Source organism: Rheinheimera sp. 4Y26 (assembly GCF_025245835.1).
Taxonomy (GTDB): Bacteria; Pseudomonadota; Gammaproteobacteria; order Enterobacterales; family Alteromonadaceae; genus Pararheinheimera.
This window is the reverse complement of sequence record NZ_JAOBWS010000006.1, coordinates 1-115,343: the sequence shown is the minus strand read 5'-3', so window position 1 is coordinate 115,343 and position 115,343 is coordinate 1. Positions and strand designations below refer to the sequence as shown.

General features: G+C 49.7%; 108 protein-coding genes (1 of these 108 running past the window's edge). 48 read left to right on the top strand and 60 right to left on the bottom strand.

Annotation, left to right across the window (positions count from 1 at the left end; all coding sequences use genetic code 11):
* The 16 genes from flhB to N3Z11_RS09595 form a co-directional block, all read right to left on the bottom strand.
* Positions 1–391, bottom strand: partial view of a flagellar biosynthesis protein FlhB gene (gene flhB / locus N3Z11_RS09670; RefSeq protein WP_260656971.1) — the beginning only. The gene continues 764 nt to the left of window position 1, outside the view; only the first 391 of its 1,155 coding nucleotides appear in the window; it begins with the start codon at positions 389–391; its stop codon lies beyond the left edge, outside the window.
* A 2-nt stretch (positions 392–393) separates the two neighbouring features.
* Positions 394–1,170: a flagellar biosynthetic protein FliR gene (gene fliR, locus N3Z11_RS09665; protein WP_260656970.1), complete on the bottom strand. Its 777-nt coding sequence runs from the start codon at positions 1,168–1,170 to the stop codon at positions 394–396.
* Positions 1,167–1,436 carry a flagellar biosynthetic protein FliQ gene (locus N3Z11_RS09660; RefSeq protein WP_260656969.1) on the bottom strand — a complete coding sequence of 90 codons (270 nt, stop codon included), beginning with the start codon at positions 1,434–1,436 and terminating at the stop codon, positions 1,167–1,169. Before N3Z11_RS09660 ends, fliR begins: the two co-directional genes overlap by 4 nt.
* Entirely contained in the window at positions 1,433–2,173 is a 741-nt protein-coding gene (gene fliP, locus N3Z11_RS09655) for a flagellar type III secretion system pore protein FliP (RefSeq protein ID WP_260656968.1), read from the bottom strand. The genes N3Z11_RS09660 and fliP overlap by 4 nt, the downstream gene beginning before the upstream one ends.
* On the bottom strand, positions 2,166–2,522 hold the full coding sequence (locus N3Z11_RS09650; protein WP_260656967.1) for a FliM/FliN family flagellar motor switch protein: 357 nt from the start codon (positions 2,520–2,522) through the stop codon (positions 2,166–2,168). Before N3Z11_RS09650 ends, fliP begins: the two co-directional genes overlap by 8 nt.
* Positions 2,522–3,412: a FliM/FliN family flagellar motor switch protein gene (locus N3Z11_RS09645; protein WP_260656966.1), complete on the bottom strand. Its 891-nt coding sequence runs from the start codon at positions 3,410–3,412 to the stop codon at positions 2,522–2,524. Before N3Z11_RS09645 ends, N3Z11_RS09650 begins: the two co-directional genes overlap by 1 nt.
* Before the next feature lie 30 nt (positions 3,413–3,442).
* Positions 3,443–3,859, bottom strand: coding sequence for a PilZ domain-containing protein (locus N3Z11_RS09640; RefSeq protein ID WP_260656965.1), 417 nt, complete (start codon positions 3,857–3,859; stop codon positions 3,443–3,445).
* A 7-nt stretch (positions 3,860–3,866) separates the two neighbouring features.
* Entirely contained in the window at positions 3,867–4,850 is a 984-nt protein-coding gene (locus N3Z11_RS09635; RefSeq protein WP_260656964.1) for a flagellar motor protein MotB, read from the bottom strand.
* Complete coding sequence (gene motA, locus N3Z11_RS09630; RefSeq protein WP_260656963.1) at positions 4,850–5,707, bottom strand: flagellar motor stator protein MotA; 858 nt, start codon at positions 5,705–5,707, stop codon at positions 4,850–4,852. The genes N3Z11_RS09635 and motA overlap by 1 nt, the downstream gene beginning before the upstream one ends.
* Before the next feature lie 18 nt (positions 5,708–5,725).
* Entirely contained in the window at positions 5,726–6,445 is a 720-nt protein-coding gene (locus N3Z11_RS09625) for a FliA/WhiG family RNA polymerase sigma factor (RefSeq protein WP_260656962.1), read from the bottom strand.
* An 8-nt stretch (positions 6,446–6,453) separates the two neighbouring features.
* On the bottom strand, positions 6,454–6,882 hold the full coding sequence (gene fliL, locus N3Z11_RS09620) for a flagellar basal body-associated protein FliL (protein WP_260656961.1): 429 nt from the start codon (positions 6,880–6,882) through the stop codon (positions 6,454–6,456).
* Positions 6,883–6,908: 26 nt separating this feature from the next.
* Positions 6,909–8,321: a flagellar hook-length control protein FliK gene (locus N3Z11_RS09615; RefSeq protein WP_260656960.1), complete on the bottom strand. Its 1,413-nt coding sequence runs from the start codon at positions 8,319–8,321 to the stop codon at positions 6,909–6,911.
* Entirely contained in the window at positions 8,321–8,644 is a 324-nt protein-coding gene (locus N3Z11_RS09610; RefSeq protein WP_260656959.1) for a hypothetical protein, read from the bottom strand. The genes N3Z11_RS09615 and N3Z11_RS09610 overlap by 1 nt, the downstream gene beginning before the upstream one ends.
* A 258-nt stretch (positions 8,645–8,902) precedes the next feature.
* A complete protein-coding gene (fliS, locus tag N3Z11_RS09605) occupies positions 8,903–9,292 on the bottom strand; it encodes a flagellar export chaperone FliS (protein ID WP_260656958.1) in 390 nt (129 codons plus the stop codon).
* Between the two features lie 12 nt (positions 9,293–9,304).
* The gene (gene fliD / locus N3Z11_RS09600) at positions 9,305–10,594 is read right to left on the bottom strand and encodes a flagellar filament capping protein FliD (protein ID WP_260656957.1); all 1,290 of its coding nucleotides are present in this window, start codon (positions 10,592–10,594) and stop codon (positions 9,305–9,307) included.
* 57 nt (positions 10,595–10,651) lie between these two features.
* Entirely contained in the window at positions 10,652–11,485 is an 834-nt protein-coding gene (locus tag N3Z11_RS09595; RefSeq protein WP_260656956.1) for a flagellin, read from the bottom strand.
* Positions 11,486–11,791: 306 nt separating this feature from the next.
* Between N3Z11_RS09595 and N3Z11_RS09590 the strand changes: the two genes are divergently transcribed.
* The 11 genes from N3Z11_RS09590 to recG all read left to right on the top strand — a co-directional run bounded on the left by N3Z11_RS09590 (position 11,792) and on the right by recG (position 22,535).
* Positions 11,792–13,093, top strand: a complete 1,302-nt coding sequence (locus tag N3Z11_RS09590) for a motility associated factor glycosyltransferase family protein (RefSeq protein WP_260656955.1) — start codon at positions 11,792–11,794, stop codon at positions 13,091–13,093.
* The gene (locus N3Z11_RS09585; protein WP_260656954.1) at positions 13,090–13,356 is read left to right on the top strand and encodes a hypothetical protein; all 267 of its coding nucleotides are present in this window, start codon (positions 13,090–13,092) and stop codon (positions 13,354–13,356) included. The genes N3Z11_RS09590 and N3Z11_RS09585 overlap by 4 nt, the downstream gene beginning before the upstream one ends.
* Before the next feature lie 351 nt (positions 13,357–13,707).
* A complete protein-coding gene (locus N3Z11_RS09580) occupies positions 13,708–14,274 on the top strand; it encodes a hypothetical protein (RefSeq protein WP_260656953.1) in 567 nt (188 codons plus the stop codon).
* 54 nt (positions 14,275–14,328) lie between these two features.
* Entirely contained in the window at positions 14,329–14,814 is a 486-nt protein-coding gene (locus tag N3Z11_RS09575; RefSeq protein ID WP_260656952.1) for a DUF4442 domain-containing protein, read from the top strand.
* 148 nt (positions 14,815–14,962) lie between these two features.
* Entirely contained in the window at positions 14,963–15,586 is a 624-nt protein-coding gene (gmk, locus tag N3Z11_RS09570; RefSeq protein ID WP_260656951.1) for a guanylate kinase, read from the top strand.
* A 54-nt stretch (positions 15,587–15,640) separates the two neighbouring features.
* A complete protein-coding gene (rpoZ, locus tag N3Z11_RS09565) occupies positions 15,641–15,913 on the top strand; it encodes a DNA-directed RNA polymerase subunit omega (RefSeq protein WP_260656950.1) in 273 nt (90 codons plus the stop codon).
* A gap of 196 nt (positions 15,914–16,109) precedes the next feature.
* Positions 16,110–18,224: a bifunctional GTP diphosphokinase/guanosine-3',5'-bis pyrophosphate 3'-pyrophosphohydrolase gene (gene spoT, locus N3Z11_RS09560; RefSeq protein WP_260656949.1), complete on the top strand. Its 2,115-nt coding sequence runs from the start codon at positions 16,110–16,112 to the stop codon at positions 18,222–18,224.
* A 5-nt stretch (positions 18,225–18,229) separates the two neighbouring features.
* A complete protein-coding gene (locus N3Z11_RS09555; RefSeq protein ID WP_260656948.1) occupies positions 18,230–18,622 on the top strand; it encodes a RidA family protein in 393 nt (130 codons plus the stop codon).
* An 84-nt stretch (positions 18,623–18,706) separates the two neighbouring features.
* Positions 18,707–19,534 carry a substrate-binding periplasmic protein gene (locus N3Z11_RS09550; RefSeq protein ID WP_260656947.1) on the top strand — a complete coding sequence of 276 codons (828 nt, stop codon included), beginning with the start codon at positions 18,707–18,709 and terminating at the stop codon, positions 19,532–19,534.
* Positions 19,535–19,581: 47 nt separating this feature from the next.
* Positions 19,582–20,376, top strand: a complete 795-nt coding sequence (locus N3Z11_RS09545) for a transporter substrate-binding domain-containing protein (RefSeq protein WP_260656946.1) — start codon at positions 19,582–19,584, stop codon at positions 20,374–20,376.
* 77 nt (positions 20,377–20,453) lie between these two features.
* Positions 20,454–22,535 (top strand): ATP-dependent DNA helicase RecG, encoded by a 2,082-nt coding sequence (recG, locus tag N3Z11_RS09540; RefSeq protein WP_260656945.1) that lies wholly within the window; start codon positions 20,454–20,456, stop codon positions 22,533–22,535.
* Positions 22,536–22,643: 108 nt separating this feature from the next.
* On the opposite strand, the gene N3Z11_RS09535 is transcribed toward recG, so the two are convergent.
* From N3Z11_RS09535 to N3Z11_RS09525, 3 genes are all read right to left on the bottom strand, one after another.
* Complete coding sequence (locus tag N3Z11_RS09535) at positions 22,644–22,922, bottom strand: hypothetical protein (protein ID WP_260656944.1); 279 nt, start codon at positions 22,920–22,922, stop codon at positions 22,644–22,646.
* A 2-nt stretch (positions 22,923–22,924) separates the two neighbouring features.
* A complete protein-coding gene (gene rarD / locus N3Z11_RS09530; RefSeq protein WP_260656943.1) occupies positions 22,925–23,836 on the bottom strand; it encodes an EamA family transporter RarD in 912 nt (303 codons plus the stop codon).
* Between the two features lie 69 nt (positions 23,837–23,905).
* Positions 23,906–24,358 carry a thioesterase family protein gene (locus N3Z11_RS09525; protein ID WP_260656942.1) on the bottom strand — a complete coding sequence of 151 codons (453 nt, stop codon included), beginning with the start codon at positions 24,356–24,358 and terminating at the stop codon, positions 23,906–23,908.
* A gap of 158 nt (positions 24,359–24,516) precedes the next feature.
* On the opposite strand from N3Z11_RS09525, the gene recQ reads away from it, so the two are divergent.
* The 4 genes from recQ to N3Z11_RS09505 are packed head-to-tail and all read left to right on the top strand — an operon-like array spanning position 24,517 to position 30,157.
* Positions 24,517–26,316 carry a DNA helicase RecQ gene (gene recQ, locus N3Z11_RS09520; protein WP_260656941.1) on the top strand — a complete coding sequence of 600 codons (1,800 nt, stop codon included), beginning with the start codon at positions 24,517–24,519 and terminating at the stop codon, positions 26,314–26,316.
* Positions 26,316–26,615 carry a DUF3630 family protein gene (locus N3Z11_RS09515; RefSeq protein ID WP_260656940.1) on the top strand — a complete coding sequence of 100 codons (300 nt, stop codon included), beginning with the start codon at positions 26,316–26,318 and terminating at the stop codon, positions 26,613–26,615. Before recQ ends, N3Z11_RS09515 begins: the two co-directional genes overlap by 1 nt.
* A 36-nt stretch (positions 26,616–26,651) precedes the next feature.
* On the top strand, positions 26,652–29,510 hold the full coding sequence (locus N3Z11_RS09510; protein WP_260656939.1) for an EAL domain-containing protein: 2,859 nt from the start codon (positions 26,652–26,654) through the stop codon (positions 29,508–29,510).
* Between the two features lie 59 nt (positions 29,511–29,569).
* A complete protein-coding gene (locus N3Z11_RS09505) occupies positions 29,570–30,157 on the top strand; it encodes a YkgJ family cysteine cluster protein (protein ID WP_260656938.1) in 588 nt (195 codons plus the stop codon).
* 81 nt (positions 30,158–30,238) lie between these two features.
* Here N3Z11_RS09505 and N3Z11_RS09500 read toward each other — a convergent pair whose 3' ends face one another.
* The gene (locus N3Z11_RS09500; protein WP_260656937.1) at positions 30,239–32,401 is read right to left on the bottom strand and encodes a winged helix-turn-helix domain-containing protein; all 2,163 of its coding nucleotides are present in this window, start codon (positions 32,399–32,401) and stop codon (positions 30,239–30,241) included.
* A gap of 293 nt (positions 32,402–32,694) precedes the next feature.
* Between N3Z11_RS09500 and N3Z11_RS09495 the strand changes: the two genes are divergently transcribed.
* Positions 32,695–34,176, top strand: coding sequence for a serine hydrolase domain-containing protein (locus N3Z11_RS09495; protein WP_260656936.1), 1,482 nt, complete (start codon positions 32,695–32,697; stop codon positions 34,174–34,176).
* Positions 34,177–34,304: 128 nt separating this feature from the next.
* On the opposite strand, the gene N3Z11_RS09490 is transcribed toward N3Z11_RS09495, so the two are convergent.
* On the bottom strand, positions 34,305–35,699 hold the full coding sequence (locus N3Z11_RS09490; RefSeq protein ID WP_260656935.1) for a sigma-54 dependent transcriptional regulator: 1,395 nt from the start codon (positions 35,697–35,699) through the stop codon (positions 34,305–34,307).
* A gap of 3 nt (positions 35,700–35,702) precedes the next feature.
* Positions 35,703–37,604 (bottom strand): sensor histidine kinase, encoded by a 1,902-nt coding sequence (locus N3Z11_RS09485; RefSeq protein WP_260656934.1) that lies wholly within the window; start codon positions 37,602–37,604, stop codon positions 35,703–35,705.
* A gap of 320 nt (positions 37,605–37,924) precedes the next feature.
* Here N3Z11_RS09485 and N3Z11_RS09480 point away from each other — a divergent pair, with 320 nt between their 5' ends.
* From N3Z11_RS09480 to N3Z11_RS09465, 4 genes are all read left to right on the top strand, one after another.
* A complete protein-coding gene (locus N3Z11_RS09480; RefSeq protein ID WP_260656933.1) occupies positions 37,925–39,352 on the top strand; it encodes a cytochrome ubiquinol oxidase subunit I in 1,428 nt (475 codons plus the stop codon).
* Positions 39,352–40,383 (top strand): cytochrome d ubiquinol oxidase subunit II, encoded by a 1,032-nt coding sequence (gene cydB, locus N3Z11_RS09475; RefSeq protein WP_260656932.1) that lies wholly within the window; start codon positions 39,352–39,354, stop codon positions 40,381–40,383. The genes N3Z11_RS09480 and cydB overlap by 1 nt, the downstream gene beginning before the upstream one ends.
* A gap of 380 nt (positions 40,384–40,763) precedes the next feature.
* Positions 40,764–41,081: a hypothetical protein gene (locus N3Z11_RS09470; protein ID WP_260656931.1), complete on the top strand. Its 318-nt coding sequence runs from the start codon at positions 40,764–40,766 to the stop codon at positions 41,079–41,081.
* Between the two features lie 109 nt (positions 41,082–41,190).
* On the top strand, positions 41,191–41,754 hold the full coding sequence (locus N3Z11_RS09465) for a CBS domain-containing protein (protein WP_260656930.1): 564 nt from the start codon (positions 41,191–41,193) through the stop codon (positions 41,752–41,754).
* Between the two features lie 145 nt (positions 41,755–41,899).
* On the opposite strand, the gene N3Z11_RS09460 is transcribed toward N3Z11_RS09465, so the two are convergent.
* From N3Z11_RS09460 to N3Z11_RS09445, 4 genes are all read right to left on the bottom strand, one after another.
* The gene (locus tag N3Z11_RS09460) at positions 41,900–42,145 is read right to left on the bottom strand and encodes an MbcA/ParS/Xre antitoxin family protein (protein WP_260656929.1); all 246 of its coding nucleotides are present in this window, start codon (positions 42,143–42,145) and stop codon (positions 41,900–41,902) included.
* Positions 42,146–42,345: 200 nt separating this feature from the next.
* Positions 42,346–44,520 (bottom strand): prolyl oligopeptidase family serine peptidase, encoded by a 2,175-nt coding sequence (locus N3Z11_RS09455; RefSeq protein WP_260656928.1) that lies wholly within the window; start codon positions 44,518–44,520, stop codon positions 42,346–42,348.
* A gap of 119 nt (positions 44,521–44,639) precedes the next feature.
* Positions 44,640–45,779, bottom strand: a complete 1,140-nt coding sequence (locus N3Z11_RS09450) for a hypothetical protein (RefSeq protein ID WP_260656927.1) — start codon at positions 45,777–45,779, stop codon at positions 44,640–44,642.
* A gap of 49 nt (positions 45,780–45,828) precedes the next feature.
* Positions 45,829–48,069 carry a TonB-dependent receptor gene (locus N3Z11_RS09445; RefSeq protein ID WP_260656926.1) on the bottom strand — a complete coding sequence of 747 codons (2,241 nt, stop codon included), beginning with the start codon at positions 48,067–48,069 and terminating at the stop codon, positions 45,829–45,831.
* A 242-nt stretch (positions 48,070–48,311) separates the two neighbouring features.
* Here N3Z11_RS09445 and N3Z11_RS09440 point away from each other — a divergent pair, with 242 nt between their 5' ends.
* From N3Z11_RS09440 to N3Z11_RS09430, 3 genes are all read left to right on the top strand, one after another.
* Positions 48,312–54,866: an ATP-binding hybrid sensor histidine kinase/response regulator gene (locus tag N3Z11_RS09440; RefSeq protein ID WP_260656925.1), complete on the top strand. Its 6,555-nt coding sequence runs from the start codon at positions 48,312–48,314 to the stop codon at positions 54,864–54,866.
* Positions 54,867–54,959: 93 nt separating this feature from the next.
* Positions 54,960–55,883 (top strand): diguanylate cyclase, encoded by a 924-nt coding sequence (locus N3Z11_RS09435; protein WP_260656924.1) that lies wholly within the window; start codon positions 54,960–54,962, stop codon positions 55,881–55,883.
* Between the two features lie 5 nt (positions 55,884–55,888).
* On the top strand, positions 55,889–57,754 hold the full coding sequence (locus tag N3Z11_RS09430; RefSeq protein WP_260656923.1) for a response regulator: 1,866 nt from the start codon (positions 55,889–55,891) through the stop codon (positions 57,752–57,754).
* A 72-nt stretch (positions 57,755–57,826) separates the two neighbouring features.
* On the opposite strand, the gene N3Z11_RS09425 is transcribed toward N3Z11_RS09430, so the two are convergent.
* Genes N3Z11_RS09425 through N3Z11_RS09410 form a run of 4 tightly spaced genes read right to left on the bottom strand, consistent with a single transcriptional unit; the run spans position 57,827 to position 61,658 of the window.
* A complete protein-coding gene (locus N3Z11_RS09425) occupies positions 57,827–58,726 on the bottom strand; it encodes a DMT family transporter (protein ID WP_260656922.1) in 900 nt (299 codons plus the stop codon).
* Positions 58,727–58,784: 58 nt separating this feature from the next.
* Complete coding sequence (locus N3Z11_RS09420; RefSeq protein ID WP_260656921.1) at positions 58,785–59,333, bottom strand: alpha/beta hydrolase; 549 nt, start codon at positions 59,331–59,333, stop codon at positions 58,785–58,787.
* A gap of 19 nt (positions 59,334–59,352) precedes the next feature.
* Entirely contained in the window at positions 59,353–60,306 is a 954-nt protein-coding gene (locus N3Z11_RS09415) for a substrate-binding periplasmic protein (protein WP_260656920.1), read from the bottom strand.
* A complete protein-coding gene (locus N3Z11_RS09410; RefSeq protein WP_260656919.1) occupies positions 60,303–61,658 on the bottom strand; it encodes a DNA recombination protein RmuC in 1,356 nt (451 codons plus the stop codon). The genes N3Z11_RS09415 and N3Z11_RS09410 overlap by 4 nt, the downstream gene beginning before the upstream one ends.
* A 183-nt stretch (positions 61,659–61,841) precedes the next feature.
* Here N3Z11_RS09410 and gorA point away from each other — a divergent pair, with 183 nt between their 5' ends.
* From gorA to N3Z11_RS09380, 6 genes are all read left to right on the top strand, one after another.
* A complete protein-coding gene (gene gorA, locus N3Z11_RS09405; protein ID WP_260656918.1) occupies positions 61,842–63,191 on the top strand; it encodes a glutathione-disulfide reductase in 1,350 nt (449 codons plus the stop codon).
* Between the two features lie 537 nt (positions 63,192–63,728).
* The gene (locus tag N3Z11_RS09400; protein WP_260656917.1) at positions 63,729–64,058 is read left to right on the top strand and encodes a hypothetical protein; all 330 of its coding nucleotides are present in this window, start codon (positions 63,729–63,731) and stop codon (positions 64,056–64,058) included.
* 75 nt (positions 64,059–64,133) lie between these two features.
* A complete protein-coding gene (locus tag N3Z11_RS09395) occupies positions 64,134–64,667 on the top strand; it encodes a hypothetical protein (RefSeq protein ID WP_260656916.1) in 534 nt (177 codons plus the stop codon).
* Between the two features lie 199 nt (positions 64,668–64,866).
* The gene (locus N3Z11_RS09390; protein ID WP_260656915.1) at positions 64,867–65,919 is read left to right on the top strand and encodes an efflux RND transporter periplasmic adaptor subunit; all 1,053 of its coding nucleotides are present in this window, start codon (positions 64,867–64,869) and stop codon (positions 65,917–65,919) included.
* Positions 65,916–66,599 (top strand): ABC transporter ATP-binding protein, encoded by a 684-nt coding sequence (locus N3Z11_RS09385; RefSeq protein WP_260656914.1) that lies wholly within the window; start codon positions 65,916–65,918, stop codon positions 66,597–66,599. Before N3Z11_RS09390 ends, N3Z11_RS09385 begins: the two co-directional genes overlap by 4 nt.
* Before the next feature lie 8 nt (positions 66,600–66,607).
* Positions 66,608–68,998 (top strand): FtsX-like permease family protein, encoded by a 2,391-nt coding sequence (locus tag N3Z11_RS09380; protein ID WP_260656913.1) that lies wholly within the window; start codon positions 66,608–66,610, stop codon positions 68,996–68,998.
* Positions 68,999–69,362: 364 nt separating this feature from the next.
* Here N3Z11_RS09380 and N3Z11_RS09375 read toward each other — a convergent pair whose 3' ends face one another.
* The 3 genes from N3Z11_RS09375 to N3Z11_RS09365 all read right to left on the bottom strand — a co-directional run bounded on the left by N3Z11_RS09375 (position 69,363) and on the right by N3Z11_RS09365 (position 74,404).
* Positions 69,363–70,811: an alpha/beta hydrolase family protein gene (locus tag N3Z11_RS09375; RefSeq protein ID WP_260656912.1), complete on the bottom strand. Its 1,449-nt coding sequence runs from the start codon at positions 70,809–70,811 to the stop codon at positions 69,363–69,365.
* A 242-nt stretch (positions 70,812–71,053) separates the two neighbouring features.
* Complete coding sequence (locus N3Z11_RS09370) at positions 71,054–71,428, bottom strand: hypothetical protein (RefSeq protein WP_260656911.1); 375 nt, start codon at positions 71,426–71,428, stop codon at positions 71,054–71,056.
* A gap of 117 nt (positions 71,429–71,545) precedes the next feature.
* On the bottom strand, positions 71,546–74,404 hold the full coding sequence (locus N3Z11_RS09365; RefSeq protein WP_260656910.1) for a bifunctional diguanylate cyclase/phosphodiesterase: 2,859 nt from the start codon (positions 74,402–74,404) through the stop codon (positions 71,546–71,548).
* 334 nt (positions 74,405–74,738) lie between these two features.
* Here N3Z11_RS09365 and N3Z11_RS09360 point away from each other — a divergent pair, with 334 nt between their 5' ends.
* The 5 genes from N3Z11_RS09360 to N3Z11_RS09340 all read left to right on the top strand — a co-directional run bounded on the left by N3Z11_RS09360 (position 74,739) and on the right by N3Z11_RS09340 (position 78,285).
* Positions 74,739–75,695 carry a methylenetetrahydrofolate reductase gene (locus N3Z11_RS09360; RefSeq protein WP_260656909.1) on the top strand — a complete coding sequence of 319 codons (957 nt, stop codon included), beginning with the start codon at positions 74,739–74,741 and terminating at the stop codon, positions 75,693–75,695.
* A gap of 317 nt (positions 75,696–76,012) precedes the next feature.
* The gene (locus tag N3Z11_RS09355) at positions 76,013–76,696 is read left to right on the top strand and encodes an energy transducer TonB (protein WP_260656908.1); all 684 of its coding nucleotides are present in this window, start codon (positions 76,013–76,015) and stop codon (positions 76,694–76,696) included.
* 60 nt (positions 76,697–76,756) lie between these two features.
* On the top strand, positions 76,757–77,497 hold the full coding sequence (locus tag N3Z11_RS09350) for a MotA/TolQ/ExbB proton channel family protein (RefSeq protein ID WP_260656906.1): 741 nt from the start codon (positions 76,757–76,759) through the stop codon (positions 77,495–77,497).
* Position 77,498: 1 nt separating this feature from the next.
* Positions 77,499–77,912 (top strand): ExbD/TolR family protein, encoded by a 414-nt coding sequence (locus tag N3Z11_RS09345; RefSeq protein ID WP_260656905.1) that lies wholly within the window; start codon positions 77,499–77,501, stop codon positions 77,910–77,912.
* A gap of 142 nt (positions 77,913–78,054) precedes the next feature.
* Positions 78,055–78,285, top strand: a complete 231-nt coding sequence (locus tag N3Z11_RS09340; protein WP_260656904.1) for a hypothetical protein — start codon at positions 78,055–78,057, stop codon at positions 78,283–78,285.
* Between the two features lie 117 nt (positions 78,286–78,402).
* Here N3Z11_RS09340 and N3Z11_RS09335 read toward each other — a convergent pair whose 3' ends face one another.
* Positions 78,403–78,744, bottom strand: coding sequence for a zinc ribbon domain-containing protein YjdM (locus tag N3Z11_RS09335; protein WP_260656903.1), 342 nt, complete (start codon positions 78,742–78,744; stop codon positions 78,403–78,405).
* Between the two features lie 122 nt (positions 78,745–78,866).
* On the opposite strand from N3Z11_RS09335, the gene arfB reads away from it, so the two are divergent.
* The 8 genes from arfB to N3Z11_RS09290 all read left to right on the top strand — a co-directional run bounded on the left by arfB (position 78,867) and on the right by N3Z11_RS09290 (position 86,905).
* Positions 78,867–79,286 carry an alternative ribosome rescue aminoacyl-tRNA hydrolase ArfB gene (arfB, locus tag N3Z11_RS09330; RefSeq protein WP_260656902.1) on the top strand — a complete coding sequence of 140 codons (420 nt, stop codon included), beginning with the start codon at positions 78,867–78,869 and terminating at the stop codon, positions 79,284–79,286.
* 291 nt (positions 79,287–79,577) lie between these two features.
* Positions 79,578–79,703 (top strand): hypothetical protein, encoded by a 126-nt coding sequence (locus tag N3Z11_RS09325; RefSeq protein ID WP_260656901.1) that lies wholly within the window; start codon positions 79,578–79,580, stop codon positions 79,701–79,703.
* A 73-nt stretch (positions 79,704–79,776) separates the two neighbouring features.
* Positions 79,777–80,841, top strand: coding sequence for a sulfate/molybdate ABC transporter ATP-binding protein (locus N3Z11_RS09320; RefSeq protein WP_260656900.1), 1,065 nt, complete (start codon positions 79,777–79,779; stop codon positions 80,839–80,841).
* Between the two features lie 186 nt (positions 80,842–81,027).
* Positions 81,028–81,885 carry an SDR family oxidoreductase gene (locus N3Z11_RS09315; protein ID WP_260656899.1) on the top strand — a complete coding sequence of 286 codons (858 nt, stop codon included), beginning with the start codon at positions 81,028–81,030 and terminating at the stop codon, positions 81,883–81,885.
* A gap of 82 nt (positions 81,886–81,967) precedes the next feature.
* Positions 81,968–82,879: a GyrI-like domain-containing protein gene (locus tag N3Z11_RS09310; RefSeq protein ID WP_260656898.1), complete on the top strand. Its 912-nt coding sequence runs from the start codon at positions 81,968–81,970 to the stop codon at positions 82,877–82,879.
* Positions 82,880–82,920: 41 nt separating this feature from the next.
* Positions 82,921–83,547: a class I SAM-dependent methyltransferase gene (locus N3Z11_RS09305; protein ID WP_260656897.1), complete on the top strand. Its 627-nt coding sequence runs from the start codon at positions 82,921–82,923 to the stop codon at positions 83,545–83,547.
* Between the two features lie 162 nt (positions 83,548–83,709).
* Positions 83,710–85,470 carry a PAS domain-containing methyl-accepting chemotaxis protein gene (locus tag N3Z11_RS18055; protein ID WP_313771347.1) on the top strand — a complete coding sequence of 587 codons (1,761 nt, stop codon included), beginning with the start codon at positions 83,710–83,712 and terminating at the stop codon, positions 85,468–85,470.
* Positions 85,471–85,627: 157 nt separating this feature from the next.
* Complete coding sequence (locus N3Z11_RS09290) at positions 85,628–86,905, top strand: acetyl-CoA hydrolase/transferase family protein (protein WP_260656896.1); 1,278 nt, start codon at positions 85,628–85,630, stop codon at positions 86,903–86,905.
* 71 nt (positions 86,906–86,976) lie between these two features.
* Here the strand turns inward: N3Z11_RS09290 and N3Z11_RS09285 are convergent, their stop codons facing one another.
* The 22 genes from N3Z11_RS09285 to N3Z11_RS09180 form a co-directional block, all read right to left on the bottom strand.
* On the bottom strand, positions 86,977–87,216 hold the full coding sequence (locus tag N3Z11_RS09285) for a Rho-binding antiterminator (protein WP_260656895.1): 240 nt from the start codon (positions 87,214–87,216) through the stop codon (positions 86,977–86,979).
* A gap of 300 nt (positions 87,217–87,516) precedes the next feature.
* Positions 87,517–87,714 (bottom strand): PspC domain-containing protein, encoded by a 198-nt coding sequence (locus N3Z11_RS09280; protein WP_260656894.1) that lies wholly within the window; start codon positions 87,712–87,714, stop codon positions 87,517–87,519.
* 177 nt (positions 87,715–87,891) lie between these two features.
* Positions 87,892–88,701, bottom strand: a complete 810-nt coding sequence (locus tag N3Z11_RS09275; protein WP_260656893.1) for a trypsin-like serine protease — start codon at positions 88,699–88,701, stop codon at positions 87,892–87,894.
* A 46-nt stretch (positions 88,702–88,747) separates the two neighbouring features.
* Positions 88,748–88,894: a hypothetical protein gene (locus N3Z11_RS09270; protein ID WP_260656892.1), complete on the bottom strand. Its 147-nt coding sequence runs from the start codon at positions 88,892–88,894 to the stop codon at positions 88,748–88,750.
* 112 nt (positions 88,895–89,006) lie between these two features.
* Complete coding sequence (locus N3Z11_RS09265; protein ID WP_260656891.1) at positions 89,007–89,381, bottom strand: VOC family protein; 375 nt, start codon at positions 89,379–89,381, stop codon at positions 89,007–89,009.
* Positions 89,381–89,806: a GFA family protein gene (locus N3Z11_RS09260; RefSeq protein ID WP_260656890.1), complete on the bottom strand. Its 426-nt coding sequence runs from the start codon at positions 89,804–89,806 to the stop codon at positions 89,381–89,383. The genes N3Z11_RS09265 and N3Z11_RS09260 overlap by 1 nt, the downstream gene beginning before the upstream one ends.
* A gap of 42 nt (positions 89,807–89,848) precedes the next feature.
* Positions 89,849–90,235: a YkvA family protein gene (locus N3Z11_RS09255; protein ID WP_260656889.1), complete on the bottom strand. Its 387-nt coding sequence runs from the start codon at positions 90,233–90,235 to the stop codon at positions 89,849–89,851.
* 94 nt (positions 90,236–90,329) lie between these two features.
* Positions 90,330–90,767, bottom strand: a complete 438-nt coding sequence (locus N3Z11_RS09250) for a hypothetical protein (RefSeq protein WP_260656888.1) — start codon at positions 90,765–90,767, stop codon at positions 90,330–90,332.
* Between the two features lie 138 nt (positions 90,768–90,905).
* Complete coding sequence (locus N3Z11_RS09245; protein ID WP_260656887.1) at positions 90,906–91,544, bottom strand: DUF4386 family protein; 639 nt, start codon at positions 91,542–91,544, stop codon at positions 90,906–90,908.
* Positions 91,545–91,740: 196 nt separating this feature from the next.
* Entirely contained in the window at positions 91,741–92,097 is a 357-nt protein-coding gene (locus N3Z11_RS09240; protein WP_260656886.1) for a hypothetical protein, read from the bottom strand.
* A gap of 83 nt (positions 92,098–92,180) precedes the next feature.
* The gene (locus N3Z11_RS09235) at positions 92,181–92,609 is read right to left on the bottom strand and encodes an LIC_13387 family protein (RefSeq protein WP_260656885.1); all 429 of its coding nucleotides are present in this window, start codon (positions 92,607–92,609) and stop codon (positions 92,181–92,183) included.
* Positions 92,610–92,643: 34 nt separating this feature from the next.
* Positions 92,644–92,790 (bottom strand): hypothetical protein, encoded by a 147-nt coding sequence (locus N3Z11_RS09230; protein ID WP_260656884.1) that lies wholly within the window; start codon positions 92,788–92,790, stop codon positions 92,644–92,646.
* A gap of 12 nt (positions 92,791–92,802) precedes the next feature.
* Complete coding sequence (locus tag N3Z11_RS09225) at positions 92,803–93,075, bottom strand: hypothetical protein (RefSeq protein ID WP_260656883.1); 273 nt, start codon at positions 93,073–93,075, stop codon at positions 92,803–92,805.
* A 518-nt stretch (positions 93,076–93,593) separates the two neighbouring features.
* On the bottom strand, positions 93,594–94,520 hold the full coding sequence (locus tag N3Z11_RS09220) for a hypothetical protein (RefSeq protein WP_260656882.1): 927 nt from the start codon (positions 94,518–94,520) through the stop codon (positions 93,594–93,596).
* Positions 94,521–94,594: 74 nt separating this feature from the next.
* Complete coding sequence (locus N3Z11_RS09215; protein ID WP_260656881.1) at positions 94,595–94,816, bottom strand: hypothetical protein; 222 nt, start codon at positions 94,814–94,816, stop codon at positions 94,595–94,597.
* Between the two features lie 29 nt (positions 94,817–94,845).
* Positions 94,846–95,424, bottom strand: a complete 579-nt coding sequence (locus tag N3Z11_RS09210) for a DUF7010 family protein (protein WP_260656880.1) — start codon at positions 95,422–95,424, stop codon at positions 94,846–94,848.
* 497 nt (positions 95,425–95,921) lie between these two features.
* Entirely contained in the window at positions 95,922–96,821 is a 900-nt protein-coding gene (gene cysW / locus N3Z11_RS09205) for a sulfate ABC transporter permease subunit CysW (protein WP_260656879.1), read from the bottom strand.
* Entirely contained in the window at positions 96,818–97,660 is an 843-nt protein-coding gene (gene cysT / locus N3Z11_RS09200) for a sulfate ABC transporter permease subunit CysT (protein WP_260656878.1), read from the bottom strand. The genes cysW and cysT overlap by 4 nt, the downstream gene beginning before the upstream one ends.
* A gap of 114 nt (positions 97,661–97,774) precedes the next feature.
* The gene (locus N3Z11_RS09195) at positions 97,775–98,770 is read right to left on the bottom strand and encodes a sulfate ABC transporter substrate-binding protein (protein ID WP_260656877.1); all 996 of its coding nucleotides are present in this window, start codon (positions 98,768–98,770) and stop codon (positions 97,775–97,777) included.
* A 132-nt stretch (positions 98,771–98,902) separates the two neighbouring features.
* The gene (locus tag N3Z11_RS09190; RefSeq protein ID WP_260656876.1) at positions 98,903–100,414 is read right to left on the bottom strand and encodes a PepSY-associated TM helix domain-containing protein; all 1,512 of its coding nucleotides are present in this window, start codon (positions 100,412–100,414) and stop codon (positions 98,903–98,905) included.
* A 114-nt stretch (positions 100,415–100,528) separates the two neighbouring features.
* Positions 100,529–100,798 carry a hypothetical protein gene (locus N3Z11_RS09185; RefSeq protein WP_260656875.1) on the bottom strand — a complete coding sequence of 90 codons (270 nt, stop codon included), beginning with the start codon at positions 100,796–100,798 and terminating at the stop codon, positions 100,529–100,531.
* Positions 100,799–100,837: 39 nt separating this feature from the next.
* Positions 100,838–102,418 (bottom strand): FG-GAP repeat domain-containing protein, encoded by a 1,581-nt coding sequence (locus tag N3Z11_RS09180; protein WP_260656874.1) that lies wholly within the window; start codon positions 102,416–102,418, stop codon positions 100,838–100,840.
* Positions 102,419–102,615: 197 nt separating this feature from the next.
* On the opposite strand from N3Z11_RS09180, the gene ylqF reads away from it, so the two are divergent.
* From ylqF to N3Z11_RS09165, 3 genes are all read left to right on the top strand, one after another.
* On the top strand, positions 102,616–103,551 hold the full coding sequence (ylqF, locus tag N3Z11_RS09175) for a ribosome biogenesis GTPase YlqF (protein WP_260656873.1): 936 nt from the start codon (positions 102,616–102,618) through the stop codon (positions 103,549–103,551).
* 44 nt (positions 103,552–103,595) lie between these two features.
* On the top strand, positions 103,596–105,257 hold the full coding sequence (locus tag N3Z11_RS09170) for an amidohydrolase (RefSeq protein WP_260656872.1): 1,662 nt from the start codon (positions 103,596–103,598) through the stop codon (positions 105,255–105,257).
* A 138-nt stretch (positions 105,258–105,395) separates the two neighbouring features.
* Positions 105,396–106,145, top strand: coding sequence for a TrmH family RNA methyltransferase (locus N3Z11_RS09165; protein ID WP_260656871.1), 750 nt, complete (start codon positions 105,396–105,398; stop codon positions 106,143–106,145).
* A gap of 113 nt (positions 106,146–106,258) precedes the next feature.
* Here N3Z11_RS09165 and N3Z11_RS09160 read toward each other — a convergent pair whose 3' ends face one another.
* Complete coding sequence (locus tag N3Z11_RS09160) at positions 106,259–107,743, bottom strand: OmpA family protein (protein WP_260656870.1); 1,485 nt, start codon at positions 107,741–107,743, stop codon at positions 106,259–106,261.
* Between the two features lie 191 nt (positions 107,744–107,934).
* On the opposite strand from N3Z11_RS09160, the gene cysM reads away from it, so the two are divergent.
* Both cysM and N3Z11_RS09150 read left to right on the top strand, forming a co-directional pair.
* Positions 107,935–108,861, top strand: a complete 927-nt coding sequence (gene cysM, locus N3Z11_RS09155; RefSeq protein ID WP_260656869.1) for a cysteine synthase CysM — start codon at positions 107,935–107,937, stop codon at positions 108,859–108,861.
* Between the two features lie 2 nt (positions 108,862–108,863).
* Positions 108,864–109,754, top strand: coding sequence for a DMT family transporter (locus tag N3Z11_RS09150; protein WP_260656868.1), 891 nt, complete (start codon positions 108,864–108,866; stop codon positions 109,752–109,754).
* On the opposite strand, the gene N3Z11_RS09145 is transcribed toward N3Z11_RS09150, so the two are convergent.
* A complete protein-coding gene (locus N3Z11_RS09145; RefSeq protein ID WP_260656867.1) occupies positions 109,751–111,145 on the bottom strand; it encodes a lipase family protein in 1,395 nt (464 codons plus the stop codon). The two genes, N3Z11_RS09150 and N3Z11_RS09145, sit on opposite strands and share 4 nt — an antisense overlap.
* A gap of 343 nt (positions 111,146–111,488) precedes the next feature.
* Positions 111,489–113,495 (bottom strand): PhoX family protein, encoded by a 2,007-nt coding sequence (locus N3Z11_RS09140; protein ID WP_260656866.1) that lies wholly within the window; start codon positions 113,493–113,495, stop codon positions 111,489–111,491.
* 243 nt (positions 113,496–113,738) lie between these two features.
* Between N3Z11_RS09140 and N3Z11_RS09135 the strand changes: the two genes are divergently transcribed.
* A complete protein-coding gene (locus N3Z11_RS09135) occupies positions 113,739–114,206 on the top strand; it encodes a GNAT family N-acetyltransferase (RefSeq protein WP_260656865.1) in 468 nt (155 codons plus the stop codon).
* A 58-nt stretch (positions 114,207–114,264) separates the two neighbouring features.
* Here the strand turns inward: N3Z11_RS09135 and N3Z11_RS09130 are convergent, their stop codons facing one another.
* The gene (locus tag N3Z11_RS09130; protein ID WP_260656864.1) at positions 114,265–114,966 is read right to left on the bottom strand and encodes a 2OG-Fe(II) oxygenase; all 702 of its coding nucleotides are present in this window, start codon (positions 114,964–114,966) and stop codon (positions 114,265–114,267) included.
* Positions 114,967–115,343: the final 377 nt, after the last annotated feature.

The following is a 115,343-nucleotide window of genomic DNA, read 5'->3' as shown; positions in this document are numbered from 1 at the left end:
TTGGATTTAAATTACTGAACTTCGGTCCCAACAGTTTCCGGGAAAAATTCATCCCGCCCGGGAAAATACCGCCAATCCAGCTGCCAATAAACAAGGTGCTGAAAAACGGCAAACCTGCGCTAAGCATTTGTAATATGGCTTCGCTAAAAGCGCCGGTCATTAAGTCATCTTGTTTCAGTGAGTCTTTGTCCAGCTGCCAGCTGCTCTCGGCCAGTTTCAGAAACAGCTCCATAAACAAGTCGGCAAACCACAACATAGCGGCACTGCCCATCAGCACCACCAGCGCCGTGTTCAGCTCTTTCGAACGCGCAACCTGGCCTTCCCTTCTGGATTTTCGCTTGCGTTGTTCGGTGGGTTGTTCCGACTTAGTCTGACCGGTATTTTCTGCCATTGTTAACCCATAGCCTGACGCATCAGGGCAAAAACATATTCGGCCAGACTAAAAAAGTGTTCGCCCATCTGATACAACGTCAGATAAACACAGACAAAACCCAGCAACAGTGCCATCGGAAAACCAAGCGCAAACAAGTTCATACTGGGGGCAGAGCGGCTGGCCACACCAAAGGTTAAATTCACCAGCAACATGGCAATAATGGCCGGCAATGCCACAGTTAAAGTGGCCCCCAGCATCCAGCCAAACAGCGAGATCAGCGCCGGTAAATCCAGTTGATACAAACTGCTGCCCACAGGCCATAACGCAAAACTGTCGACCATCAGCTGCAACGAAATTAAATGACCATCAAAGGCAAAAAACAGCAGCACCGTCATCACCCAGAACAGCTGACTGAGTACAGACACCTGATCACCGCTGCCTGGGTCCATCATCATCGCCATCGACAAGCCCATTTGCATCGAAATGGTTAAACCCACCAGCGCCAGCACATCAAACAACATCCGCACCGCCGCCGCCATGATCAGTGCAAACAGGATCTGCTCGCCGGTCACAATGGCCCCTTCCACTGAAAAAGGGTCAACAGGCACCACTTCCACATACGAAGACAATAAAAAACTTAAAAACAGCGCCGTCATCACCTTGGCTCTGGGTGCAACGGCCGGGTTGTCATACACAGGTAAAATCCAGAAAAAAGCGGCCAGCCGGATAAAAGGCCACCAGATAGTGCCAAACCAGACCATGAGTTGATCGCTGGTCAGATTCAGCAGCGCATTCACCCAATAGCTCCGGGGATCATCTGGCTGAGTCCGGCAAATAAATCCAGCAGTTTTTGGATCATCCAATGTCCGGCAAATACCACCATCAGCAGGGTTAATAACATCCGCGGTAAAAAGGTCAGAGTTTGTTCCTGAATAGAGGTTGCCGCCTGAAATATCGCCACGACTATGCCAAGCAATAAACCCGGCACTATCAGCACCAGCAGGATTTCAATAATCATAAAAATGGCGTTGCTCACCAGCTCGACCGCCATGCCGGTGTTCATGGTGCAGCTCCAAAGGTGGCAGACAAGGTGCCGGCCACCATTGACCAGCCGTCCGCCAGTACAAAAATCATCAGCTTAAAGGGCAGGCTGATAATCAAAGGCGACAACATCATCATCCCCATCGACATCAGCACACTGGCCACCACCAAATCGATGATCAAAAAAGGAATAAACAACATAAAACCAATCTGAAAGGCGGTGGTCAGTTCACTCAGCACAAAAGCCGGCAATAACACATCAAAAGGCACATCGGCTGCCGCCATAGTGGTGGGTTCTCTGGCAATTTTGAGCACCTGGTGCAGTTCGTTTTCCCGCACCTGCGCCAACATAAACTGCCGCACCGGAATTTCAGCTCTGGCAATGGCTTGTTCCAGCGTCATGCTATCGGCCTGATAGGGTTTCACCGCATTCTGATAAATGTCCTGCCACACAGGCCGCATAATTAATAAACTCAACATCAGCGCAATACTGATCAAAATACGGTTTGGCGGGCTTTGCGCCAGTCCGAGCGCCTGGCGCAAAATAGCCAGCACAATAATAATGCGGGTAAAAGACGTCATCATCAGCACAATACCGGGCAACAGGCTCAGTACTGTCATCAACAACACAATTTGCAGCTTGACGCTGTAATCCTGACCGAACTCGCTGTCTTTGACCGACAGTAACGTCAGATCCTCGGCCGAAAGCCCAAAAGGCAATAACAGTAGTACTGCCCACAACAGCCAGTTTTTAGCCATTCTCAGCGGGCTCTTTTGTAGCGCTGACAAACTTCAGGCCGTATTTGCCGTTCACCATTACTACTTCAGCTTTGGCAAAAAGCACACCGTTGACCTTCACATCCAGTGGTTCGCCCACAGTCTTTTCCAGCGCCAGCACATCTCCGGCCTGGGCTTTGGACAATTCACCCAAGGTTACTTCAGCACTGGACACTTCAAGCGTCACTGTCAGCGGCACATCCATAAAACGGGAGATACTGCTGCCGGCCGGCGCACTTTTTGAGCCCTGGCCATCACCAAATAAATCATCCATTTCCAGCATATCGAGCTCAGCCAGGGGATTGGTATTGTTGTGTTGTGTTTCGCTCATTATTTGTTCTCTGCAATAGTGCTGACTTGAAACATTAACTGGTTGCCCTCTTCGGCCACCACACCATAAAACAAGGTTTGTTTGCCAAGCCTAAATGGCATCCGGGTGAATAACTCAAGCGGCAACACCTCGCCCTGTAACCAGTTTTCCAGTTGTTGCACTGTGACTTGTTTTCGTGCCATTTCAATCTGCGCCGCCACCGGCACCTGCTCCCATTCAGTGAATACCGGGCCCGGCACTAATACAGTTTCCTGCACAGGGGAGCTGATGTTGTCGGCCAGAAACAACTCTACCGGCAACCAGATAAACCAGCTGACTACCGTATTGTCGAGGATAAAACGCACTTTAAACGGCATATAAGCATAAGGTTCAAACTGCAGCTGCTGCTTATACACATAGGCGGAAAGCGGCAAATGTTGATTAAACAAAGACTGCATCAGCACCTGCATTTGTTTTTGCAATAAACGACAGCTGATGCGCAGTTCTGAACTGCTGAGTTCGACTTTTTCAACCAGAGTCTGCTCTTCACTGAGCCGGCCGCCTAAACACAAATCGGCCATATTGTGTACTGCCTGAAAATCGATCGACATATAACACAACAGGTCTTTTTCCAGCGGCAAGGTTGAATCCAGTAATAACACGCCAGGTTCAGCCAGCCATTGCTCCAGACCCACACTGCTACACAGATTGACATCCAGACTGAACTCAACGTCTCTGAGCATCCGGCCCAGTTCGGCCTGCAATGCATTGCCATAATCGGTCAGCCGGCTACGGGCCACCGAACTGGCGATTTCAAAATGCCGCTGCTGTGCTGTCAGCGCGTAAGGCTGTAAAGCCGCCGCCTGTTCGCCTTTCAGCAGCTTTATTAGTTGCTGTTTATAACCACTCATCAGATTGAACATACCTGTTTTGCATAAAGGTTATCGGGACGCACTGGCAACCAAACGGAAGTGATCGTGTTTTTGCATAAAGGCCATACGGCGCAGTCTGCGCAGCAACTTGAGCCTTACTGCGTAATCTTTACCAAGCCACTGCAATCCAAGAAACTCTAGCTTGTCATTGACCTTTTTGCGATATCGAACCAAAGCTTTTACTTTAATATCATTGTCATACATCACCCAGAACTTGTCGGGCACCTGATCAAGGGTTGGCACCAGCAAACCGCAGCCGCCGATACTCATGTCTTTCACCACGGCCAAACCTATGTCACCGCCAAACCAGGAAGACCTGAGCAAACGCACGGAAATACCTTTAGTCTGGAGTTCCAGTGACTGTGCCGGGTCATAAAAATACCAACGATAAAACTGACGGCCACCTTGCTGGCGTAAATACGGCATAACATTCCTAAGATTTAGTTCTGAGCACAGGCTCATTTTTGCGGGCAGCTTCTGCCGCCTCATCCAGTGCGTTGTTTTCTTTTTCGGTGGAGAACATGTCGAGCAGCTGTTGTTCAGCTTTTTTGGTCAGGATCAACAATTCAATACGACGATTTTCGCTGGCGCCGGGCGCCGCTTTATTCAGCAACATAGTTTCCGCAAAGGCACTAACCTGGGCTATTCGTTCCGGTGGCATACCGCCGGCCGCCAACACTTGCCGGGCCTGCAAGGCACGATCGCCGGACAGCTCCCAGTTACTGTACTGGCTGCTGTTAAAGCTGGTGGCATCGGTATGACCTGATAACAACAGTTTGTTTTGAATTTTGCCGAACACCGGGCCTAACTTCAGCAGTAAATCTTCAAAATAAGGGGTCATCTGCACCTGACCACGTATAAACATCTGGCGGTTTTCACTGTCGCGGATAATTACCCTAAGACCTGCTGGTATTTGTTCCACCATCAGGTTAGCGTCGGCTTTATTGGTTTCGGCAAATTCCCGAAAGGCCTGGGCAAGAGTGCTGAGATCTGCAGGCGTGTCATATTGGCCGCTAATCAATGAGCTGAGTTTATCGCCCATACCAGCGGAAGGTTCTCTTTTGCCCTCAGGCACTTCCAGATGGGCCGACATACCAGCAATATAATTTTGCGGCAGCTCGTTGTCTGACACTTCTTTTTCCACCGGGGAAGGTGAGCCGCCAAGGTCGACCGGATAAGGACTATTCACAGTATCAAATGGGTCGGTATGGCCGCCCAGAATGGACTGAGTCCGCATAAAAGTCGCCACTTTGACCCGTTCTTTCACCGTTGATACTTCTAAAATCCACAACACCATAAAAAAAGCCATCATTGCCAGCGTAAAGTCAGCAAAAGCCACTTTCCAGGCGCCGCTGTTTTTCTCCTCCTGACCGCGCCGCCCGGAACGGCGGATTATCACTGGTGTGGTTTCGTTCATCAGGCCGCCTTGTTGTTGATCCAGTTTTCCATCTCGGTAAAGGACGGTTTAATCTCTTCATTAATCAATTTACGGCCACAATCAGTTGCAATCACTGCCACATGGCCTTTCATATGCGCCACCAGCATGGCGCGCACACATTCAAGTACGGCAATTTTCTTTTTTACATAAGATTCCATCGCGGTGCTGAGCGGTTCGAACAGACAATAACAGCCAAAAATACCAATAAAGGTACCCACCAGCGCTGCAGCAACGTGATAACCGATACTGGTGAGCGGACCGTCCAGATGCTGCATGGTAATAATAATGCCGCCGACCGCCGCCAAAATACCAAAGCCCGGCATCGCCTCGGCAATGGTATGCAAAGAGTGACTTGGCTTCAGGTGCTGGTCTTCAATATGGATAATTTCCTGCTCCAGCGTGGCGTCTAAATCGTGGGGCGAACTTTTGGTCATACTGATCAGCCTCAGGTTGTCACAGACAAACATCAGCAGATCCGGATTCGCCAGCACCGCAGGATAAGAAATAAAGATAGAGCTGGTTTCCGGGTTTTCGACATGATCTTCCAGTTCACGGAAACCTTTGCTGCGGATGGTTTCAAGCAGCTGATACATCAGCAGCAGTAATTCTTTATATAACTGGGCCTGATCTGGTTGTGCCACAAACTGCGCTTTAATTTGCTGCAGCATATCTTTGAGCACATATTTGCTGTTGCCGATAATTAAAGCGCCGATTGCAGCCCCAAAAATAACAACAAACTCAGCGGGTTGCCACAACATGGCCGGGTTACCGCCGGCAATCATAAAACCACCGATGACGGCCGCCAGCACCACTATTAATCCAACTATTCTTTGCATTGCCTTAGCCCTACTCTGTTACCACTGTGACAGTTTTTTATTCAGCATTTCAATGGACTGCTTGTGCAACTGACAAACTCTGGATTCAGTCAGCTCCAGCACCAACGCAATTTCTTTCATATTCAGCTCATGGCTGTAATAAAGATGCAGCAGCAGTTTATTTCGCTCCGGCAAATCAGCCATCGCCTGCTTGAGCGACATCTTCACTTCCAGCGCGCTCAGTGAGGTTTCCCCCAGCGCCGCATGCTGTTGTTGCTCCAACAAAGCATCCAGACTTTCCATCGATTCGGCCTGATCCAGATACATCAGCTCATGCAGCCTGGCGTTATCAATACCCAGGTGCTGACTCAGCTCTTCATGAGTGGGAGCTCTGCCAAGCTGACGCATCAGATCACGGCTGGCATCCCTGAACTGATGCGCCTGCTGGCGCTGTTGCCTCGCCCGCCAATCGGTGCGTCTGAACTCATCCAGCATGGCACCGCGCACTCTTTTAAAAGCATAAGCTTCAAAATACTCATCTGGTTCCCGCCCATAACGGCGGATGGCAGATAACAAACCCAATAGACCAACCTGCAGCAAATCGTCGGAGTCGACCATAGCGCCAGACAAACTGCGCAGATGTGCTGCAGCCCGTTTGACCAGAATGCTGTACTTCTGTAGCAGCTCATTTTCATTGCTGACGACCTGAGTATCGCTGCACTGCTGCTCTGCGTCTGACCATTGATGCTCTGCCAACATGGGGCGCCCTACTGAATAAACATATTCGTAATCAATACTTTATCGAGTTGATGTTCGTACTTGTTGTCGGCAAGGGCTTTATTAAACTTCGTCAGCAACTCGTCCTGAACCTTGGCCACCTGCTGCATCGCAACCTTCACTTCCATATGGCTGGTGGTCGCAAAATGCTCCACCAGCACATTACGCAATAAAGGGGTGGCTTCTTTTAACGCTTCGATGGTGCTGGCTTTGTGGCTGACCAGCGTCAATTCCAGCACCAGATATCTGGAATTTGGATCGCTGGCCACACTCATCACAAATTTTTCCATCGGATGGAACAGCGGCTGCACACTTAAAACTTCCGCTTGTTGCTGATTAAAATTGGTCTGAAACCAATAATAAGCACCTGCAGCACCACCCACTAACAGCGTTAACAGCAGCCACACCAATTTTTGCATCTGTTTATCCTCTGTGCCTTCTGGCATTAAACCAATTGATTCACCAGGCCTGTTGTTACAGCAACAACTGAATCCTGATTTTCTGTTTGTTCTGCTCCGGCAATATTAGCTGCGATTTCGTCCGCCGGCGGGGCATGACGTTCATGCTGTTGCCTGGACTGGTTGTCCGGCCCCATCCGAAGTTCAATCAGCGTGTCAGCACCTAACTTCAGTTGCAGGTTGGTGCGCAGTTGATCCAGGCCTTGTTGCATCGCTTCTTTCAGCTGACCATTGCTGCTATTAAGCTGCACTGTTAACTTTTCACCTTCAAACTGAATCGACAGATCAATACTGCCAAGCGTTGGCGGATCCAACCTGATCATGGCTCTGTTCACACCAAGTCCAAGCTGTATGTCCACTTTGTCAGTTAAAAGCGCCACTAACCTTTGACCAAAACGGGCCGGATCCGCAGGCATAGGCTCTGATTGCCACTGATGCTGCGAACTGAGCGCTGCATTACCGCCAGCAGACTGCAATACAGCGGCAGCGGCGTTGTCAGTCGTCAGCAAGGTCGACGCAGAAAAAGTGGCAGGCTGTGAAGTGGTGAACAGCGACCGGGAGCTGATGTTTCCCGCTTCGCCAGCAAGTGCCACTTTGCCACTTTCAGCCGATAACAACTGCAAAGCCGCAGCCGTGTTGCTTTGAGATGCCACTATACCGGCAGCTGCTGAAGTTTCTGAAGTGAGTGGTGGTCTGCTCAAACTCTGTACTAAAGCGCCAGGAGCTTGTGCAGGTGCCAGTGCTTGCAGAGCGCCCGCCACTGCCGGCACAGTAATAGTTTCTGCGGCAGTCTGTGCTGCCAGCTGGGTGGCAAGCGGAACAGTCAACGGCGAACCAGATTGCAACGTTATTTGTGGGTTAAGCAGTGTGCTAAAAGGCGAAATTGGCCCGGACTGCATACCATTCATGCCTGATACCGCAGGCATCGCAACACTGTTTTGATAAAGCGCTGTTGGCAACGGCATACTTACAGTGCCATCCTGCCCGGACTCTGCTGATGATGTTAACTGTGGCATAGCTGCCAGAGCTGTCTGATGAACAAAAGTATGTGGCAGCAACGACTGACTTTGGCTATAACCAGCCGCCAATATTGCGCTTTGTTGAGCCTGAAGCAGTTGTTGTGCCTGGTTTGTCACGACTCCCATCTCTGGCTCTGCTGCCTGAGTCAGGTCTGTAAGCGGCATCTCAGCCTCTTGTGATAACAACGAAGCGACAGCTTCCTGCTGCGCATCTTCAGGGTAAGGTTGTTCCAGCAACATGCTTAAATCCAGCAAAGCAGCTGTTTGATCTTCGCTGCTCTGCTCTTGTGCGGTAGCATCAATCTGTCCGGGTAACACAGGCGAAGCAGATAACAGACTGCCCGTTGCCGGACTTTTTGTGGTATTGGTCAGTGGCAACATCAACGTCTGCCCTCAGTGGTTTGCTGGTAAGCCAATACCCCAGCTTTATTGTCATTAAATGCTTTCATTTTTTGCTCCAGCTCCAGTTGCTGCTGCCTGGCATATTGAATGAGCTGCTGATAGCGCAGTTTTAAAGTTTCAATTGCGGCTTGTGTTTGTGCATCCGGCCCCTGCTCGCGCAACTGCTGCACCAGTGCACTGATTTGCCGATCAAACGCCTGCACCTGCAACCACTGTGCAGCCTCCATCGCTTGCTGTAATTGCGTCAGCAACTGTTGTAACTGCCTAAGCTGGCTGTTCGCTGGGCTGGAATGAATTGACATGATGCAACCTGTTGCCTTGGAACCCAAACACAAAGCAATAAACATTCCAAAACTCAAGTCACTGAATATAAAGACTTTATTAAGATTTAATGGTGAAAGGAGGAAGAGAAACTTCCGCAACAGCGGAACCTCAACTGTCATTTCCTCCCATAAAAGACAAGTTCAGACCCGGCTATTGGGCCCATATAAAACGGTCAATAAAAAAGCCGGGGAATATCCACGGCTTTTAGCTTTCATTTCATTGATCAAAATGGCCGGTCAGCTGCGCGCTAACAACCCTTGCCAGCCCTGCTGTAAATCGGTCATCACGGTTTTCACCGGCGCTAATGCATCAACACTGTTTTTTAAACTGGCTTTTAATATTTCCTGGCCACAAAACTCATATAAATTATGCATATTCACCGCAACTTCACCGCCCTTTTCAAGGTCTAGTGAAGCGTCCAGCCCGCCCAGGATTTTCAGCAGTTTTTCTACACTCTGGGCTTTTTTATCATAACGGTTGGCCTGAATATGGCCTTCAACCCGGGCCAACTCATCTAAAAAACCATCAAATAACATCAGCACCAGACTGTGAATATCGGCACCTGATGCTTTTGCATTCACATTAGTGTTTTGATAAGCCTGATAACCTTGTGCAAAATCCAACATAAAAAACCTCTGTTATCCAAAGTTGGCCATGGAGCTTTCCAGCTGCGCTATGGTGACCTGCATCTGGGTAAATTGTGCCAGATATCTTTTGTAAACAAGCTCCATTGAATAATCGTGCCGCTTTTGTTTTGTGGTTACTAAATCCAGGCTAGCCTGCAGGGTTTGTTGTTTATCACTCATCAAACCAAAACGCTGTGTATAAGGTTCAAGCCGATCCTGGATGTTGCTGAATAAACCGGTGTCGGACACTAACATTTTTTCAATTTTAGCAGGGTCAGCCGCCAGAGCTTTTTGCATTTTGCTGCTGTCTATCAACAACACACCGTTACGGTCGAACTTCATGCCAATCTCAGTTAACGGCGTGCCTTCATATAATTGCTGAAATGACTGGCGCATCTGATTAGCAATGCTTCGAGCCATACTGTCGGTACTTAAAGACGTGTCTGAATTTATCTGCTTCAACAAAGAGTTGTAGCTCTCAACAAACTTTTTCAGTTTTTCTTCAACCGCTTTTGGATCCTGCGAAATACTGATTTTCACAGGTTGATCGGCCAGTGCCTGTGCTTGTTTTAAATCAAGAGTTACACCGTCAATCACATCCGTCAGGGTATTGCTGCTGGAAGTCACGGTAATAGGATTTTGCGCACCGACTTTGATAATGGCATCCTGCGCTGTTTTGAGTTCAGTGGCTGAAGCAACAGCACCACTGATATCGGCTCCTGAATTATCGGCGCCGGGCACAAAATTCAGACTGATAGTATTGGCAGCACCTGACTCTTTGGTGGTCAGCACTAAATAAGACAGAGCACCACTGCGCATTACCGTGGCCTGCACACCCGAATTATCAGCAGCATTGTTAATAGCAGTTGCTAAATCCGCAATATCAGAACCAGCTGCCAAAGTAGATAAATCAACGGCAAAAGAGTCCCCGGCCACTGTCAGCTCAAACTGGCCGTCAGCAGGTAATAAATCGGCGCTGTTAAAAGTTAGGGAAAGCTGATGATTTTGCGCCAGTTGCTGCACAAAAATTTCATAATTTCCGGCAACGGCGGTACTGCCGGCAGTCACACCCAGCACAGTGTCAGCACTGCTGGTGGCGGCATTACTCAATAATTCGTTGTTGGTGGTAAAACCTGTCAACAGATCACGCATGGAACCCAGTGAAGTTTCCAGTTTTTTATAAGATGCCAGCAGGGTCGAAAACCTGTTCTGTTGTGCTTTTAACACTTCATCTTTAGATGCACGTTCGATTTGCGTGTACTGCTGCGCAAGGTACGCTGGATCGATACTGGAAAATGCCATGCTGAGTTCCTGTAAAAAATGGGGAGCCGGCAATAAAGCCGGCTCCCGGTCGACTTATTAACGTAACAGCTGAGCAACCATTTGTGTGGTGGTATTGGCTGTAGTTAATACAGAAATACCAGAGTTCATCAGCAGTTGTTGTTTGGTCATATTAGATGTTTCACGGGCAAAGTCGGCATCCATCAGCAAGCTTTTTGCTGTGCTGGTGTTTTCAGACATATTGCTCAGGTTATTGATGGTGTGGTCCAGACGGTTCATTGACGCACCCAGTGCCGCACGGGCCGCGCCCACCGCAGTGATCAAATCATCAATTTCACCCATAGTGGTTGATGAATCTGCCTGATCCGCCAGACCGGTAAAACCAGCGATAGCGGTGTCCACATCACCAATTTCTGCAGAAATATCCACAGCCAGAGTTTCAGCTGCAGAAGCACCAATCTGGAAAGTGACTGATGCAGCCAGCTTACCGCCGCTCAGTAACACAGTACCGGCACCAAAAGAGGTGTTGGTCATAATGTTGGTTAATTCGTCATTTAATGCAGTGAACTCATTACCCAGAGCAGTGTACTCACCTGTGGCATTGGTACCGTTGGCACCCTGAGTTGCCAGCTCTTTCATGCGGTAAGCGATATTGGTCATTTCATCAAAAGCACCTTCTGCGGTTTTTAACATCGCATTGGCGTTGGCAGCATTGCTCATGGCAGTTTCCTGACCGACAACCTGAGCAGCCAGACGGGTTGCAATTTGCAAACCGGCAGCGTCATCTTTTGCTGAATTGATACGGAAACCAGTACCTAAACGTTCTAAAGCGACTGCCAGGCCGTCGTTGGTACGATTTAACTGATTACGGATAACTGTTGCTGCTGCATTTGATTGAATTGATAAAGCCATTTTGAGTTCTCCTGAAATGATGCTCATAAACTTAGAGCGACAACAGCCAGCAGAAACTGAAATTTATTTTTTGATTTTTTAAGGTGTTTTTTACCCCACCTGAAATTAATGGAAAAATCCATTTTTAAACAATCACTTAAATTCAATTCAAAAAACAACATTAACTAGTCAAAGTCAGATCGGTTATGTTTTCTGCAACAGCTGCATTGTGGAACGACGTTGTTGCGCATTACAGCCAAAGCAAAAATAACTGCTGCCGGCCCCAAATCACCCCGAGTCTTCCGGCATAAAAACAGAGAAAACCTGATGAACGACTGCTATCAGCAGAATATCACGATGATCCGTCAACGTTGGCCAGTGCTGGCATCGCAACTGGACATTATGGCTCAAAAAGCCACAGATCTGACCTTAGCTCTGGCCGAAGGGGCCGAATCAACTTTATCGGTCAATGGTATTCAGCTGACCAGCCGGCATAACCGTGCTCTTGAAGCGCAGCAACAGGCAGCACAGGTTCTGCACCAGCCAGTGGTTACACTTTATGGCACCGGATTGGGTGATTTGCAGCATGAGTTACTCAGCAGGCACGAGCTGCAGGTGCTCAAAGTGAAAATATTGAATGAATCACTGTTTAGCCTGGTTTTACAGTTGCTGGACCAACGCAGCTGGCTCAACGATCCAAGGGTGCAGTTAGACCTGGCAGGAGAGGACAAAGAATTACAGCCTCCTTATGTGGTATTGCCATCCGAATTAGTGCTGGCCAGTGATTTTAATCAGAAAATCCGCCAGCGGCTTTGCAGCGAGCTGGAAGTGGACAATGTCAGCCAGCGACTGGCCGAAAACACGGCGCATTTACGGCCACGCCTGCAGCAGAACCAGCCTTATTGGCAGCAAGATCAGCAGGTGCAGAAATTATTCAGGACTCTGACTGCAGGACAGCAGGCTTTTGTGATTGCCGCCGGGCCTTCCCTGGAACAACATTACCAGTTACTGCAGCAAAGTCGTGCTCGACAGGTACCTCCTTTATTAATCTGTGTCGACACCGCAGTTAAAGCTTTATTAGCCCATCAGATAGTGCCTGATATTGTAGTGACAGTGGATTATCTGATCAGTGCCCGCCACTTGCCTGTGGCTGAATTGCCCGATAGCTGCAAACTGGTGTATTTCCCCATTACCAGTGCAGAAATTCTGGCCAACTTTCCCGGTGTGCGTTATGTGGCAATGAATGAGACACAAATGTTTGCCTCTCTTCGCAACCAACTCAATGCAGCGCGGCTTTTTATGCACGGCAGTGTCATCCATCCGGCCACCGATCTTGCTGTGCAAATGGGCGCCAGCGAAGTGGTATTCTTTGGTGCTGATTTTGCGTTTAGTCATCAGAAAACCCATGCCAGCTGGCAGGATGGCGAAATTGGTATTCCTTATCAGCAAGCCAGTGAATGGGTGCTGAACTTTTATGGCGAAAAAGTTCCCACTTTGCCCAATTTTATGACCTATCTGATTGGTCTGGAGCGTTATATTAAGCGCCACCCGACAATCACTTTTTACAATACATCTAAAGCCGGCGCTGTAATTGAAGGTGCTCTTTATCATCCGGAGTACAGCAAATGACGCCAACACTCAGCGACTGCCAACAGCAGGCAAAACAGCTGGCGCTGCAATTTCGTCTTGGTAAAAACACCCAGGCTGCTCTGGATATGGCAAAGATGGTGAGTCAGTTGATTAGTTTATTCCCGACAGCAGAGCCCGCAAATGTGAAACAACTGCAACAGATCCTTGGCCAGTGTTTAGCTTGCCAGCAGCGTCAGGATTGGCTGGCGATAGCCGACTATCTTGAATATGAACTACAGGACTTTTTACAGCAGTTTTGTTAGCAGTTTTTACCCAACAACAAAACACCTCTTGGCAAAGCAGCCGGGCTTTAGCCATTTGAAAGCAAAATGCCTTTCCTTTGCGCTCGCTGGCTGACATAAAAAGCCGGTGTGATTTTATCCGCAGCCGCCGTTAAAAACGGCGGAAATCGTATAGAACAGCACGGGCATTTGATATTTTTCTGACAAATAAAATTTTTTTAGCGCGAGCTATAAAATTTTTCTTTTTGCTTCATGTTGTTATTTATAACCGCCATGTTGAATGAACAATACAGGTACAAAACTGTATGGACAAACAGTTATATCAGCTATTTTTATTACGTATTGTTCACCAAAAAGTCACAAGGAGCTGTGATGAAAATATCAACCGCAGTACTAATTACAGGACAGGCAGGTTTATTGGTGGTGATACTGCTTTTTGTCGCCAATATACCGGCAGTTGAGCAGTTTAATGAGCAACAATGCCAGCAAATGCAGCGGGAGCTGGACGACAACAGAGACACGCAGCGACGTGGTTATAGTTTAAAAAACGCCGACGCTCTCAAGGCCGCGGAGCAAAGCCTGTCACAACAGATTTATCACCATTGTGTCAAACCTATCGCCAGTCCATCCCCAAGCACTAAAAACCGTATTTTCCCTGTAAAAAGAAAACCTTATGAATACACTGACAATAGAGGTGCAGATGCTGTGATGTCAGCGCGCCAGTTTTTTGCGTCGGCTGTTGAAGTCAGGGCGCCTTATCAGGGCAGGCAATTGACGGAATGGCTGAAATATTATCAGGAACCCAGATCCTGTTTTGGTGTGCAACAAACCTCGCAGATCGTTGAATGTGTAAATAACAGACAAAAAGCGCAACAACGTTTTGAAGCCCAGTGGCAACAGCAACGTCTGCAGATCTTGTCTGACCAGCGAACGCAATGATAAGCTCCGACCAGTTGCAATTAGGAAATCTGAACTCCGGAGATCAATAGCGTTATGACCATCAACTTAAAACAGGCAAACCGTGAACTTTGGTGGTTCGGCTGGCGTTATATACCATTGATTGGTTTTTGCGCCCCTAAAATCCGTCAGATCAGCGAACACGGCCTGACTGTCAGTATCCCGCACGGCTGGCGCACCAAAAACCATTTAGGCAGTATTTATTTTGGTGCACTGGCCATTGGTGCCGATTTAGCCGGTGCTTTTTTGGTGTTCAGTAAAGCAAAAGCGCGGGGGGTCAACGCCAATTTTGCCTTTAAAGATGTACAGGGTGAGTTTTTAAAAAGACCGGAATCAGAAGTCTGGTTCACCAGCGAAGACGGCGCTTTAATAGATGCCATGATTGATGAGTCGCTGCAAAGTGGTCAACGTATTAATAAAACAGTCAGTGTGAACATAACCTGCCCGTCATTACATGGTGATGAGCCAATGGCCCGTTTTAAACTAACCCTATCGATTAAAGCTACACCGAAAAAGCGCTAAGCGGCCGCAAAGGCCCGGGCAGCCAATACTGCTGTTGTAGCCGATTTTGTAGCGACTTTGGTCGCAAAATCTGCACTCTGGTTAAAAGTTTGCAGCCGTGGCAACACAGACGTAAAATTCAACCTTTCCCGTTAGCTCAGGCATTGTTATGCAGCATTTACCAGGCAACCTTTTTATTCTGTCGGCGCCAAGTGGCGCCGGTAAATCCAGTTTAATCCATGCGTTATTAGGCCAGCATGCCGATATGCAATTGAGTGTTTCTCATACCACACGCGCGCCAAGGCCTGGCGAAACTGATGGTGTGCATTATCACTTCACTAGTGTTGATGAATTTAAAGCGCTGATTGAGCAAGGTGAATTTTTGGAATGGGCCGAAGTATTCGGCAATTATTACGGCACCTCCCGCCGTGCTATTGAGCAGGTACTGGCGCAAGGCCGCGATGTTTTTCTTGATATCGACTGGCAAGGCGCACGACAAATCAAACCGCAGGTGCCTTCGGTGCGCAGCATTTTTATTCTGCCGCCCAGTGTGGCTGAATTAGAAAGACGGTTAAATCAGCGGGGACAGGATTCACAGGAAGTGATTCAAAAACGTATGCAGCAGGCCAAAAGTGAAATCAGCCATGTGGTGGAATATGACTATGTGCTGGTGAACGACGATTTTCAGCAATGCCTTGCCGACCTGCAACATGTGGTACTGAGTCACCGTTTAACTTTGCCAAAACAACAGCAACGACAGCAGGCATTGCTGACGGACCTGTTGGCGAATTAACCGAAATAGCGTAGACTATGCGGTCTTGTCAGAATTTGAATACCGGAGTGGTAAATGGCTCGCGTAACAGTTGAAGATGCAGTAAATAAAATTGGTAACCGTTTTGATCTGATCCTGGTTGCAGCGCGTCGCGCCCGCCAATTATCAGTTGAAGGCAAAGAAGCCATGGTTGAAATCGAAAACGATAAATCAACAGTTGTTGCCTTACGTGAAATCGAAAAAGGTTTTATCACCGCCGACATCCTTGATCAGCAAGAACGTCGTGACCAGCTGCAACAGGAAGCATCAGAAATGGCTGCTGTTGCTGCAATCATCGGTAACGAGTAATCACTGCTCAAATCTTCTGCAATCAGCAGAAGCAAAGGCCCCGGCAGCCTTAATGCCGGGGCGTTATTTTTCTGAATCCTCTCGTTATTGTTTCGCACAAGCCCCTGTTTCTCCCGTTGGCAAGCCGGTAAAATCCACGTATATTTTATGCAGATAGCGGGGATCGGCGTGATACCCCGATATGGAGCCTACTGCAGTGTATTTATTTGAAGGTCTGAAACAACAGATCAGTGCGTATTTGCCGCCAGAACAGGTTGCCCTGGTGCAACAGGCTTATGTGCTGGCAAGGGACGCGCACGCCCCGCAAACCCGCTCCAGTGGTGAACCTTATATTACCCATCCGGTGGCAGTTACCAGCATTCTGGCTGATATGCGGATGGACCACGAAACGCTGATGGCCGCGTTGCTGCACGATGTGATTGAAGACACCGAATACAGCAGAGAAGATTTAGCCGAGCGTTTTGGTGAGACAGTGGCCGAACTGGTGCAGGGTGTATCCAAACTCGATAAAGTTAAATTTAAAGATATCAAAGAGTTTGAAGTCACCAACCTGCAAAAAATGTTTATGGCGATGACGCAGGACATCCGCGTTATTCTGATCAAACTGGCTGACCGCACCCACAATATGCGCACCATTGGTGCACTCAAACCAGAAAAACGCCGCCGTATTGCCAAAGAAACGCTGGAACTGTACGCCCCTATCGCTAACCGGCTTGGTATTCACAATATCAAAAACGAACTGGAAAACTGGGGTTTTCGCGCTTTATACCCAATGCGTTACCGCGCTTTGGAAACTGCGGTGAAACAAGCCCGTGGCAACAGGCGCGAAGTGATTGAAAAAATTCAGAATGAAATAGAATCACGCATCCGCAATGCCGGCATTCAGGCTGAAGTATCAGGCCGGGAAAAACACCTGTACAGCATCTATCGCAAGATGAAAAGCAAAGAGCTGATGTTCAACGACGTGATGGACATTTATGGCTTCAGGGTGCTGGTTGACAGTGTCGACTCCTGCTACCGCGTGCTCGGTGTGGTGCATAATCTGTATAAACCTATCGAAATCCGTTTTAAAGACTACATCGCCATTCCCAAACAAAACGGTTACCAGTCACTGCACACTTCTCTGGTTGGCCCGCACGGCATTCCGGTGGAAATTCAGATGCGCACCCGCGAAATGGATGAAATGGCCGACAACGGTATTGCCGCGCACTGGATGTATAAAAAATCCGGTGAACAAGGCGACACCACAGCGCAAATCCGCGCCAGGCGCTGGATGCAAAGTTTGCTGGAAATTCAGCAAAGTGCCGGCAACACCTATGAATTTGTGGAGAACGTCAAGTCTGAGCTTTATCCGGACGAGCTTTATGTGTTTACCCCCAAAGGCAAAATTGTTGAACTGCCGATTGGTGCCAACGCCGTTGATTTTGCTTATGCCGTACATACCGACATTGGCAATAAATGTGTTGGCGTGCGGGTAGACCGCAAACCTTACCCGCTCACCAAAGCGCTGGAAACCGGCCAGACCGTTGAAATTATTACCAGCCCCGGTGGTAAACCTAATGCCAATTGGCTGAATTATGTGGTGACCAGCCGTGCCATTATGGGCATCCGTAATTTTCTGAAAAAACAAGAACAAAGCGAAGCTATAGCGTTGGGTAAAAGGCTGCTGACGTCGGCACTGGGTGAAGTGCCACTGGAATCAATTGCCAGCGAACGTATTGAGCAGGTGCTGCAAAACAGCAAACAAAAAACTCTGGACGAACTTTTTATCGACATTGGCCTGGGCAACCAGTTGCCTATCGCTGTCGCCCGCCGTTTGCTAGGCGAATTTGACGAAAGTAATACTGTGGATGAAGTGCTGCCGGCCAAACCCAAAGCTTTTATTGTCGGCTCTGAAGGCATGCTCACCACCTTTGCCAAATGTTGCCGCCCTATTCCGGGTGATCCTATTGCCGCCAGTGCATCACCTGGCAAAGGACTCAACGTACACCGCTCTGAATGTCGCAACATCCGCGGCTGGGAAAAAGAACCGGGTAAATATTTCCCGGTGCGCTGGGATAAAACCGGGGATAAACAATTCCTCTGTGATATCCGGGTTTTTATTGTGAACAAACAAGGTATGCTGGCAAAACTGACTACGGTCATTGCCAGCCTCGACTCTAATATTCAGGACCTGTCCACTGACGATCGTGACACCGGCGACTATGTGATCAAAATCACCTTGTCGGTGCGCGACCGGGTGCATCTGGCCAATGTGATGCGCAAAATCCGGGTAACCCCGGATGTGCTGAAAGTTTATCGAAGGAAATAACAGTTATGTCAAAAGTGATTATCAGCACTGATAAAGCCCCTGCCGCTATCGGTACTTACAGCCAGGCGGTTAAAATCGGTACCACAGTGTATTTATCCGGCCAAATTCCGCTGGTGCCAGCCAGCATGCAAATGGTGTCAGAAGATTTTGCCGAGCAGGCAGAGCAGGTGTTTCAGAATCTGAGCGCCGTATGCCAGGCCGCTGGTGGCAGTATTAACGACATGGTCAAAGTAAATATTTTTCTGACCGACTTAAGCAAATTTGCCACTGTCAACGAAATTATGGCGCGGCATTTTACCGCCCCTTACCCGGCTCGTGCTGCGGTGCAGGTCAGTGCTTTACCACGTGGTGCACAAATTGAAATCGACGGCGTGATGGAAGTGCCGTCCACCAACTAAATTCGGTCTGCCTTGCTGCTGGTTCGCCGCAACAACGACAATAAAAGCACCGCCCAAGCCGCGGTGCCGGCAGGACAGAATTTGATGCCAAAAACAACACTGGCCTTGTTTGTACTGATATCGCAGTTGGCGATGCTGCTGCAACCCATAGCAGCTGAACCTGTGGTAAAAAAACCGGTATTACACTGGTGTCTTGATCATTTCCCGCGATTTCATGAGTTTCAGGGCCGCGGCCTGCCAACAGGTCCTTCAGTGGCTGTGATGCAGGAACTGGCCAACAGAGTGGGTTTTGACATCAATTACAGCCCCAAGACGCCACTCGCCCGCTGTTTTCGCCAGATGAGCACAGGTGAAGCTGATTTAATGATTAATCTGAACTTCACTGAAGAGCGCGATCGGCTGATGTATTTGTTTCCCTATAACGAAACCATTCCCGAGTCTTTGTATTTGCGCAAAGACGATTTGCGTTTGATTGATCAAATCAGCCAGCTCAGCCCGTTGATTCTGGTGACAGTGCGCAACTACATTTATAACCCGACGCTGATGGCACTGATTAAAAACCAGAAAGAGCAGCATATTGAAGTCGACAGCATCGAAGCGGGTTTTGAATTGCTGCGTAAAGGCCGGGTAGATGGTCTGATAGCACCAACCCAGAGTTCGCTGGAAGTAATCCGCAACAACCCATCTTTGCATTATCAGTTCAGAAAAGCCGCCTTAACTTTTAGGTTTGGTAAGCCAAGGTATATCAACATTGGTTTTTCCAGAAAAAGTAAACACTTATACCTGAAAGATCAGATAGAACAGGCAGTGGCGCTGATGAAAGAGGACGGCACTGTTGAGCGCCTGTATCAGCTGCCGGACGGTGGCAAACAATATCTGGTCAGTGATAAAGAACAGCTGCAAAACCGTTGATCCCTGAGGTTTTGTTGTGCGTTGTGAGCGGCTAACAGGAGCACAGTATGCCCTTTTTACGTTGCCTGATGAATCTGAGCCTGTTCTCCCTGCTACTCTGTCCGGCAGCAACACTAGCCAACCAACCCGAACTTGAATGGTGCCTGGATCATCTGCCACCACGCCAGATTTATCTTGCGTCGCAGCAACCAACAGGTCCTGTGGTCGATCTGATGCAACAATTAGCCAGGCAAAGTGGTTTTACCCTTAAATTCAGCCCGCCAACCCCGATCGCCCGCTGCCTGAAATTGATGCAACAAGGCAAAACCGACCTGATGACAGGTTTGTTGTGGTCGGCACAACGGGAGCAATTTATGTTGTTGCTGCCTTTTGATAATGCCAGGCCAGACGCTCTGTTTAGCCGGCATCAGCAAAACCCGCTGAACAGCCTGACAGCACTGAATGGTAAAACTATTGCCCTTGCCGCGGACCGCCATTACCCCCCTGCATTTATTCAGCTGCTGCAACAACATCAGGTAAAAATGAAGCAGGTCCCCAATCTGGAGCAGGCACTGGCGTTATTACATTACGGCAATGTGGACTTAGTGGCAGGGCCACAACATATCACAATGAATTTATTAGAAAATAATCCGCGTTTGTCGGCAAAAATCGGTTTAAACCCCTGGCAGCCACCACAACCTCAACAGCAGAAAAATCATCTGGCCTTGTCCCGCCTGAGCCCACATTTTGAGTTGCATCAGCAAATCAGCCAGCAGCTGCAACTTATTACAGGCCAGCAACAGACTGATTTTTATCAGACAACCAAATCTGAGCCTGCGACTGAAACCACAAAGCCTGACTGACATCCGTGGTCATCCCATGCGTTTTTGCCGGCAATTGGGTATCATGCGTTTTTGTATTGCCTTTTAGGATATTGATTTTGCAACGAACTTTACTGGCAAATCTGGCCATCGCCGAGATGAAAGGTGTTGGCGCCAAAACAGCAGAACTGCTGGCCAAACTGGGTATTGTTTCGGTGCAGGATATCTTATTTCACCTGCCTTTACGTTATGAAGACCGCACCCGCCTTTGTGCCATCAGAGACATCTGGCCGGCACAACAAGTGTCGGTGCAGGGCGTGGTACAAAGCAGCGACATTATTTTTGGCAAAAGACGCAGCTGGGTGGTGGTGCTGAGCGACGGCACTGGCAGCATCACGCTGCGGTTTTTCCACTTTAGCGCGGCGCAGAAAAATGCCGTGACACCTGGTGTCAGGCTGCGCTGTTTTGGTGAAGTGAAACGTGGCATGCGCGGTGTGGAAATGCTGCACCCCGAATACAAAGTCGTTAAAGAAGACGGCCCGCCCGAAGTGGCAGAAACCCTGACACCGGTTTACCCCACCACTGAAGGTTTAAAACAAGCCAGTTGGCGTAACCTGACCGATCAGGCGCTTGTTGAACTAAAACGTTGTTATCCGGCAGAATTTTTAGCACCAGTGTTGCCGCCTCAGGCCTGGTCGCTGACTGACGCTTTATGTTATCTGCACCGGCCTCCGCCAGACGCTTCCTTGCAGCTGTTAGAAGCAGGCCAGCACCCCGCGCAGCAACGACTGATTTTTGAAGAGCTGGTAGCGCAGCAGCTCAGTATGCTGCAACTGCGTGGCCAGTGCCGCAGCCAGCAAGCCATTGTATTTAATCCGGATTCAGCCCTCACTCCGGCTTTTTTAGCCAGTTTGCCGTTTCGGCCAACAGCGGCGCAGCGACGGGTGGTCAATGATATTTTGCAGGATTTAGCACAGCCCGACCCTATGCTCAGATTGGTACAGGGCGATGTGGGCTCAGGCAAAACCCTGGTGGCGGCACTTGCCGCATTGCCGGTGATTGCCGCCGGCGCTCAGGTGGCGCTGATGGCGCCCACTGAATTATTAGCCGAACAACATGCCGCGACTTTTCGCCGCTGGTTTGAACCGCTGGGCATACAGGTGGCCTGGCTCGGCGGTAAAAGCAAAGGCAAAGCCCGTGACAACGAACTTGCTGCCATTCAGTCGGGTCAGGCCCGGCTGGTCATCGGCACCCATGCGCTGTTTCAGCAGCAGGTGCAGTTTGCCAGGCTGGCGCTGGTGATCATTGATGAACAACACAGATTTGGTGTGCATCAAAGGCTGGAGCTGAGGGAAAAAGGCAGCCAGAGCGGTTATTACCCACATCAGCTGGTAATGACGGCCACCCCTATTCCACGCACCCTGGCGATGACCGCTTATGCCGATCTCGATACGTCAGTCATTGACGAGCTGCCGCCGGGCCGCACGCCGGTGACCACTGTGGTGCTGCCTGACAGTCGCCGTGCCGAAGTGGTGAGCCGGGTGGAACAGGTGGTAAAACAACAGGGCCGGCAGGCGTATTGGGTCTGTACCCTGATAGATGAATCTGATGTGTTGCAATGTCAGGCCGCCGAAAACACCGCCGCCGAACTTGCCGCCGCTTTGCCGGATTTAAAGGTGGCGCTGGTGCATGGCCGGTTAAAAAGCAGCGAAAAACAAGCTGTGATGCAGGCTTTTGCCGCTGGGGATGTGCATTTGCTGGTGGCCACCACTGTGATTGAAGTGGGGGTGGATGTACCCAACGCCAGTCTGATGATCATTGAAAACCCCGAGCGGCTTGGCTTAGCGCAGTTACACCAGTTGCGTGGCCGGGTGGGTCGCGGCAGCATAGCGTCACACTGTGTGCTGATGTATCACGCCCCTTTATCAGGCACGGCTCAGGCAAGATTGGCCGTACTGCGCGAAAGCAACGACGGTTTTGTGATAGCACAACGTGATTTAGAGATCAGAGGCCCTGGTGAACTGCTCGGCACCCGCCAGACCGGCCTTGCCAGTTACCGTATTGCCGATTTAACCAGAGACGCTGCTTTGATCCCAGCAGCACAACAGGCAGCCCAAAGGTTATGGCAACTGGATAAAACAGCGGCGCAAGGGCTCATTCGCCGCTGGCTGGGTTACCGGGATATCTATGCTCAGGCCTGACATCACCTGTAACCTGAAGCACCAGTAACCTAAAGCACCTGCAACGTGCAACCCACCTGACAACTTTACAACAGCAGCGCCAGCAACATGCCTTTTGTTGATTCCAGGTTAAGGCTCAAGCGCCAGTTTTCGCACGGCCGACACCGAAGGATGCGACAGTACCACCTCAAGTTCTGTCAACAAAATGTCGGCAGCTGGCGCGCCCTGACCCTGAACATGGCTCAGCTGCAGTTCCAGCATCAGGCATTCACTGTCATGATAAACAGCCACCACAGGCGCTGTTAAATCCAGCACCACACTGTGGCGCACATCAAAACCACATTGCTGCGCCACTTCTGTAAGCTCAACATCATCGTCTGAAATATCAATCGCCAGATATAACTTCATGGTTATGCCTTTTCAGTTGCCGCCTTGCGGCCTTGATTAATCTGCCAGGCCGCGTCCATCGAGTACACCAAAAGTGCTGTCCAGATAAAAGCAAAGGTCACCAGTTTGCTTGGATCCAGCGGCTCGTTATATAAAAACACACCAAACACAAACATAAAACTGGGGCCTATATACTGGAAAAAGCCCATAGTCGAGAGCTGCAAACGCCGGGCGGCAGCAATAAAACACAACAGTGGCACTGTAGTCACTACACCGGCCGCTATCAGCCATACATTCAGCCCGACAGAGTTTTGCAGCAGGTTGGCAGAGGCAGAATCGGCAAACTGCCACCAGTACAACAGCGCCAGCGGCATTAACAACAAAGATTCGACAAACAAACCACTGAGCGCATCCACCGCCAGCTTTTTGCGAAATAAGCCATAAAGCGCAAAACTGCTGGCCAGCACCAAAGCTACCCAGGGTAGAGAGCCAAAATAAGCCAACTGGATCAGCACTCCGGTCAGCGCCAGCATCACAGCGGCCCATTGCAACTTGCGAAGCCGCTCGCCTAAAAACAACATGCCGAGCAGAATGTTTAATAACGGATTGATGTAATAACCCAGGCTGGCTTCGAGCATATGCTCGTTATTCACCGCCCAGATAAAGAGCCCCCAGTTACCTGCCAGCAACAACGCAGTGCCGAGCATAGCGGCCAGCAACTTTGGTTTTTTAAACACTGCCTGCACCGCAGGCCATTGTTTCATCACAGTTAAAATCACCGCGAGCAACACAAAAGACCAGACGATGCGGTGCAGCAGAATTTCCAGGGCGGGCACAAAATCGATGTGTTTAAAATAAAGCGGCGCTATACCCCACAGGGTGTAAGCGCTGGCAGCAAAAATGCCACCAATTTTTTGTTCGCGGTTTAACTGCATGGCAAGCGCCCCCGGCGCTGAAACCGGCGAAGGGCCGGCGGCTGGAAAAGGGCGACAGTGTAGCGAATTTTAACCTACAAGATAAGTGCCGGTGCCAAGCGCAATATGCACACCCTGCTCGTTATGCAGCTCCATCCGGCAGACACACACCTTATTGCCGGAGCGGATCACCTGGGCAGTGGCAATAAATTCGTTGCCCCGGCCCGGCCTTAAATAATCACTGCGCATATCAATGGTGCTCATTTTGCCCATTTTGGCCACAAGCACTTCGTGTTCCACCTGCTCAAGGCGCCTGAGTGCACTGGATATGGCCATAATGCCACCGACAGTGTCGAGCACCGAGGCAATCACACCACCATGCAGAATTTGTTGTACCGGATTGCCTACCAGCTCAGGTTTAAAGGCAAAACGCACTTCAGCCTGTTCAGCAGAAAAGCCAGTGACTTTTAACCCCAGCAAACGGTTAAAAGGCATTTGATCAAACACCTCAGCGATAAAAGGCAACAAAGCATCAGCCGACATGGCGTTACTCCAAATACTGGCAATAAGACTGGTAAGAGCAGTTAAGATAAAACGCCGCTGCCCTGATGTAAAGGCTGTGAACTCAGCCGTCGCAATAGCAGACAGTGCCAACGCTTTTGATTACAATGCCGGCTTTGTTTGCCGCGCTGGATATTTTTTTGACCGACTTACTGCACAACACCTTAAAACAATACTTCGGTTACAGCGAATTTCGCCCTGGCCAAACTGAAGTGATTGGCGCTGCCCTGTCGGGGCGCGACAGTTTTGTGCTGATGCCTACAGGCGGTGGTAAGTCTTTGTGTTATCAGCTGCCGGCGCTGTTATTACCCTGTGTCACTGTAGTGGTGTCGCCTTTGATGTCGCTGATGAAAGATCAGGTCGATAGCCTGCAGGCGATGGGCATAGCGGCCGATTTTATCAACAGCAGTTTAAGCCGCGATCAGGTGGATGATGTACTGCAAAAACTGCATTTTCAGCAGTTAAAACTGTTGTATGTGGCGCCGGAACGTTTATTACAACCGCAGTTTTTACAGCGGCTATCACAAGTCGGCGTCAGTTTGTTTGCCATCGACGAAGCCCATTGTGTGTCGCAGTGGGGCCACGATTTCAGGCCCGACTACATCGCATTATCTCAGCTGAAACAACAGTTCCCGCAGGTGCCGTTAATGGCGCTGACTGCAACGGCTGACCCTGCCACACAGCAGGATATCCGCACTCAGCTGAAATTAGTGCAGCCATACACCAGCATCAGCAGTTTTGACAGACCCAATATCCGTTATACGGTGCAGGAAAAATTCCGCCCTTTTGAGCAATTGGTGTCGCTATTAAAAAGTCAGGAAAATCAGAGCGGTATTATTTATTGTTCCTCGCGTAAAAAAGTCGATGAACTGTATGAACAGCTGCACAACAAAGGTTTTGCCGTGGGTGCTTATCATGCCGGTTTAAGCAACGAGCAGCGGATGAAAGTGCAGGACGAATTTAAACGCGACCACCTGCAGATCATTGTCGCCACTGTGGCTTTTGGCATGGGGGTGAATAAACCCAATATCCGTTTTGTGGTGCATTACGATTTACCCCGCACTATTGAAGCTTATTATCAGGAAACCGGCCGCGCCGGCCGTGATGGTGTGGCCGCTGAAGCTGTAATGCTGGTTGACCCTGCCGATATCAGCCGGATGCGCAGCTGGATCATGGCCGAAGAGAACCAGGCCAGAGCCGAAGTGACGATGCAACGTTTTAATGCCATGGCGGCTTTTGCCGAGGCGCAAACCTGCCGCCGCCTGGTGTTATTGAATTATTTTGGTGAAGCCAATCAAACCCCTTGTGGTAACTGTGATATTTGTCTGGATCCACCAAAAAAATTCGACGGCACTGTGCTGGCACAAAAAGCACTATCCTGTGTGTACCGGGTGGGCCAGAGCTTTGGTATGCACCATGTCATCGATGTGCTCAGGGGCAGTCAGAATCAACGTATTCTGGAACTGGGGCAGGACAAACTGTCTACTTTTGGTATCGGCAAAGAACAAAGTCACGATTATTGGCTGTCGGTGTTCCGCCAGCTGATCCATCATGGTTTGTTGCAACAGGACATTACCCAGCACTCAGTATTAAAACTGTTACCGGCGGCCCGCCCTGTGCTCAGGGGCGAAACCAGCCTGGCATTGGCGGTGCCAAGGCTGGCACCTGCCAAAACCAGCAGCAAAGCCGGTAAAGTGCAGCAAAAACAAGAATATGACCGTATTTTATTCAGTAAACTCAGAGCCTTGCGTAAACAAATTGCCGAGCGTGATGATGTGGCGCCCTTTGTGGTGTTCAGCGACGCCAGCCTGATTGAAATGTCACAACAAATGCCACAAACGCCGGCTGAGTTTTTGGCCATCAGCGGCGTTGGCCAAACCAAACTCAGCCGATATGGTGATGATTTCCTTGATTTAATTGCAGAATATCTGGATAACTGATGCAAATGTTAGTTTGTTTCACAGAGGGGCAACTGCTGTTGCAGCCATCACAGCCCCTGCCCGACCCTGAATTGTTATTGCCATTTTTTAAAAACTACCTGCAACGGCTGCCACAGCTGAGTCAGCTGCAAGCGGAACAAGGGCTGGACCGGCTGCAGATCAGGTTTTATTTTTGCAACGCCGTTTTTGCGCTGCATTATGAACACTATAGCGAGAGTTGCTGGGTGGAGGCTGACAATGCAGCCGGCGCTGTGTTACTGTCAGAATTAGCAAGCCTGCTGCAAAGCAATAGTTCATAATCATAGGCTTAGGGATTTAACAGAGCGGAGGTTGGTGTGGTAACAAGGTGGTGGCTGCTGCTGATGTTGTGGTTCCCGGCCATGCTGCAGGCTTTTCCGGCTGACGTGCTGAAACTGGACGAACAACTCAAACGTCTGTCTTTGCATCCGCACCTGCACTACCAGATCACTGAAGCCAGTGTCACCATTGAAGACATAGTGTACGAACCCGAACATCACCACGCCTTTAGCCCTGTGCCCTCCGCCGATTTTAGTTTTAAAGCCCAGGACAAAGTGGTGTGGTTTTTTACCCGGATGCATTATCTGGGGCAACGCCAGCAACAACTGATCCTCGATTACAACTTTCCTTCGGCCAATCTGGTGGAGTTTTACAGTTTTGACCGGCAAAACCACGAACTGAAAAAACTGAACCGCGCCGGCACCAGCCTGCCCTTTGGCGAAAGGCAAATCAAAAGCCGTACTTTTGCCGTGCCGCTGCAGTTTAAAGCCGAGCAGGAGCTGGATATTCTGATCAAAGTGCAGGACGGCACTCTAATCCGCTCTGACTTCCAGCTGTGGCAGCCCGATCGTTATTATCAGCTGCAACTCACCTCAAATTTATTTGATGGCCTGATGCTGGGCCTGCTGCTGTTAATGGCAGCGTATAACCTGTTGTTATATATCAATATTAAAACTGTGCTTTATGGTTATTTTGCCGGCTTTTTTGTGTTTTTCAGTCTGGTGATTGCGGTATTAAATGGCGCAGGTTTTGCGTTAGTGTGGCCGGAATATCCGGAAGTAAATCAGGCGATATTTTATCTGGCCGTGGGCGCCTGTCTGGCGTTTTTAAGCCTGGCCACCCACGCTATGCTGAGCAATGCAAGGCTTGGTCTGTTGTGGCTGAATCTGCTCTCATCTGCGCTGTTATTGTTTAGTCCGCTTTATATTGAATTTGAACACCGGCTGTTGTTACTACTGACGGTGCTGGCGCTGGTGATGGGCACTAACCTGCTGCAGGTACTGGCCCATACCTTTAGTGGTAAACCCAGAGCCCGCACTTTCAGCTTAAGCTGGTTGTTATTTTTTGCCGCCAGTCTGGTATTGCTGCTGGCACAGCTGGGTTATGTTTCAGACACCAAAACCTGGCAATATCTGCTGATTGGTTCTGTGGTGTGCAGCATGGCGCTGATGAGTTATGGCCTGGCGCAGCGCATGCAGCAGGTCAGCGAAGAAAGCACCCAGGCGCACCAGCAAGCCATTCAGACCCTGAAACAGTATTACGATATTTACCACAATGCGGTGGAAGGTATGTTTACCACCACAATGGACGGTCAGCTCATTGCCGCCAACCGTTCTTTGCTGAATATTCTGGGTTACCCGCAGCTTAGCGACATGGAACAGGATGTAAAAAAATACGGCATGGCCAAGTTTTACGCCAATCCGGATGACAGACTACAAATGGTACGTCAACTACAACATGCCAATAATCAGAGTTTTGAATTCAGAGGACTACGCGCCGACGGCTCGCCGTTCTGGGCACTGATGTCGGCCAGACTGACCCAAAACGGCAGCGCCGAAGCTTTTATCCACGGCTCTGTGATCGACATTACCGAACAAAAAATTAACCACGAGCAACTGGCTTATCTGGCGTCCCACGATCCGTTAACAGGCCTGTATAACCGCCACCATTTTGCCCAACTGGCGCAGCAGGCCTGGCACCGGATGCAGGCTGAGCATCTGACCAGCACCATTTTGTATATAGATATCGACCAGTTTAAGCTGGTAAACAGCACCTGCAACCACAGCGCCGGTGATGCATTGCTGCTGCAAATCAGCGATCAGCTGAAACGGGCGCTCGGCACTCATGGTGTGCTGGCACGCCTGGGCGGTGACGAATTTGCCGTGTTATTGCCGGGCAAAACAGCGCAGGAAGCCTTTGCTGTGGCTTATAACCTGCTGGAAGTGGTCAAAGAATTTCGCTTTTTCTGGCAGGACAGCCTGTTTAGTATCAGTGTCAGCATTGGCATGACCGATATCAGCCGCGACGACCTGTCGGCCGAACAAACGCTGAAAAAAGCTGACTCCGCCTGTTTTGTCGCCAAAGAAAAAGGCCGTAACCGCATTCATTTATTCCATCCGGACGATGATGAGTTACAAAAACAACAGGCCGAAATTCAGTGGGTGCAGATTCTGCAGCGGGCGTTGGAGCATGACAGTTTTGTGCTCTATATGCAGCCGATTCAGGCTATTCAGCTGCCACAGAGTGTCAGCAATTATGAGTTATTGCTACGCCTCAAAGGCGAAGACAACAGCATTATTGCCCCTGGTAACTTTTTAAGTTCGGCTGAACGTTATGGGCTGATGCCGCATATTGACCGCTGGGTGATCCGCAATTATTTCCGCTGGCTGGCGCAACACCCGGCCCATCTGCAGCAGCTGGGGCATTGCAGCATTAACCTGTCGGGCGCGTCCCTGGTGGACCCGTTATTTAAAGCTTATGTGTCGGCGCTGTTTCAGGAATATAAAATTCCGCCACGCCATATCTGTTTTGAAATCACCGAAAGCATGGCCATTCTGAATCTGCAAAACACCTTAGATTTTATTAATCATTTCAGAAATTTAGGCTGTCGTTTTGCACTGGATGATTTTGGCAGTGGTTTTTCATCTTATGGTTATCTGAAAAACTTCCCGGTGGATTACATTAAAATTGACGGTAACTTTGTGCGGGATTTATTAAGCGACAAATTTGACCGTGCTATTGTGAACTCGATTCACGATGTGGCGGCCGCCATGGGCATTATGACAGTGGCGGAATATGTTGAAAGTCTCGATATTCTGCACGAGCTGCGCGCTATGGGGGTGGATTACGCTCAGGGTTATGGCATTGCCAAACCTAAACCGCTCAGCGAGCTCTGAGCCTCTTGCTGTCCCCCTTGCTACCTCAGTACAATACGCGCCCCAACTGAGGTAGCCCTATGCAACGTTTAAAACAATTGTCTCTTGAAGTCGAACAGGTGTTCGCCGACATTGGCCAGACTTATGCTCAATATCAAAGAGACCGCGGTTTATTCTGCCGCTCTGGTTGTGGTGAATGTTGTTTACACCGGGGCATTGAAGCCACAGTGCTGGAAATGTTGCCACTGGCTTACAGTTTACTGGAAGAAGGCAAAGCCGAAAGCACGCTGGATGCTTTGGCGAACCACCAGCAAGACGGCTGCTTTTTTTATCAGCGCCACTCCGCTGATGGCAAAATGGGCCAGTGCAGTGTGTATTTAAAACGCCCTGGTATTTGCCGGTTATTTGGCGCCGCCGGTTATAACGGCCGTGAAGGTGAAGTGTTGTTGTCGGTGTGCAAAAACATTAAAGCCGACCACCCGGTGGCTTATGCCGACACTTTAATAGCGCTGGAATCAGACCCACCGCCAATGATCCGCAACGGCAAAGAACAAATCCGCCAAATTGACTATGAGCTGGGTGGTGTCAATTTCCCGATTAACGAAGCCATGCGTCAGGCCTTGGAAAAAGTATTATTTGAGCAATATTACGCCGGTTTGGCGGAATAACGCTGCATGTTCAGGGCTGTTGGCTGCTGCTTTTGCGACCGACAGCCTAGTCGATATCAGACAACATTCTCTTTTGCTATTTCACTGCAAAAGCCTGAGTGTGTGAATGTCCTTTTCCACCGCAAAAGTGCTGTAAAGCAGCTGCTGCGCATTTATATCGGAAATATCAATCGCCGCAATGCTCTGGCCTGATAGCGGTATATTGCTGATCTTGCTGGCATTCTGACCGGCAAACGCAAAAAACCAGATTTCTGCTGCGTCAGCTTTGGATTGATCCGGGTTTGATGCCAGAGGGCTTAGTTGCAACGAGCTTGATGGCACAGCACTTAACAGCAAATAAACCCCGTTGTGTTTGGCAACATGTCGCAAAATTTGCTTGTTTTTCGGCGCCTGAAATAACACCAAGCCTGTTGCATCCTGTAGCTGCTGCTTGTTGATTTGATAACGCTGGTTTTGGTGATACAGCCGATGTTCGGCACTGACACTTTGTTTTTGTTGCTCTGTGGCAAAGTCGAACTCAATCCAGCGCTGGAGTTGTTGCGATTTTTGCACCAGCAATAAGCGCTCGGGTTGTGGTAACCACTGGCTGGGTTGCCCTATCACGGTATCAAAATATCTGACTTTGACCTGCGGTGTGTTCAGGTCAAGCAGCGCTAAGCGCTCATTTCTGGCAAAGGCCAGTTTTGTGCCATCGGGTGACCACAAGGGCTGCGATAACGCCAGCTGCAGCGCCGGATTAGGATAAACCAACTGCTCAGTGTTGGCCTCGAGATCCAAGACAAAAATCTGACTCAAACCGTTTTTGTTTGACACATACGCTATCCGTTTACCATCCGGCGAATAGCTGCCTTGCCAGTCATGTGCAGTCGCCGAGGTAAGCTGTGTTTGTTGGTGACTTAACAAATCCAGACTATAGATATTTCCGGTTATTTTGGCCTGGCTATAACTTAATAACTTTCCATCGGGCGACAGCACCGGATAATGAAGAAAGGCGTAATTTTCAAATGCCAGCCTGCTGAGCTCCTTATTGTTGTTTAAATAAAACAACGCCTTACCGTCACTGAGTAAATAGCCATTTGCAGTCGGATGATAAACAATAAAATACCAGTTAGCGTCCAGCGTTTTATAGTCAGTCAGCTCAGTACCGTTTTTCGCGAACAATTTGATTTGCGAACGCTTTTCTTCATCAAAACCCAATAAAGTGACGTAGTTGTTATCCGCAGCTGGCGCTATACGATAAGGCGAGAACTGCTGCGTTGGCACATACAATAAATCGACCTGGCCTGAGCTTAAATCTGCTTTCAACAACCGTTGTTCACCCTGCTGCAACGCCAAGAAATACAACTGATGTTCTGCAACAACAAAGGGGCTCAGCAATTTGCTGCCTGATAACGAAAAATGGTTGGCGCTTGAGTACAGTTGGTAATCATCCGACAACCACAAACTGGCAAAATGCAGCGAATTGTCCTGCTCTGTTGCAATCACCAGTTGTGAATGTTGCAGTTTCGTCGTTCCTGTAGAAGCTGGCGCAAAGTTGAAAAATTTAATCTGCGCTTCTGTCTGATACAACAACCGGTGCTGTTGTCTGTTGGTTGGTGCCAGCCATAACTCACTATGGCCAGACGCTGTTGCCTCTTTCAGATAGACAATGGCTTTGCCATCGGGCGTAAACTGGCTAAATGATTCCTGCTCTTTGGTGGCCGTCAGCGGTTGTAAGTCTGCGACTACCCACTTAGCTTTTGCATCCGCTGCAGCTGGCAGATCCGCCGGCCCAAACGCAGCATACAGCCCCCAGCAGCCACCACAAAGCAACAGACAAAAAATGCTGAACCACCATGGTGCACGACCTGCCGACACTGGCTGTGTTGCCGTTTTGGTTGCTTCGGCCACCGGCAATAGCGGCACAGAACTTGTTTCAGTGAGCAAGGCAATATCGGCATGCAGCGAATAACCCCGTTTAGGATGGGTTTTAATCAACAATTTGTGGTGATCGTGAAAGACATTACGCAACTGATTCACAGAACGCCTGATGGCAACTGGGCTATAAACCGACCTTGGCCACACCAGCGCAAATATCTGTTCAGCACTGATGGCGTCCCCGGCACTGCTGGCGAGCACCAGCAATACTTCCATCACTTTGGGTTCCAGTTTTTGTACGCTGCCGGTTAAAAACACTTCACCGGTGGACGGTAAAATGCGCTGACCATTCAGGCTAAAACCGTTCCGGAGCGCTGCGATTGCCATGGCAGTGTCAGGGATGGCAGATACAGACACAGCCTTGTTCACTGATTCTGCTTCAACAAGAGCCAAATCTTTGATTTCCTTATTTTTATAGTTCCGAATCATTTCCGTACAAAAACAGACGTTTTTCTTTATCGCTTCTTATCAACAATATCCCAACACTGGGTTTGTTGTGTTGTCGCTGGCCGCAGCAACCGCAAGCCGGGCGCAACAGCATCATTAACTATAATTCAACAACTTCACAAGAGAGCCTTATGATAACTGCAGGATCTACCCTTAAACAGCTGTCTGCTGTTTTGTCTGTAACCTTGCTGCTGATGCTGTTTATCAGTAGCCCAAACAGCAATGCCCAAAGCATCAACGACCAAAACAGCAACGACAACACAACCAGCCTCTATCAACAAAAAATTGATGCAGCCATCCAAATGCTGCAAAGTGACGACCCACAAGCGGTGAGCCGTTACATTGACGCCGAGCTGCACCCCGACACTTTACAAAGTTTTGGCGGGGAGGGTAGAGAGCGTTATATCGCTTATGTCAGTGATATCAAACTATTTTATGGTGCGCTTAGCCTGCTCACTTATGAAAAGTTGTCTTATGAACAGCCCAGTGCTGAACCTTTGCAACTCTCAGCCAGAGTCAAATCAACCAATACCGAACTGGAGTATCTGCTGCGGCTCAACCTGTCGGCAGAAGCGCCTGTTAAAGTCACCGATATTGATATTGTTGTTGCCAGAACGCCGGCAGTTGATAACAAGCCTGCGGATAAACTGAACAAACAACAACTGGCGCAGCAGTTGTCGGCTTATGTCGATCGGCTGGCGCAACGGGGTGTTTTTTCCGGAGTGGTGCTATTGGCTGACCAAAACGGTGTGCTGTACCAAAGCGCCAAAGGTATGGCCGATTTGCGTTATCAGGTACCCAATAATACCGACACCAAATTTAACCTGGCTTCTATGAATAAAATGTTTACTGCAATCAGTATATTGCAGCTTACAGAGGCCAAAAAATTGTCATTAACCGACCCATTGGTCCGTTATATTGACCCGGCACTTTTTGCCAAAGGCGATTTTGACCAGATCACCCTCCAACAATTGTTAAGTCACACTTCCGGTCTTGGCTGGCCAACTTACCCGGACACCCATCCAAACAATGTAAGAAACCTCAATGATTACCGCCCTTTGCTAAAACATCTGCCGTTAAATGCCAAACCTGGCAGCCGTTTTGGCTACAGCAATGAAGGGATGCTGTTGCTGGGTATGGTGATTGAAAAGGTATCAGGCTTGTCTTACGACGACTATGTGCAACAACATATTTATGCCAAAGCCGGCATGACACAAAGTGGCAACTTTGATATCGACGGCGTCACTGCCAATATGGCGATGGGTTATTTTTATTCACAACAACTCAAAAGCATGCAAAGCAACTGGTTTATCCACGGCATTAAAGGCAACGCCGCCGGGGGTGGTTATTCCACTATCCACGACTTACACAAATTTTCCACGGCATTAACCAGCTATCAGTTGCTGTCACCTGAGTTGACCCAACAGGCCTACAGTGCCAAACCCGAGCTGAATTCGCCCAATTATGGTTATGGTTTTTCGGTGCGAAGCGCACAAAATGGCCGGGTGGTTGGTCATGCCGGAGATTTTATTGGCGTCAGCTCAGCACTGCGGATTTATTTAGATAAAGGTTTCACCCTGGTGGTGCTGGCCAACCAGAGTTTTGCCAGTGAACCTGTGATCAACAAAGCAGATTTATTGCTGCAACAGCTGTGAAAAAAATACAAGACTGCTGACTGTTTTATCCGGGAAAATGCCTGCATGATGCAGGCATTACATTTAAATAAGAAGGATTAACGTTGTGTAGCTACAACGAATAATACCCTGTTATTTTCGCTATAAAGTCAGTCCTCAACCCCCATTTGCTGCAAACCATAACGTTCGATTTTTTTCAGCAGGCCCTGACGCGATAACCCCAACACCCGGGCGGCCTGACTGCGGTTGCCCTGCGACTCCAGCAGCGCCTGGGTTAATAAACTAACTTCCAACTGCCGCACCTGCTCATCAAGCGACAGGCCCGGGGTTGCAAACAGCGGCGTTGCTGCAGCTGTCGGCAGTTGCTGTGGCGTCAGATGTAATAACTGAATATCCGAAAGGGTCACTACCCCACCCTGGGCTATTGCCAGCACACTTTCTAAGGTGTTTTTCAGCTCGCGCACATTGCCCGGGAATTTTTGTTGTAAAAACCAGGCCATGGCTTCGGGCGATAACTGGATGTCTGCCGGATGCTGCTGTAAAAACCGCTGAATTAACAGCGGAATATCTTCACGCCGTTCAGCCAGAGCCGGCGTTTCCAGCGTAATACCTTTAATGCGGTAATATAAATCTTCACGGAATTTGCCAAGACGTACCAGCTCTGGCAACACGGCATTGGTGGCGCTTATAAGGCGCACATCAATTTGCTTTTGCTCACGTCCGCCCACCGGATAAAAAGTACCTTCCTGCAATACCCGCAGCATTTTCACCTGCATGGGCAGCGGCATTTCGCCAATTTCATCGAGGAACAAAGTGCCGCCATTGGCCAGGCTTAACAGCCCTTGCCGGTCTTTGTCAGCGCCGGTAAAAGCGCCTTTGACATAACCAAACAGCTCACTTTCCAGAAGTTCAGCCGGAATAGCACCACAATGCACAGAAACAAAAGGCCCTTTATTGCGCAGACTCAGCTGATGTAACACCCGTGACACCACTTCTTTACCGGTGCCGGACGGGCCTGTCACCAGCACCCGCACTTCAGTGGGCGCAATGCGCTGCACCAGGGTGCGGATATTGTCCATTTGCCGGGAAACGCCTACCAGCTGCGACAATGCATCCGTACTTTGATTGGTACGCCTGAGTAATGTCAGCTCGCGGGACAGCTGATGTTTGCTGATAGCTCTTTTCACCACCACCGCCAGCATATCCGGGTCCACAGGTTTAGCCAGAAAATCCCAGGCGCCAAGGCTGATGGCTTTCAGTGCCAGCTCGCGCTCGGCGTGCCCCGTCATAATAATTACCGGCTGGGCGCTGAACTCTGGTAAAGCTGCCAGTGTGGCCTGAGGGTCAAAAGCCGGTGGCAAGGATAAATCCAGCAAAATTAAATCAAAACTCTGCGCTGCCAGCTGGGTTCTGGCAGCGGTTAAATCAGCCACCGACACCACCTGATGGCCTTGTTGCGTTAAAAAACGCTCGGCTAATAAGCGAAAGGCCGGCTCATCATCCACCAGCAAAATACGCGCTATATCAAAACGTTCCAACGTCATTTATCAGGCTCCGGGAAAACAAATTTCAAAACTGACAGGCCAACCTAAGTCAGTTCGATGGCAAATAGTGCCGCCATGGGCCGCCACGATACGCTGCACTATGGCAAGGCCAAGGCCACTGCCGCCGGCTCTTTTGCTGACAAAAGGCCGGAATAACCGGGCTTCAATGGCAGGATCCAGCGCCGGGCCATTGTTATGCAGGCGCAGCACTACAGCGCTTCTGCCATTACTTGGTGTAGTTGCATCGGCCTCAATACAAAGCACAGCGGCAGGGGCGTTACGTAAAAACGCCAGTGCATTGTCAATCAGGTTAATCAGCACTTGCTGCAGCCGCATAGCGTCAGCCTGCAGCCAGAGATCTGGCGAAATGCGCAAATCTAACTGCACTTCAGCAAGCTCACACTGCGCCAGCACACCCTGCACCAGCGCCTGTAGCTGTAACTGTTGCCGCTGCAACTGCAGGTTTCCGGCATACACCAGCATATCGGCAATCAGCCGATCGGCTCTTTTTAACTGGGTTTGAATATGGCCTTTCAGCTCAGCGTCCACTGCTGCAGAAGCCATCGAAATAATATTCAGTGGGTTACGCAGTTCATGCGCCATAGAAGCGGCCAGCGCGCCAAGTTCAACCAGGTGTTGCTGGCTCAAACGGCTTTTTTCCGCTTCGGCCAGTGCCAGCGAGCGCTCCAGGTTAGTGCAGCTACTTTGTAACAAAGAGCCAAACACTTCGGTGGTCAGCTGCATGCCAGGGGTGAGTTCAGTGTGCGGGCTATACACAAAATGCCAGCCGTCCTGCTGCGCTTTACAACAAAGTTGCAGCGCGGCAGTAGCAGGGCCGCTTTGCGCCAGCAGGGTGTCGCCCTGCTGTAGCCTGATTTGCAGCGGTTGTTTCAGCGGCTGGCTGACCAGCCCCGCCGCCACATCGGCCAGCGCCTGCCATTGTTGTGGTTTGGACAATTCACTCAGCCAGGAGCTGACCATCTGTTGACTGAGCGCAACACCAGGATAAATCAACCTTTCGGCTAACCGGCTTAACGGCCTGTAACAGGCGGCCGCCAGCAGCAATAATAACGACGAATATAACCACAGCTGCCAGCCGGGCACGGCAGTGAGTGCCGGCATCCCAAGCTGGCCAAACAAAGCACTGATGAGGCCCATCAACAACAACAACAACAGCCCCATCACCAGCACAAACAAAGCTCTGCTGGCAAAAGCATTCACCGCCAGCATCCGGTAACGCACCACACTGTACACCAGCAGCAGCAGATAACCCGGCAGCAGCAACATAGGATACGGATACCAGTCGAGCCCAAACGACGGCAACACAAAACTGCTGGCCAACAGCAACCCTAAACCGGCGCTGACACTAATGGCCGCTATGGTACGGCGTTTATTGCCACTGCTGTTGCGCCAGCCCTGCCACAGCACCGCATGCGCCAGTACGCCAAGCGCGACTGTATACAGCAGATTGACCCAGCCAAAACCGCTAAACAGAAAAAACTGCGGTAATTGAGCTGCAGGTTGCACAGTGGCTGAGGGTTGAGACCAGCTTAATAAAGTGACCAGGATCGAAGTTAAAAACAGCAGTGGTAACAAGGTTTTGAGCCTGGAAACACCAGAATCGGCTACGGTATTTTTGCCATCGGCGACAAAATACAAGGCAAATTGCAGATAAAAAGCCGGCATCAACGGGTTGGCCAGGATCAGCGCCTTGCCCACCAGCCAGAATTGGTGCTGCAACGCCAGATGCCCCAGACACCACAACATCAGCATCAGACAAAAAGCACTGAGCGGCGATAACAGCGGTTGAAAGCGGGCATGCCACCATAACCACAAAGCGGTCCAGCCGGCACAAAGGCTGGTTAATAACAGCATCAGTTCAAACAGCAAAGTTAAATCCAGCATAAGACTCCGGCTTTAGTGCTTCGATTTGAGCTGTCCACACTGTTGACACCCCAAGGCGGCAAGAGCGTAAAGCAAGTTCACAGCGTCTGCAAGCGATTCCAAAAAAATTGATATAGATCAATGTTTTCACTCAATGGTAACAACTGGCCTGATTCTGGCACCTGCACCATCAGCACAAATAAATAACCGGAGTGATTGATGGATATAGATATTTTTATGCTGGAACTGGGTGTGGTGCTGTTGCTGCTGTTATCCAGCGCTTTGGTGTGGCAGCTGCCCGACTATCTGGCGCTTAGCCGCAAAGATGAGGAGCGCTGAAGATGGACATAGACAGTGCACAACTCTCCGCCATTTTATCGCGGATCCAATTTGCCTTTACCGTCAGTTTTCATATCATTTTTCCGTCTATTACCATTGGTCTCGCCACACTGATCGCAGTATGGGAAGGCTTATGGTTAAAAACCCGCAACCCTGTGTATCTGCAGCTGGCGAAATTCTGGATCAAACCTTTTGCCATTACTTTTGGCATGGGCGTGGTGTCGGGCATAGTGCTGTCTTATGAATTTGGCACCAACTTCTCAAAATTTTCCGAGCTGACCGGCGCTGTGCTCGGGCCTTTAATGGCGTATGAAGTGCTCACGGCGTTTTTCCTGGAAGCCGGATTTTTAGGGGTGATGTTATTTGGCTGGCAAAGGGTCAGTGAACGGATGCACTTTTTTGCCAGCTGCACTGTCGCAGTTGGCACCTGGATCTCAGCCTTTTGGATCATTGCTGCCAACAGCTGGATGCAAACTCCGGCCGGCCACAAAATAGTTAATGGCCGCTTTGAAGTAGAAAGCTGGTTTGCCGTTATTTTTAACCCTTCTATGCCCTATCGGTTATCCCATATGTTGCTGGCAACAATGCTGACCGCCACTTTTGTGGTGATGGCCACCAGTGCCTGGTATCTGCTGAAACAACAACATCAGACTTTTGCCCGTAAAGGCTTGTCGATGACCTTATGGCTGGCACTGGTACTGGCGCCGCTGCAGGCTCTGGTGGGGGATTTTCATGGCCTGAATGTCAAAGAACATCAGCCTATTAAACTGGCGGCAATGGAGGGGATCTGGCCGGCACGCGAAGCTCATGTGCCTTATTTATTATTTGCTATTCCCGATCCGGAGCAGGAAAAAAACCACTTTGAAGTGAAAATTCCGGGTTTGGCCAGCCTGCTACTGACCCATGACTGGCAGGGTGAATTACAGGGGCTGCAGTCTGTGCCAAAAGCCGACAGACCCAATGTACCGCTGGTGTTTTTTTCGTTTCGGCTGATGGTTGGGCTTGGTCTTTTGATGATCTTTATCGCGGGAGCAGGCTTATGGCTCAGAAAGCGTGGCACTTTATATCAGAGTCGCTGGTTTTTACGGCTCTGCAGTCTGATGGCGCCAAGTGGTGTGATTGCAGTGTTGGCGGGCTGGTATGTGGTGGAAGTGGGTCGCCAGCCCTGGCTGGTGCAGGGCTTAGTGCGCACTATGGATGTGGTATCACCGCTGCCTGCTGAGCGGGTGGCTTTATCGCTGAGCTTATTTGTGCTGACGTACAGCCTGCTGTTTGGCGTTTATCTGTATTTTTTCCGCAAACTGATTAAAAAAGGTCCGCCTGAACTGGCTGATTTGCAGCAGCTAAAAGTGGGGGTGAAAGCGTCAGGCTATGCTGTTGCCTTTACCAAAAATCTGGCAGATGAAACACAGCATAAAGGAGCACATTAATGGATATCAGTTTGTTTTATTTCCTGTTATTGGGTTTTGCCATACTGATGTATGTGCTGTTGGATGGCTTTGATTTAGGCATTGGCATTTTGTACCCCTGGTTTAACTCAGATGCGGAGCATGACCATCTGATGCGATCCATTTCACACGTCTGGGATGGCAACGAAACCTGGCTGGTGTTTGGTGGTGTCATCTTATTTGGTGCCTTTCCGACGGCTTATGCCCAGTTATTGTCGACTTTATATCTGCCGATTATGTTGATGCTGATTGGCTTGATTTTCCGTGGTGTGGCTTTTGAATACCGCTTTAAGTCTCACAGCTCAAAAATCTGGTGGAGCCGCGCTTTTGCCATTGGCTCAACCCTGGCTGCTTTTTGTCAGGGCCTGATGCTGGGTGCCGTGGTGCAAGGTGTACCTTCAGATGCCATCCAGGGCAGCAGCCTGCAACTGGTCACGCCCTTTTCACTTTTTACCGCTGTGGCCGTAGTGGCAGGTTATGCCCTGCTCGGCTGTGCTTATCTGGTGATGAAAAGCCGGGGGGCTATTCAGCACAAAGCGGCACAGCGGGGCCGCGTACTGGTATGGGTGGTGATGCTGGCCATGGCGCTGGTCAGTCTCTTTACCGTGCTGAGCGATGATTTAATCTGGCAACGTTGGTTTGGTGGTTGGCAAACCCTGTGGTTATTACCTTTGCCACTGCTGGCAATGGCTGCAGCCAGATTGTTATATCGCGACCTTGGCCGGGTGCGCAAAAGCCATCACAAAGCAGAGCAGGTGACAGAAAAACACGAAGACAGACCCTTCTGGTTGGCAGTCAGTTTATTTGTGCTGGCTTTTGCTGGTCTGCTGGTCAGTTTATTTCCATACCTGCTGCCGCGTCAGCTGAGTTATCAACAAGCAGTAGCCCCTGAGCACAGTCTGTGGTTTATGTTGCCTGGAGTACTGATTTTTGTGCCGCTCATTCTCGCCTATACGATCTGGGGTTACCGCATTTTTGCCGGCAAAGTTGAAGATTTTGAGGAGGGTTATTAATGTTTGCCAACCACAACAACACTTACGGGCATAAAATTTTCGTCACTGGACGCAATTTTTATCGCAGGCTCAATAAAAATTTAACTGCTACCCAGTGGTTTTTGTTGTTATACCTTGTGGGTACAGGCGCTCTACTCATTGTTGTATTTTTACTGAAATTAGCCATGAAGTTTATCTGAATCGACGAAAATAACTGGGGCTGAATTTTTATTCCGCCCCAGCTTTTGTCAACTTTATTGACCTGGATCAGGCTTTTTCCGGTCTCAACGCTTGACTTTATTTTCAATAACAGCCGGTTTTGGCGATTGCTATTTTAAATTAGCCGCTGCTATAGTCAGGTCATGGCAGTGTTGTACCGCCAATTTCCGGGATGTCAGGTTATGCGCTGGTTTCACCTATTTATCACCATCATTTATCTGAGCGTACTGTTTTCACCACCAGTGAAAGCGGTCACCGCCAGTCGTGTTGATGTGATAAGCGGCGGTATCGCCAGCCAGCAAGCCATAATGCCTCTGTCACAACATCTTGCGTCAGGACAGCCGGAATTTAACGACAGTTCTGATGATCTGGCTTTGTGCAGCAAAACCAATCTGCATATTGTCAGCACCTGTCAAACAGTCCCTGTTTTTGTTGCAGCCGAAACTCCTGTTGCCAGAGCCATTGCCGCTCAGCCACGCGCCCCACCATTCCATCACTGATTGTTCATTTTGTTGTTGTTTTAAATTTTGCCGCTGATACACAGCGCAAAATCACCTATCAAATGAATTCACAATGACTGCCTCTGAGTCATTGTCTGTGAGGTATACCATGAGAACATTAACTGCTTATACGCTGGACCAGATTGACCACTTAGTACAACCAGCTGAATTTCAGGACGCCACCTTAAAATCTCCGGCCCTGAGTGTATTTACCGACTTCAGAACCAACAACCCGATGCTGCTGGATGAAAGCACGCCTGCCCTTGAAGCTGAAGAAATGATGCGTAATGAACACAGTCAGCTGAAACTGGTGGTAGATACCAACCGCGAAATGGTTGGGGTGTTAAGTAATGACAGGTTCAGCAGCCAGCATCTGATGCGGTTGGTGAATAAAGACGTGAAAGCCAAAGACTTAAAAGTGAAAGACGTGATGCACCCAAGAGCTGAAGTGATGGGTTTGTCTTATCAGCAGCTGCAGCACTGCACTGTGGGTGACGTACTGAACACTTTGCAAAAAGCCGGCGAACCTTATGCAGTGGTTGTTGACCATGAATATCATCAGATCCGCGGTATTATTTCCGCCCGAGATATCACGGCCAGATTACATATAGCCCCGGTGCAAATTGAAAAAACACCCACTTTGCTAAATGTGCTGGAGCTGGAAAGCGCCTGATACCACTTTGACAACCCGCATAAAAAAACCGGCTATTGCCGGTTTTTTTATTCACCTAAAGCGCTTGATTGCTGCGCGGTGATTCTGCCCCTCTGCTTTGTCACGCTGTTTTTACCGGCTTGTTATCCGGTTTTTTCTCCGGCTTTTAGCCGCCATAGTCATCCTGCATGCGGTACATTAAATCGGTCAGATACTGCACACCGTTTTCTGCAGAAAGTGCCGACAGCGGTGTTTGCCCCATGGTATAGGCATTGGTACTGGTCAGCCACTGCGCAAATAGCTGATCCGATCCAAAATACGCCAGTCCTTGTTGGTAAAACTGCTCCGCTTGTTGCGGATCAATTGCATGTGAACGAATAAGCCGAAGTGCATTTTCAGAAACCGTAGCCATAGCATCACCTCCGTCGGAATAGGGTTTTAACTATAGCCAAGGATAAAGCGCCAGGTATGATTTAGATCAGCAAATGGCTCTGCTGTTGCAAAGCAGGCTTTACATGCAACCAGGCCAAAAAGAAAAAGGTGGATAAACCACCTTTATTTCTGAAACTTAGGACGCGGCCATAAAAACCGCGTCCTGTGACGGCAACAGAATTATTTTGCCGCAGGTAAGGCAGTGACGCCCATATTAAACAGGGTAAAACCAAAAGCATCAGCGGCTTGTTCAATGGTTTTAGACACTGGCGTGCCGGCACCATGGCCTGCATTGGTTTCGATGCGGATCAGCTGTGGATTATCGCCCCCTGCTTTGGCCTGTAACTCAGCGGCAAACTTAAAGCTGTGCGCTGGTACTACGCGGTCATCATGATCGCCTGTGGTGACCATAGTGGCCGGATAAGCGACACCAGCTTTGACGTTATGCACAGGTGAATAACCTTTGAGGTATTCAAACATTTCTTTGGACTGCTCAGCAGTGCCATAGTCATAAGCCCAGCCAGCGCCTGCGGTGAAAGTGTGGTAACGCAGCATATCCAGAACACCCACTGCCGGTAATGCCACTTTCATTAAGTCCGGACGCTGTGTCATAACTGCGCCAACCAACAAACCACCGTTTGAACCGCCACTAATGGCTAACTTGTTGTTTGAAGTGTATTTATTAGTAATCAGGTACTCACCGGCTGCAATAAAATCATCAAACACATTTTGTTTTTTCAGCTGAATACCGGCGTTGTGCCATTCTTTGCCGTATTCACCACCACCGCGCAGGTTAGGCACGGCATAAATGCCGCCCATTTCCATCCACACCAGATTCGACACGCTGAATCTTGGCGTCAGACTGACGTTAAAACCGCCGTAGCCATACAACATGGTTGGGTTGTTGCCGTCGAGCTGTAAACCTTTTTTGTGGGTGATAATCATCGGCACCTTAGTACCGTCTTTGCTGGTGTAAAACACCTGCTTCGATTCATAATCGTCACTGTTAAACTTCACCGCTGGCTTAAAGTACACCGCAGATTCGCCGGTTTTTGGGTTATAGCTGTAGCTGGTACCAGGTGTGCTGTAGTTAGTGAAGCTGTAATACAACACTTCATCTTTAGTTTTACCGCTAAAACCGCCGACTGAGCCCACGCCCGGCAGCTGAATATCCCGCACCAGTTTGCCGTCTAAGTCGTACTGCTGCACTTTAGAAACAGCATCCACCATATAGTTGGCAAAAAGCGCACCGGCGCCTTTGCTGACACTCAGCACATTTTTGTTTTCCGGAATAATATCAACCCACTGATCCTGCGAAGGTTTAGTGGCATCAATCATAATCAGGCGGTTGTTTGGTGCTTTAAAGTTGGTTTCAAAATACAGCTTGTCACCAACACTGGTCACCAGCTGATAGTCTGAACTGCCTTCAGCATCTAAGGTGATAAAAGTACTGTCGGCTTTGGTTAAATCTTTGATAAACAGCTTGTTACCAGAAGTAGCATTGGCTGCAGTCACCACCAGATATTTACCGTCATCGGTCACCTGAGCCCCCACATAACGGTGTTTTTCCGCTTCGGTGGCACCAAACAGCACCTGATCATCTTTTTGTGCTGTGCCTAACTTGTGGTAATACAGCTTGTGCTGATCGGTTTTGGCCGACAGTTCGCTACCTTCTGGTTTGTCATAACTGGAATAGAAGAAACCTTCGTTGCCTTTCCAGGCAATACCGGAGAATTTTACATCCACCAGCTCTGTTTCCAGCTGCTCTTTGGTTTCAGCGTTAATAATGCGGATTTTGCGCCAGTCGCTGCCGCCTTCAGAAATCGCATAAGCCGCCAGGCTGCCGTCTTCGGTAAACTGTAAGTCTGCCAGTGAGGTGGTACCATCGGCTGAAAAAGTATTAGGGTCGAGGAACACTTCAGGCTCGGCGCCTTCTTTCTGCCGGTAAATCACCGACTGATTTTGCAGGCCGTCATTTTTGGAAAAATAGTTATAAGCACCTTCTTTACTTGGTGTGCCGATTTTTTCGTAGTTCCAGAGCTCAGTCAGACGCTGTTTAATTTGTTCGCGATAGCTGATTTGTGCCAGATAATCAAAAGTTACTTTGTTTTGTGCTTTCACCCATTCGCCGGTTTCAGCACTGCGATCATCTTCCAGCCAGCGGTAAGGGTCGGCCACCTGAGTTTCAAAATAGCTGTCCACCACATCACCTTTTTTGGTTGGTGCATACTGCAGTTTGGCAACAGCGGCAGGGGTTTCAACAGCACTTTCCGGGCTGGTTTGAGCAGTTTCAGGTTTTGGGCCACAGGCAGCTAATAACGCCAGTGACAGCGCACTTACAGCAAAATACTTCATCAGGTTCTCCGGTTTTTTTAGCGTAGGAACCGGAGCATAACAAAATTGCAACCACAGACCAAACATTGCGATTGGCAGCCTGAAAATCAGGTTTAATGCCAATCGCAACGGTATTTTTCTCAGGATGGGAATATTTTTAAGTCGGTATTAAAACCAAACAATTTGCCGGACCAGATAAATACCTGCCACACCAGCACCCCAAAGGGGATGTAACCAAAATAACCAAGCAAGGGCATTTCAGAAAACAAATGAATCACATCGACATAAGGAATGTTGTACACCCAGAAATTCGGATTGGTGACCGGCTGTTGTACAAAATAGTTGCTGCCGTGGTTCCAGAACTCCCAGAACAGACCATTGATTAAAGACGCCATGCCGATTAATAAACCCGCGCTCCAGTCACCTTGTTTGATGTCGGTAAAAGGATTCCAGATGCCAAGTTTTAATAAGATGCCGGTCATCACGGCAAAAGGCCCAATCCACACTACCCAGAACAGCGGATAAGGCAGCAGCACCATCAGGCCAATCAGCAAAGCACCAATGCCAATCAGCCAGTTGCCGTTTAAATTCAGCGCCGGACCATTTTTATAACGGGCCACCAGTTTAGGGAAAGTGTTGAACAGGCAATACCACTCCAGGATCACAGGCGTTACCGTGCTGTAGGTCAGCAAAAACTCCAGCACCAGCACAGGATGAGACCAGGGTGCAGCTGACGAATCCGGGTAATACCAGTTGGCGAGGACAAAATAATCGTAATATTCAAAATAAGCCCAGCCGACGATGGATACTAAGGCCGCCAGCAGCACCAACCCAGGCTGACGTGAACACAGGGACGCACCATTATTACGGTGATACACCACACCATCGAGCAGCAGAATAAAACCCCACCACAACGGGGTAAAAGCCCAGTACACCAGGTCACCAAAGGCGGTGGAATGGCTCCACATCAGCGCCCAGAAAAACAGCGTGACCACAGTGCCGAGGTAAAACCACCAGGGCAAAGGTTTTTTCGCCGCAGCTGGCTTTGGTGCGGCGCCTTTAAATCCCATCAGCTTTGGCAAAAACATCATGCAGCTGATCCAGACAGCACCAACTGCCACGGCAATAAAGTACCAAAGGTTAAAACCCGGCGCTTGTGCCACAAACTGCGGCGGAAACTCACCAAAACCAGGCGGCAAATGAGTGGGATAGACAAACCAGGACACCAGCAGTGGCAACACTAAGGTTGCCAGCACCGGCCAAAGCAGTTGAAAGCGCATAGGTCATTCCTTGTTATGGTTATTAATGCTTCCGTGAACTGCGCTTCAGTTAAAACTGATAAGTGACTCCCAGCCCCAGTTGCCGGGCTTCACCGCGCAATTCGGTGACTGCTGCCAAAGCAGCAATAGAATCAAATCTAAGCTCGGTATACTCTTTGTTCAACAGGTTTTTGCCAAAGAGTGACAACTCAAGTTCCGGCATCGGCTGATAAGACAATCTGCTGTGCCACAAAGTGTAACCCTGTTGTTGGGTATAGGGATTTTCATACTGGTCAAAATAAAAGTCAGACAAATAAACAAATCCAAGCTGGAACTGCAGGTCGTGCAACATACCAGAGAAGTCATAACTGAATTGACCACTGGCCATCCATTCCGAGGTAAAAGGCAGACGGTTTTCCGGCACCAGCACAGCTTCGGTCTGATATTTGCCCAGTTTAGCTTTGGGCAGATGGCCTAAGGTCAGTTCCAGCTGCATGGCCGGGTCAATACGCCAGTTTAGCTCAGCTTCCAGGCCGTAAATCTGTGAATCGCCGGCATTCTTCAGCACATGATAAGGCGCAGGCCCTGAGGTTTGATTGACAAAAACCTGCTGGTCCTGATAGTCATAATAAAAGGCAGCCCAGTCAAAACTAAGGCCAGCCTGAGCCGACTGCCAGTGACCGCCAATTTCCCAGGCGTTGAGCCTTTCCGGCGCATAAGCTGAGTCTGCCGCCTGTGCCGCGCTGGTGGCATAACCGGCGTTATAACCGCCGGCTTTAAAACCACGCGACAGGCTGTAATACAGGCTGTGGCTGTCGCTAAGTTTTTGCAGCAGCGCTACTTTACCCGACCACTCGTTGTCTTTCACTTCGCCGGTTAAATCCCAAAACGCCGGAATAAACACCGGCACCAAAGCTAAATCAGATCTTGCCTGATACTGGTTTTCTTCGCGGGTGTAACGCCCGCCCAGCAGCACACTGAAGCTGTTGTTTAAACTTTGCTCCCACTGGCTGTACGCCGACCAGGAGCTGTTATCGAGTTTGTTATGGTAAAAAAACTGCGCCGGTACCCCGGCAAGGGCTTCAATAGCACGAAAATCGCGGAACAAATCCAAATCGTTGTTCTGTATTAAAGACTCATCCAGATAAAACAGCCCTGAAGTCCAGAAGCTGCCATCCCCCTCCACCGCCAGACTGAGCTCCTGCGAAAAAAACTCATTGTCGGAGTCAAAGCTGCCTTCAATAAAATTGCCCGGGCCGTCCGAGTCAAAAGAATGGAAACGCTGCAGATTTTTATGTGCAGTCACAGATTTCAGCTGATAACCTGGCGCAAGTTCAGCCGTTAACTTCAGGCTGGCACCATAACTTTCGGTATCGTGTTTTTTATCGAAGGTATCCGCAACTGTCTGCCAATAATCGTCGCTGGGCACTGCGTAGCCAAAAGCATCAACACAACGTCTGCTGCCAACATCGGCCAAAGCACAAAGGCTGCCACTGCCGTCATTTTTTAAAATACCAGCACTGTAAATAGGTTTGGGAGCACCCTGAATATTTTCACTGTGCAGTTTCAGGTTCAGGCTAAAGTGTTCAAAATCACTCTGGATAATCAACCGGGCATTGTTATGGCGCATGCCACCGTCCTGCCCCAATGGAAACAGGTTCTGCATACTGTATTGATAATCCTGATGATTCACAGCAAGACGGGCCGACGTTTGTTCACCCAAAGGTGCATTCACCGCTGCAGTCAGCTGCCGGCTATCATGTTCAGCGACATCCACACTGACATAACCACCAAACTCAGCTTCCGGCTGGCGTGACATCAGCAAAATAGCGCCGCCTGTGGTGTTGCGGCCAAATAAAGTGCCTTGTGGCCCGCGCAGCACGTCTACCTGCTGCAAATCAAACAGGCTGCTGCTTAAAAAGTTGGCGCCGCCACTGACCACATCATCGCTATAAATAGAAATAGGCGACACAGTGGAAGTGTTGTAGTCAAACATCCCTACACCGCGGATATTAAAAGAAGGGGTGGTGCCTTCGCCAGCGACATTAGACGCCACTAAATTAGGCGCCAGGCCAGATAAGGCTGTGCTGCTCTGAATACGGCGCTGCGCCAGGGCGTCACCATCCAGACTGGTGACAGCCACACTGACTTCAGTTTTGTCCTGAGCACGGCGCTGGGCATAAACGGTGATCACTTCCAGCTCATCAGTTTTTACTGTGGTATCTGAAGGCACGGCAGTATTTTCAGCCGCGGTTGCTGAGAACAAAAAGAACATGGCGGGCGCCATGGTAAAGAGGCTCGGATTGGTCATTGCAAGTCCAAATTTATCAAACAAATTGGCGATCACTTGCCACTGAACACATCCAGCTGTGTACGGGAATTACGGAGAAATCAGCTGACATTGTAGTTGTCGTCGCGTCCAAGCGCAAAAATCGCAGTCATCTACCCCTAACAAGATGAAAATGCTGCAGACTTTCCCTTTATTCTTTCCGATTAAATGCATAAGCTGGAACTAATATCCGCCATTTCCCGCTTAAAAACGGAATTTTATTTATGTTGTCATTCAAACAGCTGCAGCAAGTTGTCGAATTAGCGCCTTTATCAGCTTATGCCAGACTATACAGTGCCAGATTAAATCAACAAGAGGTACTGATCAAACAACTGGATAAAAACAGGCCACCGCTGTCACTGCAATTGCAGCAGTTTCCGTCCGCCTTACCACAGCCGCTGCAACAAAGCTCAGACAACCAGGCCGATTATTTCTGTTATGCCAAAGCGGATTTACCCTTTCATTTTGACCAACTATGTCAGCAATTGCCGCAGGGCGATTTAGCGGCTCAGCTGCAACTGATGTTACAACTGGCGCGACTACTGGCCAGATTTCACCAGCATCAGCTGGTGATAGGCGCCTTAAGACCCAATGCCATTTATCAAAAAGCCAGCGACAAAGAGCTGGTGCTGCTTGATACCAGCCAGATTGCAGCCATTAAATCAGTGCAGGGGCTGCGCCTGCATAACCAGAGTGATCTGAATATGCTGCGCACTCTGGCGCCTGAAGCGACAGGCCGGGTCAATGCCGCTTTGGATCAGCGCACTGACTTATACAGCCTGGGTGTGCTGTTTTACCGTATCCTTGCCGGCGTTTATCCTTTTGCCCAACAACAGCCGCTGGAATTAGTTTACGCCCATATCGCGTTGCCGCCGGCGCCTTTAACTACAGTGCCAGCCAGTCTGGCCGCACTGGTGCAGACCTTATTGCAGAAAAATCCAAATCAGCGCTACAGCCACATCAATGGAGTATTACATGATCTGGCGCTGATGCTGCAACAGTGGCAGCAGCTGCAGCAGATTGAATTGCCGGCTTTGTCATTGCGGCTTGGTCATCAGCTGCTGCAGTTTTCCGGTCAGTTATATGGCCGTGAACAACAACAGGCACAATTATCAGAATGGTACCGCACTGTGCGTCAGCAGGGGCAAAACCAGCTGGTGTTGATTGAAGGTTCGTCCGGGGTGGGTAAAAGTACGCTGACAGAACAGCTTTATCGCCAGACGTTAGCCGAAAGGCCACATTTTTGCCGTGGTAAGTTTGATCAATATCAGCGCAACCAGTTATACAGTGCCTTACAACAAATTCTGACCGAGCTGGCCGAACAACTGCTGCAGGAGCCAGAGCAACAACTGCGCCACTGGCAGCAGGAATTACAACAGGCTGTTGGTAACGACGCAGCGCTGTTATTAAGTCTGGTGCCGGCGCTGCAGCCTTTATTGCCCGACAGTTCTCAACCTTTGCTCACGGCCAAAACCGGCAGCGACCACAACTTTGACCAGTTATTACTGCAATTCTTCCGCGTGGTCGCCCGCTTAAGTGCACAGGAACAAAGGCCTCTGGTGCTGCTGCTGGACGATTTACAATGGGCTGACCTGTCCAGCTTGCGTTTATTACAGAGCCTGATGACGGATGATCAGATCCAAGGGGTGATGCTGATTCTGTCGTATCGCGACAATGAAATGGACGCAGTGCATCCGGTAAGGCATTTATTAAACCAGCTGCAACAAGCCGGAGTGCAGCCGCAACAGCTGCAACTGGATTCACTGGATTTAGCCGCAGTTACAGCCTTATTGGCCGACACTTTGCAACAACCGGCGCAGCAGGTCAGCGACTTTGCCACCTTGTTAATCAGTAAAACCAGCGGTAATCCGTTTTTTGTCCGGCAGTTTTTATTAACTTTGCAGCAGGAGCAGTTGCTCCGTTGTGATGTCAACGGCAACTGGCATTGGGATCTGACCCAGATTGCCCAGCAGAATATTACCGACAACCTGGTTGAACTGACCGCGCAACGTTTTGAAAAATTATCGCCCCAGGCCCGGCAGCTGCTGAAAGTTGCTGCCTTGTTGGGTGAAAAAGCCGACACCGCCTTATTAGCCGCAGTGCTCAGGCACAATTACGACCAGCTGGAGCCTTTGATTGCCGAAGTGGTTGAAGCCGGCATTATGACAGCCTACCGCAATAACAGCGGCCATATTGGCATGTTGCGTTTTGTGCATGACCGGCTGCAGCAAGCCGCTTTTGCCACGGCCGACGCCGATGCCAGCGAACTGCACTTTGCCATCGCCACTTATTATCTGGCACAGAGCGAACCCAGCCGGCAGCTGTTTGCTTTTATCGACCATCTGAATGCCGCCACAGCAAAAGCTGTCGCGCATTTTGGTGCCGAACAGGTAGCCAGACTGAATTTACAGGCCGGCCAACAGGCGCAGGCCAGCAACGCCTGGCATGACGCCAGCGGTTATTATCAGCACGCCGCAGATTTATGCCCAGCCGCAGAAGAAGGCTTAAAGTTTGCAGCTGAACTGGGCCTCGCCAGCTGCCAGTATCTGACACAGCAATATGAAGAAGCCGGGCTGCTTTGTCAGCGACTGGCTGAGCAGGCGAGCAACACCTTAAGCCGGATGCAGGTGGCAAAATTACAAATTTTATTGTTGTTTGCCCGCAATGACTTTGTCGCCGCTTTTAGTCTCGCTGAATCTGTGCTGCTGCCGCTTGGCATTGACTTAAGCCAACGTGACGATATTGCCGGCCGTTATCAGCAACTGGAACAACTGTACGATAAAAACCACATTGCTGATTTATACCAACGCCCTGCCCTGACTGCACCAGAGCAGCTGCTGGCACTGGAAATTCTGAACTCATTATTAAGTGTGGCTTACATTGTCAGCCCCTTGCATTATCTGGCCGTCAGTTATGCCATGGTCAGTCTGACCATTTCCAAGGGGCACTGCGCTACCGCGAGTAAAGCCTATTCTACTTATGCGCAGAACCTGAGCGGCGCTTTTGACCAGTATAAAGAAGCGCTGGATTTTGCCGATCTGGCGCTTGCCATTAATCAGCAATATCAGGGCAAATTTGCCCCTGAACTGAACTTCCAGCGCGCCGCCACTGTATTGCCGTGGAATGCGCCACTGGCCGACAGTTTAACTTCGCTGGAGCAAAACATTTTTGTGGCACTGCAACACAGCAATGTGGAATACGCAGTGCATTCGGCGCTGTTCTTTAGCTTTTATCAGGTATTAAGCGGCGCACCTTTGTCAGAAGTGTCAGCCAACCTGGCTAAATACCGCCAGTTTATCGCCGACAAACGTTTTGCCTACAACCTGCAATTTATCCGATTATGGCAGCAATATGTGCAGAACTTGCAGAAAAATGACGGCATCTTTCTGCAACTGTCCGGTGAAGCTTTTGACGAGGATCTGGAGGTTCCGCTGCTGGAACAAAGCCAGAACGTCACCATTTTATTTTGTTATCACAGTATCAAGCTGATGCTGGCTTATCTGGCCGGTGATGAGCAAAGCGCCATTCGCCATTATCAGGCTGCTTTGCCACTGGTGGGCGTGGCCATGTCCTTATACCACCAGACCGAGTTTTATTTTTTTGCCGCTCTGCTCGCTACCCGTTTATGCAAACAAAACAGCGAACTTGCCACAGAGTGGCGGCCACTGGCCGAACAATACCTGGCCTTACTGCAAAAATGGTCGGTGCGCGCCGGTGCCAACCACCGGCATAAAATCGCGTTATTAATGGCGGAAATGAATGCCATCGACAAAGAAGCCAACGCCTGGCAAGCCTATGACAGAGCGATTGAGCTGGCGCAACAAAGTGGTTTTAATCAGCATCTGGCCATCAGTCTGGAGCTGGCCGCCAGCTACTGGCAATCGCAGGATAAAGCCGATTTTGCCGTGCTGTATCAGCAAAAAGCCCAGCAAAGTTACCAGCAGTGGCAGGCGCACAATAAAGTTGCCCTGATGCAGCAGCAGCAACCTGCGTTGCAACAACAAAAACCACAAAGCCAGCTATTGGATATGGCCTCGGTGCTCAAAGCGGCCGAAACCCTGAGCGGCCAGATTGACCTGGCGGCATTCTTACAACAAATGATTGATTTAATTGTGGAAAATGCCGGCGCTCAGGCAGGTCATTTGCTATTGCTGGATGATGATCAGCAGCTGCAGCCTAAAGCCTGCTCACCGCAAAGTGCCGCCGGCCGTGTCTTGTCGGGTCAACTACAGGCGCTGGTGTGCCGCAGTTTGCAGCCAAGACTGATCAACGACACCAGTACCGCCAGCCATTTATTACAGGATTTAATCAGCAGTTCTGCACAACAAGCCCTGCCGGCCGCCATTTTATGTATTCCGGTGATTGTCAGTGGCCAGCTGTATGGTTTGTTGTATCTGGAGCATTTTGAATTAACCGGCGCCTTTACCGAACAACGCATTAATTTATTGCAGTTGCTGGCTAACCAAACCGCCATTCTGTTTGAAAATACCAGGCTGTACCATCAGGTAGTGGCTGCCAATAAAAATCTGGAACAAAAAGTGTGGGAACGCACGCAGGAACTGGCGTCCGCCAAAATCCGCGCTGAAGATGCCACAGCAGCCAAATCTTCGTTCCTGGCCAGAATGAGCCATGAGATCCGCACCCCAATCAACGCCGTCATTGGTTTAAGCCGGCTGGCCAGCAAAACCGATTTAACTGCCGAACAGCAAGACTATATCGGCAAAATTCAGGAATCCGGCGAGGTGCTGCTGAGCCTGGTCAATGACATCCTGGACTTTTCCAAAATTGAAGCGGGCAAACTGGAACTGGAACAAACCCGTTTTGGACTGGAAAAAGTGGTACGCCGTGCGGTGAATTTAAATGCACTTAAAGCACACGCCAAAGGGCTGGAGCTGGTGTGTAACATAGATCCGCAAATTCCGCCGGCCTTATTAGGCGATCCGCTGCGTATCCAGCAGGTGCTGGTGAACTTAATCAGTAATGCGGTGAAATTCAGCGACAAAGGCGCTATTGGCATTCAATTGCAGTTGCTGTCGACAGAAGGCGAACAGCTGAAAATTCAGGGTTCTGTCAGCGACAACGGCATTGGTATTTCGCCGGAACAACAACAAAGTCTGTTCCAGTCTTTCAGTCAGGCTGATGGTTCCATTACCCGCAAATATGGCGGCTCTGGCCTGGGGCTCGCTATCTGTAAACAGCTCTGTGAGCTGATGCAGGGGGACATCTGGCTGGAAAGTGAAACCGATGTTGGCAGTACTTTTTACTTTAATATGGTGCTTGGCAAAGCGCCGGCGCTGCCAACCAGCAACCAGCACAACCTGCCACTGGATTTTGGCAAACTCAGAGCACTGGTGGTGGACGACATCAGCCTGGCCCGTACTGTGCTGCTTAGCCTGTTATCTGAACTTGGTATCAAAGCCGATGAAACCGACAATGGTTATCAGGCCATTGAACTGGTGCAGCAGGCGCGCAAACAAAACCGGCCTTATGATTTTGTGCTGATGGACTGGCGTATGCCGGGGCTGGATGGCATTGAAACCTCACGCCGTATTCAGCAACTGGACAACGCGCCCCATATTCTGATGGTGTCGGCTTATGACAAAGAGCAGGCTAAAGCCAACTTACAGGGCGTGAAAATTCACCAATTTATTGAAAAGCCAGTGAATCATTCGATTTTGCTTGATGCCATTTATAATATGCAGCAACAACAACCTGTGATGCGCCGCCCTGTGGTGCAGGACAGCCAGATCCCGAATTTATCGCCTTACCGTATTTTGCTGGTGGAAGATCATCCAATTAACCGCCAGGTGGCTTTGGGTTTACTCAAAGACAGCAAAGTGCAGGTGGATATTGCCGAAAATGGCGTATTAGCTATCCGCCGTTTACAACAGCAAAAATACGATCTGGTGTTGATGGATATTCAGATGCCGGAAATGGACGGACTGACTGCGACCCGGCAAATCCGTCAGCAACTGCTGCTGACCGAGCTCCCTATTATTGCCATGACCGCCCATGCCATGCAAAGTGACATCGCCCAGAGCAAAGTGGCGGGTATGAATGAACATTTAACTAAACCTATTGATCCTGAACAGCTATACCGCACCCTGCTCTGTTATCTGACACCGGTCAGTAACACGGCACAACCGGAAAATGAATTGACGCTCAGTGCTGAAGATCAACAATTATTGTATGCCCTGAGCGGCGTTGCTGAGCTCGACACAGCGCAGGCGCAGAAAAATCTGGGTGGCAAAACCCAGTTGTATCTGAACCTGCTGCGGGATTTTGAACTGGAGCACAGGGATCAGGTTCAGCGACTGCAACAGCAGTATCAGCAGCAACAGTGGCAACAACTGCATCTGGATGTTCATTCACTGAAATCAACCAGCGCTTATATTGGGGCTTTTGCGCTGTCACAAAGCTGTCAGCAGGTGGAGACTATGCTGGTAACAGGCGCTGTTGATGAACATGCCTTTGGGCAAATGCTGCAACAACTGGCACAACTGCAGCATCAGCTGAGCCAACTGATGCCGTCACAAACAGAAAAAGCCGTTTTCAACGACCTGGATGCAGTGTTGCAGGCCTTATTGCCGCTATTGCGCGAATCTGATTTTGCCGCTGAAGAGCTGGTACCGGCACTGCTGGAATTGGGCCGGCCTGAGCCATGCTGGCCACAACTTTGCCAGATTGCCGATGAAATCAGTGATGTCGAATATGAAAGAGCTGCAGTACACTGTCAGCAATTATTACAGCAGCGGCAAAAAGCACAGCGGCGCATTTGACAAGCCAGGCTTTATTGCAAAAACTGAACTTTGTTCAATCGCCGACGCCTTGGGGCAACTGTTGGCGTAACGATTTGAAAATGCCGGAGTATTATGCGCACTAAGCCGCAAAAACAACGGGTTTTGATTGTGGATGACAAAAAGTCCAATCTCAAAATCCTCAGCGATATTCTGCGGGATGAAGTTGATGTCATTCTGGCTCAGGATGGTGAACAGGGGATCCGCAAGGCCGCTGAATACCAGCCTGATTTAATATTGCTGGATGTGGTGATGCCGGGTATCGACGGTTTTGAAGTGATCAGCCGGCTGAAACACGACGCCAATACCTGTGCCATTCCGGTGATTTTTATTACCTCACTGAATGATGTCAGCCATGAAGAGCAGGGGCTGTTGCTGGGCGCCTGTGATTACATTAACAAACCCTTTCACGCCGCTATTGTGCTGGCGCGGATAAAACTGCATCTGCAGCTGGCCAGACAAAGGCTGTTGCTGGAACAACTGGCAAATATCGACCCGCTGACAACAGTGGCAAACCGCCGTAAATACGAAGAAATTCTGTCACAGGAATGGCGGGCTGCCAGCCGTAAACAAAGCCTGGTGTCGCTGGTGATGCTGGATGTCGACAATTTTAAACTTTATAACGATTTTTATGGCCATGCCGCCGGTGACCGCGTATTGCAGGCGGTGGCCAAAACCCTGTCCGCGGAATTAAAACGTCCTTTTGATTTTATTGCCCGTTATGGCGGTGAAGAATTTGTCATTATCCTGCCGGAAACCCCACCCCAAGCCAGCTGGCAAATGATTGAAAACTGCCGGCAGGCAATTTATAACCTGCAAATTCCACATCAGCCCACCCAGGGTGTGCTGACCATCAGTGCCGGCGGCTGCACAGTGCGGGCCTCAGCCGCTGATTCTGCCGAGCAGGCTCTGAAACAGGCCGACGACATGTTGTATGAAGCCAAGAGGCAAGGAAAAAACCGGGTGTTGTGGAGTCAAGACCCGACACTGGAGGACTAGGGACAGTGAAGTCGGAGCGGGCCAGCTTACTGCTGGTAGATGATGAAAAAACCAATCTGAAGGTGCTGGCCGATTTATTGCGGCCGGACTACAGCATCAGACTGGCACAAAGCGGCCAACAGGCGCTGGATAAATGCCTGGAGCAGGCGCCGGATCTGATCCTGATGGATGTGCTGATGCCAGGGCTGGATGGTTTTGATACCTTAAAAGCACTGCGTGCCAATACCCTGACCTGCCAAATTCCGGTGATTTTTATTACCGGTCTGCAATCTGCCGAAAATGAACAGCTCGGGCTGCAACTTGGCGCACAGGACTATATCCATAAGCCTTTTCATGCCGAAGTGGTGAAAGCCAGAGTCTCGACCCAGCTCAGACTGGTACGCCAGCGCCATGAACTACAACAACTGACCGCTCAATTGCTGCAGGCCAATGAAGCCAAAAGCCGTTTTCTGGCCACCATCAGCCATGAAATCCGCACTCCACTGGCCTCAGTCATTGGTTATGCCGAAGCTATTCTGGCTGGTGAATTTGACGAAGCCGACCAACACCAAGCCATTCAGACCATTTGCCGTAACGGTAAACATCTGCAGGCGTTATTAAACGATTTACTCGATTTATCAAAAATTTCCGCCAATAAACTGGATTTGGAAGTGCTGCCGGTCAACCTCTGTCAGCTGTTGCTGGATCTGGAATTATTGGTGAAAGAACGCGCCCAGCAAAAAGGCCTGGAATTTTCCCTGAATTATCAGCTGCCGTTACCTTCGCAGCTGCAAACAGACCCCACCCGCCTCAAGCAGATTTTGCTGAATTTATGCAATAACGCCATCAAGTTTACCGAGCAGGGTTTTGTGCGGATAGAGATCAGCCAGGCGCACAATCAGCTGTTGTTTGCGGTACAAGACAGCGGCATCGGCATCAGCGAGGCGCAACAACAACATTTATTTCAGGCTTTTAGTCAGGCCGATGTGTCGGTGCAACGTCAGTTTGGCGGCACAGGCCTTGGCCTGGTGATAGCCCGGCAGCTGTGTGAAAAAATGGGCGGTACCTTGTATTTACACAGCGCCACCGAAGGCAAAGGTTGTTGTTTTGTCGCCAGCATTGAGCTGGTATCAGGGCCAAACAGCGTTTTGCTGCACAGCGAAGCAGAAATTGCCCTGCAGCAACAACGTCAGGCGCCGGCGGCGTTGCCAAGGCAGCAGATGCAGGGCCGGGTGCTGCTGGCCGAAGATCAGGCCGATACCCGGCAGTTATTACAACGGATGCTGCAACATGCCGGCATTGAAGTTCTGGCGGTAGAAAATGGTGAACAGCTGGTAGAAGCCGCGCTGATGGATGATTTTGACTTAGTGTTGTCCGACATTCAGATGCCAAAAATGGACGGTGTAGCGGCCATTAAACTACTGCGCGCGGCCGGTATCGACACCCCTTGCGTGGCGCTCACCGCCAATACCATGACCCATGAGGTACAAAGTTATCTGGCAGCTGGTTTTGTCAGCCATCTGGCCAAACCGGTCGACAGGTACAAATTTGCCGCTGTGCTAAACCACTTTTTAGCCGGACGTCACCACCAGCAACAATTACAACTACCCGAAGCCGAACTGCGCGCCATGACAGACCGTTTTGTACAGGCGCTGCCGGCGCAGATCACCGAACTCTGTCAACACTGTCAGCAAGCCGACTGGCCAGCGGCCCGTTATCAGGCGCATGCCATTAAAGGCACAGCCGCATTATTTGGTTTTACCGAATTAAGCCTGCTGGCGGCAGAGCTGGAGCAACAACTAAAACAACAGTCCGGCTGCGCCAGTGCTCAGGTGCTGCAACTGTGCAAACAACTGCAGCAGCAAAGTACAGCGCTGCACAATGCAGTTTAATAACGGCAGTTTAATAACGGCTGCCGAATAACTGCTGCTGAATCATCGAAGTTGAGTGCACACTGCTCTGTATCAGCCCCGTTCCCCTTGCGCGGTAAAAGGCCAGAAAGCCCATTGCCGCTGATTTGCCACTATCGCCAGTACAATCAGCGCCATACCGCCGACCTGCAGTAACGACAACGCCACCTGGTAAAACCATAAATCAATCAGCACCGCCACCAGCGGATAGACAAAAGATAAAAACGCTATGCTGCTGACCGGCAGGCGCTGAAAAGCGCTATACATCAGGTTATACATCAAACCTGTATGCACCAAGCCCAAAGTCAGCAAAGCCGCTGCAGACGGCAGCGCCAGCTCACTCAGGCTGGTTTTGTCCATTGGTAACATCAACAACACCCCCAGCATCATCTGCAAACCGGCAATTTGCGCCGGTGCGACACCACTGAGTTTGCGTGTCGTTAAAGTGGCCACCGCATATAAACAGGCCGCCAGTGCCGCCAACCCCACCCCCAACCACAACTGCTGATGATCACCACCAAATTGCAGCCCTGTGGTCAGCGCCACACCACAAAACGCCAGTGCCAGCCAGGCCCAGCGTGAGGCCGAAGGCGGTTGGCGCTGTAATAAGGCGGTGATCAATAACAGAAAAAAGGGCTGGGTGTGATACACCAGAGTAGCAATTGAAATCGAACTTAAATGATAAGCACCAAATAAACAAAACCAGTTTGCCACCAGCGCCAGACCACCGAGCAGCAGATAACCGGCCTGACTGCGGTTTAATTGTTGCCAGCCGTGCTGCCAGCTCAGATACAACAACAAGGCAGCCCCACCAATCAGGCAGCGGTAAAACACCACAGTGGCGGTATTCTGGCCACTTTCCACCACAAACCAGCCAATGGTGCCGGACAATAACATAGCCACCAGCATGCGCCAGAGGCCCGGCCATTCCGGATTTGTTGTTGCTGTTGTCATATCGGGTTCCGTTTTGACGGGCCCCCTGCTTCATCGCAGGGTGCACCATGTTTTGGGTTTAGCCTTGTAACGGCTGGGGTTTTGGCTCTGACGCTGCCTGAGTTTGTTGTTCAGCCCGCCAGTCCAATAAAGCTCTGGCTACCACAGTGGCGTGGTCGGCCTGCAACAGTTTATGCTGATGGGCAAAAGAAGCCGGCCATTGTTGCCACTGACCACCACATCTGGCCACCAGATTGGCAAAATTCAGCCTGGCATCGGCCGCCAGATAATTCTGCCACAGGCCGGCGTACTGGCGCACCGCCCAGCCGTCGGGTTTGCGCCAGCTGACCGGATCTATAGTGATAAGCTGCTGCACCGGATGTCCGGCCGCCACTACGGCTGCTGCGGTGCTGGCGCCATAACTATGACCAATCAGCAAGACTGGCTCTTGCTGGTGTTGTCTGAGCCAGCGCGCCAGGGCTGCGTATTCAAACCATTGAAAATAATGCTGATTTGGTCCAACAAATTGCCGTAATAACTGGGTGTATTTATCCAGCGCTCCACCGACCCATACCACCTGTAACTGTGGCTGATTGTTATTTGCAGCCTTGTTAATGCTTGTAGTCATACAAAGTCAGCCAGCCGTTTTATTCTAAGGTCCAGCCAAATTCGGCCAGAATAGCGCGATGTTTTTCCTGGCCATACACCCGCTGCCAGGCCTGATGCAAACGCAACCGCAGTTCTGGCGACACACCGGCTTTGCTGGCAACGATATAAACGGGTGCTTTATGCAAACTCAGGCTGAGGCGATATTGCGCTCGCAACTCAGGATACAGCTGACTCCATTCCAGATACTGGGTTTTATCTTCAATCATGCCAAGCACCCGGCCTTTTTTTAGCATATTCAGCTTTTGTGTCAGGCTGCTGGCATACTGTAAAAACGGCTGATAACTTTTTTCATGGCGCAGCTGCTCAAAAGCGTCACCATAATAAGCGTCGCGCAGCACGCCGATACTGCCGGGTAACAGATTGATATCACTAAGCTGATGTACCAGATGCAGGTAGTTTTTATGCAGCACCAGCACCGATTCTTCCATATAGTGCACGCCAATAAAATCGGCATAACCTGCCCGTTCTTTGGTGTACGACATGGTCAGCATCAGATCAATTTTGCCTTGTTGTAATAAAGCTAAAGAGCGTGGCCAGGGGCTGCCAACCACTGTCAGCTGGCAGCCCGCTTCGTCGGTCAATAAATGTAATAATCTGGCGTGTAAGTCGTACCAGCGCGGCAACTGCAAACCTTCAGCTTCGGTGTCTGCTCTGGACTCATTCAGATGTGCAACCAAGGTGCAGGGTGCATCGGCAGATGCGATTGCCGGCAAGTCCTGTGCCGGCGGCGAAGGTTCAGGCTGAGGGCTGTTTTGCACTTGTGGTAACTGCTGGTTTTGCTGCGCCTGTGCTGCTGTACCAGCACTCTGCTGTTCTTGCTGTCCCACAATAGCAGCTTGCTGCGGCAAAGCCTGTAGCTGCAGGCTGGTCAGCGCCAGCAGCATCAGCTTTAGCACACAAAAAGCGCGACAGCGCAGCGAGTCTTTTTTCATTCGTCTTCGGCCAAGGGTAATTCCAGATGCGCTTTTTCCAGCAAATCAGCCGCCATTTCCGTTTTAACAGCCACCCCTAAATCTTTAAATTCTGCGGCTTGTTTAATTAAATTGCCTTTACCACTGTACAGCTGACTAAAGGCTTTGTCGTAACTTTCACGGGCGCGGTCCAGCTGTTTGCCCACCCCCTGCATACTTTCCAGAAAACCTGTCAGTTTGGCGTAAAATTTTTCGGCGCGACTCGCCAGTTCTGCACTGTGTTTATTCTGATCTTCAAAACGCCACAGCTGGCGCACTATATTCAGACTGGTCAGCAAAGTTGTAGGCGTTGCCACCAGCACATTGCGCTCCAGCGCTTGCTGATACAACAGCGGCTGCTGTTTTAGTGCTTCGACGTAAGCCGATTCAATTGGAATAAACATAAACACCACTTCAGGAGAATTGAGGCCACTGAGCTGATAATAATTGCGATCGGCCAGCTCCAGAATACGGTCCTGCACCGCCTGACAATGCTGGCGCAGCGCCAGTTGCCGCTCGTCGTCCTGCTCAGCATTGACATAACGGGTATAAGCCGCCAAAGAGGTTTTGGCATCAATCACCAGATGTTTTTGTTGTGGCAGATACACAATCACATCCGGCCGGCGCCGGCCTTCATCGGTGTGAAAACTCACTTCACGCTGATAATCCACCCCAGCCCTTAAACCGGAGTTTTCCAGCACATTTTCCAGCATCAGCTCACCCCAGTTGCCCTGCGTTTTTTTCTGGCCCTGCAAGGCATTGGTTAAACGGGCAGCCTGATCGGTAATGGCAAAATTCAGCTTTTGCAGGTTAATCAGCTCAGTTTTAAGTTCAGCCCGCTGTTTCAGCTCTTCAGTGTGAATGGACTCTACTTTGTCGCGAAAACCTTTCATATCCGCCTGCAACGGCTGCAATAACTGCAGCAGACTCTGGCTGCTCTGCAGTTTAAAATCTTCGCCCTTACGCTGTAAAATTTCGTTGGCAAGCAATTCAAACTCTTGTTTTAACTGTGCTTTATTTTCCTGCAATAACGCCAGCTGACTATGAAAATGTTGCTGGCGCTCCTGTAAAGTCACAGTCAGCCGGTCGTATTTTTCTTTCAGCTGCAGATAATGTTGTTGTTGCTGCACCTGTTGCTGTTGCAGCTCGCGATGTTGTTGCTGTTGTTGCTGCAGTTGACTCTGACTGGCCGTCAGCTCAGTGTGCAGCCGCATCAATTCCAGTGCCTGCTGCTGGCGTTGCTGCTGCGAGCGCCAGCCGGTGAAAGCCCATAACAGCAGCAGACCCAGCGTCAGCAAGGGCCAAAGCTTGTCGGCGGCAAAAAACAAATCCATGCTAAGCTCCTGAGTTGTCGCGTTTTTTAGAGTAGTTTTGGCGGCAGATAACTGTATTACTATACAGCGCTTTCACCAAATCCACTACCCAAAACCCGGCCTTGCATTTGTGCAGCTGACCCCATATAACAAGGTCAGATTATCAAGCAGCGCCCAGCGCGGCGCCTTATCCGGGATCATAAAATGACTGAACATTTTGACTATATCGCCATTGGCGGTGGCAGTGGCGGTATCGCCAGCGCCAACAGAGCCGCCAGCCATGGTAAAAAATGCGCCATTATTGAAGCAAAAGCCCTGGGCGGCACCTGCGTCAATGTCGGTTGTGTGCCCAAAAAAGCCATGTGGTTTGCAGGCCAGGTGGCAGAAGCTTTTAAACTGGCGCCCGACTATGGTTTTGCCACCGACACTCCGCCTTTGGACTGGGGCAGATTAATTCAAAGCCGCGAAGCTTATATCAGCCGCATTCATGCCTCTTACGATAGAGTTCTCGCCAAAAATAATGTCACTGTGATCCAGGGTTTTGGCCGTTTTGTAAGTGCCAACACTGTGGAAGTAAACGGCAAACTGTACAGTGCAGATCACATTAGTATTGCCACAGGCGGCAAACCAAGCTGGCCCGATATTCCGGGCGCTGAGCTTGGTATCGACAGCGACGGTTTTTTTGCTTTGCAGCAACAACCAAAGCGGGTGGCTGTGGTGGGCGCAGGTTATATAGCCGTGGAAATTGCCGGTGTCTTCAACGCGCTTGGCAGCCAGACCCATTTATTAGTGCGCCACGACAAAGCACTGCGGCATTTTGACGAGATGTTGTCGACCACCCTGAGCGAGCAAATGGCGCGTGATGGTGTCACTTTACATCCGCACACCCAGGTGCAGGCTGTTGTTAAAAACCCGGATGGCAGTTTAACGCTCAGCCTCAGTCATGGAGGTACGCTTGAAGTGGACTCTTTGATCTGGGCCATAGGCCGAAGCCCGGCCACAGAAAATTTAAACTTAGCTGCTGCCGGTGTGGCATTGGACGCTCAGGGTTTTATTCAAACCGATAAATACCAGAACACCAATGTGCCTGGCATTTATGCCATTGGCGACAACACAGGCCGGCTGGCACTAACGCCAGTTGCGGTTGCGGCAGGCCGGCGGTTGGCCGAGCGGCTGTTTAACGGCAAAACTGATTTGCATCTGGATTACAACCTGGTGCCGACAGTGGTGTTTTCCCATCCGGCCATTGGCACCATTGGTTTGACCGAAAACGAAGCCAGAGCAGAATTTGGCGACAGCATTAAAGTCTATCAAAGTGAATTTACTGCGATGTACAGCGCCCTTACTTCGCACCGCCAGCCCACCCGGATGAAACTGATTTGTCAGGGGGCCAACGAAAAAATAGTGGGTTTACATGTGATAGGTTTTGGCGCCGACGAAATGTTGCAGGGTTTTGCCGTGGCGATAAAAATGGGCGCCACCAAAGCAGATTTTGATAACTGTGTGGCGATACACCCGACTTCGGCGGAAGAGTTTGTTACTCTTAAAAACTAGTTTAGAAAAATGTAAACTATAGAATCGACGGATCTGGAAAACTAACTATCTTCATGATCAGCACTATGCCAATCATGAAGCTAGTTTGGTTTTGTATCATTCAGTTGACTTCAAAGCCCCCGAACTGCATCTTTCAACTGCCCGGAATCGAAATATTAAGCGAAGCGGCTTCCCTTGAAGTCATGCTCGCGTATGTACATGGGCGGGCTTTAACCCCTTGCTGGTCACAAAGCAAAACAGTATCTTGCGAACAATAGCGGCCCCAGGGTGCAACAATTGCTATATAGCGTAAGCTAAGGCCAGCATCAAAGCGAAGTTTCAGAATCTCTCTCATGTCGCTCATACCTCCTCTCTTTTTTGCCATAGTCAGCTTTTCCGAAATGCATTGAGCAAGGGCGAGCTTGCCATTTGATTTAGTTAGAAAAAAACGACGTATCGGCATTCCGGACTACGATTTGGAAAAATGACTACAAGTGCTCGGATTGGACCGGATTAAGTGTTCGGATTCATCCGAAACATACATTTGTCTGTCAGTTTATGGGGGAGCCTCTGGTTTTTATTAGCGCCTGCTTAATTGCTGTAGCTCTATTGACCACATTTTTATTACATGATAATTTTCAAAACGAAACAATTTGTTTCTTATTATCAACATTAAACACAGGACGTTTTCAAATGATTAACAAATCAATTCTGTTAGCTATTGCTTTAGTTGTTACATCAACAACCCCTACTGTTTTCGCAAAACAAAATGTAGCATCATACTCTACACAAAAGACTCCTGCTCAAAATCATCAAGTTATGGGTGGTGAAGCTTATTGTAAAGTTACAAACAGTGGTTATGAGTGTGGAATAATCGTTAGATGGTAATATAGTGAAAACATCTCGAGTTATTGAAACAATAGCTCGAGATGTTTAAATTTTAAAATGCTGGAAATTTAAACAATGAAAAGAATCACATTATTACTTGCTGCTTTGTTTTTATTTGATGTGTCAGCAAATCAATCTGACGGAAAAATAGACGCACAACAATCTTACCCGCAGATTATAAACACTGTTGGTAGTATGCCAGGTTGGGTGATGACTAAGCTAAATACACAACCGCTGCAATTTTGGTTGATTAATGCTGACAAAAAAGTACTTTATGTGCATGAAGGTAAAACAGTAGTGCCTGATGAAGTGTTGCATAAATTGCAAACTGCACCGAGCCAGCTTAGCAGTGAGCTTAGAGCAGAGCATACTTTTGCTGGGATCCAAAAAGTTTCACCTGAGATTGCAGCACAGATTGAACAATCTTTAAAATCTCCCGATTCATTTGTATTACTGAATGTAGGCTTTGACCCCAAAGTGTTTCAAAACCCCGAAGATCCAAACAATCCATGCCCACCTTGTAAAGTTCAAGTTGCAAATCTTGAGCAATTGATGACTAAACTTCAGCAAAAACCTATCACTTTAATTCAGGTTGAATTGAGGAATTAACGCCATGTTGCTGGATGAGGCCTTATTGACCAAAGGCCGTGATTGGCGTTTGCCTGCCTTATTTTTTGGTGTTTTTTTGCTCGTCTTGTTGTTAGTGCTTTTGGTCTGGCGTGATATTGATCAGATCACTTCAGGCCATACCCCACCTTCTGAGCATACAAACCATAGTGTGGTATCACAAAAACCATTGGTGACTTTGGTGGCTGCCAATGGTGTGCTCAAAAGCAAAAGCGGTCAAAGAATAGTCAACCAGGTCGAAGGCAAAGTGTTGGCTATCCACTTTGTGGCCGGGCAAAAAATTAGCAAAAATGCGGTGTTATTTGAGCTGGAAAACCTGGAGGTTCGTAAACGCTACACCCTCGCTCAGCATGAAAAACGTTTAGCTCAAGCTGAAATGCAGAGTGTTGTTTCAGAGTTACAACAAGACAAAAGCCAACTTGCTTACGAATTAGCGCTGAGTCAGGGTGAATATAAAGTGGCCAGTACCGAGTTGGCGGCTAAAGAAAAATTACAAAGTGCACACATTATTTCAGCCATTGAATTAGAGCGTCAGCGTGTGCTAGCCGGAAATGCACATGCCAAACAAAAACTTTTGGAACAACAATTCCATCAGTTTGACCAACAGGCTAAAAGTAAATTAGAGGCAGCCACACTCAAAGTTGAGCAAAGCCTAATCAATGAAACCATGGCAGCGCAAGAGGTTGCCATGCTGAAAGTTCGATCTGAAATTGATGGCGTGTTACAAGAAATTGATACCAGTTTGCACGTCGGTGAATGGCTGGTCGTGGGTAAAAATCTGGCGTTAGTTTCCGATACATCGCAGTTGTACGCAGAGGTCAGAATTAATGCAAGCGATGTGCAAAAAGTGCATGTTGGTCAAGTGGCGGATGTGAATATTAAAGGCTTGCCGATCTCCGCCAAAGTGACCCGTATTGCTCCCAGAGCCGAACATAACCAAGTGCAAGTGGATATGGAACTCACAGGGCAATTGCCAGCAACTGCGATGCCGTTTGTAGAGGTGTCGGCCACCATCACTTTGGTGCATAAAGAGTTGGCATTGCAAATTGAAAAACCGAGTTATCTTCGTGCAGACAATAATCAGCCACGGTTGTGGGTTAAAAAGCAAGGCATGAGCGATTTTGAATGGTACCCGGTAGAGGTGGGGTTAATCACGGCAAATACTGTAGAAATTTTATCTGGGTTGGAAAAAGGCGATCTGGTGGCGCTGGATGTACATGAGGACGATTTATGAGTGATATCACGTCACCCTTAATCGAGGTCCGTCAATTAAGTAAACATTTTGGTCAGCAAATCATTTTGCATGAGTTAAGTTTCGAACTATTCCAAGGTGAATTTATGGCCATTGAAGGGCCATCTGGTTGCGGAAAATCAACCTTGTTGTCGGTGCTGGGTTTATTAGATTTGGAATGGCAAGGGCATTATCAACTCAGTCAGTTACACGTAAAAAACTTGCATAAGCGTCAGCTCGCAGCGGCCCGCAATCGACACATTGGTTGGATTTTTCAGAACTTTAATCTGATTGGCGAACTCACAGTGTTAGACAATGTGATGCTCCCGATGCGCTATGGCAGTTTTGGTTCTGCGCGCTTCCAGCAAGAAAAAGCCAAAACCGTACTGGAAAGTGTCGGGCTTGCCGATAAAGCCGCCAGTTATCCCCATGCCTTATCAGGCGGTCAGCAACAACGGGTGGCTATTGCGAGGGCCTTAGTGACCTCGCCGGGTATCTTATTTGCCGACGAGCCAACCGGAAACTTAGATAGCGCCAGTGCAGCGATGGTTTTTCAGCTCTTACAGCAACTGAATCGCGAAGGGATGACTATCGTGATGGTCACCCATGATGGGCAACTTGCTTCGCAATGCTCTGTGCGACTAAAAATGCAAGATGGTCAGATCTTGCAAACTACCCGATGAATTGCGCCATGTTTAAGCAAGATCTGCGTCTTGGTATGCGCTTCGCCTTTCGACAAAAATTAACCTGGCTCATTTTAGTGCTGGGTTGTGCCTTGTTTTGTGCCACGCTGTATTTAGTCGTAAGCAGCTTTATTTACTTTAACCAGGATCGTCCCCATTGGGTGACGCAACCTCAGCAGTTATTTACGCTGGGTGGACTTAGTCCAAATGGCACGCTAGAACCTGTAAACCTCCAGGCAATTCAAAGAGTTCAACAAATTCCACAAATCGCACAAATGGCAATAATAGGTAAAGGTTTTAGTGCCAAATTCCGTATTGGCGATTTGTCTTTTGAAGTGACCCCCACTTTTTATTCAGCCAATGTTTTCGAAGTTTTGCAGCCCCAGCCTGTACTAAAAAATTTTGATGCGCAGGGTGTTTGGATAAGTGAGTCTTTTTGGCAGCGTGAACTTCAGGGGATGTCGCTTTCAGGGCAGCATCTGACTTTAACGGAGCAAGAAATCCGTTTGCCAATTGCCGGCGTGCTTCCTGCACATGTGGCGTTGCCTGCACCACTGACGGACGGCATTTGGTTACCCATAGAAATGCAGAAACAACTCATTAATGTCAATTTTAACGTGCCATTACCGGCTGATGTGCAGGATGAGATTAAAGCGAAACTGGCCATGAAAACGAACATTTATTATGGCGTTTTCACTACCGGAAGTTTTCAAGCACCCAGCCGATTGCAAGAGAAAATCAAACACAGCCAAATCAAAGAGGGAGCCAATACTGAAGACGTAAAACTCTACACCCGAGAGTTAAGTTGGACAGCTTTACCTGGTTTTGTGCTCAACCCTGAGCAAAAAGCTGCTTTATTGCGTTTGGCAACCATGAGTGGTTACTTGGGGATGGCGATTGGTTTGGTGGTATTTTTATCTTTGCTGAGTTACTTCTGGAATAATATGATCAGCCGCCAGCAAGAGTTTGAGCTAAGGATTGCTGTGGGCGCAAACGGCTGGCAATTATTTATGCAATTACTCAAAGAGCAAACTTTGTTTTTGGTTGTATTAGGTTTTTTAAGTACTCTATTTATCGCAGTCAGCCAACAACTGTTGTTAGACAGCTTTTTACAGCAAGCCCGGGATAACTCGGCATTACTGCTCAGCAGTATGCTCACGGTTGCAGCATTGTTGACGGTCTTTTCTTTATGCTTGTTGTTTCCACTCTTTTCGCTGCTTCGAAAAAATATCTTTAGTCGGGGTAAATCCGGGCAATTCACACCCGCGCAACGTTTGTTCATCAATGCCAATCGTCAGATCCAAGCCGCCGTTGCGCTATTATTAGTGAGCTTTGGTTATTGCTTTTATTTATCTTCATTATCACTTCGACACGCGACGCTCATCGATACCTCACTACGCCAGGTGTCGATTGAAGGCAACAATCAACAAAAGATCACCTGGCAAATTCTGGATCAGCATTTAAAACAAACGTCCTTTTATCAGGAAGTGCTGATGTTGTCGGATGTTTTTGTGCAGCCAAAAGAATTAACACTGGCAGTGAGCGCTGAGTCGGTTGAAGATCCTAATCGAGTAATATTGCCGACTTACTTCGTGTCGAGTAATTTCTTCCAGAAATTAGGCCTGTCTGAGCAACCGGTCAATTCCAATCAAGTCTGGCTCAATCAAGCGGCGGCCACACGCTTAAATTTAACTTCACAGGCAAAGCCACGAATATATATCAAAGATAATCCGTCGAATGTATCAGATAAAAATGCGGGGCTAGCCGTTGCAGCCGTAGTTGAAAATTTACCGCATTTTGGCATGCTCAAAATGCAGGAACCGCAACTCTATTTACCCTTACAAGATGCATTAGAACTTTTTTCCACTGCGATGCTGCTTTATCCCGCCGCGTATGAGAAGCAGATGCAGCAGTTTTTACAGCAAATGCGTGAGATCTATGGTTCAAACATAACGATTCGTGCCAGAGGTTCGATTGCCGAGCAACTGGAACAAATCAATCAACTTGAAATTTTATTGATGGAAACACTGCTTATTCTTGCTGTATTGATGGTCGGGGTGGTTGCGCTTAGTTTTTACAGCTTAATGGATGCAGAAATTCGACGACAGCAAGCGACATTTGGTGTGATGCAAGCGGTGGGGGCTGATATGCTGGATTTATTGTTGGCGCAATATCGCCAATTAATTCCTGTGTTGCTGGGTGCTTGTGTGGTTTGGTTTGTCATGGTGACCTTGCTACAAGATTGGTTATTGCAGCATTTTGCGACTGATTTATTGCAAGGCCGAATTTTACTCATGGGCCTTTTAGTCCTGGTGCTGACCCTTTTTTTAAGCTGTGCCTTACCCTTTATACGCATGTCTTCACAACAAATTGCTAATCACCTGCGTTATCAGGGCTAACACCCAGTGCTCGCGGGTGAATGGCATTACTTTGGCACTCGATTGTTGTGCTTGTCGCAATTCACCAAAGAATTCTGCGGTAATGCCGGATGGTTTAAGTCAAGTGGTGCCGGATTTATTGTTGATGGCAACTGCTTCAGTAGCCGGGAAAAACTTTCTGCCATGTTATGGTCGTGACAATTTCCTCTTCTTCTCATACTGCATTTGTAGGTCATGAGTTTTCAGGGCACCTCTCTTTGAGTTAGTTTATCTGGCTGAAAGCTGTCCAGGAAATTAGTGGCGATTCAAAACTTCACTGCTGTGGCCCTGAACATTCTTTTGTTGTTCAGGGCTTTTGTGTTTATTGTTTTCCAGTGCTGTGATGTCAGTTCGTTGCGGGGCGGGCCTTCGTCAGCTGCTGCATCCAGCTGGAGATATGGCCAAGCGCGACCGGCGCTATGGTTTGTTCAATCAGCAAATATTCGTGAACAGCCCCTGTTCTGGCCTGTTGTAACAGATGATTCAGTTCTGGCAGCAGCAGCACTTTGACCTGAGGGTTGCCGCCCTGCGCTATGGCCGTTTTCTCGCCAGCTACTGTGGCGTCAACTGCTTTGGCGCCAGCCGTTTTTGAGCCAGCCGCTTTCCCCAGCGCTTCGCGGATGCGCTGCAGATTTTCTGTTGCCGGCACCTGTACATCTTTTGCCCCTTGCAGCACCAGCACAGGGCATTGCACCTGGCTTAAATAGTGCGCCGGATCCAGCTGCAAAAAACGCCTGAACCAGGGTGTCAGCAACGATTCATAAGCCCAGTCCGGAATACCTTCAGGCGGAATATCCAACAAGGTTTTAGTGGCTTGTGGCAAGGCTGCTGTTGCCGCCTGCATTGCAGTTATTGCCTCCTGGTGGCTCAGCGAAGAGGCGGCAATCTCATAAAGTTGCCGCTCTTGTTGTTGATTGGCGAGCACCAGGTGCTCCGGCATACCATCGGCCCGCCTTGCTGCTGCATCCTGCCCGGTTTTTAATTCCAGCCCCTTCAGGCCTGGTGCGGCCAGCAATACAATAAAATTAACTTCTGCCGGGGCCTGTGCCGCCGCCATAGCCGCTATCAGGCCACCTTCACTGTGCCCCAACACCCCAATCTGGTCACTTTTTACCTGTGGCTGCATTTTTAAAAAACGCACGGCGCCCAGCGCATCAGCGGCATAATCTTCGGTGGTAGATGCCGGATGGGCTGCGCCCCCGGTCAGGCCAACGCCCCTTTTGTCATAACGTAATACCGCAAAACCCTGACGGGTCAGGTGATCGGCTAGCACCAATAGGGTTTTATGCAAAGACACATTGCCGTCTCTGTTGTGGGCGCCGGTACCTGCCACCAGCACCACTGCCGGAAATGGTCCGCCTTGTGACGGATAACTGAAAGTACCCACTGGCGACACTTCAGGGTTTGCCGTATCAAACACCACATCCTGGGTGAGGTAGGGCAAAGGCGCTACGGGGTGCTGCGGCCGGCGCCGCTCGGCGTAAAGGTGAAATTGCCCGGCTTTTTGCTCAATCACAAAATGGCTGCCGATACCACTGGGGCCAACACCGTCAAGCTGCATGGTTTGTCCTTCAGCCGGCAGCGTCAGCGGGCCAGTTAACTGCACCTGCCGCCTGGCAAAAGCTGATTTGAGCTCTGCAGCCGATCCCACACTAAACCAATATCTTTTAATCGTTGTATCCTGCAATCTTGCGGCCACAGTTGCAGCCGTTTTATCGTTGCTTTTGGCCGCGACTGCTGCGTCTGCCCAAAACACCACCAGCAGCATCCACATGATTGTATTTCTGATCTTCATCCTGAACTCCTGTTAGCCACGTTGAAGCCGTTGCGGTCTGAGAGCCTGCCACAGGCCTGTCGCCTTTATCCGACCAGCCCAATGAGAAAAAAGGGCAACAGACAAAAGTTCTATTGGTTGTGGTGAGGGCTGAAAAAGTTGGATCAGAAGATTTTTATATAAAAAGGCCGCAAATCAGAGCGCGGGCCAGTGGGTATTGCAGGCTGTGATTGCTGGCCTGACGGCCAGCAGCGGGAAAAAACTTATGCCGACTCTTTGTTGGCCCGGCGAAACATCATTGCTGCACCCAGATACAACAACACAAAAAAACCATTCAGCAGAATCAGCTCGGCCGGGCCACTGTGAGGTAAACCCAGACCTGTGTAGACGGCCAGCAGCGCAATCAGCGCCTGAACCAGGGCTGCGCTGATTAAAGCCCACATCATGGCCTGTGGCTGAAAACGTCCGCGCACCGCCACTACAGCTGTGACCACCAGCACTGCTGCGTACAGCAGATTGGCTATATCACCGTCGCCGCCAATAATGCCAACCCCCAGGCTGAACCACACCAGCAACAACAGCGTCAGCACTGTCAGGCTGATCGCCGCGCTATACCAGCCAAACTTTTTTAGTTCCATACTGAACTCCTTTGCTCTGAAACCCGGCAGCTGAATTTACAACCAATACTGCCTTTTGAGCAGCATAAATGATCCGAAGCTTTCTGCACCAGTGTTTCAGCCAAAAGCAACTGTGGTTCAGGCCAGAGCCGGCAATCTGGCAGGTGCCGCGCTGGCCGCTTCTAATAACGGCAGCCAGGGCTCTGGCTGATGCAGCGCATAACCCTGGCCATAAGCCACACCCAGGCCGGCTAACAGTACACTAACCTCGGCGTCGGCGACAAATTCCGCTATGGTGGTTTTCCCAAGGCTGACGGCAATTTCCGCTATGGCTTTCACCATGGCGTAGTCGGTGGCATCGCGCGCCATATTGCGCACAAAAGAGCCGTCAATTTTGACAAAATCCACCGCCATATTTTTCAGATAACTAAAAGACGACATACCGGCGCCAAAATCATCCAGCGCAAAACGCACACCAATCTGTTGCAGTGCCTGAATAAAACGGCTGGCACTGGCCATATTGGTCACAGCGGCGGTTTCGGTAATTTCAAAACAGATTTTTGCTGCCGGCACCGGGCTCGTGGCAAAACGCTGCAAGATATGACTGAGGAACTGCTCATCACCCAAAGATAAACCGGATAAATTAATCGCCACTTTGTCCAGCTGCTGCAGATGCGCCGGATGTGCTTCCAGACAATCCAGCACCTGATTAAACACCCAACGATCAATATGTTGCATCAGGCCAAACCTTTCGGCCAGCGGAATAAACACCGCCGGACTCACCGTCTTGCCTTGTGGATCTGTAAGCCTTAACAACATTTCATAATGTGCACCGCCGCCCTGCGCCTGCAAAGGCACAATCCGCTGGTAATAGAGTTCAAACTGATGCTGATCAATGGCTTGCTGAATAAGGCTGACTAAATCCAGCTCATTCTGGCGATGGTTCAGTTCAGCAGCGCCAGCATTCACTATATGGTATCTGTTGCGACCGGCTGCTTTGGCAAAATAACAGGCGCTGTCGGCCGCTTTTAATACTTCGACAGTGTTCAGCTGCTGGCCCGACAACTCCAGTACGCCAATACTGGCCGCCACGGTAAAAATTTTCTGCTCCCAGCGAAAACGAAAAGCACTGATGCGGCCAAACAACAACTGCAATTTTGCCGTGGCCTGCGAAAGCGTAATACCTGGATAAATCAGGCAAAATTCGTCACCGCCAATGCGCGCCAGCACATCTTTGTCAGTTAAATCTGTCGCCAGAATGCTGGCGACGTGGCGTAATAACTCATCACCAGCCAGATGGCCGCAGGAGTCATTGACCAGCTTAAACTGGTCCATGTCGATATAACATAAAATGGCTTGTTGCCCCGCAGCCAGCAGTTGCTGCAGCTGCTGGTCAAAGGCGTAGCGGTTCAAAAGTCCGGTTAGCTGGTCGTGATCGGCCTGATAGCGGATTTTTTGCTGTAACAACAACTCACTGGTGACATCACGGCCTATACCTTCAATGGCCAGCACCTTGCCCTGCTCGTCCAGCACCGGTCTTTCGCGAAACTCAATCTGCCGTGTGCTGCCATCTTTGGCTTTGTATTCAATCTGATAAGGCTGAGGCGCTATCCCTTGCTGGTACTGAGCGCGAATGTGCGCCATCTGCGCCGGCTCACGCAATACATAAGTTAAATGGTTGGCGGCAAATTCAGCCGGACTGTAACCGAGAATTTGCTGCACACTGTGGCTGATAAAATCCACAGCGCCAGCCTGATTCAGCCGGTAAATAAAATGACCATCAATACCCTCCACCAGCCGGCGGTATTTTTCTTCGTTGGCTTTGAGCTGCTGCTCATACATTTTGCTGTCCGACACATCCCGCAGCGAAATCACCAGACCAGCGCCCGCTTTAACAATTTGCAGCTGCAGCCAGGCTGGCGTTAATGCCGCCGAATCGACCGCCACTATGCCGTCAAAAGATTTGTGCTGCTGGTACACCCTTAAACATAAGGGCCAGAAGGACGCTGCGCACAGTGCATGGCAAAGCTGTTGCAAACTCAGCTGCTGCAACTGCTGATAACCGGGCTTAAACAAAGCCGCTACCTGCAAGTTGGCGTGTTGTAACACAAAATCGCCGTGCCGCTTCGGGTGCGGCACATAAAGCGCAATGGCATCAGGGGAGGCGTCGGCCGCAGCCAGAAACATTTGCTGTTGTAGTTGCAGTTGCTGCTCACGGTATAACTTGCGAAACAACATGGCGCTGACCAACAAGGCCGACAATAAACCGGCCAGTAGCACCAGCAGCGCGCTGTTCAAACCAGGCTGCTGTGCCTGAATGACAAACTGCCAGTCGCGTCCGGCAAAACTCAGATGCTGACTGACCGCAGGGGCATCGGGGGCAATCTCACCGTGCCGGAACAGCGCATGGGAACCATCCTGCAGATAAAAACTTAAGTCGTCACTGGCCAGCGCCCCCACCAGCACCGTCAGAATTTGTTGAATGTCAAAACTGGCGGCGACAAAACCTTTGGCTGGCTGCTGTGGATCTATGGCTTTAACCACCAGCGTAAAAGGCTGGCCCTGTTGCTGATAAAAGGCTGTATAAAAACCACCGGCAGCAGGCTCGGTTTGGTGAAAACCCAGGCTGGACAAGGCTGTACCTGTGAGTTTACCTCTTTCGCTGGCCACAATACTCCAGCGGATCTGCTGCCGGGCATCCAGCAACAACACATCGTGTAAACCAGGTAACATTTTACTTAAGGTGGTGGCGCGTACATTAAACCAGTCCACCGGATTGGCATGATGCAAAGGCCAGCTTTGCAATAAGTCGTCGACGGCCCTGAGCCGGTCGGCAGAAAAAACTTCAAGATTATTACTGATCTGTGATGCGATAACGGTGGCTTTGCCATGATTGGCGCGCTGTTCGATCAACCTGGTATAAGAAGCAAGCGCCATACTAAAAGCACTTAACAGCAGCAACAACAGCAAAGGCACTGAATAAATACGCCCTGACATAACCAACCACCTGGGATCCGGGAACCGACAAGGTATGCCAGTTAGATGACAAATTTATGTCAACACAACTGAAATGTCAGCCCGCTTTACAGATCTTTATTGCGCCCAAACACCCGCATCGTGGTGCATTTTCCCATTGTTCACAGCACATTAGCACTGTAACAACTCAGCTTTCCCTGCATTTGTTATTGCAGCTCTGCCTGCAGTAGCGACACAAAATCCCGCCAACTTGAATCTTTTTCATCTGCGTCATCGAAAAAATTCATTCAAACGTAGATGGCCAGCCATCCAAACATCTGTATACTTAGCCGTATTCACTTTAGAGGTTGCTATTATGCCGTTAACGCTACAACAGAAAATTGCCGATCCGAATCAGGGTGTTTATCTGATTGGTACCACGCCGCCTAAGGCCGGTACAGCCGATGACAAAACCCGTCGTATCGCCAAAAAACTGTTAGCCAGACTCAACGAAGTGGAATACGACGGTCTGGTGGTGTACGACATTCAGGATGAAAGCAGTAGAGTGGCGACAGAGCGGCCTTTTGCTTTTCACAGCACTTTGGATCCACGTGAGTACAGCTGCATTTTGCGTGAACAGGCCAGACGGGATGTGATCACCTATAAAAGTGTGGCGCAGCGCGACGCCGCCGAATTTAACCAGTGGCTGAGCGACAGCAAACAACAGTATCAGCTGGATAATCTGGTGCTGGTGGGCAGCCCTTCATCCAACGGCACTATTAAACTGAGCCTGAGTGATGCTTATCAGCAGCTGTCGAATCATGAAGCAGACTTTTTCCTTGGTGGTGTGGCCATTGCTGAGCGTCATGCGCAAAAAGGCAATGAACATGAAAGGCTGATTGAAAAAAGCCGTTTAGGTTGTCAGTTTTTTATCTCCCAGGCGGTGTATAACGCCCAGGCCACCATCGACCTGATTACCAGTTATGCCCGCAGTTGCCGCCAGCAACAGCTGACACCCCAACGTATTATTCTCACTTTCACCCCCTGTGGTGGTGAACAAACTTTGGAATTTATGCAGTGGCTGGGCATTTCAGTGCCACAGGCCAGCAAATACCGCATTCTGGATGCTGCCAACCCGTTAAATGAATCTATTAAAATTTGCCGCGACAACCTGCAACAAATTTTATTGCATTGTGCCGCGCTGGATATACCGCTGGGGCTAAATGTGGAAAGCCTGACCAACCGCAAAGAAGAAATTGACGCTTCTATCCGGTTATTCCGTTTATTAAAAGCCACCATGGAGCTGCATCTGGCGGAAAAACAGGTGGCCTGAGCTGCCACCTCACCAATTTTTTGCCGCAGTAATCTCAATGAACAACCTGACGCCGCAGTTATAGGGCCCAGATCCCGGCTGACACTCTGCTTTATTTCAAACCAATGCAGTCATCTGCACAAGCGCTGCTAAAACTGGTGCTTGCCAGCTGCCAGCCCGCTTTTTAGCACATCAATTTGTGATGTTACAGCAGCCATTAACGGGGAACTCCCCGGTTTTTTTCCTCACCCTACTGGTCAGACTCAGGCAAAGATGAAATAATGCGAATCATTCTCATATAGCTTTGTGTTTGTAAGCTAGTCTCTGCCGGAACTCAGATGTTCAGAAAATCTTTATCTCAGCTGCTGATTATGACACTGGTGGTGGCCGGTCATCTGCTTGGCCTGGGTGTGATGTTCAGTCAGGCAGAAACCACCCCACCTGCAGCCAAACCGGCAGCAGTGATGGTGGCCGCTTTGTTACCGCCGGCCAGCCAAGCTAAGCCGGCAGCGCAGGTTAAACCAAAACAGGCAACACCAGAACCTAAGCCCAAAGCTATGCCTAAAACTGCGCCAAAAAAGATTCCAGCTAAAACACCGGCAAAAACTGTCACTAAAACTGCAGCCAAAACCCCAGCCAAACCGGTTAACACGACAACGCCGTCTGAGCGCGCCATCAGCACTATGGTGCATCACACTGCAGCAAAAATTGCCAGCAACACGCCCGCAAGCAATGCCATAGCACCACCTTCAGCCGATGCCAAAGCTTCCCAAAATCGGGCACCTGTGTATCCAACTTTATCCCGTAAGAAAAAAGAACAAGGCACAGTGCTGTTGAAACTATTGGTTAAAGCTGACGGCACTGTCGGCAGTATCAGTGTGATGCAAAGCAGCGGTTTTAGCCGGTTGGATCAGGCGGCCCTGCAGGCCGTCAAACACTGGCGTTTTACCCCGGCAACCCAGCAGGGCAAAAACATCGATTATTGGTATGAAATGCCGATGAATTTTGCATTGAACAATTGATTTAACAGTATTTTTTACAATTTCAGCAGGCAAACCCCTGCTTTAACAAGGAGAAAAGCTATGGCACCAAATCCTTATGGTATCGCCAGCATCTGGGCCCAGGGTGACGCTGTGATCAAAGCGGTGGCGCTGATGTTATTACTGATGTCCATCGCGTCCTGGTGTGTCATTTTAATCCGTGCCTGGCATTTGTGGCAGCTGCAAAAAGTGGCGCAGGCCAGCCGCGATTTCTGGCATGCGCAAAGTTTTGCCCAGGGACAACATATTCTGGCCTCGGCGAACAGTCGCAGCGGTTGTCGCGCCAACCCCTTTCGTTATCTGGCTGACGAAGGTCAGGCGGCTTTTGATCATCACAGCAGCCATCAGGACGATTTACACGGCAAACTGCCATTATCCGACTGGCTCACGTCCAGCTTAAAAGGCGCTATTGATGAAAGCGCCGAACAAATGCAAAAAGGACTGGCCATTCTGGCGTCCGTGGGTTCGACCGCGCCTTTTATCGGTTTATTTGGCACTGTCTGGGGCATTTATCATGCGCTGGTGGGCATTGGTGCCAGCGGCCAGGCCAGTATCGACAAAGTAGCAGGCCCTGTGGGTGAAGCTTTGATCATGACAGCTTTTGGTCTGGCGGTCGCTATTCCGGCGGTGCTGGCTTACAACGCACTGAGCCGCGGCAATACAGGCATTATCAGTAAGCTCAACCGTTTTGCTTTTCAGCTGCATGCGTATTTTTTAACAGGCGCAGCGCCCAAATCGTCACAGCAAAGCGCACAAGTGCGTGCTTTAAAACAAGGAGCTTAAGATGGCTTTTGGCGGCGATTTTGAGCAACAAGACGAAGTGATCAGCGAAATTAACATGACACCTTTGGTGGACGTGATGCTGGTGCTGCTGATTATTTTTATTATCACAGTACCGGTGCTGACCCACTCAGTGCAGGTGGAACTGCCGCGCGCCAGCAACAGCCCGCAGCAGGACAAACCCAGCACCATTACCTTGTCGGTGAATGCCAAAGGTGAAGTATTCTGGAACGAACTGCCGGTCAGCAGCACTGAACTGGAGGTCAAACTTGCCGAGGCCGCCAGGGCTACACCCCAGCCAGATATTCAGCTGCGTGGTGATCGTACAGTAGCCTATGAACATGTAGTGAAAACCATGGCGGCAGTACAAAATGCCGGTTTACTGAAGCTGGGTTTTGTGACCGACCCCTCCGCCTGATGCCGATGACTGCTCCTGTTGCCTGAGTGCGGCTGTTGCCAGTCGTTATTCAACTACACAGGCTGTTACAGATTTATGCTGTGTGGATCAATAAATTGCGATAATCTCAATTTTTGTGCTGATGCATTCAGGAGAACAAACAATGGCAGAACAAGGTTCAGGCGGTAATGTAATCGCCGCTTTATGCAGCTTTTTTATTCCGGGCTTAGGCCAGCTGGTACAAGGCCGTTTAATGGCCGCTATTTTGTTTTTTGTGGTTTGTGGTGTGGGTTATTTTTTATGGGTGTTGATCATCCCTGGCATTATTGCCGCTTTAGTGCATCTGTGGGCCATTATTGACGCCGCCACTTTTAGTACCAGACGCCGGTTTTAGCAGCAACAGACATCGGCTCAAAGTTCCACCGGCCAAAACAAAAGCGGCAGAAATAACAAAGGCGCTATCAAAGCGCCTTTTGTCTGGTCAGTCGGTGAAAACACCGCCAAACCCGGTTTAAACCTTTTTCACAAACTCAGATTTGAGTTTCATCGCACCAAAACCATCAATTTTACAATCGATATCATGGTCGCCGTCCACCAGCCGGATGGCTTTGACTTTAGTGCCAATTTTGACCACCAACGACGAACCTTTTACTTTTAAGTCTTTGATTACAGTTACAGTATCACCGTCCTGCAATACATTGCCGGCAGCATCACGCACCACTTTGGCGCTGTCAGCTGTATCAGCTGCTGCGCCGGGTTGCCATTCATGACCACATTCAGGGCATACCAGCTGGTTACCGTCTTCATAAGCATAAACAGAATTACATTGTGGACAGGGTGGTAATTGGCTCATGGTGGCTCCTGTGGCTTATACCCTTAGAAAAAGTGCGGCATTATACATTTTTTTGGCAAAATTACCCGCGGTTTCTGCACAGGCTTTGTTACACTTGCCGACTTTCAGGCTGGGGATTGTGGATGATCAACATAACGGCGGGCATAAGTATTGATGAAGCTGAACTGGACTGGCAGGCCATTCGCGCCAGCGGGCCCGGCGGTCAGCATGTCAATAAAACGTCCACCGCCATCCAGCTGATTTTTGATATCCGCCAGTCGTCTTTGCCGGAAGAATATAAATCCGCACTGCTGCAAAAAGCCGATCACCGTATTACCGCCTCCGGCAAAATTGTTATTAAAAGCCAGCAAAGCCGCAGCCAGGAGATGAACCGTGAAACAGCACTGATGCAACTGATAGAACTGATTAAATCGGCCGGTTTTAAACCGAAAAAACGCCACGCAACCAAACCTACTTATGGTAGCCAGCAGCGCCGGCTGGAAGGTAAAAAACAGCGCAGTGTCACCAAGTCGCTACGCCAGCAAAAAAACAAATTCGACTAACCGCACTTTTTTTCTGCCATATTCTATCCGCAGTACCGGCCAGACCATGCTTTGCTGTTGGATGCATCAGCTCCGGGGCTTCGTCTGCTGTGATCAGCTGTATTGCCATCCACAACAACTCCCAAAGCGCCGTGACTGTTCAGATTCAGCCTCAGGGCCAATCCTCAGAGCCGCTGTTAACCCTGGCTGACTCACTTTTAGTTATAACCTTGCTCCTAAAAAATATTTTAAGTTATTAACAGCCTCTGTTTTAATGCGCTCAGGCATATAGATGTCTAAACGGAGATAACCATGACAACTTTAACTCCAGCCTGGTGGCGCTTTTTATTGGACCAGTTTGAGCTTCGCATGATGCAGGCCGAATTTGGTGAGGCTGGCACTGTTCTGCCGTCATCCTCCAGGAACCAAAGCGAATAAAGTCCGTCACTGGCCGGCAGGCAACACAGCAATTACAGCATGACGGCGCAACAAAGGCCGGCACGAGGTCATAATGAGTATTCAGATAGAACAGGTTCAGAAAAATTTTGCTGATTTTGTTGCCGTCGACAAAGTGAACTTATCCATTCAAAGTGGCGAGCTGACCGCCTTGCTTGGCCCTTCCGGCTCAGGCAAAACCACCTTATTGCGCCTGATCGCAGGTCTGGAACAAGCCGACGCCGGCCGCATTCTGTTTCATGGTGAAGATATCAGCCATCAGCACGTCAGCGAACGTGGTGTGGGTTTTGTGTTTCAGCATTACGCTTTGTTTAAAAATATGACGGTGTTTGACAACGTCGCCTTTGGCCTAACGGTAAAACCCCGCAAACAAAGACCAAGCCCGGCCGAAATTAAAAAACGGGTGCATCGTTTATTAGAACTGGTGCAGCTCGACTGGACAGCAGACCGTTATCCGTCACAACTTTCCGGTGGTCAGCGCCAGCGTATTGCCTTAGCACGGGCATTGGCAGTGGAACCAAAAGTACTGCTGCTGGATGAACCTTTTGGTGCACTGGACGCAAAAGTGCGGGCCGAACTGCGCCGCTGGTTACGCCGTTTACACGACGAAATTCATGTCACCAGTGTTTTTGTGACCCACGATCAGGAAGAAGCGCTGGAAGTGGCCGACCGTATAGTGGTGATGAACAAAGGTCGTATTGAACAACAAGGCACGCCGGAAGAAGTGTACGACAACCCGGCCAACCCTTTTGTCTACGAATTTTTAGGCACAGTGAATTTGTTTCACGCCAGAGTGCGTCAGGGTGACACCCTGATCAACCCTACTGCAGCCGACAGCCCGGCCAGTGCTGATGATGTAACTTTGCCTGGTTTTGCTTATGTGCGCCCGCACGAAATTGACGTGTCCCATCAGGCCGCCAATGACAGCATCGCCGCAAAACTGGAGCTGGTGACAGTAGTTGGCCCCACTGTGCGGCTGGAGCTGCAAACCGCACAGTCGGATCGGGTGGTGCATGTGGAACTGAATAAAGAGCAGTTTAAAAAACTAGGCCTGGCCGTAGGGCAGCAGGCTTATTTAACCCCCAGATACAGCAGGGTATTTTTAGGCGAAGGTATTTAGCCCGCTCTCACCCAACAAGCGACGGGGCGGGCTGTCCTTTGGACATATTCTGCCGCCCCGCGCACTCAGACAATCAGCCCCGCCCCTTGTCAAATCCGTAAATAACAGCGGTGCAGCACGCGAAAAAATGACTGGTCAAACCAAAGGCCACAGGTCATGATTTGGCTTTTAGCTGCCGGGAACATCATGGAACAAATGCAAAAAGTCGCGCTGATCACTGGCGCAGGCTCCGGCATAGGCCGGGCTTTGGCGCTTGAATTGCAGTCACACAACTTTCAGGTGTATGTCAGCGTCAGGCGCGACAGTCAGCTGAATGAACTCAGGGCGCTGGGTTTATACCCACTGTTGCTGGATGTTAATGATCCACAGGCGCTGGACCTTGCCATACAGCAGCTGGAACAACAGACAACACGGCTGGATTTATTAATTAATAACGCTGGTTTTGGTGCCATGGGGCCGGTGCTGGATTTCAGCACTGCTGAGCTTAACCAACAATTTCAAACCAATGTGTTTAGTGTGATCCAGCTCACCCGCCGCTGTTTACCGTTATTGGCCAAAACAGGCGGTACTGTGGTGAATATCGGTAGTGTGTCGGCAGATTTTGTCACGCCATTTGCCGGTATTTATTGTGCATCCAAAGCGGCTTTACATGCGGTCAATACCGCGCTTAGGCTTGAACTGGCGCCTTTTGGCATTCACACAGTGCTGGTGCAGCCGGGTGCTATTGCTTCTGCTTTTGGCGACACCGCCAGCGCCCATGCCGGGCAGCTGTTGTCAGCACAATCGCCCTGGTGGCCACTTCGGGACGGCATTGCCAAAAGAGCGGCTGCTTCGCAGCAAAAACCAACACCGGCCGCCCTGTTTGCCAAAAAAGTAGTGGCTCAACTGCTGCAAAGCCGGCCGCCAAGGCGTATCCGTGCCGGTTATGGCAGCTGGGCACTACCGTTTCTGGCCAAATTTTTGCCGGATGCCCTATTGGATTTATTGTTACGCCGGCAATTTTTATTGCCTGAAAACGGCAGCCTAAAACTTAAATCTGATTAAAAACAGCATTTTTGGTCAGGACAAAGTTGGCCCAGTTGCGTTAGGCTGCATCGATGTAACCCTCAATAGCAGCGCAGTCCAGATGCGACACTTTCTTCAGCTTGGTAAAGTTTTGCAGTATATCGACGCACAATTGGCGCTTGATTTAGCTAATACAGCCCCGTCATCTGCACAACAGCAGGGAGATCTGTCGATAGATAGGTTAAGTGCGGTGGCCTGCTGGTCAAAATTTCATTTTCAGCGCCAGTTCCAGCAACATTGTGGCTTAACAGTGCAAAGTTACATCAGGCTACGCCGCTTGCTGCGCGCCTCCAGTCAGTTGGTGTTTCGTGAGATGAAACTCAATGATATCAGCGCCTTAAGCGGTTATCAGAACAGCGAGTCTTTCAGCCGTGCTTTTGCTGCGCTGATGGCGCAAAGCCCGGCTGAATTCCGGCAAAACCCCGACTGGCAACAATGGCAAGTGCAGCAACAAAAGCTCGCCACCTTCAATCACATCAGCAGGAACAGCACCATGCCCGCAAAACCCGATATTGTTGAGTTTACATCCACCCCTGTCATTGAATTGAAGCATAAGGGCAGTCCGTCGCTATTGGGTCAAAGCATCCGCCGTTTTATTGCATTTCGTAAAGACAATCAGCTGCCGCCTGCCCGTTTTGCCACCTTTAATTTTTTATATACCGACCCGGCCAACACTGCAGACGAAGATTTTTGTTTTGGTCTGGCGGTGGCTGTGCCTGATACAGTGGCAGCCAGCCTGGAGCTGCCGGACGGTTTTAACCGCCGGCAAGTTCCAACGCTTCGCTGCGCCAGACTCAGCTTTGTCGGAGATGACCATCAGCTGGAGGCGTTGGTCAGTTATTTGTATCGGGATTGGTTGCCAGAGTCAGGCGAACAACTGGCTGATTTTCCGATTTTTGTTGAGCGCAAAACCTTTTTCCCTGAAGTAGCAGCTCATCTGGCAGAAAACGATATTTATTTGCCGCTGCAGTAAGCTGCAGCCACACACCAGCATTTAATACAGGAGTTGCATGCATGAGCAGCGCTACCAACCATAAACAACAGCATTGGGAACAGGTTTATCAGCAAAAACAACCGGAGCAGGTCAGCTGGTATCAGCCTGAGTCGGGGTTGTCATTACAGCTGATTCAACAATACACCAGCCCCGACGCCAGCCTGATAGATGTCGGCAGCGGTGCTACCGGCCTGATTGGCGATTTAATCAAGCTCGGTTATCACCAACTGACGGCGCTGGATATCTCAGCTGCAGCACTTCAAGTAAATCAACAGCGCCTTGGCGACAAAGCCACTTTGGTGCAGTGGCTGGTGGCCGATATCACTAAAACACAGCTGCCAGCCCAGGCTTATGATCTGTGGCATGACAGAGCAGTGTTTCATTTTCTCACTGAAAAACCGGACCGCGAGTCTTATGTCAACAATCTGAAACACAGCCTGAAAACCGGTGGTTATTTGCTGATTTCCTGTTTTAGTGAACAAGGGCCGGAAAAATGCAGTGGTTTGCCGGTGGTGCGTTATAACACACAAAGTCTGGCGGCAGAATTTGGTGATAATTTTGTGCTGAAACAACAGCATAACGAGCTGCACCACACGCCTTTTGGCACCAGTCAGGCGTTTTTGTATTTACTGCTGCAAAAAGTCTGAACCGCTGTTGCCGGCTTCACCCGCCAATATCTGCAACCGGCAGCAAATCAGGTTAGTTAAACTCTTCTTATTACTTGGCTTTTTCGATATTCATCATGGAAAAAGCATGAAGGGCTGACTACGCTTTGCTCCAGACCTATTTAAGAGACAAAGGAGCAGTCCATGTTCAGTTTTCAGGCCAAATCCAAAGCCGACGATATCATCAGTGCTATTGATCAAAGCCAGGCCGTGATCCAGTTTGCCCTGGACGGCAGCATAGAACAGGCGAACGCCAATTTTTTGCAGTTAATGGGTTATCAGCTGGCTGAAGTGCTGGGTAAACATCACCGCATTTTTGTTGAAGAAAAAGAAGCGCGCTCAGCGGCTTATCAGAATTTTTGGGATGAATTACGCCGCGGTAAACCACAAACCGCTGAATTTAAACGCATCACCAAAGCTGGTCAGTCGGTGTGGATCCAGGCCTCTTACACCCCCATTCTGCATAAAGGCAAAGTGGTGCGTATTATCAAATTTGCCACTGATGTGACAGCCCAGGTGTTGAGCCGCGCCAATCTGGAATCACAGCTCGCTGCTATTCACCGCGCCCAGGCCGTGATTGAGTTTGATTTAAATGGCCATATCCTGAGCGCCAATCCAAATTTTTTGCAGCTGATGGGTTATCAGCTGCATGAAATCCAGGGTCAACACCACCGTATTTTTGTCGAAAATCAGGAAGCACAAAGCCCGGCTTATCAGCAATTTTGGGCGCAGTTGCGCCAGGGCAAATACCAAACCGCCGAGTACAAAAGGATCACCAAACAAGACCAGCCGGTGTGGATCCACGCCACCTACAACCCAATTCAGGCGCCCGATGGCACAGTGCTGAAAATCGTGAAGTTTGCCAATGACATCACCAAAGATGTGCTGCAAAAACAAGAATTTCAGCTGCTGTCGATGGTGGCCAACGAAACCGACAACGCGGTCATTATCTCAAGTTCAGAACGCAAGATTCAGTATGTAAATAAAGGGTTTAGCCGGATGACCGGCTATCAGCCAGAGGAGATGTTAGGCCACAGCGCCTGCGATGTGCTGGTTGGCCCCAACACAGATCCACAAACCAAACAACGGATTGAAGCCGAGCTTGCTGCCCCCAACCCTTTTTATGATGAAATTGAAATTCACCGCCGCGACGGCAGCGCCTTGTGGATTTCTGTTACCAGCAACCCGGTGCTGGACGACCAGGGCAAACATCAGAGTTATATCGCCATTCTGGCCGACATCACCAAGGTAAAAACAGCGGCATTGGAATTTAAAACCCGCTTTGACACCATCAGCCAGACCAATCTGCTACTGGAATGGCAGATCAGTGGTGAACTTTGTGATATCAATAATTTCCCTGAAAACGTACTGAAAATTTCCAACGAACTGTTCCGCGCCCAGCTGCAACCCTGGCAGTTTTATCTGACGCCTGAGCAGCAACAACAGCTGCAACAAGGTCAGAGTGTCAGTAAAGAGCTGGTGCTGACCCCCGGTAACCAAACCCTGGTGGTAGCAGCCACTTTTAGCGCCATAAAAGACCCTTATGGCAGAATTCAGAAAGTATTTTTGTATGGCGCTGATATCACCCGCCGCCAGCAAGTGGTACAGCACAGCGAAAGCATGATGTCGGCACTAATGAACTCGGGCCAGAGCATTAACAATATGGTATCGAGCATTAACGCCATTGCCGACCAAACCAATTTGCTGGCGCTCAATGCGGCAATAGAAGCAGCGCGCGCCGGTGACGCTGGTCGGGGGTTTTCGGTGGTGGCCGACGAAGTGCGGCATTTAGCGTCCAAAGCCGGGGCCTCAGCCGGCGAAATTAATACAGTGGTCAGCCAAAACCAAAGCCTGCTGCGAAGCCTGGCCGACACTCTTGGCAAACTCAATCAGCAACAGCATTAACAGCATATGGGCTGCGCTGGCAGCCCGTGGTTTTATTGATCCCTGTCAGGGCAGCCCCCTGACAAAACAGTTAGGCTGTAGCTTCTGATGTGATTGGTTGACGTTATTGGCTGATGCTATTTGCAGTGATGAACTGCCCCCTTTATTGAGAATTCTTATGAAATATCAAAGCCCGGAACAAGCCCTTGCCCTGATTCAAAATGGTGAAACTTTATGGTGCCATTCAATGGCAGCTACCCCTTATGCCATGCTCAATGCGCTGGCCAGGGTGGCAATGGACAAACGCGATTTAACTTTACTCAGCCTGCACACTGAACATAGTCAGGCCTTGTGCGCCGCTGAGTTACAGGGCCATTTGCGCCAAAGAGTGTTTTTTGTCGGCAGCCCCACCCGCCCTGCGGTGCAATGTGGTTTAGCCGATTATGTGCCGGCCTTTTTATCGGAAATTCCGAAAATGTTCCGAAGTGGTGAGCAGCAAGTAGACACCGCCATTGTTCAGGTGTCACCGCCGGATAAACATGGTTTATGCAGTTTAGGTATTTCGGTGGAAGCCACCCGTGCCGCTATGCAGTCGGCAAAAAAAATTATTGCGCAGATTAACCCCAAAATGCCGCGCACTCATGGCGACTCTTTTGTGCACCTGGCCGATTTTGACGCTTATGTCGAGCTGGAAAGTGATATTCCGCTGCATTTACCTGCAGCGCAAGACCCTGTCACAGCTCAGATTGGCCGCAATGTGGCGAGCTTAGTGCGCGACGGCGACTGCCTGCAAATGGGCATTGGCGCTATTCCGGATGCAACTCTGGCTTGCCTTGGCGATCGGCAGAACCTGGGGATTCATACCGAAATGTTTTCTGACGGTGTGCTGCCACTTTTAGCCAAAGGGGTGTTTAGCAACCGCAATAAACGTAAACATCCGGGCAAAATTGTCACGACTTTTGCCATGGGTAGCCAAGCCTTGTACGACTTTGTCGACGACAACCCGGAAGTGGTGTTTTTAGATGTGGCTTATACCAATGACACCAGCGTGATTAGGCAAAACCCGCAGGTAATGGCAATTAACAGCGCTTTGCAGGTGGATTTATCCGGTCAGGTGTGCGCTGATTCGCTCGGCACCAAAATTTATTCAGGCGTTGGCGGCCAGATGGACTTTGTCCGTGGCGCTGCGTTATCCGAAGGAGGCCGCGCTGTCATCGCTTTACCGGCCACTGCAGCAGGGGGCACTGTGTCGCGTATCAGCTCCTTATTGGCACCAGGCGCCGGCGTCGTTACCACCCGCGCTCACGTGCATTATGTGGTGACCGAATACGGCGTGGCTAACCTTCGTGCCAGAAGTTTAACCGAACGCGCCAAAGCCCTGATCAATATCGCTGCGCCGCAATTTCGCGAACAACTGGCCAAAGATGCGTACAAGGATTGGGGTTTATTGGTGTAGCTGGTGATGGCATTTGAGGGCAGGCCCGGCGTCAACCGCGACTGTGGGCCTTGCGCTTTTGAACCTTGCTGTTAACTAAAATCAACCCGGTTAAAATGCGGGTTCTGCACCAGCACTTCAATACTGGCAATGTTGTCCAGCGGGATCAGCTGCTCTGGTTCTGCCGTAAGCAGACATTCCTGCTTCTCGTTGTTACGCCTGGTATCCAGCGCTGTGCCCTGCACTGTATCGCCGGATTTTAATGTTACCTGCAGCGGATAACGGTACATACAGGCAATTTCAATATAATCGTGCTGTTCACAGGACATCATCTGTAGTGGCCTTCTCGCTGTTGGTGGCTTTAGCTTATTTTAGGTCGAAAATATGCAGGCTGCGGCTGCAGGCATTGCTACCGGACAAGGCTGCATATAAAAAAATAAAGCGCAGTAGCAGGTTCCATCATGTCTCAGGCAATAACCTATGCATTTATTTCCAGACACCTATTCAGTGCTTCAGGCATCATTCTCTTCCGTGCCGGATACTTAAGGTGTGATCATACTTTGAATAGGAATTTATCCATCAGCAGAAATAAAATAATGTGATGAAAAACAACTGCGCTATAGCATTAAATATTATGATTCAGCTTTAGGTAACACCGCCCATAATGCTAAATATAAAAGGATTGTTGCACCAAAAAACAAACTACCAAACAAAAAACAGGCCTGAATACCGCCTTTATTTAATTGATAATGATCAGCCAGACCCGCACAAACGCCACCTGCAATAAATGTTTTACCTCGCACCAGCTTTTTTTCCGCTGTAGATGACATATCAACTCCCTGTATTATTTGAATAAAAAACAAGTAGCCCGACCCGCTACGATCACGGAACCACTGTTAACCAGAGGTTAAACTTATCTGGCTTGCCGGGTAATTTCAAACTGTTTGGCACTGCCATCACAACAGATTCAGGTTTTCGCCAGACCGCTGTTTTTGCATCAGGCCAGACTATTGTGGTTTATCTTGCATCACACTTTGGATCCACTGCTGATAATGACTCAGCCTGACATTACAACTGATCTGGCCATACAGGCCCGGTGTGCGGCCACTACTTTGCAGATCAGTCCAGGACGTCAGGCCTGCCAGCAGCCAACTGTGATCAGCTTTTATCAGCACTGGCCCGCCGCTGTCACCGCTGCCGGAGCCCCCCTCAAGCGGCAACGCGTCCGCTGGCTTGTCGAACAGATAACAGAACCATCGGCCGTCAGCACTACTGACCTTGTTAAAGGCCTGACGAAGTTCGGTGCGGTGTGCGCTGCTAAATTCATAACCATGAACACCATTGCCGGTTGCCCCCTTGCCAATAACCCGCACTGTCTGGCCATACTCATCGTCGCCTTCGTACCTCAGCACAGCGGCAACATCAGTGACAGGTTGCTTTAATTTCAGCAAAGCAATGTCATCGGAAGAGGCAAGCAACACCCTGAACAGGGTCCAGTCCCAGCTAGCCAGTGCTTGCTCCAGCAATTGTGGTGGTGGCGCTTTATAACCCGGATGGATCACAACATGTTCAACAGCTCTGGGGATGCCGGCAATGCTGATCTGTTTAATTTCAGTTTGCCAGCTAATGGCGTGAGCCGCTGTAATCACCCAATGTGGCGCTATCAACACACCATGCCCTTCGCCCGGCATATCGGCCAGAGCGGGAAATTCAGCGGGCTGCAGCCGATACTTTGCATCATCGGTGTCATCACGGATCACAATAGCGCTGGCGCTGAACGACAGCACAAAAAAAGTAACAAACAGCATTTGCCGCATCAGTGTTTCCTTACAACATCAGGTAAAAACCAGGTCATAGCCCGCTTTAGTGCAGATCTGTTTTGTCAGCTTGCGCGCACTGTGCAGCAGCTTTCTTCTTTTTGCTTGCGGTAACAGCAACATAGATACAAAAAGAAAAAACAATAACTCCAAGAGCGGCAGCGCCTAAAGCGATAAAGGTCGCATTTTCCATGCTGGTATCTCCTCAGAAAAATATAAAGATATTCAGATCAACACCACAGCGCTGCTGCGGCAGTGAAGGTAACTATTATTCCGCCCTCCCTGCCTGTGCTGGCAAGCTGCGGCTAAAACCTTTTTTCTTCCATTAAACCAACCAGATTGCCGTCCGGGTCACGTAAAAAACTTAGCCAGAGTTGATGATCCGGCATTTGCGCCGCCAGCTGTGGTGCACGCTCATTGTGAGCCCCCAGAGCCACAAAAGCGGCATGGACAGCTTCAATTGCAGAGACTTTAAAATAGAGCACAGAGTTGGCCGCCACGGCACCTTCGCCCTGAGGGGTGCTAAGCATCAGACGCACACCATCTGCATTGAGAAAGGCCAAGCCCGGACCTGCGCGGAACAGAAACTCTAACCCCAATACTTCACGGTAAAAAGCCAGCGCCCGGTCGATATCACTGACGGTGATCGCGATCTGGCCAATAGTCGATAACTTTGTCATCACTGTTTACTCGCTGAGTCTGTGCGGTCTGCCGGATGATTGACGCCGTCATAGGTGGGCACATCCGGTATTTTTAACGGGTTCACGCCCTCAAGGCAGGCCACATTAAAGCCATATTGAGTTGGGTTTGACCTGCGCTGATGGTGGGTATAGATACCACAGCGGCTACAAAAATAGTGCCTGGCTGTTTTGGTATTAAATTGATACAGTCTCAGCACATTTTCGCCTGTTAAGATGTTGATATCAGAGAGCGGAATGGAGGCAACAATAGCCCCCCGCCTTCTGCACAGTGAACAGTCACAACGACGTACATCCTGCAACGCATCCGGCAAATAAAGTTCAAACTGGACCGAACCACAATGACAGGAAGCCTTGTGCCGCACCTGTATTGGCACCCCATCAACTTCTGTGAGATTTAACGCCATAGCAGCTCCTAATCTGTAATGTTCATGCACTGCAGCCTGGATTTATTCGCCTACCCCAGTTATCAACCAATACAGCAGCGCCGTTGCACACAAAACCCACAGCAGCACAATTACCGCTGCCGCCACAGGGCTGCTTGGCTGATCGACCATTTGCTGCGCCATGGCTCTGCTGCTGTTGAGCACCTCGGCAGGGGTAAATTTAATCACCAGTAAAATGCCAAGCGGCAGTAAAATCAGGTCGTCAAGATACCCCAGCACCGGGATAAAGTCGGGGATCAGGTCAATGGGACTGAGCGCATAGGCCGCCACAGCAAGCGCCAGCAACCGCACCAGCACAGGGGTTCTGCTATCCCGCGCCGCAAAATAAACCGTCAACACGTCGCGTTTAATCTGTTGTGCTGCTTGTTGCAGCCTTTGACTGATGCGCATAACAAGTTTCCACTTCACTGAGGCGAAAAAACACACTATAGCCGGTGTTGCATCGCATTGATGCACGACTTTACTGATGACAACCGCCGGAATACTAGCCGCCCGTGATGGTGTAAGTCACAGCCAGAGAAACCACAAGCAATAACAGATTGATCAATGCGCGTACTGGCCAGGCAAAACCACCGTAATTCAGCGCATATTTGTTGGAAAAAATCACCATCAACCCCATGCAAGCAAACCAGGGCGTAAAAAACAGCACGGGTTTCCAGTGCACCAGTGAAACGGCCAGATCATGCAGCGCACCACTGACTAAAAAAGTGATGAATACTGCCAGCCACATCGGCACCACAGCACTGAGTGGTCGCATAATGTTGCGCGACAAATAATAACCCCAGATCGGGTTCCAATAGTGCCAAAACACCGGAAAAGAGGGGGCGCCAAAAGAGCGCAATAACATATTGCGCATCGAGCGTTTTGCGCCTAAGGGCACGCCATTTCTCTTTTTTACATATTGTGACAATGTACTTTGCATACCCAATCCTTGGCCTGACAGCCGCTAAAACAGCAACCTCGATAACAACAACGCTGCAGCCAGCTCAACACCAACATTGCCCAACACGACTCAACTCTTCAGGCTGCACTGTGATTGCAGCTGCTTATTGGTTGGGGGTTAGCTTTTGCGCAGCAGCACCATACCTAACCAGAAAAACCATAAAATCTGGCTCAGACCAAAGATTTCGGTGAAGATATCGGCCGGATACAGAGTGAGAATGCCAGCGCTACCCACCAAAAACCCCAGATAATTCAGTGTCCTTGGCAGCTTGTTGCTCTGAAGGGCCGCCAGGCTTAATAACAACACCCAAAGACCACCAACAATTTCGTTCCCGCCGCCCAGCCCCTCTACCACAGTGTTCACCGCCAGCCACACCGACCAGGCTTGTTCTGGCTGTGCCGTAGCAAGCTCGACCACCTGGTTTAAGCCAATATTGGCGACCATGCCGCTTGCGATCACCAGTCCAACCCAAAGCACACCAAATAAAGTGGCCAATTGCATCAATGTAGGCGCGTTGTCTTTTAGCCGCTGATGCAAAGCTGACACCAATACCGCCAATAGCATGCCAAACACCACATATCCCAGCAGATTCACCAGCGACAACATCAGCTGATGCTCAGCTAAAAATGCCAGTTTTTGCGCCGCAGTGGCGTCGCCCGGCAGCTGATTTGCCACAGCATAAAACGCAAAGACCGCTATATAAATCATGCCATTACCAAGCGCCGAAAGACCGCCGGTTTTTTGCAGCTGATACATTGTTTCTCCCATTTTATGTTGTAAACGGGCTATTGCCGCCCGGATCCTGAACCTGCGACACCAGATGCATGTTCAGCACTATACAAAAAACTGGTTTGGCGCCTCGCCAGCAGCAGCGCAACCCCCTGGCGCTCGTCTGCTTGCCTTCGGGTTTGCTCTGGCAATTGTTGTCGGCAGTCTCACTGTTGGCGGTGCGCTAAACACCCATCGCTGTTGTCAGTGTTAAGGCACTGATAACCGCAAATACCAGCCATGATAAGTGCTTACCTCTGGTGTAATAAGCCGCAAAAATAGCACTGCCGGCAAAAACGATACTGACGGTAAATAGCAAAATCTTTGCATTGGGCATCAACACTAAAAGCGCCGCAAAACCAAACCAGGCCAGACTGGTAATATGCCATGCAAAACGCAGTGTGCCTTTTGTAAACCGATCCGAGCCAAAAAGCTGCGGCAAATTGTCCCGCTTAAACAACCGGCGTAGCAGGTAAAGTTCACCAAGGATGGAATGAACCAGACCACATAAAACCAGTAACAATGCTGCGATGATTAACAAATGGCCTCCTGCCGGTTTATGTGGGGTTAGGGCTGGGCTGTAACCTGAACCGGACAAGCGAAGCAAGCAGCTGGAACCCGTTGTTACGCATAGAGCTGCACCAACATCCCTGCAATAAAACACAATAAACCAATAGCTGAGCCTATAGCAGGAATGCTAAACCAATATTTTTTAGACAGTACAAGATATGTGAATGAAATAATTGGCGCAGCACAAATGAAATATAAAGAATTTTCCAGAAAATAATGCTGGAAAATTGATAAGTATAAATAACTGACCGAGAAAAATAACATTCCGATTCCGTGGCTGATGTTAAAGCCAACCCAGGCACGCCACATATTTGTTTCTTTTGTTATAGCCAAGGTGGACTCTTTCATAAGCTCGATAACACCGGATTTATAGGGCACCAGTTTTTTAGGATTGTACTTATCAGCAATCGTGTAGACCGTATGCAGAATGCCAAGTGCAAGAAATGGGATACAGCCTGCAATGTATAAATATTTTGTCAGCACGCTAAACTCCTTGTTTGCACACAACGCCCGCCATTTATTTTGCATATTTTTTATTTTTTGCTATTTTTTCTAAAATCGTTTCTTTACCACGAAAAAATTGCACAAAATTAACCAAAGAAAAAATTTCAACAAAACACCCCAGAATCACACAAAGCAATAAAAACAAACCAAAAAAATCCATGTATTGGCCTTGTTATATTGTTGAACGCTGCATACTCGCTTTGTCTTCCAGTATTTTTAATAAATCTTCATACTTTGGCCCAGAGCCAAATTGCGGTAGAGCCACTGCCAGCAAAACGGCCATCAATGCGAAATAAATCATTTGCTCAGCGATCACAACACCAGTGAACATCAGCACTATCGCGCACAAAATAATCATAATGAGCAAAAGCCGGAACAATGTTGCTGCCTTTACCTTTCTGTTCGCTGCTGCTATCACCAGCAGTTCTTTATCACTAAATTCCATTGATAATCCTCTTTCCAACATAACAGTAGAATTAAGCAGGGTGACTCCGGCTTAAACACATAGTCAGGCCAAAAAAGCTGCGATCACTGAAGTGATACAAGCAACAACAGCAGCACAAAGTACAACCAGGCTGCCGCGAAATGCTGCCGACCGCCAGCGAATGTAGGCCAGGCCGCCAATGCAGGCCAGTTGCAAAGCAAAGAGCCAAAATGCCGGACTGATGCTCCCTGACAACAGGATTGGAAAAATGGCACCTATAGCAAACACAAAGTACACAACACGCTGCTTTGGCGTCAGCAAAAGCAGTTCGGTGCCCTGGTTTTTGTCTTTTCTGAATATCATTTAACCTTCCATTGTGGCCCAAGGTCCGCACACAAAAACAACCCGGTACAGCTCAGGCGCATTGTGCCGTCTTTGTGAGCAACACCTTTGACTTAAGGTTTTACTCAAATTTATCACAGCAACTTCAGTCGCTGAGCGTTGCAGCGAGCCCCTTTTACCGGCGATAAACTTTTTTATCAAATGTTGTTATTGATAAACGCCAGAATATCATTATGAATTTGTAAGTTGGTGCCGTGTCCAATACCTTTGTAGGTTTTAAATACCACATTTGCATTGAACTTCAGGTACATCTGCTGGCACAGCTGCCAGCGCTCAGGTTGCATATTGCTGCCCATCACTGAAAAAATGACCTGCCGTTCTGATTCAGAATAAGCATCGTCATACTTTGCAGCATCATTCGTATCATTTGCGCCCATAAAAAGAAACTGAGGAAGCACTTTCCATGTTGAATGAGCAAATGATCCACCGGTAATTGCTTCAAAATCGTTCAGGCCCAGCGGATAATTTAATTTTTGTTCTTTTAGCGAACTGACCGGAAGCATTAAAATGCCATTCAAGCCACCGGCGACAACAAGCTTTATGCTGTCAGGGTGTAATAAAGAGAATCTGTTTGCAAAGGTTCCTGATGCAGAAAAACCTGTCATGATAACTTTTTCGTTGACCCTTACTGAATGCATCAAGAGCAGCTTCTTTGCTTCTTTGATCATTGCCAGCAGCTGGAGATCAATACGTTTCAGCTTGCCAGCATCAATAAGTAAAGTATCCCTATCAAGCGCATGAGTATAAGTTTGCCAATCTTGCTCACCTCTTGGGAATACAGGTATTAAAATGGGCGCGTTTAATTGTGTTGATAGCCAGGGGCCGATCGCATTTCCTGAAATTGCACTTTTTGCATTTGTGTAATGCTCATCAAAATTGTCTGAAACTTTACCGGTATTGTTTGTCTCAACAATTAAATATTTGGTTTTTGTTACTTCAGGTATTTTTAATAAGAATGGAAAATAAAACCCTTTCTCTGGCGCTGCATCTATCTCAATGACAGTTTCAGCACAACAAAATTGACTGAATAACAAAAACAGCAGGAATCCAAGCTTCACTTTCATTTTATATCCTTATTCAAAATATCCTGACAGCGCAGCTAAAGCCGCCCGCAAGTGTGGCCTGGTAATAAAAAACGTTAACCACGGACAGCCGTCGATGCAGAAGCTACATCTTTTTTAAACCACAGCACCAGCAGATAAAGCAGAGCAAAAGGTGGAATAACAGCCAGCACCACACCCAACACAGCCGCCAAAACCGGCGTCTGTGTTTTACGCCGACCAAGGTAATAGCTGCATGCACCTGTTACCAGCATCAATACCAAGATAAGTTGGCCAATCAAGGCCGCACTGATATTCATCTGAAGCCTTCCACTTTATTACAGCAGCGTTAAGCCGTAGCTTGCAGCGACTTTGTACTGTTCGCATCGGCAGCTACCAGCCGTGCACGCATCTGCACAAGCGTGACCAGATAAGCCGCCACCACCACAACTGCACAAGCCGTTACCCGATAGTCCGGCAATGCAAACCACACCGCAACCAACCCCAAACTGCGGCCAATCGCATGTTGCACGCCAAGCGGATGCTTGATGATCCAACCATAGATAACCCAGTGCAGCCCAAGGCCTATGCCTATGCTCAGCGGAATAAATTGGGGCACGATGAGAAACAGCGGTACATGCAGCGCCCAGAGTAAATTCACCATAAGTACAGCGGCCGCCATAAGCCTGGCCAGCGGATTGGTATTGCCGAGTAATTCTTCACCCCGCGCCCTGGCAATTCCAATGGCCAACGGAAAAATAGCCCCGGTGGCAAACACCAGCGCAAGGATGGCCGTTTTCTCTGGAAGTATCATCCCCAGTACCGCAATCACAGCCCAGACAATTGCACCAGCCATAGGTAATGCCAGTGAGCCTTTTGAGCGGGCGTCAAAATCAGCGCGAAGCTGGTGCAAAGTTTCGGGCAGCATCCAATTTCCTTCTGTGTGCAAACAATGACAGCAAAAAATGACAGCAAAAAATGACAGCAAAAAGAGAAGCCAGAGGTGAAAACGTGGCTCACCTCAATATTTAACAAAAAGTTACACTAACGTAAAAACAATACAGTCTCAAGCACTTGCAGCTGATTAAGCGCAGCAGCAGCCATGCAGTCGCGCTACAGCACGGCAATCGCGCAGCATCATTTTGATATGGTCAGTGGGAAGGCCCTTCCCGTTTGGCAAAGGCTGTCATTGCTGCGGTATGGTTGCGTTGCATTGAGCTGATGCGCTATCAACACCAGCAACACAGAGCTGCCTCTGATTTGAGCGGGGTCTTGAACAATTACAGGGAAAAAAGATGTCGAAAAAAGAAATCACCTGGACGGCGCAACAAGAGACAGGCCTGCCGGGTGAACACCAGGCCAGGCGCTATCCAAAGTGAGCAAAAACCAAGGTATGGTTTAGCTAAAGCGGTAGCGCAAAGCCGGTTACTCCACCTGCCTTAACCTGGCAGCTTCGGCATAATCTTTGGCGGCGCGCCATTCCAAAGTGCTTTTTAAAAGCAGTGTCAACAGTGCCAATAACGCCAGCAAGGACGACACAGCAAAAGCGGCGGCAAATTGATATTCGTTATAAAGAATTTCGATATGCAGCGGCATGGTATTGGTTTGTTCGCGGATTTTGCCCGACACCACAGAAACAGCCCCAAACTCGCCCATAGCGCGGGCGTTACATAAAATTATTCCATACAGCAGCGCCCATTTAATCGAAGGTAAAGTCACCCGCCAGAAAGTTTGCCAGCCGCTGGCGCCTAAGGTCAGCGCAGCTTCTTCCTGCTCACGGCCCTGCTCCTGCATCAGTGGGATCAGCTCGCGCGCCACATAAGGAAAGGTAATAAAAATAGTCACCAGCACTATGCCTGGCACCGCAAACATCACACCTAAATCATGCTCGTTCAGCCATTCGCCCCACCAGCCACGGGCGCCAAAAATCAGCATAAAACTTAAACCGGCAATCACCGGCGACACTGCAATAGGCAAGTCGATTAAAGTGATCAATAACTGCTTGCCACTAAAACGGAATTTGGCAATAGCCCAGCTGGCCGCCAAACCAAAAATCACATTACAGGGCACCGCAATCAGTGCGGCTATTAAAGTAAGCTTAATAGCATGGGCGGCGGCAGGTTCGGTAATAGCGGCCAGGTACACACCCCAACCTTTGGCAAAAGCTTCACCAAACACTATCACCAGCGGCAATAACAAAAACAAAGTTAAAAAGCCAAGTGCCAGCGCCGTTAATAACCATCTGAACCACAAAGGTTCGGCGGTGGCTTTACGCAGCTGCACTGCGGGCGTTGAGCTTAAGCTGTTTAATTCAATCACACTCATTTTGCCCCACCCTGCCTTTGGTTACTCCAGTGCTGCAGTGCGTTAATCAGCAGCAATAACAAAAATGAAATCAGCAGCATCACAGTGCCAAGCGCAGCGGCGCCGGCATAATCGTATTGTTCCAGCCGCGACATAATCAAAAGTGGCGTAATTTCAGTGCGAAACGGCATATTGCCACTGATAAACACCACAGAACCGTATTCGCCAATGGCGCGGGCAAAGGCCAGGGCAAAACCTGTCAGTAAAGACGGAATAAGCGCCGGAAATATCACCCGGCAGAAAGTTTGTAAGCGGTTGGCGCCTAAGCTGGCCGCTGCTTCTTCCAGCTCTTTATCAATATCTTCCAGCACCGGCTGCACAGTACGCACCACAAAAGGCAAACCAATAAAAATAAGTGCCAGCGTCACGCCAAAAGCGCTGTACGCCACCTTAATGCCAAGAGCATGAAAATATTGGCCAATCCAGCCGTTAGGTGCATAAAGGGCGGTTAAGGCAATACCGGCCACTGCCGTTGGCAAGGCAAAAGGTAAATCGACCAGCGCATCGACTATTTTTTTGCCGGGAAAGCTATAACGCACCAGCACCCAGGCCACCAGCAAACCAAAGACTAAGTTCACCAGCGCCGCCACCAAAGAAGCACCAAAAGTTAACCGGTAACTGGCAATAGCGCGCTCTGTGGTCACTACTTGCCAGAAATCGGCCAGGCTTAACTCAAAACTTTTTAACAGCAGCGCCGACAGTGGAATAAATACAATCAAACTTAAATAAAAGGTGGTAAAGCCCATCGACAGGCCAAAACCGGGTAATACCGATTTTTTACGTTTGGAAAAAAAGCCCAAGGCTCACCTCGTACAAAAATTTATCTGTTATTGGTTATGGATAGCGCCCGGCCACTATGCCGGGCTTGGTTATATGTGTTTTGCGGTAACTGGCAGCCGCTTTAAAACAGCGCCTTAACGGTAAATGCTGTCAAAAATGCCGCCTTCAGCAAAATGGGTTTGCTGCAGTTTGGCCCAACCGCCCAAATCATCAGCACTGACTAACTTCATTGCCGGAAACTTATTGGCAAATTCAGCGGCAACCTTGCTATCGACCGGCCGGTAATAATGCTGGGCCACAATACGTTGCGCCTGTGGGCTGTATAAATATTCCAGATAAGCCTGCGCTAAAGCTAAATTACCTTTTTTCTCAGCACGCTTGTCTACCACCGCCACTGAAGGCTGAGCCAGCACCGACACTGAAGGCACCACAATTTCTACCTGATCGGCGCCCAGTTCATTCACAGCTAAAAAGGCTTCGTTTTCCCAGGTCAGCAGTACGTCGCCTATGCCACGCTGCACAAAAGTGGTGGTAGAACCGCGCGCGCCCGAATCCAGCACCGGCACATTACGGTAAATTTTGCTGACAAAAGCTTTGGCTTCTTCGTCACTCTGACCCTGATGTTTGGCATAAGCCCAGGCGCCGAGATAATTCCAGCGGGCACCACCCGAGGTTTTTGGATTGGGGGTGATCACATCTAAACCGTCACGGGTTAAATCGTGCCAGTCTTTAATTTGTTTGGGGTTACCTTTACGCACCAAAAACACAATGGTGGAGGTGTAAGGCGCGCTTTGGTGTGGCAGGCGGTTTTTCCAGTCGGCCGGCAATAAACCGGCTACTTTGGCCAGGGGGTCAATATCCACTTCCAGCGCCAGCGTCACCACATCGGCACGCAGGCCATCCAGCACTGAACGGGCCTGACTGCCGGAGCCGCCATGCGACTGCTCAACTTTAACGGTGCCGCCGGTTTTGGCTTGCCAGTAAGCAGCAAAAGCTTTGTTGTAGTCGCGGTACAGTTCGCGGGTGGGGTCGTACGATACATTCAGCAGCGTTTGTTCTTTGGCAACTAACGGCAGTGCTGTACCGAATGCCACCAGCACCAAAGCAACCCACAATGACTTTCTTTTCATCACTTTATCCTGTGCAGCCTGGTTGCCGCGCCAAATTTCAACCTGGATATTCAGACGTCTGAACATCTTCTTATGGGCGCAGACTAAAACAATTCACACAAGATAAAAAGAATCAAAAAGTACTTCTCTATATCAAAAAGAAATATACATCGAGCGACGCTGGCGCTGTCTGAATAAATGCCACACCAGCCACAACAAAAAGCTACCAGCCCAGTAGCCCATAAAGCACTGGCTGAGCGACAAAGCCATACCAGGGATGGGCCAAAACAAACTTTGACCTAGCAATAACAAGCTGGCCAGCACTGTGGCGCCAGGTAAGGCCGGCACCAGCACATTCAGCAATTGTTGCCAGCGGCCCGGTTTAAGCCGGGTAAGCGCAGCTTTGATGCCAAGCCAGATCATCCAGCAACTGGCTACACCAAAACTAAATAACACAAAACGCAGGATCTCACCGGCGTAGAGAGACTGGTGCAGGCCGTACCCAAGCTGACGCAGCTGTGCCAGTGGTCTGGCAGCATTCAGTGTTGTCTCCTGAGCTGAAAAGAGCGTGGCAGACTGCTGCCATTGCCCGTTTGCAGCATGCGCAAATAACAGCGTCTGTGGCTGATTGCCTACTCTGCTGGCAGCGCTGCTGCTCAGTAGCACAGTGCTTTGTGGCCGGCCTGGCGCATTGATACTTATTTTGCCTACAGCACGGCCGTCAAAAGCCAACTCTGCCGCCAGCAACATAGGTGCTAAATCGGGCACAGCACCGGCTTTGGGCTCTGCGTTGGAAATAGCGGCCACTGGAACACTGGGCTGAGCCTGCGGAAATAATTCAGTGTAAAACTGATAGGGGTTTTGTGGGTACAACAGCTGCTGTGGTGCGCTGTTTTCACTGAACATCTGGGTTAACCAGCCGCTGAGTGCAAACAGCAGCGCAAAAGGCAGAGTGAACAAAGCCAGCTGCTGATGCCGTCGCCTTGCTATTAGCTGCTGATGTTTTTGCAGATGCTTTGTCTGCTCTGTTGGCAACAGCTGTTGGCGTGTTGCACAAACAGCTGGCACAGCTTGAAGCGGCCGGAATAAAACGCGCCACTGGCCTTTAAGGCTTAATAAACCACTGATAGTTAACAACAACCACAATAAAGCGGCAAAAGCGACCAGACTGCGGCTGTGCTGACCGGCCAGCTGCAACAAATTAAAATGCAGCTGAAAAAACCAGCCGCCAAGCTGATGCTCAGTCGCGCCAAATCTTAATGGCCTGGGCGCAAGCAAAGACTCGCCTGTGTGCGGATGCAGATATTGTTGCATCAGCATGCCCTGGCGGCTGGCTCTTTGTTTGCTGCCTTGCTGCGCTGATTCTGGCGCAAGCTGCCAATGCAATTTCAGATAGGGCGAGCGCCGCTCTGGCAATTCGATATACCAGTGCTGCGCTGTGGCGGCATTTTGCTGTAAATGACGAAGCGCCAGCGCTGTGCTTTGTGGCGCTGCAGGAAGCTTAGCTGGCAGACTCAAGCCAGCCCTTGTTTGCAGCTGCAGCGTATCAAGCTCAGCACGGTAAAAGCTGACAGAGCCGGCAAAAATAATCAGCCACAATAACAACGCCAGCCCAAGCCCCAGATACAGATGCAGCTGAGCTAACCTTTGCAAAAAACCATTCATCCGGAGAAACCGCCCTGTCTGCGCTCTGTGCACTCTGCACATACGGCGCCATCTGCGCCCCGCTCACAGCCACAGTCGTACAAAGCCTTTAGTTTTATCCGCGAGATCAACAAATTAACGCAACCACCATGGCAAAGTGCATAACAGGCAAATCAGCAGGTACAACACAAAACCGCGCCAGGAACGCGGCCATAACGCCGGTAACAGCAAAAGCAACAACAGCAAAGGGCCGAAAAAACTGGCCGCTATCACAGCTTCGGTCGGCGCCAGCCAAAAGCTAAACAACCAGGCCAGCAGCGCCGACACCGGCGCCAGCAACAGCCCGCCGCAGCCAAGCAACAACAGGCTGCGCAGCAGCATAGAGCGGGACAAAGTGCGAACCACAGAATAAAACCTGGAACTGAACAAAAGCCGCTGTTGCACTTATTGCTGCCATAACAGTTGCAGCTGGTTATTCAGCTCTGGCTGCGTTTCCTGACTGCCATAAGGCAACACCAAATCTTCTTTACCGTCGTTGTTTAAGTCGGCCACCAGCGCTTCCATGCCGCGTTTTGGCATTGGCAGCTGCTGTTTGCTGCTTTTTTCGCTAAAAAACTTGGCGCCCACCGGGCCATAACTGCGCAAAGTATTATCGCCATCACCTACCACCAGCATGCTTTGGCCTTGTGCGGTTTTCAGTACTGTCGCCAGCGGCATATTGACCGAACCGCTGCCAATACTGATTTCAACTGTCACATCCTGCTGATACACAGCTTTGCTGCCAAAGCTGCCATCCGGCTGTTGTTTATAAAACTGCAGCTCAACATTAGCCGTACCGGCTACCAGAGCGCGGATAATAGAACGCACGCCAATTTGCGCCGCCGGGGTGTAAAAATCTAACTTTTTGTCGTTGTCTAAATCCACAAAACGCACATCAAACTGCACACCCGAGGTATTAATTTTATGCTGTGGCCTGGTGGGAAACTGCACGCCCGTTGTGGTTTTTTCACCATAATGCAGCTGATAAGTATAATTTTGCTCCATCACATCGACATAAAACTGCTGCTGCACCACTAAGTCGACCACACCGTCGCCGTTGATATCGGCCAGCCGTTCCAGCCGGGAAATTTTTAAGCCCTGATAACTGCGGCCATCCCCGCCACGCAGTTGTGCCTGATTGTCGGGCGTTAAGCCAAGCCCCAGTTGCTTTTGCTCGGCCCGGGTCACAAAACTGCCGCCAGCTTGCTGATAAAACACCAGCAGGTTGTCGTCTTTGGCAAAGGCAATATCGGTGTAACCGTCCAGGTTCAGATCCGCCAGCAATGGCTTGCGGGCAATATAAGTGGGTTCGTCATCAAAAGCCTGCATCTGACTGTCAACCGGCAAACTAAAATGGCGGAAACTGCCGTCGCTCTGCTGCATCCACAGCTGGTAGGCATTAAAGTCGGGCAATAAAAAATCGCTGAGGCCGTCCTGGTTTAAATCAAAACTAAAATCGAGCAGTTTCAGCCGTTTTGTATCGACCACCCGGTATAACGAGCTGCTGGTAAACAATGAGCGCCATTCCCCTTCCTGCGCTGTGGCATCGCCCTGCTGATGTGGCAATAACGGCGCTTTTTCACTGCCACTCTGTTGTGGCTCTGTTGAATTTAACAACCCGGGGCTTGGGCTGGCCGGTGCCTTTGCGGCGCTCTGATAATGCAATACACCTTCGGTGCTCAGCACCACCAGCTGGCCGCCACTAAAACCAGCCAGATTGGCCTGCTGAAAAAACTGCGCTTTTTGTGGAATGGCCAGCTGACGTGCGCTGTTATTGGTTAAATCCACCGCACTTAACCAGCGATATTCGCTGTTATGGCCTGTCACCAGCAAAGTGGGGTTATTGCTGAGCTTAAGGAGCTGACCATTGGCCGGATGTTCCAGCGGCACTGTGGTTGTGGTAAAAGCAGAGGCCGCCAGCGCCTGACTTGCCACTGACAAGGCGGAACACAACAGCAGAGGATAATGGATAAACTGATATTGCATGACAAACTCCCTGTGAATCGCACCACATGATACGCAGCTTACGCCCTTTCAGAGCGGCTAAAATGTAACAAATTCAATGCCAAAGCTATTAAATTTTTTACATCAGACCAAAGTGGTGACACTTTGCTGAAAAAAGCACGGCCAGCACAGGCCAGACAAGGTAAACTAACGGCATTATTTTTACGGTGAGTGTTGTTATGTCAATTAACTGGTTTCCTGGCCATATGCACAAGGCGCGTAAAGAAATCGCCGAAGTGATGCCGCAGGTTGATGTCATTATTGAAATGCTGGATGCCCGCATTCCGTTTTCCAGCGAAAACCCATTGGTGCCTGAGCTGCGCGGTGACACCCCTTGTATCAAGGTACTGAATAAAGCCGATTTAGCCGACCCTGCTGTGACCAAACTGTGGCAACAGCATTTTGAACAACAGGCCGGTGTAAAAGCTATTCCTATCAGCCAGCAAAACCCGGAACAAATCCGCGCCCTGCTGGATTTATGCACCGAGTTATTGCCGGAGCGCAACTTTGAAGTGCGCGGCGCCCGCGCCATGATTATGGGCATTCCAAACGTCGGTAAATCTACCCTGATCAATACCTTAGCTGGCCGTATTATTGCCAAAACCGGCAACGAAGCTGGCGTGACCAAAGCGCAGCAAAGGATCAAACTGGAAAACGGTGTGATCTTAACCGACACGCCGGGATTTTTATGGCCAAAACTAAGCCCCGCCAGCTGTGGTTACCGCCTGGCGGTGACAGGCGCCATCAAAGACACCGCTTTTGATTACGCCGACATTGCCATGTTTGCCGCCGACTATCTGCTGAAAACCTACCCTGAACAGGTAATGGCGCGTTATCAGCTGAAAGAGCAGCCGGAAAACGATTTAGCCTTGTTAGATGCCATAGGCCAGCGCCGCGGTTGTATGGTCAAAGGTGGTGTGGTGGATTTAACCAAAGCCGGCACTATTCTGATCACCGAATTACGCGCCGGATTATTTGGCCCTGTCACGCTGGAAACACCAGAGATGGTGACACAGGAATTGGCCGATGCTAAGTTAGAGCAAGCCCGCATCGAAAAAGAAAAAGCCGAGCGCGAACAAGAACGTATCAGAAAAGCTAAAAAGAAATACCGCTGAGTCGGCGCACAGAACCCAACTCAGCCCAGCCAATGGAGTGAGTTATGTTGTGGTCCCGTATCCAAAAGGCGATGTTGTGTACTTTAGTGTGCAGCTCGCCTGCCCTCGCCGCCCCTGTCATAGTCGACAATATCAAAGGTTATGGTTTTGATGAAAACCGCCAGCTGGTGGAATTCAGTAGCCTGGCTTTTGACGATGAAAGCGGCAAAGTGCTGGCGCGTGGCAGCAACCTTGCCGCCAGTTACCCCAATGCACAAAAAATTAATGGTCAGGGCAAAACCCTGCTGCCCGGTTTAATTGATGGTCATGGTCATGTGTTGGGGCTTGGCCAGAATTTAAGTCAGGTGGATTTACGCCAGAGCAGCAGTGAAGCTCAGGCCGTGGCACAGGTGGCGGCATTTGCCAAAACTCAGCCACAGGCCCAGTGGATTTTAGGCCGCGGCTGGAATCAGGTGCTGTGGCCAACCCAACAATTTCCCACCACCCAGCTGCTGGATGAAGCGGTGAAAGACAAACCTGTCTGGTTAACCCGGGTCGATGGCCATGCCGGCTGGGCCAATAGCAAAGCTTTGGCATTGGCAGGCATCAGCAAAGACAGCATCGACCCACCGGGTGGCCAGATCCAGCGTGATGCCAATGGCAACCCGACCGGCGTACTGATAGATAACGCCATGTTATTGCTGGAAAAACAAATTCCACAGCAAAACGACGCCGAGCGCGAAGCTGCCCTTAAAGCCGCATTTGATCATTTATTGTCGCTGGGTATTACCAGTGTGCACGACGCCGGCATTGATGCGGCCAACCTTTTGGCTTATCAGAAACTGGCCGGCGAAAAACAGTTGCCACTGCGCATTTATGCCATGTTAAGCGCCACAGATCCAAAGCTGGAAAGCTGGCTCAAAGCAGGGCCAATTGATGATGAACAAGACTATCTCGACGTCAAATCAGTGAAAATTTATGGTGATGGCGCTTTGGGTAGCCGCGGCGCGGCGTTACTGGCTGATTACAGTGATAAAAAAGGCGAAAAAGGCTTGTTATTGACCCAGCCGGATAAACTGACGGCTGTGATGAAACTGACCATAGACGCCGGTTTTCAGGCCAATGTGCACGCCATTGGCGATTACGCCAATCAGCTGGTGCTGGACAGATTTGAGCTCTTGACCAAGCCGGAACAACGTGAAACCCAACGGCACCGCATTGAACATGCGCAAATAGTAGCGCCTAAAGATATTCCACGTTTTGCTGCTTTACAGGTGCTGCCTTCCATGCAGCCGACACACGCCACTTCGGATAAAAATATGGCCGGTGACAGGTTAGGTGTGGCGCGGCTACGTGGTGCTTATGCCTGGCGCAGTTTTGTCGATCAGGGCAGCCGTATTGTCGGCGGCTCCGACTTCCCGGTGGAACTGGCCAATCCGTTCCATGGTTTACATGCAGCTGTGACGCGGCAGGATCAACAAAATCAACCACCGGGCGGCTGGTTACCAGAGCAAAAACTGAATATCACCGAAGCGCTGCGCAGTTTTACCGTGGACGCCGCATATGGTGCTTATCAGGAAAAAGCCATGGGTAGTTTACAGCCTGGCATGTGGGCCGATTTTATTCTGCTCGACCGGGACCCGGTGAAAGGACCGGCCGAGCACATCTGGCAAAGCCAGGTGCAGCAAACTTATGTGGCCGGCAAGTTGTTGTATCAGCGCCCTTAGCATCGGCAGCTGTGGCCGCTGCGGTAGAAATTTGGTTTGGCAGCCACATTTGCCGCTGAATTTGTGCCAGAAGCAGGCTACACTGCACCCATCCGGACGCCCTATGGGCGTCCTTTTATTTTTAGCCCGGACAAGCCGATGATCAGTCAAAAATGGACCAAATTAATTAAATCGCTGCAGCTGAAAAAATTCAGAAAAGCCGAGCAGTTGTTTTTTGTTGAAGGTGAAAAAGCCGTGCTGGAAGTGCTGGCATCGGGCTGGCCGGTAAAAGCGTTATTTGGTACGCCTGATTTTCTGGGTCGTCACCCCGACGCCACCATAGCTGCTGAACTGGCGCATCCCTGCACTGCAGCAGAACTGGAAGCTGTGGGTACCTTCGCCAGCAATAATGCTGCTATTGCCGTAGTGCAACTGCCACAATATGCGCCTTTTACCGAACAACCAGGTGACTGGGTGCTGGTGCTGGATCAAATTAACGACCCTGGCAACCTGGGTACTATTATCCGTGTCGCCGACTGGTATGGTATTGAGCATATTTTATGTTCCACCGACACAGTCGATGCCTTTAACCCTAAAGTGATTGCCAGCGCCAAAGGCTCGTTTTTACGGGTAAAACTACATTATCAGATGCTGGCTGAGACGCTTGCGAAGGTGCAGCAACCGGTATTTGGCGCTTATCTGGGCGGTGAATCGGTGCATCAGCTCAAGCTATCCCAAACCGGCGGTTTTATTGTGCTGGGTAATGAAGCCAACGGCATCAGCCAGGCGCTGGAGCCCCTTATTAGCCGCCGTATTACTATTCCAGCTTTTGGCGATGCCGAGTCGCTGAATGTGGGCATTGCCTGCGCCGTGGTGGTGGATAATTTAAAGCGCTTGTCGGCGCTGTAGAGTGCGTCAGCACCTTACTTCAACTAAGCCGCATTATTGGTTATTTGTACTGAGGATAAAAAGGCCAGCAGCACAATCCTGCTGGCCTTCCTGATTCTGGCGTGGTCGTTATATTACAGCCGCTGTACCAATTCCACCCGGCGGTTTAACTCTTTACCGGCCACACTGGTATTGTTGCTGGCCGGTGCATAAGGCCCAACCCCTTTGGCCTGCAGCCTGTTAGCTGCTATCTGGTGTTGTTGTTGCAGGGCCTGTACAACAGCTGCAGCACGCTGTTCAGATAGTTGCTGATTGGCAGCTGCATCCCCTGTGTCGTCGGTGTGGCCCACCACATAAAGTTTTAAGCTGCTGTTTTGTTGTAATAACAACGCAATTTCTTTGAGTGCTGCGGTAGATGCAGTTTTGATCTCTGCTTTGCCGGTATCAAAATAAACACCATAAATCAGCGCTTTACCTGAAGTGTCTAACTGGCGTTTTAACTCACTGGCATCGGCTTTGACTAAATCTGTTGCCACGGTTTTGCTGGAAAGCACCAATTGTTGCACCCGGACATTGTCGTTATAAGCGCCGATATAAAGCGCAACATAATGATCTTGTCCGCCAGCACTGAGTTTATGCACCAGGTAATAAGGGTTACGGTGAAAGTTATACACATCGTTTTGTAATGACAAGGCATCACCGAGTTTTTCCATTTGTTCATCGCCACCACAATCACCCGGCTGACAAAGGGCTAACTGGCTAAAACCGGCCTTTTTCAGTGCATGCTGATAGTTTTCAAATACTTTTAGTGTTGAAACCTGCTGAATATCATAAGTGTGGCGCTGCAAATCCCCTTGCAGTTCCAGCGCTTGCGCCTGTGGCATAAGTACAGTGAATTTTTCTGTATCAACTTTTTGCGAGTTATCCAGTTTAGCGCCCGGATAACGCGATAACATCGGATGGTCTTTGGCGGCATCTTCAGCGGATACCGACACTGCAGCTTCAGGCTGGCTGGACAACACCGCTGTATTGACCTGAATTAAATCTGTTTTGAGCGTTTTGCCCTGCACTATCACCTGCTGTACCCGGCAATCATCGTTATAAGCGCCGATATACCAGGCTGCATACACCGGGCCATCCGGCAAGTCTTTTTTTGCCAGCAGATAATAGGGCTGACGATAATAGTTATACACATCGTCATTCATCGACAAATGATCCCCCAGCGCCTGACCATGCTCTGGTCCACAAGCCTGGCCTTCACAGCTAAATACCAGGCTAAAACCGGCACTCTGAATCGCTTGCAGGTAATTTTCCGCCAGCTGCAGGCTGGAAACCTGTTCAATTTCATACTCATGGCGGGTCACTTCGCCTGTTGCACTGATTTTGCCAAATTCACCTTTGTCATTGACGGCACTATTGGGCAGCTGAAACTGGCCATAGTCCTGACGCTGATAACGCTCTACGTCAGCCCTGGGATAAGCGCCAAACAGGGGATGGGCCTGTTCATCGGCTGTGGCGCTGGCGGCAACCAGGACGCTGAGCAATAACAAATAACCAGAGGCGCTTTTTGAAAATAAACCGGATTTGAGTCGTGCCGGGAAATGAATAACCATAATCATGCTGGTCCTTTTGCATAAAGGGTTTGAATTGAGCAGCTTAACTTGCACACAAAACGATGAATATAAAATGAACTGAACGGGTAAAGCAAAAGCTGATACATCAGCTGCTGCAACACTTCGCCGGATCCGCGTTGGCCTTGTCCCGGTCTTCCGTTACACTAGCGGCTTTGTCGCTGCAGCCGGAGTGAATGATGTCAACACAGGCCCCAACTGATCTTGCCGCCCAATTTCCTACTATTGCTGATTTTGTAGGCCAGACGCCGCTAGTGCGGCTGCAACGCATGGCCGCTCATACCCAAAGCACTGTGTTGTTAAAACTGGAAGGCAATAACCCGGCAGGTTCGGTCAAAGATAGGCCAGCGCTGAATATGATCACTCAGGCCGAACTGCGTGGAGATATTCAGCCGGGCGACACTATTATTGAAGCCACCAGCGGCAATACCGGCATAGCTCTGGCCATGGCGGCGGCTATTAAAGGGTATCGTATGGTGCTGATTATGCCGGACGCTGCCACCAGCGAACGCAAAGCCTCAATGCAGGCTTATGGTGCAGAGCTGATTCTGGTCAGTAAAAAAGACGGCATGGAAGGCGCCCGCGATTTAGCGCTAAAAATGCAGGCCGAGGGCAAAGGCAAGGTGCTGGATCAGTTTAATAACCCGGACAATCCGGCGGCGCATGTGGCAAGCACCGGCCCTGAGATCTGGCTGCAAAGCCGTGGCCTTGTCAGCCATTTCGTCTCCAGCATGGGCACTACCGGCACCATTATGGGTGTGTCGACTTATTTAAAACAGCAAAACCCCAATATTCAGATCATTGGTTTACAACCGTCCGAAGGCAGTTCTATTCCTGGTATCAGGCGCTGGCCTGAAGCTTATCTGCCTGGTTTTTATCAGAAAAGCAGAGTGGATTTAGTGCTGGATGTGTCAGAAGCCGATGCCGTTGCCACCACCCGGCGTTTAGCGCGGGAAGAAGGTATTTGTGCCGGCGTCAGTTCAGGCGGCGCTGTATTTGCAGCCATCAAAATTGCCGAGCAGCAACCAGGTGCTGTGGTGGTTGCTATTGTCTGTGACCGGGGTGACCGTTATTTATCCTCTGGTTTATTTAATTATCAGGACTGATTTTGCATTACGAATGGATGGCCCTTGGCGCGGCAATTTGCTGGGCGCTTGGCAGTTTAATTTCAGCACCAGCTTCGGCTCATCTCGGCGCTTTTGCTTTTACCCGCTGGCGTATGGCCTGTGCCAGCCTGATGTTGTGGTCTGTGGCTCTTGTCAGTGGCAGCTGGCACAGCTTGCCTGTTGATCAGCTATGGCTGTTGGCGCTGTCCGGTGTTATTGGCATTCTGATTGGCGACACCGCCCTTTTTGCTTCAATGAACCGCTTAGGCCCGCGCCGTGCCGGGGTACTTTTTGCCACTCATGCGTTATTTTCAGCGCTATTGGCCTATTTGTTTTTGGGTGAAAAAATCTGGGGCTGGACGCTGTTGGGCTCAGGTTTGCTGGTCACAGGCGTGATGAGCGCCATTTTATTTGGTAAACGCAGTGCTGAGCAGCACCACTGGGAAAACAGCAGCCATCAGCTCGGCATTGGCATTGGTTTGGGTTTGTTATCGGCCTTGTGTCAGGCGGTTTCTACCTTAATGCTCAAACCTTTGATGGAAACCGATATCGACGCTATTGCCGCTTCAGCGGTGCGGATGACCACGGCGCTGCTTTGTCATTTAGCTTTGTTATGGCTGGGTTTTAAAGTGGCCAGGGTGTATCTGCCACTGAATGGCAAAGTACTGGCGATGGTGGCTTTTAACGCCTTTTTATCGATGGGCGTTGGCATGACGTTAATTTTGCAGGCACTGAAACAAGGTGATGCTGGCATAGTGGCGATGTTGTCGTCGGTGAGCCCTGTGGTGGTATTGCCACTGCTCTGGCTGGTGTACCGGCGTCGCCCTGCGCTGGGTGCCTGGCTGGGCGCCGCTTTAACAGTGGCCGGTACAGTGATGATTTTAAAACATTAATTGTTGATATTGTCAGGCTGTGGCTGCTGCTCTGGCGCTTTGCTGTCTGGTTCTGCTGTATTCTCAGCAACGGTGCTGTTCAGGGTTGTGGCATCCACCGCAGTGTTATCCGCGGCTGCAACATCAGCAGCAACACCATCAGGTTCGGTGTGTGCTGACTGCGGCATCTTGTCGTTTTTATGCTGGGGTTCAGTGTCGGCAGGCGGCTGCTGATGTTCGGGTTCTAAGGGTGTGGCTTGTTGTTCCACATGTTGTTTGGGTAGCTGATTACGATAAAAATCAATCATGCCCATCACTTCCGACAGCGCAAAAGCATGTTGTTCGGTCAGAATGCCATTATGGCCACTGATAATATCGTCCGACACCGCCAACACCCAAACCGCCTGCATATTGGCATCCGGACAGGTTTGTACTGTACGTCTGGCCTGCAATCTGGCACGGATGATCCAGCCTGAATTTGGCAACGTCATCTTACAACCCGGCGTGGCATCATGTTGCTGTAACGCTAACGGAATATTCAATTTTATCGAACAATCGCCGCGCGGGCAGCGGTCAATATCATGGGTAATGGCCCAGGAGTTGCCCATGGCCCTTTCCCCCTCTTTCAGCCAGTTAAAGGCTTCTTTCAGCGCAAAATCACCTTTGGACTGCAACACCACCATAGCGGGTTTTTGCCGGTCGAGACTCAAAAGTTCATCCATAGGCCGGTATTCGCGCGCAGTAACGGCCGGGTTTAATAAAATAAACAGGTTGGGATTGTCTTTGTGCTGCTCTATCGATTGTTTAATTCTGTCTTTGCTGCCGTGCAGCGCTACAGCACCGCCCAGGCTGTGGCCAATAACGGTGTACCTTTGCAGCCGTCCTGCTGCAACTTCTGCATCCAGTTTATCCAGCAATTGGGAAAAACCGGTTTTACCTATGCGCCTGGCCACAGTTTTACGCTGAAAAATAGTGGGGAAATCTAAAGGCTCTACCCAACTGGTGGCATCGTCTGAACCATCCAGCCATAGCGGGTCATATTTATCCCCACGCCAGCCGATATAAAGCGCGACCAGATTACGTTCGGCGTCGCTTTTAGCCATTTGCTGATAAAACTGCTGAAAGGCAATAAAGTTCTCATCATCTGGCGAAGCGCTGTGGTGCCAGCCGTGGATAAAAATAATCAGCTCTGACGGTTTGTCGCCATGGCGTGCTAACCGTGCAGCCAGCCCAGCCCACTGATCAGGGTCGTGTGGCTCACCATGATCATTAAATTCAATCACATGGAAATTTTGCTCAGCAATATCGGCGCCAGGCAAATGATAGGCTTTGTCGGGAATATAGCTAAGCACCACAGAGACCAACACTATGGCAATCAGTACCAGTTTAAATAAAGCGATTTTTTTCAGCATCAGCACACAATACAGCACAAGTTTTTTGCGGTTTAACGCGGGATCACCAGAAGGGAAAAACAACAATAACTCAGATTTCTGGTGGGGAAAGTTGGCGAAATTATACCCGAAACAGCGCCGTTGCGGCCAGACCAGATCCAGCCTTATATTTGTACTTTACACAGAATAAAATCCGGCCAGTTCAGCAAAGATAAAGGCAAAAGCTGGTATGGCAACACAAAAAAGGACTGCCGGGGCAGTCCTTTTCACCAAAACAACATATCAAACGACGTCTTTTAAATAACTGACTTTTAATATCAAAAGCTGCGCTGATCTAAACCAAAGTCAGCAATGCCTGATGCTGTTAAGAGCCAATAACACCACCGTCGTTTTTGGTCACTATCACAGTGGCAGAGCGTGGCCTTTGTGTTTTATCGTCACTTGGCCAGTTACTGGTGAACTGGGTCGGTGTTGACCTGTCACCCGGGTGCTGGATGTTGACAAACATGGTTTTCATATCAGGTGTAAAGCTGATGCCTGTCACTTCACAATCCACAGGCCCCACTAAAAAACGTTTGATTTGTTTGGTTTTAGGGTCGGCCACCAGCATCTGGTTATTGCCATAAGGGCCACTGCTTTGCTGGCTGCCGCTCATATCGGTCTGGATCCACAATAAACCGTTTTTATCAAAAGCCAGGCCGTCCGGGCTGGCCAGGTGGTTATCCGCTGTCAGTTTTACATCACCTGTGGCTGTGCCAACATCACCTGCCAGCAGGAAAATATCCCAGTCAAAACTATTGGCAGCTGCACGTTCGCGCCAGCGGATAATATGGCCTGTGGCATTTTTAGCCCTTGGGTTGGCTTTGTTCACCTGTGAATCAGTGCGGGCCGTGTTGTTGGTTAAGGTGAAATACACTTCGCCTGTTTGCGGATGCACAGCGCCCCACTCCGGTCTGTCCATTTTGGTGGCGCCCACCACGTCAGCAGCTAAACGGGTGTTGATCAGCACATCAGCCTGACTACTAAATTCCACATTGGCGGCCATAGCTTTAGCACGGAAATTTTCCGAGTTGATATCGAGCGCCAGCCATTCACCTGAGCCATCGTCGTTAAAACGCGCCACGTATAAGGTGCCTTCATTCAGCAGATGGCCACCGGCCGTTGCTTTAAAATAAGGCGCCTTGGACACGTATTTATAGATATATTCAAAAGTAGAGTCGTCACCTGAATAAAACACCACCGGCTGACCTTCCACCACAGGCGCAAACACCACTCCTTCGTGACCAAAACGACCTAAAGCGGTGCGTTTTTGTGGCACGCTGTCTGGGTTAAAGGGGTCAATTTCTACTATCCAGCCAAAGGTGTTTGGTTCGTTGCGATAATCGCGGTCGGCATCAGTGGCAATAGTAGAGGCATTAAAACGCTGGTATTGATCGGCGCCAGAGTCAGCGGTTTCCCAATAATAACGGCCATTTTTAGTACCCACTCCATAACGTTTATGTTCACGGGGTTGTGGTGAATCGGTATTCATAAAATAACCGGCCCAGTTTTCTTCAGCCGTTAAATAAGTGCCCCAGGGTGTGTAACCGTTACCACAGTTATTTAAGGTGCCGCGGGTGCGGGTGCCGTCTGTGCTGTATTTGGTGACCATTTTGGCATGACCACGGGCAGGGCCGGCGATATCCATTGGCGTTGCACCTGTGATACGGCGGTTCAGCGGGCTGCCCTGTACCAGTTGGAACTGGCCTGTGGCGTCTTTCTTAATATGGGCCACCGTTACACCATGGGCTGCCACTTCTTTACGCACTTCATCACTTGGTCTGGGTAATCCTGTAGGGCCATTTTGATGCAGCACATTGGCGTCGATATATTCATGGTTAAATACCAACAATCCTTCGTTGCTGTTTTTCCCTTCAGCACGTGCGTCCATTGGGAAAAAATGCATACCATCATGGTGAGCGCCAACCTGTTGCTCCATATCGGCGCCCGTATTGGTACCGTCCACCCGGTATGCCGGATAGCTACCGGTTAAAGGTGTGCCCATCGGCAAAAACGGCCGTGCGCTGTAACCATCCGGTACCACCACTGTATCTAATCGACTGGTGGTTATAGCTTTAAAATTTAAAAAAGTTTGCACTGGCTCCGGCAATACCGCAGCAGGCAATGGCACTGGTGCCTGCGTAGTGCTGCTGTTACAACCCAATAAACTGCCGCCAAAGACTGTGGCAACAGCCGTACCTATAGTGCCTTTTAAAAAATTACGGCGCTGCAGGTTCGCAGCCAGCACTTCGGAAAATTCTGGGTTGGCAGAAAAGTTGGTTTGCGGGTCAATACCGCTGTTATCAATTTCAAATGGACGCAGATCAGACATAACAACTCCGGGCGGTTTGTGATTATTTTTTCTGCCAGCATTAGAGCTGCTACAGATGGCAGCACAGTGACAAAACAGCGACAAAATAGTGACAACAAAGCAGCAAATCCGGACTGTTGGCACAGTTAACCAGGGCCGGTGACCAGGTTAACTAGAATAGACTCGACTATGGTCAGGCTAGGTTTCGGGCCGGCAGCTCTGGTATAGTGCAGCCAAAAGCAATCAGCACAGGATGATCACCTTATGATGGAATGGGACATTGTCCGATTTGAACAATTAGACACTTACACCCTGTATGCCATGTTGCAATTAAGAGTGGATGTGTTTGTGGTAGAGCAAAACTGCCCTTACCCGGAGCTGGATGACAAAGATTTACACCCACAAACCCGGCATATTCTGCTGAAAAAAGCCGGCAAGATTCTGGCTTATGCCAGGGTACTGGCACCAGATGTCAGCTTTGCAGGTAGTCCTGGTATTGGCCGGGTTTGCGTGGCCCAAACTGCCCGTCGCCTGGGCTTAGGTGAAATGTTGGTACAAAAAGCCATAGCCACTGCCAAAGAAGGCTGGCCTGGTCTGGATATTCATATTTCTGCCCAGTGTTACCTGCAGCGCTTTTACGAAAGTCTGGGTTTTGTCGCGGCCAGTGAAGCTTATCTGGAAGATGATATTCCACATTTAAAAATGATTCTGGCTGTCACACAACAGGTCTGAATTTATAACCTAATCAAAAGCATACAGGCTGCAACATAAGGCAGCCTGTTTCTTTTATTTAAGCTGGCTGGCCATAAAGCTGCTCAGCACGATTTAATAAAATCCAGCTGGTCAGAATATATTTATCATTGGATTTGGGCACACAACCTCTGTGGGTGTGGGTGAAATAAGCCGGCGCTATCACCATACGACCTGCTTTAGGACGGATGGCTTTATTCTGATAATAAAACTCTGTTTCCCCCCCTTCAACCACGTCATTCAGATAAAACATAAATAACAAAGTGCGGTGCAGTGGTTCATTTAATGGTGCCTGTGGAAATACTTCGCAGTGCCAATAATTGTAATTTCCAATGCCAGCCTGATATTTTTGCGCCTGAATAGGACCCAGCCGGTATAACACTTTCATAAAGTCTTCGGCTTTATCAGCACCAATTTCTGCATAGTTCTCATGGGTTAAGGCCACAGGCTCACCGGTTTTCGGATGTTGCACTGTCAGGGCTACCGGCGCTATTAACGCAAAATGATATTTCTTAAAATATTCAGCTGCATATTGGGTGGTGACTGCAATAACCTGTTGTAATAAATCACGGTATTGCGCATGGTCGTTTAAATACAAATCTGTACTGATTTTTTTTTCTCTGTCCACCCCACCGCCGGTACGACCCGGCACCAGAAAAGGGCTTTGATCAAAAGCTTTGATCAGCTCAGCACAAAGCTGCGGACTCAATGCATCTTCATAAATTTCAATAAAGTCAGACATTTGAACTACCTATTATCGGTATTATTTGCTGTGCCGTTCTGGCCAGAAATGGTGCTTTACAATAAAACAATCGGGGGATGCTTTGAAGGTTTTTGTTAGCAATAGGCAAATTTTTTGCTGATAGCGGGATGGAATTGGGAGCCTTGATGCCCTTCGCTGAGCTCAGGCCCGTTCAGCCGGAGGGCAGTCAATTGGTGACGGTATCAGGGAGCCTTGATATCCCTCGCAGAGCTCGGGATTGCTCCGCTGGCGAAACGCAAAACTGTTTGCGTTTCGAAACCCCAGCGTCACTGTACTACCTCGCATGGGTATGCCAAGTTCGACCAATATTCCGCCAGAATGCCATAAAGCACTAAATCCGCAGGAGCGGATTTGGA

Bases quoted from the DNA above. Each gene is read 5' to 3' on its own strand.
- N3Z11_RS09660 (WP_260656969.1), bottom strand. From the start codon at position 1,436: ATGAACACCGGCATGGCGGTCGAGCTGGTGAGCAACGCCATTTTTATG.
- fliP (WP_260656968.1), bottom strand. From the start codon at position 2,173: ATGGCTAAAAACTGGCTGTTGTGGGCAGTACTACTGTTATTGCCTTTT.
- N3Z11_RS09650 (WP_260656967.1), bottom strand. From the start codon at position 2,522: ATGAGCGAAACACAACACAACAATACCAATCCCCTGGCTGAGCTCGAT.
- N3Z11_RS09645 (WP_260656966.1), bottom strand. From the start codon at position 3,412: ATGAGTGGTTATAAACAGCAACTAATAAAGCTGCTGAAAGGCGAACAG.
- N3Z11_RS09640 (WP_260656965.1), bottom strand. From the start codon at position 3,859: ATGCCGTATTTACGCCAGCAAGGTGGCCGTCAGTTTTATCGTTGGTAT.
- N3Z11_RS09635 (WP_260656964.1), bottom strand. From the start codon at position 4,850: ATGAACGAAACCACACCAGTGATAATCCGCCGTTCCGGGCGGCGCGGT.
- motA (WP_260656963.1), bottom strand. From the start codon at position 5,707: ATGCAAAGAATAGTTGGATTAATAGTGGTGCTGGCGGCCGTCATCGGT.
- N3Z11_RS09625 (WP_260656962.1), bottom strand. From the start codon at position 6,445: ATGTTGGCAGAGCATCAATGGTCAGACGCAGAGCAGCAGTGCAGCGAT.
- fliL (WP_260656961.1), bottom strand. From the start codon at position 6,882: ATGCAAAAATTGGTGTGGCTGCTGTTAACGCTGTTAGTGGGTGGTGCT.
- N3Z11_RS09615 (WP_260656960.1), bottom strand. From the start codon at position 8,321: ATGTTGCCACTGACCAATACCACAAAAAGTCCGGCAACGGGCAGTCTG.
- N3Z11_RS09610 (WP_260656959.1), bottom strand. From the start codon at position 8,644: ATGTCAATTCATTCCAGCCCAGCGAACAGCCAGCTTAGGCAGTTACAA.
- fliS (WP_260656958.1), bottom strand. From the start codon at position 9,292: ATGTTGGATTTTGCACAAGGTTATCAGGCTTATCAAAACACTAATGTG.
- fliD (WP_260656957.1), bottom strand. From the start codon at position 10,594: ATGGCATTTTCCAGTATCGATCCAGCGTACCTTGCGCAGCAGTACACG.
- N3Z11_RS09595 (WP_260656956.1), bottom strand. From the start codon at position 11,485: ATGGCTTTATCAATTCAATCAAATGCAGCAGCAACAGTTATCCGTAAT.
- N3Z11_RS09590 (WP_260656955.1), top strand. From the start codon at position 11,792: ATGAACGACTGCTATCAGCAGAATATCACGATGATCCGTCAACGTTGG.
- N3Z11_RS09585 (WP_260656954.1), top strand. From the start codon at position 13,090: ATGACGCCAACACTCAGCGACTGCCAACAGCAGGCAAAACAGCTGGCG.
- N3Z11_RS09580 (WP_260656953.1), top strand. From the start codon at position 13,708: ATGAAAATATCAACCGCAGTACTAATTACAGGACAGGCAGGTTTATTG.
- N3Z11_RS09575 (WP_260656952.1), top strand. From the start codon at position 14,329: ATGACCATCAACTTAAAACAGGCAAACCGTGAACTTTGGTGGTTCGGC.
- gmk (WP_260656951.1), top strand. From the start codon at position 14,963: ATGCAGCATTTACCAGGCAACCTTTTTATTCTGTCGGCGCCAAGTGGC.
- rpoZ (WP_260656950.1), top strand. From the start codon at position 15,641: ATGGCTCGCGTAACAGTTGAAGATGCAGTAAATAAAATTGGTAACCGT.
- N3Z11_RS09555 (WP_260656948.1), top strand. From the start codon at position 18,230: ATGTCAAAAGTGATTATCAGCACTGATAAAGCCCCTGCCGCTATCGGT.
- N3Z11_RS09550 (WP_260656947.1), top strand. From the start codon at position 18,707: ATGCCAAAAACAACACTGGCCTTGTTTGTACTGATATCGCAGTTGGCG.
- N3Z11_RS09545 (WP_260656946.1), top strand. From the start codon at position 19,582: ATGCCCTTTTTACGTTGCCTGATGAATCTGAGCCTGTTCTCCCTGCTA.
- N3Z11_RS09535 (WP_260656944.1), bottom strand. From the start codon at position 22,922: ATGAAGTTATATCTGGCGATTGATATTTCAGACGATGATGTTGAGCTT.
- rarD (WP_260656943.1), bottom strand. From the start codon at position 23,836: ATGCAGTTAAACCGCGAACAAAAAATTGGTGGCATTTTTGCTGCCAGC.
- N3Z11_RS09525 (WP_260656942.1), bottom strand. From the start codon at position 24,358: ATGTCGGCTGATGCTTTGTTGCCTTTTATCGCTGAGGTGTTTGATCAA.
- N3Z11_RS09515 (WP_260656940.1), top strand. From the start codon at position 26,316: ATGCAAATGTTAGTTTGTTTCACAGAGGGGCAACTGCTGTTGCAGCCA.
- N3Z11_RS09505 (WP_260656938.1), top strand. From the start codon at position 29,570: ATGCAACGTTTAAAACAATTGTCTCTTGAAGTCGAACAGGTGTTCGCC.
- N3Z11_RS09500 (WP_260656937.1), bottom strand. From the start codon at position 32,401: ATGGCAATCGCAGCGCTCCGGAACGGTTTTAGCCTGAATGGTCAGCGC.
- N3Z11_RS09490 (WP_260656935.1), bottom strand. From the start codon at position 35,699: ATGACGTTGGAACGTTTTGATATAGCGCGTATTTTGCTGGTGGATGAT.
- N3Z11_RS09485 (WP_260656934.1), bottom strand. From the start codon at position 37,604: ATGCTGGATTTAACTTTGCTGTTTGAACTGATGCTGTTATTAACCAGC.
- N3Z11_RS09480 (WP_260656933.1), top strand. From the start codon at position 37,925: ATGGACATAGACAGTGCACAACTCTCCGCCATTTTATCGCGGATCCAA.
- cydB (WP_260656932.1), top strand. From the start codon at position 39,352: ATGGATATCAGTTTGTTTTATTTCCTGTTATTGGGTTTTGCCATACTG.
- N3Z11_RS09470 (WP_260656931.1), top strand. From the start codon at position 40,764: ATGCGCTGGTTTCACCTATTTATCACCATCATTTATCTGAGCGTACTG.
- N3Z11_RS09465 (WP_260656930.1), top strand. From the start codon at position 41,191: ATGAGAACATTAACTGCTTATACGCTGGACCAGATTGACCACTTAGTA.
- N3Z11_RS09460 (WP_260656929.1), bottom strand. From the start codon at position 42,145: ATGGCTACGGTTTCTGAAAATGCACTTCGGCTTATTCGTTCACATGCA.
- N3Z11_RS09455 (WP_260656928.1), bottom strand. From the start codon at position 44,520: ATGAAGTATTTTGCTGTAAGTGCGCTGTCACTGGCGTTATTAGCTGCC.
- N3Z11_RS09450 (WP_260656927.1), bottom strand. From the start codon at position 45,779: ATGCGCTTTCAACTGCTTTGGCCGGTGCTGGCAACCTTAGTGTTGCCA.
- N3Z11_RS09445 (WP_260656926.1), bottom strand. From the start codon at position 48,069: ATGACCAATCCGAGCCTCTTTACCATGGCGCCCGCCATGTTCTTTTTG.
- N3Z11_RS09440 (WP_260656925.1), top strand. From the start codon at position 48,312: ATGTTGTCATTCAAACAGCTGCAGCAAGTTGTCGAATTAGCGCCTTTA.
- N3Z11_RS09435 (WP_260656924.1), top strand. From the start codon at position 54,960: ATGCGCACTAAGCCGCAAAAACAACGGGTTTTGATTGTGGATGACAAA.
- N3Z11_RS09425 (WP_260656922.1), bottom strand. From the start codon at position 58,726: ATGACAACAGCAACAACAAATCCGGAATGGCCGGGCCTCTGGCGCATG.
- N3Z11_RS09420 (WP_260656921.1), bottom strand. From the start codon at position 59,333: ATGACTACAAGCATTAACAAGGCTGCAAATAACAATCAGCCACAGTTA.
- N3Z11_RS09415 (WP_260656920.1), bottom strand. From the start codon at position 60,306: ATGAAAAAAGACTCGCTGCGCTGTCGCGCTTTTTGTGTGCTAAAGCTG.
- N3Z11_RS09410 (WP_260656919.1), bottom strand. From the start codon at position 61,658: ATGGATTTGTTTTTTGCCGCCGACAAGCTTTGGCCCTTGCTGACGCTG.
- gorA (WP_260656918.1), top strand. From the start codon at position 61,842: ATGACTGAACATTTTGACTATATCGCCATTGGCGGTGGCAGTGGCGGT.
- N3Z11_RS09400 (WP_260656917.1), top strand. From the start codon at position 63,729: ATGGGGGAGCCTCTGGTTTTTATTAGCGCCTGCTTAATTGCTGTAGCT.
- N3Z11_RS09395 (WP_260656916.1), top strand. From the start codon at position 64,134: ATGAAAAGAATCACATTATTACTTGCTGCTTTGTTTTTATTTGATGTG.
- N3Z11_RS09385 (WP_260656914.1), top strand. From the start codon at position 65,916: ATGAGTGATATCACGTCACCCTTAATCGAGGTCCGTCAATTAAGTAAA.
- N3Z11_RS09380 (WP_260656913.1), top strand. From the start codon at position 66,608: ATGTTTAAGCAAGATCTGCGTCTTGGTATGCGCTTCGCCTTTCGACAA.
- N3Z11_RS09375 (WP_260656912.1), bottom strand. From the start codon at position 70,811: ATGAAGATCAGAAATACAATCATGTGGATGCTGCTGGTGGTGTTTTGG.
- N3Z11_RS09370 (WP_260656911.1), bottom strand. From the start codon at position 71,428: ATGGAACTAAAAAAGTTTGGCTGGTATAGCGCGGCGATCAGCCTGACA.
- N3Z11_RS09365 (WP_260656910.1), bottom strand. From the start codon at position 74,404: ATGTCAGGGCGTATTTATTCAGTGCCTTTGCTGTTGTTGCTGCTGTTA.
- N3Z11_RS09360 (WP_260656909.1), top strand. From the start codon at position 74,739: ATGCCGTTAACGCTACAACAGAAAATTGCCGATCCGAATCAGGGTGTT.
- N3Z11_RS09355 (WP_260656908.1), top strand. From the start codon at position 76,013: ATGTTCAGAAAATCTTTATCTCAGCTGCTGATTATGACACTGGTGGTG.
- N3Z11_RS09350 (WP_260656906.1), top strand. From the start codon at position 76,757: ATGGCACCAAATCCTTATGGTATCGCCAGCATCTGGGCCCAGGGTGAC.
- N3Z11_RS09345 (WP_260656905.1), top strand. From the start codon at position 77,499: ATGGCTTTTGGCGGCGATTTTGAGCAACAAGACGAAGTGATCAGCGAA.
- N3Z11_RS09340 (WP_260656904.1), top strand. From the start codon at position 78,055: ATGGCAGAACAAGGTTCAGGCGGTAATGTAATCGCCGCTTTATGCAGC.
- N3Z11_RS09335 (WP_260656903.1), bottom strand. From the start codon at position 78,744: ATGAGCCAATTACCACCCTGTCCACAATGTAATTCTGTTTATGCTTAT.
- arfB (WP_260656902.1), top strand. From the start codon at position 78,867: ATGATCAACATAACGGCGGGCATAAGTATTGATGAAGCTGAACTGGAC.
- N3Z11_RS09325 (WP_260656901.1), top strand. From the start codon at position 79,578: ATGACAACTTTAACTCCAGCCTGGTGGCGCTTTTTATTGGACCAGTTT.
- N3Z11_RS09320 (WP_260656900.1), top strand. From the start codon at position 79,777: ATGAGTATTCAGATAGAACAGGTTCAGAAAAATTTTGCTGATTTTGTT.
- N3Z11_RS09315 (WP_260656899.1), top strand. From the start codon at position 81,028: ATGGAACAAATGCAAAAAGTCGCGCTGATCACTGGCGCAGGCTCCGGC.
- N3Z11_RS09310 (WP_260656898.1), top strand. From the start codon at position 81,968: ATGCGACACTTTCTTCAGCTTGGTAAAGTTTTGCAGTATATCGACGCA.
- N3Z11_RS09305 (WP_260656897.1), top strand. From the start codon at position 82,921: ATGAGCAGCGCTACCAACCATAAACAACAGCATTGGGAACAGGTTTAT.
- N3Z11_RS18055 (WP_313771347.1), top strand. From the start codon at position 83,710: ATGTTCAGTTTTCAGGCCAAATCCAAAGCCGACGATATCATCAGTGCT.
- N3Z11_RS09290 (WP_260656896.1), top strand. From the start codon at position 85,628: ATGAAATATCAAAGCCCGGAACAAGCCCTTGCCCTGATTCAAAATGGT.
- N3Z11_RS09285 (WP_260656895.1), bottom strand. From the start codon at position 87,216: ATGATGTCCTGTGAACAGCACGATTATATTGAAATTGCCTGTATGTAC.
- N3Z11_RS09280 (WP_260656894.1), bottom strand. From the start codon at position 87,714: ATGTCATCTACAGCGGAAAAAAAGCTGGTGCGAGGTAAAACATTTATT.
- N3Z11_RS09275 (WP_260656893.1), bottom strand. From the start codon at position 88,701: ATGCGGCAAATGCTGTTTGTTACTTTTTTTGTGCTGTCGTTCAGCGCC.
- N3Z11_RS09270 (WP_260656892.1), bottom strand. From the start codon at position 88,894: ATGGAAAATGCGACCTTTATCGCTTTAGGCGCTGCCGCTCTTGGAGTT.
- N3Z11_RS09265 (WP_260656891.1), bottom strand. From the start codon at position 89,381: ATGACAAAGTTATCGACTATTGGCCAGATCGCGATCACCGTCAGTGAT.
- N3Z11_RS09260 (WP_260656890.1), bottom strand. From the start codon at position 89,806: ATGGCGTTAAATCTCACAGAAGTTGATGGGGTGCCAATACAGGTGCGG.
- N3Z11_RS09255 (WP_260656889.1), bottom strand. From the start codon at position 90,235: ATGCGCATCAGTCAAAGGCTGCAACAAGCAGCACAACAGATTAAACGC.
- N3Z11_RS09250 (WP_260656888.1), bottom strand. From the start codon at position 90,767: ATGCAAAGTACATTGTCACAATATGTAAAAAAGAGAAATGGCGTGCCC.
- N3Z11_RS09245 (WP_260656887.1), bottom strand. From the start codon at position 91,544: ATGTATCAGCTGCAAAAAACCGGCGGTCTTTCGGCGCTTGGTAATGGC.
- N3Z11_RS09230 (WP_260656884.1), bottom strand. From the start codon at position 92,790: ATGGATTTTTTTGGTTTGTTTTTATTGCTTTGTGTGATTCTGGGGTGT.
- N3Z11_RS09225 (WP_260656883.1), bottom strand. From the start codon at position 93,075: ATGGAATTTAGTGATAAAGAACTGCTGGTGATAGCAGCAGCGAACAGA.
- N3Z11_RS09220 (WP_260656882.1), bottom strand. From the start codon at position 94,520: ATGAAAGTGAAGCTTGGATTCCTGCTGTTTTTGTTATTCAGTCAATTT.
- N3Z11_RS09215 (WP_260656881.1), bottom strand. From the start codon at position 94,816: ATGAATATCAGTGCGGCCTTGATTGGCCAACTTATCTTGGTATTGATG.
- N3Z11_RS09210 (WP_260656880.1), bottom strand. From the start codon at position 95,424: ATGCTGCCCGAAACTTTGCACCAGCTTCGCGCTGATTTTGACGCCCGC.
- cysW (WP_260656879.1), bottom strand. From the start codon at position 96,821: ATGAGTGTGATTGAATTAAACAGCTTAAGCTCAACGCCCGCAGTGCAG.
- N3Z11_RS09195 (WP_260656877.1), bottom strand. From the start codon at position 98,770: ATGAAAAGAAAGTCATTGTGGGTTGCTTTGGTGCTGGTGGCATTCGGT.
- N3Z11_RS09190 (WP_260656876.1), bottom strand. From the start codon at position 100,414: ATGAATGGTTTTTTGCAAAGGTTAGCTCAGCTGCATCTGTATCTGGGG.
- N3Z11_RS09180 (WP_260656874.1), bottom strand. From the start codon at position 102,418: ATGCAATATCAGTTTATCCATTATCCTCTGCTGTTGTGTTCCGCCTTG.
- ylqF (WP_260656873.1), top strand. From the start codon at position 102,616: ATGTCAATTAACTGGTTTCCTGGCCATATGCACAAGGCGCGTAAAGAA.
- N3Z11_RS09170 (WP_260656872.1), top strand. From the start codon at position 103,596: ATGTTGTGGTCCCGTATCCAAAAGGCGATGTTGTGTACTTTAGTGTGC.
- N3Z11_RS09165 (WP_260656871.1), top strand. From the start codon at position 105,396: ATGATCAGTCAAAAATGGACCAAATTAATTAAATCGCTGCAGCTGAAA.
- N3Z11_RS09160 (WP_260656870.1), bottom strand. From the start codon at position 107,743: ATGATTATGGTTATTCATTTCCCGGCACGACTCAAATCCGGTTTATTT.
- cysM (WP_260656869.1), top strand. From the start codon at position 107,935: ATGTCAACACAGGCCCCAACTGATCTTGCCGCCCAATTTCCTACTATT.
- N3Z11_RS09145 (WP_260656867.1), bottom strand. From the start codon at position 111,145: ATGCTGAAAAAAATCGCTTTATTTAAACTGGTACTGATTGCCATAGTG.
- N3Z11_RS09140 (WP_260656866.1), bottom strand. From the start codon at position 113,495: ATGTCTGATCTGCGTCCATTTGAAATTGATAACAGCGGTATTGACCCG.
- N3Z11_RS09135 (WP_260656865.1), top strand. From the start codon at position 113,739: ATGATGGAATGGGACATTGTCCGATTTGAACAATTAGACACTTACACC.
- N3Z11_RS09130 (WP_260656864.1), bottom strand. From the start codon at position 114,966: ATGTCTGACTTTATTGAAATTTATGAAGATGCATTGAGTCCGCAGCTT.